Origin of the sequence: Spiroplasma endosymbiont of Panorpa germanica, from assembly GCF_964019765.1 — a bacterium.
Lineage (GTDB): Bacteria > Bacillota_I > Bacilli_A > Mycoplasmatales > Mycoplasmataceae > Spiroplasma_B.
Map to the genome: position 1 here is coordinate 115343 of NZ_OZ026461.1, position 115343 is coordinate 230685.

The 115343-nt window shown below is 31.2% G+C and carries 102 protein-coding genes and 17 tRNA genes (2 of these 119 running past the window's edge); 112 read left to right on the forward strand and 7 right to left on the reverse strand.

Features of this window, described 5'->3' with window-relative positions; genetic code table 4:
- From AACK87_RS00510 to AACK87_RS00525, 4 genes are all read left to right on the forward strand, one after another.
- On the forward strand, window positions 1-1516 hold the 3' portion of the coding sequence (locus AACK87_RS00510; RefSeq protein ID WP_338972514.1) for an ATP-dependent helicase. The gene continues 665 nt to the left of window position 1, outside the view; 1516 of the gene's 2181 nt are visible here — the last part of the coding sequence; its start codon lies beyond the left edge, outside the window; its stop codon occupies window positions 1514-1516.
- A 66-nt stretch (window positions 1517-1582) separates the two neighbouring features.
- On the forward strand, window positions 1583-1846 hold the full coding sequence (locus AACK87_RS00515) for an HPr family phosphocarrier protein (protein ID WP_338972517.1): 264 nt from the start codon (window positions 1583-1585) through the stop codon (window positions 1844-1846).
- Between the two features lie 138 nt (window positions 1847-1984).
- On the forward strand, window positions 1985-3709 hold the full coding sequence (gene ptsP, locus AACK87_RS00520) for a phosphoenolpyruvate--protein phosphotransferase (RefSeq protein WP_338972520.1): 1725 nt from the start codon (window positions 1985-1987) through the stop codon (window positions 3707-3709).
- Between the two features lie 144 nt (window positions 3710-3853).
- Entirely contained in the window at window positions 3854-4330 is a 477-nt protein-coding gene (locus AACK87_RS00525; protein WP_338972523.1) for a PTS glucose transporter subunit IIA, read from the forward strand.
- A 54-nt stretch (window positions 4331-4384) separates the two neighbouring features.
- Here AACK87_RS00525 and AACK87_RS00530 read toward each other — a convergent pair whose 3' ends face one another.
- Window positions 4385-4996: a superoxide dismutase gene (locus AACK87_RS00530; protein WP_338972526.1), complete on the reverse strand. Its 612-nt coding sequence runs from the start codon at window positions 4994-4996 to the stop codon at window positions 4385-4387.
- A gap of 99 nt (window positions 4997-5095) precedes the next feature.
- Between AACK87_RS00530 and AACK87_RS00535 the strand changes: the two genes are divergently transcribed.
- The 5 genes from AACK87_RS00535 (at window position 5096) to AACK87_RS00555 (ending at window position 10761) form a co-directional block, all read left to right on the forward strand.
- Window positions 5096-6127: a CPBP family intramembrane glutamic endopeptidase gene (locus AACK87_RS00535; RefSeq protein WP_338972529.1), complete on the forward strand. Its 1032-nt coding sequence runs from the start codon at window positions 5096-5098 to the stop codon at window positions 6125-6127.
- Complete coding sequence (locus AACK87_RS00540) at window positions 6114-7031, forward strand: RluA family pseudouridine synthase (protein ID WP_338972532.1); 918 nt, start codon at window positions 6114-6116, stop codon at window positions 7029-7031. Before AACK87_RS00535 ends, AACK87_RS00540 begins: the two co-directional genes overlap by 14 nt.
- Window positions 7032-7095: 64 nt before the next feature.
- On the forward strand, window positions 7096-9006 hold the full coding sequence (locus AACK87_RS00545) for a hypothetical protein (RefSeq protein ID WP_338972534.1): 1911 nt from the start codon (window positions 7096-7098) through the stop codon (window positions 9004-9006).
- Window positions 9007-9009: 3 nt separating this feature from the next.
- Window positions 9010-10284: a hypothetical protein gene (locus tag AACK87_RS00550; protein ID WP_338972536.1), complete on the forward strand. Its 1275-nt coding sequence runs from the start codon at window positions 9010-9012 to the stop codon at window positions 10282-10284.
- 102 nt (window positions 10285-10386) lie between these two features.
- Window positions 10387-10761: a hypothetical protein gene (locus AACK87_RS00555; protein WP_338972539.1), complete on the forward strand. Its 375-nt coding sequence runs from the start codon at window positions 10387-10389 to the stop codon at window positions 10759-10761.
- A 61-nt stretch (window positions 10762-10822) separates the two neighbouring features.
- Here AACK87_RS00555 and AACK87_RS00560 read toward each other — a convergent pair whose 3' ends face one another.
- Window positions 10823-11293, reverse strand: coding sequence for a hypothetical protein (locus AACK87_RS00560; protein ID WP_338972542.1), 471 nt, complete (start codon window positions 11291-11293; stop codon window positions 10823-10825).
- A gap of 122 nt (window positions 11294-11415) precedes the next feature.
- On the opposite strand from AACK87_RS00560, the gene AACK87_RS00565 reads away from it, so the two are divergent.
- The 7 genes from AACK87_RS00565 to AACK87_RS00595 all read left to right on the forward strand — a co-directional run bounded on the left by AACK87_RS00565 (window position 11416) and on the right by AACK87_RS00595 (window position 20815).
- On the forward strand, window positions 11416-13041 hold the full coding sequence (locus tag AACK87_RS00565) for a hypothetical protein (RefSeq protein ID WP_338972545.1): 1626 nt from the start codon (window positions 11416-11418) through the stop codon (window positions 13039-13041).
- 8 nt (window positions 13042-13049) lie between these two features.
- Entirely contained in the window at window positions 13050-15056 is a 2007-nt protein-coding gene (ligA, locus tag AACK87_RS00570) for an NAD-dependent DNA ligase LigA (protein ID WP_338972548.1), read from the forward strand.
- Complete coding sequence (gene gatC / locus AACK87_RS00575; RefSeq protein ID WP_338972551.1) at window positions 15056-15355, forward strand: Asp-tRNA(Asn)/Glu-tRNA(Gln) amidotransferase subunit GatC; 300 nt, start codon at window positions 15056-15058, stop codon at window positions 15353-15355. Before ligA ends, gatC begins: the two co-directional genes overlap by 1 nt.
- Window positions 15355-16824 carry an amidase family protein gene (locus AACK87_RS00580; protein ID WP_338972555.1) on the forward strand — a complete coding sequence of 490 codons (1470 nt, stop codon included), beginning with the start codon at window positions 15355-15357 and terminating at the stop codon, window positions 16822-16824. The genes gatC and AACK87_RS00580 overlap by 1 nt, the downstream gene beginning before the upstream one ends.
- Window positions 16817-18259 carry an Asp-tRNA(Asn)/Glu-tRNA(Gln) amidotransferase subunit GatB gene (gatB, locus tag AACK87_RS00585; RefSeq protein ID WP_338972558.1) on the forward strand — a complete coding sequence of 481 codons (1443 nt, stop codon included), beginning with the start codon at window positions 16817-16819 and terminating at the stop codon, window positions 18257-18259. The genes AACK87_RS00580 and gatB overlap by 8 nt, the downstream gene beginning before the upstream one ends.
- A gap of 104 nt (window positions 18260-18363) precedes the next feature.
- Window positions 18364-20049 (forward strand): hypothetical protein, encoded by a 1686-nt coding sequence (locus AACK87_RS00590; RefSeq protein ID WP_338972561.1) that lies wholly within the window; start codon window positions 18364-18366, stop codon window positions 20047-20049.
- Window positions 20050-20065: 16 nt separating this feature from the next.
- Complete coding sequence (locus tag AACK87_RS00595; protein WP_338972564.1) at window positions 20066-20815, forward strand: ABC transporter ATP-binding protein; 750 nt, start codon at window positions 20066-20068, stop codon at window positions 20813-20815.
- Between the two features lie 77 nt (window positions 20816-20892).
- Here AACK87_RS00595 and AACK87_RS00600 read toward each other — a convergent pair whose 3' ends face one another.
- The gene (locus AACK87_RS00600) at window positions 20893-21591 is read right to left on the reverse strand and encodes a TrkA family potassium uptake protein (RefSeq protein ID WP_338972567.1); all 699 of its coding nucleotides are present in this window, start codon (window positions 21589-21591) and stop codon (window positions 20893-20895) included.
- 86 nt (window positions 21592-21677) lie between these two features.
- On the opposite strand from AACK87_RS00600, the gene AACK87_RS00605 reads away from it, so the two are divergent.
- The 34 genes from AACK87_RS00605 to trxB all read left to right on the forward strand — a co-directional run bounded on the left by AACK87_RS00605 (window position 21678) and on the right by trxB (window position 42735).
- Window positions 21678-23405, forward strand: a complete 1728-nt coding sequence (locus AACK87_RS00605) for a potassium transporter TrkG (RefSeq protein WP_338972569.1) — start codon at window positions 21678-21680, stop codon at window positions 23403-23405.
- A 10-nt stretch (window positions 23406-23415) separates the two neighbouring features.
- Window positions 23416-24264: a bifunctional 5,10-methylenetetrahydrofolate dehydrogenase/5,10-methenyltetrahydrofolate cyclohydrolase gene (locus AACK87_RS00610; protein ID WP_338972572.1), complete on the forward strand. Its 849-nt coding sequence runs from the start codon at window positions 23416-23418 to the stop codon at window positions 24262-24264.
- 75 nt (window positions 24265-24339) lie between these two features.
- Window positions 24340-24415 (forward strand) — tRNA-Asn (locus AACK87_RS00615).
- 16 nt (window positions 24416-24431) lie between these two features.
- Window positions 24432-24507, forward strand: a tRNA-Glu gene (locus AACK87_RS00620).
- Between the two features lie 13 nt (window positions 24508-24520).
- Window positions 24521-24596, forward strand: a tRNA-Val gene (locus tag AACK87_RS00625).
- An 18-nt stretch (window positions 24597-24614) separates the two neighbouring features.
- Window positions 24615-24690, forward strand: a tRNA-Thr gene (locus tag AACK87_RS00630).
- An 81-nt stretch (window positions 24691-24771) separates the two neighbouring features.
- Window positions 24772-25836: an alanine racemase gene (locus AACK87_RS00635; RefSeq protein WP_338972574.1), complete on the forward strand. Its 1065-nt coding sequence runs from the start codon at window positions 24772-24774 to the stop codon at window positions 25834-25836.
- Window positions 25837-25903: 67 nt separating this feature from the next.
- A tRNA-Lys gene (locus AACK87_RS00640) sits at window positions 25904-25979 on the forward strand.
- A 4-nt stretch (window positions 25980-25983) separates the two neighbouring features.
- A tRNA-Leu gene (locus AACK87_RS00645) sits at window positions 25984-26068 on the forward strand.
- Window positions 26069-26070: 2 nt separating this feature from the next.
- Entirely contained in the window at window positions 26071-26562 is a 492-nt protein-coding gene (locus AACK87_RS00650) for a hypothetical protein (RefSeq protein ID WP_338972577.1), read from the forward strand.
- 124 nt (window positions 26563-26686) lie between these two features.
- Window positions 26687-27298, forward strand: a complete 612-nt coding sequence (locus tag AACK87_RS00655) for a hypothetical protein (protein ID WP_338972580.1) — start codon at window positions 26687-26689, stop codon at window positions 27296-27298.
- A gap of 106 nt (window positions 27299-27404) precedes the next feature.
- Entirely contained in the window at window positions 27405-28271 is an 867-nt protein-coding gene (locus AACK87_RS00660) for an ROK family protein (RefSeq protein ID WP_338972582.1), read from the forward strand.
- Window position 28272: 1 nt separating this feature from the next.
- A complete protein-coding gene (locus AACK87_RS00665; protein ID WP_338972584.1) occupies window positions 28273-29685 on the forward strand; it encodes a glycoside hydrolase family 1 protein in 1413 nt (470 codons plus the stop codon).
- A gap of 74 nt (window positions 29686-29759) precedes the next feature.
- The gene (locus AACK87_RS00670) at window positions 29760-30152 is read left to right on the forward strand and encodes a hypothetical protein (RefSeq protein ID WP_338972587.1); all 393 of its coding nucleotides are present in this window, start codon (window positions 29760-29762) and stop codon (window positions 30150-30152) included.
- A gap of 151 nt (window positions 30153-30303) precedes the next feature.
- The gene (locus AACK87_RS00675; protein ID WP_338972590.1) at window positions 30304-30441 is read left to right on the forward strand and encodes a hypothetical protein; all 138 of its coding nucleotides are present in this window, start codon (window positions 30304-30306) and stop codon (window positions 30439-30441) included.
- Window positions 30442-30501: 60 nt separating this feature from the next.
- Window positions 30502-31557 carry a spermidine/putrescine ABC transporter ATP-binding protein gene (potA, locus tag AACK87_RS00680; RefSeq protein ID WP_338972592.1) on the forward strand — a complete coding sequence of 352 codons (1056 nt, stop codon included), beginning with the start codon at window positions 30502-30504 and terminating at the stop codon, window positions 31555-31557.
- Entirely contained in the window at window positions 31557-32564 is a 1008-nt protein-coding gene (gene potB / locus AACK87_RS00685) for a spermidine/putrescine ABC transporter permease (RefSeq protein ID WP_338972594.1), read from the forward strand. The genes potA and potB overlap by 1 nt, the downstream gene beginning before the upstream one ends.
- Window positions 32528-35602, forward strand: a complete 3075-nt coding sequence (potCD, locus tag AACK87_RS00690) for a spermidine/putrescine ABC transporter permease/substrate-binding protein (protein WP_338972596.1) — start codon at window positions 32528-32530, stop codon at window positions 35600-35602. Before potB ends, potCD begins: the two co-directional genes overlap by 37 nt.
- 121 nt (window positions 35603-35723) lie before the next feature.
- Window positions 35724-36308: a lipoprotein gene (locus tag AACK87_RS00695; RefSeq protein ID WP_338972598.1), complete on the forward strand. Its 585-nt coding sequence runs from the start codon at window positions 35724-35726 to the stop codon at window positions 36306-36308.
- Window positions 36309-36478: 170 nt separating this feature from the next.
- Window positions 36479-36553: transfer RNA gene (locus AACK87_RS00700), tRNA-Cys, on the forward strand.
- Window positions 36554-36732: 179 nt separating this feature from the next.
- Window positions 36733-36809: transfer RNA gene (locus AACK87_RS00705), tRNA-Arg, on the forward strand.
- A 51-nt stretch (window positions 36810-36860) separates the two neighbouring features.
- Window positions 36861-36937 (forward strand) — tRNA-Pro (locus AACK87_RS00710).
- A gap of 19 nt (window positions 36938-36956) precedes the next feature.
- Window positions 36957-37032, forward strand: a tRNA-Ala gene (locus AACK87_RS00715).
- A 15-nt stretch (window positions 37033-37047) separates the two neighbouring features.
- A tRNA-Met gene (locus tag AACK87_RS00720) sits at window positions 37048-37124 on the forward strand.
- Between the two features lie 11 nt (window positions 37125-37135).
- A tRNA-Ile gene (locus tag AACK87_RS00725) sits at window positions 37136-37212 on the forward strand.
- Between the two features lie 51 nt (window positions 37213-37263).
- Window positions 37264-37356 (forward strand) — tRNA-Ser (locus tag AACK87_RS00730).
- Between the two features lie 16 nt (window positions 37357-37372).
- Window positions 37373-37448 (forward strand) — tRNA-Met (locus AACK87_RS00735).
- Between the two features lie 2 nt (window positions 37449-37450).
- Window positions 37451-37527 (forward strand) — tRNA-Asp (locus tag AACK87_RS00740).
- 6 nt (window positions 37528-37533) lie between these two features.
- A tRNA-Phe gene (locus AACK87_RS00745) sits at window positions 37534-37609 on the forward strand.
- 84 nt (window positions 37610-37693) lie between these two features.
- The gene (locus AACK87_RS00750) at window positions 37694-38431 is read left to right on the forward strand and encodes a hypothetical protein (protein WP_338972600.1); all 738 of its coding nucleotides are present in this window, start codon (window positions 37694-37696) and stop codon (window positions 38429-38431) included.
- An 80-nt stretch (window positions 38432-38511) separates the two neighbouring features.
- Entirely contained in the window at window positions 38512-39258 is a 747-nt protein-coding gene (gene tpiA, locus AACK87_RS00755; protein WP_338972602.1) for a triose-phosphate isomerase, read from the forward strand.
- Window positions 39258-40085, forward strand: a complete 828-nt coding sequence (locus AACK87_RS00760) for an HAD-IIB family hydrolase (RefSeq protein WP_338972604.1) — start codon at window positions 39258-39260, stop codon at window positions 40083-40085. The genes tpiA and AACK87_RS00760 overlap by 1 nt, the downstream gene beginning before the upstream one ends.
- A gap of 9 nt (window positions 40086-40094) precedes the next feature.
- Window positions 40095-41684, forward strand: a complete 1590-nt coding sequence (gpmI, locus tag AACK87_RS00765) for a 2,3-bisphosphoglycerate-independent phosphoglycerate mutase (protein ID WP_338972606.1) — start codon at window positions 40095-40097, stop codon at window positions 41682-41684.
- A gap of 130 nt (window positions 41685-41814) precedes the next feature.
- Window positions 41815-42735, forward strand: coding sequence for a thioredoxin-disulfide reductase (trxB, locus tag AACK87_RS00770; RefSeq protein ID WP_338972608.1), 921 nt, complete (start codon window positions 41815-41817; stop codon window positions 42733-42735).
- Window positions 42736-42883: 148 nt separating this feature from the next.
- On the opposite strand, the gene AACK87_RS00775 is transcribed toward trxB, so the two are convergent.
- Together AACK87_RS00775 and AACK87_RS00780 are read right to left on the reverse strand one after the other, a co-directional pair.
- Window positions 42884-43168 carry a rhodanese-like domain-containing protein gene (locus tag AACK87_RS00775; protein ID WP_338972610.1) on the reverse strand — a complete coding sequence of 95 codons (285 nt, stop codon included), beginning with the start codon at window positions 43166-43168 and terminating at the stop codon, window positions 42884-42886.
- 1 nt (window position 43169) lies between these two features.
- Entirely contained in the window at window positions 43170-44126 is a 957-nt protein-coding gene (locus AACK87_RS00780) for an NAD(P)/FAD-dependent oxidoreductase (protein WP_338972612.1), read from the reverse strand.
- Between the two features lie 57 nt (window positions 44127-44183).
- Between AACK87_RS00780 and tsaE the strand changes: the two genes are divergently transcribed.
- The 8 genes from tsaE (at window position 44184) to lepA (ending at window position 50914) form a co-directional block, all read left to right on the forward strand.
- Window positions 44184-44612 carry a tRNA (adenosine(37)-N6)-threonylcarbamoyltransferase complex ATPase subunit type 1 TsaE gene (gene tsaE / locus AACK87_RS00785; RefSeq protein ID WP_338972614.1) on the forward strand — a complete coding sequence of 143 codons (429 nt, stop codon included), beginning with the start codon at window positions 44184-44186 and terminating at the stop codon, window positions 44610-44612.
- A gap of 1 nt (window position 44613) precedes the next feature.
- Window positions 44614-45180 carry a tRNA (adenosine(37)-N6)-threonylcarbamoyltransferase complex dimerization subunit type 1 TsaB gene (gene tsaB / locus AACK87_RS00790; protein ID WP_338972615.1) on the forward strand — a complete coding sequence of 189 codons (567 nt, stop codon included), beginning with the start codon at window positions 44614-44616 and terminating at the stop codon, window positions 45178-45180.
- 34 nt (window positions 45181-45214) lie between these two features.
- Window positions 45215-45305 (forward strand) — tRNA-Ser (locus tag AACK87_RS00795).
- A 123-nt stretch (window positions 45306-45428) separates the two neighbouring features.
- Window positions 45429-46013, forward strand: coding sequence for a hypothetical protein (locus AACK87_RS00800; protein ID WP_338972617.1), 585 nt, complete (start codon window positions 45429-45431; stop codon window positions 46011-46013).
- 2 nt (window positions 46014-46015) lie between these two features.
- On the forward strand, window positions 46016-47440 hold the full coding sequence (gene proS, locus AACK87_RS00805) for a proline--tRNA ligase (RefSeq protein ID WP_338972618.1): 1425 nt from the start codon (window positions 46016-46018) through the stop codon (window positions 47438-47440).
- A gap of 9 nt (window positions 47441-47449) precedes the next feature.
- Complete coding sequence (locus AACK87_RS00810; RefSeq protein ID WP_338972619.1) at window positions 47450-48382, forward strand: alpha/beta fold hydrolase; 933 nt, start codon at window positions 47450-47452, stop codon at window positions 48380-48382.
- Between the two features lie 163 nt (window positions 48383-48545).
- On the forward strand, window positions 48546-49103 hold the full coding sequence (locus AACK87_RS00815) for a DUF402 domain-containing protein (protein ID WP_338972620.1): 558 nt from the start codon (window positions 48546-48548) through the stop codon (window positions 49101-49103).
- Between the two features lie 8 nt (window positions 49104-49111).
- A complete protein-coding gene (gene lepA / locus AACK87_RS00820) occupies window positions 49112-50914 on the forward strand; it encodes a translation elongation factor 4 (protein WP_338972621.1) in 1803 nt (600 codons plus the stop codon).
- A 157-nt stretch (window positions 50915-51071) separates the two neighbouring features.
- Here the strand turns inward: lepA and AACK87_RS00825 are convergent, their stop codons facing one another.
- Complete coding sequence (locus AACK87_RS00825; RefSeq protein ID WP_338972623.1) at window positions 51072-51371, reverse strand: hypothetical protein; 300 nt, start codon at window positions 51369-51371, stop codon at window positions 51072-51074.
- Window positions 51372-51378: 7 nt separating this feature from the next.
- Here AACK87_RS00825 and AACK87_RS00830 point away from each other — a divergent pair, with 7 nt between their 5' ends.
- From AACK87_RS00830 to AACK87_RS00945, 24 genes are all read left to right on the forward strand, one after another.
- Window positions 51379-51858 carry a hypothetical protein gene (locus AACK87_RS00830; protein ID WP_338972624.1) on the forward strand — a complete coding sequence of 160 codons (480 nt, stop codon included), beginning with the start codon at window positions 51379-51381 and terminating at the stop codon, window positions 51856-51858.
- A complete protein-coding gene (locus tag AACK87_RS00835; protein ID WP_338972625.1) occupies window positions 51851-52597 on the forward strand; it encodes a hypothetical protein in 747 nt (248 codons plus the stop codon). Before AACK87_RS00830 ends, AACK87_RS00835 begins: the two co-directional genes overlap by 8 nt.
- Complete coding sequence (locus AACK87_RS00840) at window positions 52597-53283, forward strand: SprT family zinc-dependent metalloprotease (protein ID WP_338972627.1); 687 nt, start codon at window positions 52597-52599, stop codon at window positions 53281-53283. Before AACK87_RS00835 ends, AACK87_RS00840 begins: the two co-directional genes overlap by 1 nt.
- 58 nt (window positions 53284-53341) lie before the next feature.
- A complete protein-coding gene (locus AACK87_RS00845) occupies window positions 53342-54325 on the forward strand; it encodes a DnaJ domain-containing protein (RefSeq protein ID WP_338972628.1) in 984 nt (327 codons plus the stop codon).
- Between the two features lie 16 nt (window positions 54326-54341).
- On the forward strand, window positions 54342-55178 hold the full coding sequence (locus AACK87_RS00850; RefSeq protein WP_338972629.1) for a hypothetical protein: 837 nt from the start codon (window positions 54342-54344) through the stop codon (window positions 55176-55178).
- Between the two features lie 81 nt (window positions 55179-55259).
- Complete coding sequence (gene typA, locus AACK87_RS00855) at window positions 55260-57086, forward strand: translational GTPase TypA (RefSeq protein WP_338972630.1); 1827 nt, start codon at window positions 55260-55262, stop codon at window positions 57084-57086.
- Window positions 57087-57218: 132 nt separating this feature from the next.
- Window positions 57219-58571: a phosphopyruvate hydratase gene (eno, locus tag AACK87_RS00860; RefSeq protein WP_338972631.1), complete on the forward strand. Its 1353-nt coding sequence runs from the start codon at window positions 57219-57221 to the stop codon at window positions 58569-58571.
- Window positions 58572-58708: 137 nt separating this feature from the next.
- Entirely contained in the window at window positions 58709-59557 is an 849-nt protein-coding gene (locus tag AACK87_RS00865) for a phosphatase PAP2 family protein (protein ID WP_338972632.1), read from the forward strand.
- Entirely contained in the window at window positions 59547-59990 is a 444-nt protein-coding gene (gene ruvX / locus AACK87_RS00870) for a Holliday junction resolvase RuvX (protein WP_422397195.1), read from the forward strand. Before AACK87_RS00865 ends, ruvX begins: the two co-directional genes overlap by 11 nt.
- Before the next feature lie 60 nt (window positions 59991-60050).
- Window positions 60051-60614 carry a hypoxanthine phosphoribosyltransferase gene (gene hpt, locus AACK87_RS00875; protein WP_338972634.1) on the forward strand — a complete coding sequence of 188 codons (564 nt, stop codon included), beginning with the start codon at window positions 60051-60053 and terminating at the stop codon, window positions 60612-60614.
- A 17-nt stretch (window positions 60615-60631) separates the two neighbouring features.
- Window positions 60632-61609: a 6-phosphofructokinase gene (gene pfkA, locus AACK87_RS00880; protein ID WP_338972636.1), complete on the forward strand. Its 978-nt coding sequence runs from the start codon at window positions 60632-60634 to the stop codon at window positions 61607-61609.
- A gap of 27 nt (window positions 61610-61636) precedes the next feature.
- Window positions 61637-63079, forward strand: a complete 1443-nt coding sequence (gene pyk, locus AACK87_RS00885; protein ID WP_338972637.1) for a pyruvate kinase — start codon at window positions 61637-61639, stop codon at window positions 63077-63079.
- Between the two features lie 125 nt (window positions 63080-63204).
- Entirely contained in the window at window positions 63205-64548 is a 1344-nt protein-coding gene (locus tag AACK87_RS00890) for an FAD-dependent oxidoreductase (RefSeq protein WP_338972639.1), read from the forward strand.
- Between the two features lie 16 nt (window positions 64549-64564).
- A complete protein-coding gene (locus AACK87_RS00895; protein ID WP_338972642.1) occupies window positions 64565-66361 on the forward strand; it encodes a cation:dicarboxylate symporter family transporter in 1797 nt (598 codons plus the stop codon).
- 267 nt (window positions 66362-66628) lie between these two features.
- Window positions 66629-68071 carry a pyruvate kinase gene (gene pyk, locus AACK87_RS00900; protein ID WP_338972644.1) on the forward strand — a complete coding sequence of 481 codons (1443 nt, stop codon included), beginning with the start codon at window positions 66629-66631 and terminating at the stop codon, window positions 68069-68071.
- 247 nt (window positions 68072-68318) lie between these two features.
- Window positions 68319-70253 (forward strand): threonine--tRNA ligase, encoded by a 1935-nt coding sequence (gene thrS / locus AACK87_RS00905; RefSeq protein WP_338972645.1) that lies wholly within the window; start codon window positions 68319-68321, stop codon window positions 70251-70253.
- Between the two features lie 103 nt (window positions 70254-70356).
- Window positions 70357-71499, forward strand: coding sequence for a formate/nitrite transporter family protein (locus AACK87_RS00910; protein ID WP_338972647.1), 1143 nt, complete (start codon window positions 70357-70359; stop codon window positions 71497-71499).
- A gap of 10 nt (window positions 71500-71509) precedes the next feature.
- Window positions 71510-72766, forward strand: coding sequence for a formate/nitrite transporter family protein (locus AACK87_RS00915; RefSeq protein ID WP_338972648.1), 1257 nt, complete (start codon window positions 71510-71512; stop codon window positions 72764-72766).
- A gap of 168 nt (window positions 72767-72934) precedes the next feature.
- On the forward strand, window positions 72935-74764 hold the full coding sequence (locus AACK87_RS00920; RefSeq protein WP_338972650.1) for an ABC transporter ATP-binding protein: 1830 nt from the start codon (window positions 72935-72937) through the stop codon (window positions 74762-74764).
- 282 nt (window positions 74765-75046) lie between these two features.
- Window positions 75047-76543 (forward strand): glycoside hydrolase family 1 protein, encoded by a 1497-nt coding sequence (locus AACK87_RS00925; protein ID WP_338972652.1) that lies wholly within the window; start codon window positions 75047-75049, stop codon window positions 76541-76543.
- Between the two features lies 1 nt (window position 76544).
- Window positions 76545-77168 (forward strand): hypothetical protein, encoded by a 624-nt coding sequence (locus AACK87_RS00930; RefSeq protein ID WP_338972654.1) that lies wholly within the window; start codon window positions 76545-76547, stop codon window positions 77166-77168.
- A 75-nt stretch (window positions 77169-77243) separates the two neighbouring features.
- Window positions 77244-78254 (forward strand): DUF3137 domain-containing protein, encoded by a 1011-nt coding sequence (locus AACK87_RS00935; RefSeq protein ID WP_338972655.1) that lies wholly within the window; start codon window positions 77244-77246, stop codon window positions 78252-78254.
- Between the two features lie 100 nt (window positions 78255-78354).
- Entirely contained in the window at window positions 78355-78969 is a 615-nt protein-coding gene (locus AACK87_RS00940; RefSeq protein WP_338972657.1) for a LemA family protein, read from the forward strand.
- 187 nt (window positions 78970-79156) lie between these two features.
- Window positions 79157-80344, forward strand: coding sequence for a DUF2130 domain-containing protein (locus AACK87_RS00945; protein WP_338972658.1), 1188 nt, complete (start codon window positions 79157-79159; stop codon window positions 80342-80344).
- Window positions 80345-80378: 34 nt separating this feature from the next.
- Here AACK87_RS00945 and AACK87_RS00950 read toward each other — a convergent pair whose 3' ends face one another.
- Window positions 80379-81911 carry an ABC-F family ATP-binding cassette domain-containing protein gene (locus AACK87_RS00950; protein WP_338972659.1) on the reverse strand — a complete coding sequence of 511 codons (1533 nt, stop codon included), beginning with the start codon at window positions 81909-81911 and terminating at the stop codon, window positions 80379-80381.
- Between the two features lie 269 nt (window positions 81912-82180).
- On the opposite strand from AACK87_RS00950, the gene AACK87_RS00955 reads away from it, so the two are divergent.
- From AACK87_RS00955 to AACK87_RS01100, 30 genes are all read left to right on the forward strand, one after another.
- Window positions 82181-83221, forward strand: a complete 1041-nt coding sequence (locus tag AACK87_RS00955; protein WP_338972660.1) for a ribose-phosphate diphosphokinase — start codon at window positions 82181-82183, stop codon at window positions 83219-83221.
- Complete coding sequence (pth, locus tag AACK87_RS00960) at window positions 83222-83782, forward strand: aminoacyl-tRNA hydrolase (RefSeq protein WP_338972662.1); 561 nt, start codon at window positions 83222-83224, stop codon at window positions 83780-83782.
- A gap of 9 nt (window positions 83783-83791) precedes the next feature.
- Window positions 83792-85081, forward strand: coding sequence for an adenylosuccinate synthase (locus AACK87_RS00965; RefSeq protein WP_338972664.1), 1290 nt, complete (start codon window positions 83792-83794; stop codon window positions 85079-85081).
- Window positions 85081-86388 carry an adenylosuccinate lyase gene (purB, locus tag AACK87_RS00970; RefSeq protein ID WP_338972666.1) on the forward strand — a complete coding sequence of 436 codons (1308 nt, stop codon included), beginning with the start codon at window positions 85081-85083 and terminating at the stop codon, window positions 86386-86388. The genes AACK87_RS00965 and purB overlap by 1 nt, the downstream gene beginning before the upstream one ends.
- Window positions 86372-86917, forward strand: coding sequence for a phosphoribosyltransferase (locus AACK87_RS00975; RefSeq protein WP_338972668.1), 546 nt, complete (start codon window positions 86372-86374; stop codon window positions 86915-86917). The genes purB and AACK87_RS00975 overlap by 17 nt, the downstream gene beginning before the upstream one ends.
- Entirely contained in the window at window positions 86918-88438 is a 1521-nt protein-coding gene (gene metG, locus AACK87_RS00980) for a methionine--tRNA ligase (RefSeq protein ID WP_338972670.1), read from the forward strand. It abuts the gene before it with no gap.
- Between the two features lie 113 nt (window positions 88439-88551).
- Entirely contained in the window at window positions 88552-90426 is a 1875-nt protein-coding gene (gene mnmG, locus AACK87_RS00985; RefSeq protein ID WP_338972672.1) for a tRNA uridine-5-carboxymethylaminomethyl(34) synthesis enzyme MnmG, read from the forward strand.
- Window positions 90427-90443: 17 nt separating this feature from the next.
- Window positions 90444-91922, forward strand: a complete 1479-nt coding sequence (locus tag AACK87_RS00990) for an APC family permease (RefSeq protein WP_338972674.1) — start codon at window positions 90444-90446, stop codon at window positions 91920-91922.
- 78 nt (window positions 91923-92000) lie between these two features.
- Complete coding sequence (gene rsmG, locus AACK87_RS00995) at window positions 92001-92711, forward strand: 16S rRNA (guanine(527)-N(7))-methyltransferase RsmG (RefSeq protein WP_338972675.1); 711 nt, start codon at window positions 92001-92003, stop codon at window positions 92709-92711.
- Window positions 92712-92747: 36 nt separating this feature from the next.
- Entirely contained in the window at window positions 92748-93518 is a 771-nt protein-coding gene (locus AACK87_RS01000; protein WP_338972676.1) for an AAA family ATPase, read from the forward strand.
- Window positions 93508-94386, forward strand: coding sequence for a ParB/RepB/Spo0J family partition protein (locus AACK87_RS01005; protein WP_338972677.1), 879 nt, complete (start codon window positions 93508-93510; stop codon window positions 94384-94386). Before AACK87_RS01000 ends, AACK87_RS01005 begins: the two co-directional genes overlap by 11 nt.
- Entirely contained in the window at window positions 94376-94561 is a 186-nt protein-coding gene (locus tag AACK87_RS01010; RefSeq protein ID WP_338972678.1) for a DUF951 domain-containing protein, read from the forward strand. The genes AACK87_RS01005 and AACK87_RS01010 overlap by 11 nt, the downstream gene beginning before the upstream one ends.
- A gap of 2 nt (window positions 94562-94563) precedes the next feature.
- Window positions 94564-95661: a redox-regulated ATPase YchF gene (gene ychF, locus AACK87_RS01015; RefSeq protein WP_338972680.1), complete on the forward strand. Its 1098-nt coding sequence runs from the start codon at window positions 94564-94566 to the stop codon at window positions 95659-95661.
- Window positions 95662-95739: 78 nt separating this feature from the next.
- Window positions 95740-96204 carry a 2-C-methyl-D-erythritol 2,4-cyclodiphosphate synthase gene (ispF, locus tag AACK87_RS01020; protein WP_338972682.1) on the forward strand — a complete coding sequence of 155 codons (465 nt, stop codon included), beginning with the start codon at window positions 95740-95742 and terminating at the stop codon, window positions 96202-96204.
- A gap of 1 nt (window position 96205) precedes the next feature.
- Complete coding sequence (gene gltX, locus AACK87_RS01025; protein WP_338972684.1) at window positions 96206-97657, forward strand: glutamate--tRNA ligase; 1452 nt, start codon at window positions 96206-96208, stop codon at window positions 97655-97657.
- 13 nt (window positions 97658-97670) lie between these two features.
- Window positions 97671-98876, forward strand: a complete 1206-nt coding sequence (locus AACK87_RS01030; protein ID WP_338972686.1) for an HD domain-containing protein — start codon at window positions 97671-97673, stop codon at window positions 98874-98876.
- Between the two features lie 26 nt (window positions 98877-98902).
- Entirely contained in the window at window positions 98903-99382 is a 480-nt protein-coding gene (gene rpoE, locus AACK87_RS01035) for a DNA-directed RNA polymerase subunit delta (protein ID WP_338972688.1), read from the forward strand.
- A gap of 60 nt (window positions 99383-99442) precedes the next feature.
- Window positions 99443-101032, forward strand: a complete 1590-nt coding sequence (locus AACK87_RS01040; protein WP_338972690.1) for a CTP synthase — start codon at window positions 99443-99445, stop codon at window positions 101030-101032.
- Window positions 101033-101090: 58 nt separating this feature from the next.
- Entirely contained in the window at window positions 101091-101981 is an 891-nt protein-coding gene (gene fba, locus AACK87_RS01045) for a class II fructose-1,6-bisphosphate aldolase (RefSeq protein WP_338972692.1), read from the forward strand.
- 127 nt (window positions 101982-102108) lie between these two features.
- On the forward strand, window positions 102109-102405 hold the full coding sequence (gene rpmE / locus AACK87_RS01050; protein WP_422397188.1) for a 50S ribosomal protein L31: 297 nt from the start codon (window positions 102109-102111) through the stop codon (window positions 102403-102405).
- Window positions 102406-102480: 75 nt separating this feature from the next.
- Complete coding sequence (locus AACK87_RS01055; RefSeq protein ID WP_338972694.1) at window positions 102481-104340, forward strand: hypothetical protein; 1860 nt, start codon at window positions 102481-102483, stop codon at window positions 104338-104340.
- A 5-nt stretch (window positions 104341-104345) separates the two neighbouring features.
- Window positions 104346-105290, forward strand: a complete 945-nt coding sequence (locus AACK87_RS01060) for a bifunctional oligoribonuclease/PAP phosphatase NrnA (RefSeq protein WP_338972696.1) — start codon at window positions 104346-104348, stop codon at window positions 105288-105290.
- Complete coding sequence (locus AACK87_RS01065; protein ID WP_338972698.1) at window positions 105280-105879, forward strand: thymidine kinase; 600 nt, start codon at window positions 105280-105282, stop codon at window positions 105877-105879. Before AACK87_RS01060 ends, AACK87_RS01065 begins: the two co-directional genes overlap by 11 nt.
- A gap of 9 nt (window positions 105880-105888) precedes the next feature.
- Window positions 105889-106971, forward strand: a complete 1083-nt coding sequence (prfA, locus tag AACK87_RS01070) for a peptide chain release factor 1 (protein ID WP_338972699.1) — start codon at window positions 105889-105891, stop codon at window positions 106969-106971.
- Window positions 106972-107820, forward strand: coding sequence for a peptide chain release factor N(5)-glutamine methyltransferase (prmC, locus tag AACK87_RS01075; protein WP_338972701.1), 849 nt, complete (start codon window positions 106972-106974; stop codon window positions 107818-107820).
- Between the two features lie 10 nt (window positions 107821-107830).
- Entirely contained in the window at window positions 107831-109306 is a 1476-nt protein-coding gene (locus tag AACK87_RS01080) for a hypothetical protein (protein ID WP_338972703.1), read from the forward strand.
- 40 nt (window positions 109307-109346) lie between these two features.
- A complete protein-coding gene (locus AACK87_RS01085; protein WP_338972706.1) occupies window positions 109347-109853 on the forward strand; it encodes an L-threonylcarbamoyladenylate synthase in 507 nt (168 codons plus the stop codon).
- A gap of 98 nt (window positions 109854-109951) precedes the next feature.
- A complete protein-coding gene (locus AACK87_RS01090; protein WP_338972708.1) occupies window positions 109952-111337 on the forward strand; it encodes a hypothetical protein in 1386 nt (461 codons plus the stop codon).
- Window positions 111338-111391: 54 nt separating this feature from the next.
- Window positions 111392-112000 (forward strand): hypothetical protein, encoded by a 609-nt coding sequence (locus tag AACK87_RS01095; RefSeq protein WP_338972710.1) that lies wholly within the window; start codon window positions 111392-111394, stop codon window positions 111998-112000.
- 32 nt (window positions 112001-112032) lie between these two features.
- Window positions 112033-115343, forward strand: the start of a protein-coding gene (locus tag AACK87_RS01100; RefSeq protein ID WP_338972712.1) for a hypothetical protein. The gene runs 6025 nt beyond the window's last position; the window shows 3311 of its 9336 coding nt (coding positions 1-3311); its start codon is at window positions 112033-112035; its stop codon lies beyond the right edge, outside the window.

Consider the following 115343-nt stretch of genomic DNA (forward strand, 5'->3'; position numbering starts at 1 on the left):
CGAATTTCAAGATACCAATGAAGTTCAATTTGACTTAATCAATTGACTAACACTTAACAAAAAGAACCTAACTGTGGTTGGTGACCCAGATCAAACAATTTATTCTTGACGAGGAGCGAAGGTTAATATTATTTTAAACTTCAATAGAAACTACCCAGATTCACGAACAGTGATACTTAAGGAAAATTATCGTTCAACACAGAATATTTTGAATTTAGCCAGCGACTTTATTACTCATAATAAAAATCGCGAAGCTAAATCGGTATTCTCAAACAATCCCAAGGGAGAGAAAATTGCTTTAAAAGAAACCGCTTCAAAAGCCTTTGAGGCCAAATTTGTCACTAACAAAATTAGAGAACTAGTAGAAAAAGACGGTTACAAATATTCAGATTTTTACATCCTTTATCGAATCAACGCTTGATCTGCGGAATTTGAAAAAAACCTGGGAATTGAAAAGATTCCTTTCCAATTAGTTGGGGGTTTAAAATTTAGAGACCGTAAAGTTATTAAAGATATTTTGGCCTTATTAAAATTTGCAGCTTTTGGAGATGATTTATCAGCCAATCGAGTTTTAAATTTTATACCAAAAATTGGAGCTGTAACAATTGAAAAAATTGAACAAAAAGCTAAAGAACTTCAAGTTAGCATTTTTTATTTACTAACCAAAAATATCCAAGAAGCACTTACGGTCTCAAAACACCTAGAGAACTTGTGCACCGCTTTGAATCAAGCAGCCGCTTTGCTTGAAGAAGAACCACGAATCGATGAATTTTGTAAATTCTTACTTGACAAAACAGGATACGAAGAACGTTTGAGATTTTTAAACAAAGATGACGATGATTTACAAAATTTACAAGCATTTTTAGATCAGGTTAAAAGTTATGATGATGGATTTGAGCCACAAGAAAACGACGAAAATAATCATGTTTTGGCTTTCTTGCAAAACGAAGCTTTAGAAACCTCGGAGTTGGATAATTTCACTGCAAATAAGGTAACATTGTTAACGGTTCATGCTGCCAAGGGTTTGGAAAACAAAGTTGTATTCATAACTGGTTTAAATAATGCTGTGTTTCCCCTAAAATCAGCTTTTACTTCAGTTGAAGCCTTAGAAGAAGAAAGAAGAGCTCTTTATGTTGCTATTACAAGAGCAGAAGAGCGTTTATTTATGTCCTATGTTGCTGGAGAAAGATCATATATATCAGATGGAGAGCTTTCAGCTAGTATGTTTATAAGAGAATTAAATCAAAACCTTTATGATTTTGAAAAAAACATATTTTTCCATTCCGATGGCAATATGACCTCAAATCAGTATAATTCTATGAGCGAAAGTCTTGATAAAGTTATCAAAATCTCAACCGAATATAAAAAAGGTGTTTTGGTTGAACACGTAGCTTTTGGGAGGGGTATTATTACCAAGGTATTAGACCGTCAAGTGATGGTGGCTTTTGATAATCCTCAATATGGAGCAATGGCCATAGCAATAAATTCTTCCGCTTTAAAGGCGATAAAACACTAATTTAAAAGTATTTACAATTCCTATAAAATGTTTATAATTATAAAGTAGCGATAGGAGGATTATAAAATGGCACAATTTACTGCTAAAGTAATTGACAAAGTAGGTTTACACGCAAGACCTGCATCAGTTTTAGCTAAAGAAGCTTCAAAATTTCAATCAGATATTAAAATTAAATCTGATGGAAAAGAAGGTAATTTAAAATCAATCATGAACGTAATGGCATTAGCCATCAAATCAGGAGCTGAAATTACAATTGAAGCTAAAGGAGCAGATGAAGCTGACGCAATTGCTGCAATCGAAAAAGCAATGAAAGATAACGAAATTATCTAATAAAAAAAATCACTGAGGTGATTTTTTTTATTACTTTGGAAAATGTCTTTAAAATCTAATAATTTTTTCTATTAAAAAAAATTAGGTTTAGAAAAAATAATATGTATAATTAGTATTGAATACAAAAGGGAGATAAATATGAGTAAAAAATTAAACGGAATCGGAGCTAGTGATGGAATTGCTATTGCTAAAGCCTATCTTTTAGTGGAAGACCACATAAAAGTTAATGATTCAAAAGCTAAGGACGTGCAAAAAGAGTTAAACCTAATTGCAACATCATTGGAAAAAGCTAAAAAGGATTTAAGTAATTTACAAAAAATAGCATTAGAAAAACTAGGGCCAGAAAAGGCGGCTATTTTTGAGGCTCACGAACAAATTCTAGAAGATCCAGCAATGAGTGACGAATGAAACCAAATGGTTAAAAACGAAGGTTTAAATGCTGCTTTTGCGGTTAAATCTGTGGCTGATAAATATTCAGCAATGTTTTTAGCAATGGATGATGATTACTTTAAAGAACGTGCAGCTGATGTAAAAGATGTAACTGAAAGACTAATTCGCTATATCTTGGGAATGCCAGTATTAGACTTGGCAACCATTAATGAAGAAGTTATAATTGTTGCAGATGATTTGACTCCAAGTCAAACTGCCCAATTAAATCCAAAATTTGTAAAAGGATTTGCAACTAACATTGGGGGAAGAACTAGTCACGCAGCTATTATGGCGCGTAGTTTAGAAATACCAGCAGTTTTAGGTCTTAAAAACATAACATCAACTGTTAAAAGTGGTGAAATGATCGCTATTGATGGAGAATCAGGGGAACTTGAAATAGCTCCAGCAAAAGTTGCTGAATGAAAAACTAAATCTGAGAATTTCTTGAAATTCAAAAAAGAATTAGAATCATACAAAAATAAAAAAACAGTTACCAAAGATGGTTATGATAAATTTATTCTTGAAGGTAACATCGGATCACCCAAAGACGTTGAAGGGGTTATAAATAATGGTGGAGAAGGAATTGGATTATTCCGTTCAGAATTCTTATATATGGACAATGACCACTTCCCAACAGAAGAGGAACAATTTGTTGCTTATAAAAAAGTGGTTGAAGACATGAAAGGTCATGTAACAATTATTAGAACTCTAGATATTGGGGGAGACAAAAAACTTTCTTACTTCAAATTCCCAGAGGAAATGAATCCATTCTTGGGATATCGAGCAATTCGTTTTACACTAGATCGAAAAGATATTTTCAAAGATCAAATCAGAGCACTTTTAAGAGCTAGTGCTTTTGGACCATTAGGAATTATGTTCCCAATGATTGCCACAATTGACGAATTTAAAGCAGCAAAAGAATTTACTCTTGATTGTAAAAAAGAACTAGAAAAAGAAGGGGTAAAAGTTGGTAAAGATTTACAAATTGGTATGATGGTTGAAATACCAGCAGCAGCAGTAAACGCTGAAAAATTTGCCAAACACGCAGACTTCTTCTCTGTTGGAACAAATGACTTAGTTCAATATTCAATGGCTGCAGACCGAATGAGCGAAAATGTAACTTACCTATACCAACCATATAATCCATCAATTCTAAAATTGTTAAAAATGACAATCGATGGGGCTCACAAACAGGGAAAATGAGCTGGTATGTGTGGAGAAATGGCTGGAGAACCAAAAGCATTACCATTACTAATGGGATTAGGATTGGACGCATTTAGTATGTCTGCAACAAGTATTCTAAGAGCTAGAAGTATTATGTCAAAATTAAACTTGAAAGATACTCAAGTTCTTGCTGAAAAAGCCTTGGATTGTGAAACAACTGATGATGTTTTAAAATTGGTTGATGACCTATTGAAAAAATCAAATATTTAATAAATAACTAAAAAAGACCCCAAAAGGTCTTTTTGTTATTTTCAAGCTCTGAAGGTTTGGTTCAATTTTATAAAGTAAGAGTAAAAATAATTTATAAAAACTCTTTCATAAATGGTATTATAATAGAGTAATCGGAGGATGAATATGAGTTTATTTAGTAAAAACAAGGAAGTTCAAATATTTGCGCCATGTGATGGTGAAATCATTGGACTTGAAAAAGTTGAAGACGAAGTCTTTTCAGAAAAAATGCTAGGTGATGGTTTTGCCATCGAACCAGCAAACGGAGATTTTGTTGCACCAATGGAAGGTAAATTGGTTACTGTTTTCCCATCAGGACATGCCTATGGAATTAAACACAAATCAGGTTTAGAAGCATTATTACATATTGGTTTAGATACTGTAAGTTTAGATGGTGAAGGATTTGACATTAAAGTTAAACAAGGAGAATCAGTAAAAGTTGGAACTCCTTTAGTAATGGTTGATTTAGAAGGAATTAGAAGTAAAGTTCCCTCACTAAAAACCCCATTGGTTTTCACTCAAGACTCTTTGGAAGGTAAAAACATTGAAGTTTTAGCTAAGGGTAAAGTTAAAAAAGGCGACTTAATCGCAGTTATAAAATAAAAAAACGGAAATAACTTTCCGTTTTTCGCTTATTATATAATTTCTTTTGATCTTTTATCTTAAAGCGTTTGCGTAAATTTCTTGAACATAATCTCAATCAATGATCGTAAGCAGGTTCTTAACATAATTTTCTCGGTCATTTTTATAATCAAGAATATATGCGTGTTCTCAAAGGCATATTCCAATTAAAGGGGTCATACCCAAAAATCACGGATTATCCTGGTTGAAAGTGTTGTAAACTCGCATATTTTTATTTTTGTCTAAAACTAATCACGTTCATCCACTTCCAAAGATTGACATTGCATTTCTAACCATTTCTTTGCAAAATTCATCTAAAGTCATAAAGTTTTTGAAGATGGCATCTTTTAAAATCCCATCTTTTAGGGTAACATCTTTTTTGAAGTTCTTAAAGTAGAAGTTTAGGTTAATTAAACCTCCACCATATTGGCGAACTAGAATATGAAATTCTTTGGGTAGACTTAAGTAACTTTTTACTAAGTCATCTAGATTTTCTATATATCTAGGCAGGTTGAAAAATCCCAAGCCTTTATTTAGTTTATCTTCATATTCAAGGTGAAACCTGTTGTAGTGTAAATTGATTTGTTCTTTTGAAAGTACTGGTTCAAGGAATTCAATTCCTTGCTCTAGTTCTATTCTTTTAAACATTTATTTCCTTCTTTCTATTTAACACATAAGATAATATTATATTAATAATTAAAAATTGCATTATTAAAGTAAAATTAATTTATAGGGAGGTAATAATTTATGCAAAAAGAAGAAGTAAAAATTGATTCTGAAGAAATTAAAGTTACAAAAATCAAAACTGATAAGAAGGTCTGAGAAAAGGTTCAAATACCGAGTCGATGAGTCGATGGCAATTTCCCCTTTAACTTTTATACATATATGGATAAGCAAATCGGTATTATATTTCTTATTACCGGGCTAGTTATCCCATTTTCAACAGCTTTATTAATAAAGCTACTATTCTCAATCAACTCGGATTTTTCAAATGATCTTAGTTTATTGAATCTAGCGGTTGGTATAGTATCAAATGGAGTCGGGTTTTTCATAATTTGAGATAAGCGTCGATCATTAATGTTTAAAACAACTTTGTTTTTCTATTATGTTTATGCAGTTATGCCAATTGCAATTTCCTTACTACTATCACCAATTTCATTATTAAAAATTCCAGAATATTGAATAAGTTCAATTTTACTAATTTTTCAATCAATAATTTTTCTAACTTTGGCTTACTGAGTATTTAATCGCGTTAGTGATTTACGTTCTAGATTTGCTAAGACTATTAAACAAAATTGAAAAATGGTCTTAATTGTGACTTTAATCGGGGCTGTAACTATATTTGCCCTTTCATTTCTTTATGGACTACTTAGTCAGGCTTTAAATTTAGGGCCTGGTAATTCAAATAATCAAAACCAGTTAGCAGATCCATTGACAACTGGAGTTTTGGGTTCAAAAATTTTATATGCAATTTCATTATTTGTATTTACAGTAATTGCAGCTCCATTGATCGAGGAAATTGTCTTTAGGGATGCCATTTTTGTGGGTACTTCAAATCGTTGAATGGGTTGAATCATGTCAACAATTTTATTTGGTTACATCCATATTTCATCAACTGGTGACTTCGTTCACTTATTTCAATATCTAATTGCTGGATTTGTCTTAGCTACTGCATTTAATGTTTGTCGTGGAAATGTTACTTACACTTGAGCAATTCATGTTGGAAGTAATCTATTATCATTTATTATCCTTTTGGTGAGTTCTTATGCAGTTAATTAAAATACAAACAAATGATGTAGGTCAAAGCTTATTTAAGTTTATTAAAAAGCGTTATTCAACAACTCCGCTTTCAGTAATTTATAAGTGATTTAGGACTGGTAAAATTAAAGTAAATGGTAAAAAAATTAAGGACCAGAAATTCATTCTCTCTTTAAATGATGAAGTCTTGGTATTTGATACTAATAAAATTACAATTAGAGATACTTTCAAAGAAGCGGATTTTTCTGATTTAAAAATAGTTTATGAAGATGATAATATTTTGATTGCTGATAAACCTCATAATTTAGAAATTCACTCCCCAATTAACATTAGTCTTGATGACATTGTCAAATCTTATTTAGTTTCCAAAAAAGAATATGCCCCAGATGATGAAAATAGTTTTGTGGTTAGTCATATTCATCGAATTGATAAGCTAACACGAGGTTTGGTAATTTATGCTAAAAACCGCCAGGCAATGGAGAGTTTAAGTGAAGCTATCAATAACAAAAATAAAATCAAAAAATTATATTGAGCAAACTTGGACCGCAAAGTTAAAAACGACCTTGATGCTCAAGGTTACATCACCTACGATACTGAAATTCAAAAAGCTGTTTTTCAAGAAGAATCAGAAGAAGGATTCAAAGTGGCGCACACAACCTTTAAACCAATCGATAACTTATCGGGAAATTGAGTTGAGATTCTATTATTAACTGGTCGCAAGCACCAAATTAGAGCCACTCTAGAATATTTTGATAATCCTGTTGTTAATGATTTTCGTTATGGTTCAAGCATGCGTACCAAGGATAAATCTATCATGCTTTACGCCATTGAAATCAGTTTTGCAGATCTGAATGAACCTTTAAGTTACTTGAATAATAAAACTTTTGACATCAAAGACGAAATTAAAAATTTAAACAAAATTTAAACTATTAATATAATCAAATAACTGATATGTTAAAATAATTTAATAAGGTCTAAGGTGATAATTTATGGTTTCAACAAAATATGGAATTACAAGCACAATTGTTGGAACAATAATTTCACTTTTTGGAGCACTAATTCAGTTTTTAACCCTTTACTTTGTGTTGCAAAATTTTGGAGCAACATTTAACGGGTTTGTGAAAATCGCCACTGCCATTGGAGCTATTATTGGGACAGCAGATGGAGCTTTAGGAATTGCCACAACAATTTTGTTGGTCAAGCCGATTGCTCAAAGAGATTGAATTACAGCTAATGAAATTTTTTCAACATCTAAAAAGAATTATCGTCGTGGAGCAAAATTATCAGTTACCTTACTTATTTTATCAGCAGTATTTTATCCACTTTGAGTAATAATCAGTAGTTCAACAACTGACTTCTCTAACTTTTTCGATCACTTTGGGATTGTCTTAAACGGAAAGTCAGAAGTGGTGTTCGCCCCATACTGACAAATGCTATTAATTATATTATTATTTGGTTTCAAAAATATGGGAGCTGGAATAATATTTGGAGTTTATGAAAATGTTATTGCTGCTGATAGTGAAAATACTGTTAGAAAAATAGTTATTCTTTTCACAGATGTGGTAGTTTACTCGCTATTCTTTTATCTTCTCACACTAAGGACTGTTGATCCATTAATTCCGTTTCTATCAATGCTTTTATATTCACCAATTCGGGGTTTCATGATTATGCTTTATGTAAGGCGGAATTATTTATGAATTAAATTTAATCCCGATTTAAATAGTTATCAATTAAAGACCTCAGCTAAGAAAATTTCGCGTAGTAGCTTGGGTACAACAGTGTTAATGAATACAGATATACTAATTGCTGCGGTTTTATTGGGTCTGAATGCTTCATCAGTACTTTCGCTTTATTTTGTAATTGCTGTTAACATCAGGCTTATTATGACTAATTTCATTACTTCATTTCGCGAGTTCTTTGTGGTTTTAGTAATGAAGAATGGTAGAATTTATTGAAATAGCTACGCTAAGTACGAAATTTATACATATATTATTGCCGGCTTTACTTTTATTAATATGTCGATATTATCACCATACTTGGTAAGTGCTTTATACGGTAATCTAATGGAGAACCAGATTGCTAATCCCACTGTAGATAATATTTGAACAGCATCACAATTAATTTTATACCGCTATGTCTTTTATAATCCAACTTTTTCTGTAATTTTTGCTGGGATCACTAGTTTATCAATTCTTTGTGAAGCGCAAATGAATATTATTCAGGCAAAAAGTCGTTATGCTGAAGTGACAAAAGTTCAAAACTATTTAGGATTTAGTTACATTGTAATTGCATTTGTTATAACAGGGATGATTACTTTTAGTAGGTTGGGAGCGGACTTATACTTAGTTTTCGCTTTAATGGCATTTATGATTTTGAAATTAATTTTCTTATTTATTCGATATTCGTATTTGTGGTTTTATGTTTATCGCTATGCCACTTACAATTCCAATATTAAGAACGTATTTCAAAATGCCTTAATTTTGATGATTCCCACAGCAATCTCACCAATAATCCAATTCACAGTTATTGATAATTTGATTCCATTAAATATTGAAACCTTATCATTTGTACCACTTGTAGGATTATTTTTTACAACTATTTTTGCTTCCATTGGGGTAATATTTATCGTAGCTTTAATTCTTTCCCCAAATATGGTTATGGGAATCATTAGGAGATTTCCCATTCTTGGGGAAAGGTATCGACGCAGAAAAGAAGCCGAACGCAAAGAACGTCTTCAAAAAAATAATATTTCTCTAACAGATTTAAACTCTAAAGGAAATATTATTGTGCAAGAATACATAAGTATCAATGAAGAAGAAATTTCTAAGACTCTTAGCGAGCAGGGTTCCCTAGAACCAGAAATTCTTGAGTATAAAAAAGTTTATAAATTGAAAGGTTAGAACATGAAAAAACAAGAAGCAATCTCTGAAAATAAATTAAGCTTCGACACTGAAAATTTTATTCAAAAAAATCAGCGTACGGTCTTTGTGGGGATTTTAGTCGGTCTTTGTAGCGCAGTGATTTATTCATTAATGCCGCTATTAAGTAACATTGAAACCGCTATTGAGAATCCAGTTTCAGGATTAGGTCGTTATGGGACCTATACAATATCAACCCTTTATGTAACATGACAGGAAATAGCTGCAGCTGTGACTATGATTTTCATTTTTGGTCCAATGCGAGCTTTTAGATCATTTAAATTATTAAAAAACCGTAAAGCTTGATCAATAGTATTGCTTGGTTTCCTTGGGGGACCAATTGCAATGGTATTTATCACATTAGCAGCTCTATTTGTAATGACAGGGGCTGGTTTAAGTGATGGAACAATTGGGTCAATGCTTTTAAACCTGCAGCCAGTATTTTGTGCTATTGCTGCAATGGTTTTCTTAAAACAGAAACAATCAAATTATACAATCGGAGCCTTAATGGTTACAGCCATTTTAATGGTCGGATTTGTAACAACTTTTAGTATTAAAGAAGAAATCCAAGTGCAATCAATTTTAGGAATTGTATTTGCGCTAATCGCTGCAGGGTTATATACTCTAGAAGCGATTGGGATGGAAAAATTAATGAAATATTCAGAATTCAATTTCCCATTCCAAGAAACCACATTTATTAAAACAAGTTTTTCAGCGTTATTTATGATAATTTTAATGCCATTAGCAAGTTCAATCGATTTTTGAAGTTCTAGTGATATTACTTCTGAAAGCTATGGTCACGCCTTCTTGAATGGTTGAGCATCTTTTGAAATTATGCAATCATGAGTTGTGGCTTTAAAATTTATTGGTTGTGGTATTTTATTAGCTTTTGGAAGAACTATGTATTATTATGCAATAAAAAATGCTAGTGGAACTTATGCAGCTTCAACCCAACTTTTAATGTTGATTTGAACCCCAATTATTCAATACATTATGAATGGAATTGCTCGTGGAAGTAATTTAACAGCAATTCAAGACGGCTGGCTTGTTAGTGGTAATCCCAACTCAATCAATGATATTCGAATATTAACCTCAGAACCACAATCCTATTACTGATTCTTTGTGGTTCCCATAATTCTTTGTCTATTTGTCATCACCTTTAATGAATTCTTTGTAGATTTACAAACTAAAGGTTGAAACGCTACTAAAGAAATTTGACTGGGTCGTAAAAATAAAGACGATGTAGTTGAAAAAAATTAAGAAAATATTAAAACAAGTTCAAAAGAAAAAAAATAGCTTTTTTTCGTAATTACTCTTCTTTTTGTGTATAATTTAAAAGTAAAAAGGAAAGGTATTTATTTTATGAAAAAAGCAAGTAAGATTGTAACACTTGTAGGTACAGGTATTACAGTTGGATTAACACTTTTATCAATGATTTTATCAATAATTGCTGCATCAGTTGTTAGTGATGGAGTAGGAACTGCATCAGCTGTAATTGGTGTTGTTATCGTATTGGGAGTTATCGGAATGATATTGCCATTATTAGCATTTATATTCGTTTTAATGAAAAATGAAAAATTAAACTTTGTTGGTTATATTTTAGCCATTATTGCAGGGGGATTCGCTGTATTTGCAATGTTATTCTCAGGTATTGGAGCTGTTTCATTATTAAACTCAGCTTCAGGTATAGCAACTCTTGTTGGGGGTATCTTAGGAGTAATTTCTGCTAAGAAATAACAAATTTAAAAACTCAGTAATTTTTAGTTATCATAGTAGATAGCTATTAATTACTGAGTTTTTATTTTCTTAAATCTAAACGATCAGATTTTTTCTTGTAAACCATTACATCAAGATTATCATCTTCAAATTCTTGAAATTTAAAGATTCCTAGAAAATGGTATCCAATACCTTTCTCCTTTTCAAAGAATTTACCAAATACAATCAAGTCAAGGGGCTTTACTTTCTCGGCGGCCTTAATTTTACTCTCTCTGCTTTTGTGAACTTCAACCTTGTAGATAAATTCTTTATTCGGGCTTGGATAAATGGCATAACCCTCACTAATCTGTGCTGATTTTTTCGCATCTGTTACAAAGTTAGGAAATCAGACCTGCTCGTTATCACTAATTTTATTGATTCCTGTAAGATAAGACACTTTGTTTTCATCTGAAAATATTGCTGATACAACGTCTTGAATTGTTCTAAAAACAATTTCATCTTTAGTTGTAATGTATTTTCTTTCTCTGATATTGTGAATTAATTCATTATTCATAGGGCACCCCTTTTATTAACACTTATAGTATACCTTTTAAAATTACTATTTCATTACTTAAATCAAAAAATAGAAAATTGTCGCAAAAACTCTATGATATAATAAAAAAAAGGAGTATTGTCATGCAGTTATCTTTATATGCTCTTGGTTTTGCAACTTTTATACTTTTTATTAGTTATACATCAGGATCAATAATATCAGAAATAATGAAAATAAGAACTAAAAATTCATTTGCCAATATCGCTTTGGGTTTTTTTGCTTATTTCGCCACATTAACTATATTAACTTTTCCACTGCAAATGTTTAATAGTCTACCTTACATTTTTTTTATTTATTACACCATCGTTTTATCCCAGCTTTATTTAATAGTTTGTATCTTGCTATTTAGATACTGAATTACCTCAGCATTTTTATCAATTTCATCATTAATATTTGTTATTATAGTTGTTATCGTTATGTCCGTAAACTTTTTTAGCGGAAAAATATTTGGGGCAGGGGATTTTTCTGATAACCGCAATACATTACTAATTTTGGACACCTTTAAAAATAAACCGATCTCGTTTTTTAATGGTAAGAATCCAGTTAATAATCTAGGATATAAAGTTCTACAATCATGGTATGCGCTGCAAATGTCAATGATTGTTATAACTAAGGCCAGTCCGGAAAACTACTGACAATTAATCAGCGTTAGTGGCTTTATTATTGATGCTTTTATCGTGGCTTCTATTACAATGACTATCATAACCCGATTTAATGATGTTGAACATCGAGGTTATCGCCAGTTTGGAATTGTTTTGACAATCATTTATATTATTGGATTAAAGTTTTTCATTAGCTTTTTGGGTCTGAAAATTTTTAATGAAATGTCTTATTTTGTTTATCTAATTTTTTACACCTTAACATTAATTATCAGTTACTCAAATCATAAATTCCGCGAACACAATCTCCCATTAGTGATTGGATTTATTTTAGGAAGTTATATTGCGTTTTCTTGAGAGAACTCTTATCCCATAATCTTTTTATTGTATGCCATTGTCTTTACTTTGCAAAGAACTTTGTTAAGCAATTACACAAAGGACATAATAAAAATTTCGTTGTTCCCATTAATTAATCTTGTGTTCTTTAACTTTTTTGAAAAACTTTATTTTCAGTCAGCATTTTTCGCCGCGATAGTTTTATTATTTTTTATCGTAATTTATTTTATGGCTAATAAATATTCAAGAATTGTTAAGTTTGAAACTGCATTTGATAAAAATAATAACTTCTTTGTTCTATTTTTACCACTTGTATTTGCTGGTTTATCCATAATATTTATTTTAGCAGCTCACGAAGACTTGTTGTTAATGTTTTTAAACTACTTAAGTTTCATTTATAATTGAACAATCTTTATTGAAATCCCAAAAGCTAGACAATGAATCGCCTTGGCATTGACTATCATTTTATTGGCTGGTTCTTTAGCTTGGGTGTTTGTTCGTCAAAATATGTTAGGAACAAAATTGTCGACCATTTTAGATTTAACTGCAATTAGTTTTATAACTTTCTACAACCCACTGGTAATAAAATTTGTTTCAATTATTTATAAAGACTTTGTTAAGTTGAACGGAACTATCATGGCAATTTTGTTTATCCACTTAGTATGTGTAGGAATTTATACCATGACAAATATTTTTGGTAACTACATTGAAAAGAAAACTATTAATGAGAAACCAAAACCAAGATATAAAAGAGATATTTATGAAATTAATTAAGGAGTTCTATGAAACAAGAAGAAGCTAAATTGAAAATACAAGAATTTGTTAAGCAGTTGAATCAATGAAACTTAGAATATTATGAAAATGATAACCCCAGTGTTGATGATGCAGAATATGATTTGCTACTAAGGGATCTAAGAGAACTAGAATCACAATTTCCAGAATTAGTTACCAAAGATTCCCCAACTCAAAAGGTTTCAGGATTTGTTGCTAGTAAATTTGAAAAATATGAACATCGCGAACCAATGTTAAGTTTAGGTAACGCCTTTAACAAAGAGGACTTACAAGATTTTGATCAGCAAATATTTAAAGCCAATGGGAATAGAAATTATAAATTTTTCGCAGAGTTAAAGATTGATGGTCTTTCGATTTCATTAATTTATAAAAACCAGAAACTTTTTAAAGCCGTAACCCGAGGAGATGGTTTAGTTGGAGAAGATGTAACAGCCAATGTTAAAATGATTAAAGAAATTCCTCATGAAATAAAATCCGAAGAGGAATACGTAGAAGTTCGCGGAGAAATTTACTTATCAAAAGCAGAGTTCAATAAAATCAATCAAAAAAAAGCTCAGGCTAACGAACCATTGTTTGCTAACCCTAGAAATGCTGCGGCAGGAACCTTGCGTCAACTAGATTCTAGAGTTGTCAAAGAAAGAAACTTACAAGCTTTTTTATATTTTTATATGAATCGAGATTCAAAAGATATTTTGACTCATCAAGATTCATTAAAGTTAATAAAAGATTTACAACTGCCTGTTAATGGTGAAGGAAAAATTTGTGATAGTATTGATGAAGTTTGAGATTACATTGAAAAATATAGCGCCGTTCGCGATCAATTGCCATATGAAATTGACGGAATCGTTATTAAGGTTAATGAATTTGAAACTTATGAAAAAATTGGATACACAAGTAAAACCCCAAAGTGAGCAATTGCTTTTAAATTTCCAGCAGAAATTAAAACTACTAAACTGCTTTCGATTTTTCCAACAATTGGGAGAACTGGAAGAGTTACTTACAATGCTCAATTAGAACCAGTTCAAATTGCAGGAACCACAGTGAGAGCTGCAACACTTCATAATGCCGACTTTATTATGAATCGCGATATTAGAATTCAAGCCAATGTTAAAATAAAAAAAGCTGGAGATATTATTCCAGAAGTTATCTCGGCTATCAAGGATACAGAATTTGAAAAACTTTTGGTTTGAGAACCAAGCACTAACTGTCCAGATTGTAACAGCTTGCTAGAAAAAATTTCAGGGGAAGTTGATCAATATTGCATTAACACAAATTGCCCCAAAAAAATTATTAGAAGTCTGCAACATTTTGCCAGTCGTGATGCCATGAACATTGAAGGTTTAAGCATAAAAATATTAGAGAAACTTTACAGCGAACAAATAATAAAAGATGTCGCTGACATTTTTAAAATCGCTGATAAAAAAGAAGTTATTTTGAACTTAGAGAATTTTGGGGAAAAAAGTTTTTTGAATTTGATAACTGCAATTGAAAAAAGTAAGTCAAACTCAAGTGAAAGATTATTATTTGGTTTAGGTATTCGTCATGTTGGTAAAAAAACTGCTAAGGTGCTGATTAAAAATTATAAAACTATAGCAAACTTAATGACAATTGGATTTGAAGAGTTATCTCAAATATATGATATCGGAAATGTGGTTGCTAAATCTTTGATTGATTGATTTAATATTATGGAAAATAAGAATCTGATTAATAAATTAGTGACCTTAGGAATTAATATGGATTATAAAAATGATTCTTCAAACTCAAGTGATATTTTCCGTGACAAAATAATTGTAATAACAGGAACGCTTTCAAAGTCTAGAAATTATTTTAGAGAGCTTTTAGAAAATAATGGCGCTCGAGTTACAGACAGTGTAAGTGGTAAAACTGATTTTCTACTTGCAGGAGAAGATGCTGGAAGTAAATTGGTGAAGGCAAAAAACTTAGCAGTTAAAATAATTTCAGAAGATGATTTGAAAAGTATGATGGAGGAAAAATAATGAATAAGAAAAAAATCTCACCTGAATTAATTCAGGAATTAGGTCGAGACATCATGATCGAGGTCAGCGAAAAAGAAGCGCAAGAAATTTTTGAAACAGAGCAAATTTTAAGAAAAAAATTTGAAAAGGTAACGAGAATAAATACTGATAATATCGAACCAATGTATTATCCATTTGAAGTAAACGAAATCGGAATGCGCAGTGATGAATTTGTTGAAATAAATGATCAAACTCAAGTTTTAAATAATGCTCCTTCAACTGATGGGGACTTTATTACTATTGCTAAGGTGGTGAAATAATGAAATACGAAAATTTGTCAATCGTTGAACTAAATCAACTAATCACAAGTAAAAAAATTACTATAACTGAATTAACCAAAGCAGTATTAAAAAATATTGATGTTAATTTAAAAGAAAATTTTATGGCAACAACTTGTGCCAAGGAAGCTTTGCAACAAGCACAACTACTAGATAAGAATTTAGTAAAAGACAACTTGCTTTATGGAATACCATATGTTATGAAAGATAACTTTGCTACCAAAGGAATTAAAACAACTTCGTCTTCAAAAATTCTAAGCGAATTTGTCCCAACATATAATTCTAGTCTATATCAAAACTTATTAGACTCTCAAACATTGCTTATTGGAAAATCAGCTTTAGATGAATTGGGAATGGGTGGTACTGGTCTTTATGCTTGCACTGGAGCGATCACAAATCCCAGAAATTCAAAACATCAAGTTGGTGGAAGTTCTAGTGGAAGTGCTTGAGCTGTGGCAAAAGGGGTGGTTCCATTTGCAACAGGAACAGATACAGGAGATTCGATTAGAAAACCTGCTAGTTATAATGGGATTGTTGGATACAAACCTACATACGGAGCAGTTTCTCGATTTGGTCTGTTCCCTTATGCTCCAAGTTTAGATCACGCAGGTTTTTTTACCCGTAACGTAAAAGATTTAGCAATATTAGCCGATGCTTCATTTAAAAAAGATAGCAAAGATTTGACTTCGATTGAAATAATTGAGAAAAACTTTTTTAAAAATATTGATAAGTTTGATAAAAAATTGAAGTTTGGTTATTTAAAAGAAGTTCATGACTTCCTACCAGCTGAATTAAAAAAAGAATATGAAATTTTTTATGATAAACTTAAAAAACAAAATATTCAAGTCAAAGAGATCTCTTTTAATAAAGAACTTTTAGAAGCAATCCCTCCAGTTTATATGATGATTTCTTTTTCTGAGGCTGTTAGTCAAAATTCAAATTTAAATGGAATTAACTTTACTAATCGAATTCCGGGTTCTGATTTTCTAGAAATTATGACCAACACCCGTACACAACTTTTTGGAAAAATTGTTAAACGAAGATTTATTATCGGAAGCTATCAATTAAAAAGGGAAAATCAAGAAATCCTTTTAGAAAAAGCCAAAAAAGTTCGACGTCTAATAGCAAACCGTCTGACAGAAATTTACAATGATATTGATATTCTAGTCCTACCTCCAGCTATAGAACCAGCGCCATTAATTAATACAAAAAAAATTGTCGACCTGGAAGAAAACGAAGAGCAACTTGAGTTCATTAATGATATATTGATTATGGCCAATTTCAATGGAATGCCTTCCGTTACTTTGCCATTTACAAATAAAAATAAAATGCCCATTGGTATTAATTTAAACGCAGCTCCCAAAAAAGATTTACAATTGTTGCAAACTGCACAATTTGTTGAAGATATTATTGGAATAAAAAATCGAATTGCAGGTGATAGAGATGAATAATTTTGAAGTAATAATTGGAATTGAAAATCACGTTGAGCTAAAAACTAAATCAAAAATGTTTTGTGCTGGACCTGTTGAGTATGGAGCAACACCTAATACAAAAGTAAGTGAAACAGACTTAGGATACCCAGGAGCTTTACCAACTGTTAATAAAAAAGGGGTTGAGTTAGCAATCCTAGCCGTGAAAGCTTTGGGTATGGAGTTAGATTCGAATCTGAGGTTTGATCGTAAAAGTTATTTCTATCCAGATTTAGCTAAAGGATTTCAAATCACTCAACAATTTTTCCCAATTGGTAAAAATGGTAAAGTTACAATTGATTTACCAGACAAAGGTAAAAAAGATATTTCGATTGAAAGAATTCACATTGAAGAAGATACTGCCAAACAAACTCATAAGGGAGAGCTGACATATTTAGATTACAACCGAAGCGGAGTTGGATTAATCGAGATAGTAAGTGATCCGGTTATTAGAAGTGCAGATGAGGCAGTTGGCTACGTTGAAAAACTTAGAGAAATTTTACTGTTTTCCGATATTAGTGATGTAAAAATGAACGAGGGTTCATTGAGATGTGATATTAACATTTCTCTTCGCCCGTATGGTTACAAAGGATTTGGAACCAAAGTAGAAATAAAAAACTTAAACTCACTCAATAACATTAGAAAAGCTGTTGAATTTGAAATCAAACGTCAATCAGAAATGTTATTAAAAAATCAACCAATTTTAATGGAAACAAGAAGGTTTGATGAATCAAAACAAGAAACAGTTTTAATGAGAACGAAAACTGACGCAGTTGACTATCGCTACTTTAGAGAACCAAACATCCCCCCAATCAATTTGGATCCAGATTGAGTAAAAGAAATTTTTAAAAACGCTCCTGAGCTAGCTGAATCAAAAAGGTTGAGATATACCAAAGATTATAATTTAAAAATTGAAGAGGTAAACCAAATTTTAAGTTCTCTAGAACTAAATCGTTTTTTTGAAGCTACTTTAAATTACACAAAAAATTATTCAAAAGTTGCCAACTTATTATTGGGAGACATTCAGTCGCTTTTAAATAAAGATGAAATTGAAATTCAAAGTACAAAAATAACTCCAAAACATATTGGGGAAATAATTTCAATGATTGATGGAGGAATTATTTCTTCAAAACATGTTAAAACAATTTTGCCGATTTTAATTCAAACTGGACAAGATGTTAATAAAATTATTGAAGAGAATAATTTGAAACAAATATCAGATTCAAAAACAATTCAAGAATTTTTAAAACCTATTTTTGATGACAATCAAGAAGTGTTATCCCAATACGAACAAAGACCTGAAAGAGTTACCAAAACTATCATGGGTCAACTTATGAAGGTTACTGGAGGAAATGTTAACCCCGATGTAGCACAAGAAATAATACTAAAAAATATTAACGAATATCTAAAAAATTAAAAATATAATTTTAATAAAAAGTAAATCCTTGATGGATTTTTTTTATTGTATAATAATATAAAATAGATATTACATATAATTTTTTTCGAGAAGGGTTTAGAAACATGAAAATAACTAACTGATTTGATCAAAAATTACCAATTTTTAGAAATACTTTTTTGAAAACAGTTTTTTCACCAACGTTTATAGTAGTATCAATAATTTACATTTCAACAATAGTTACAACGCAACTAGCTATACTAAGCCTCAAGTCAGAGGTTTCCAACTATTCGGCTTCATTAAGTGTTTGATTAACAGTATCTTTTGCATCGCTATATTTTTTAATAATAACAATTGTATTCGCAACAAGGTTATATTCAGATCAAATTAAAAACGGAATAGTAAAAATGGAACTGCGAGCTGGCAAAAAAATTTCACAAATATTTTTCGAAAGATTTGCAGCTCTATACATAATTTTGTTTACAATTTTAATTTTAAGTCTTATTATCGAAATCATAACTTTTCAGATCTCAAGATTCTCATTTACTACTTGATTTTATCAAGTTTATCTTTTTAAGTACTTGTATCTGACAATATATATTTTTATGCTTTTAAGTTTTATGATATTATGGCTATCTTTTGCTAACCAAATTGTTCCGATTTTGCTTTCTACTTTTATCTTAATGATTATTATTTTAAATCCTTTTATCGGAACTCTTCTTCAAGGAGAAAATAAAATTGAGGGAAGAACTGAAAAAACGCAAGAAATCAATATGACAACAAATAAAGCTTATTTCTACCAAAAGTATGACAAACTTGTCAAAGATGGTAATAAGTATGCAAAAGATATTTCCGAAACTTTTTGAGAACTTGAAAATTCATTAGTCCTTGCACACAATGGAGAAGGTTTTTATAATGTCGGATTTGACAATCTAATTCTAGACGGATTTTTACTTGAGAGTGAAACCTTAATTGAAGACACTCTTAATAATACAAAATATCAATACTTCAAATTTTCTGAAGATTTTGACAAAAAAAATAATGGTCTTTATTGTTTCTTGGAAAAAATAAGCGAAATTTCAAAAAGTGATAGTTTTGATTCTCAAAATTTAAAAAATTGAGAAAACAGCCGATTTAATTTGTGATTTTCACGAAAAAGCGAAAAACACGATTACAAATCTCTGAGTCAGAAAATAAAAAAACAAAAATCAGATAAAGACCTTTTGGCAATTAATGAGCTTATTTTTGAATTCATTGAGACTAATATGTATTTTTACTCAACAAGCTCGCTTTCGGATTTTTATTCAAAGCTTTACCCTGAAATAATTACAACAACTACAAACAGTGATTTTTTTACTAAAAGCAACAAAACTCCAGGTTACTTTGACTATTCAAAAGCAATAAGTGTTTTGACTTACAACTACTTAGTGTACGAACAAGAACCTTTGGAAAAAAGTGATTTTGAAATTTATAAAAGTGGAATGGTAAAAAATATTTCATTTAGTCCCGGTGGTCAAGCTCACTATTTATTTGGTACCCCGCCAAATAAATATGGATACTTTTCACAAGCCATAAATGCTGACTTCTTTGAGGAAGGATTAAGTCGAATACTAGTGCCAACAAAAAAACCGGGTGTTTTATTAGAACAAGAGGAAGTTATTTTTCCCAAAAAAAGTCAATGAGAAAATTATGAAATAAAAGAGATAGAAATAGTAAATTACTGGGGATTATTAATTTGATGAATAACATTACCATCAATAATGTTAGTTTTGGGTTACTATATTTTTAAAAATAGAAATTGAATCAATTAGAAGGGTTGGGTTTAAAATGTCAAATGATAATATAGCTTTTGAAATTAAAAATTTTGAAAAAATTTTCAAAAATAATAAAGGTATAAAAGATATTAGCTTAAAAATCCATAAAGGTAAAATTACCTCGATTCTGGGCCATAATGGTGCAGGTAAAACTACCTTGATTAAATTGATCACCCAAGAACTTAAGCCTGATAAAGGAGAGGTTCTTGTTCAAGGTCAAAAACCTGACAAAGATTTTTATCAAAAAATTGGTTTTTTACCAGATCAAAACTCATTTCCGATGGATTACAAGTTAAAAGAATTTTTGGTTTATAATGCTATTTTAAGAGGAGTTCAAAGAGATGAAGCCAATATTAAAGCAGATGATTTCTTAATGAAACTTGGCTTGGAAAAATATCAAAATAAAACATTTCGTCAACTTTCTGCGGGAATGAAAAAAGTTGCATTACTTGCCGCAACCATGATAAATGATCCAGAAATAATTATCATGGATGAACCTACAGCTAATTTAGACATTGAAAATCGTTCAGATTTACTTGGTCTAATTGACGAGCTAGCTAAAGCGGGGAAAACAATAGTGATAACATCACATATTCTCGAGGAACTTGAAGGTGTTACGCAAAATCTGATAGTAATAAAAGATGGTGTTAAAGAATATGATAAACCTTTTGACAAAGGTAAAGAAAAATTGACAGAAATCTACAATCAAATTAATAATCCAGACTCTAAAAGAGAAAATAAGTTTAAGAATGTTTTTAATTAACTTATTTTAATATTAAATTACGCAAATTAAATAAAAAAACACGTTAAAAAAAATAACGTGGTTTTTTATATTTTTAACTAACCCTCTGATAAAAATTCATCGCCTTGAATTTTTAATATTAAGTCATTAATTGCGGTAATTTTTGCAAATAATACTATTTGATCATCTTTTTTCAAAATAGTTTTTTCATCGGGTAGAATCACTTTACCATTTCGCTTAATTTGAATAATATTTCAATCCTTATTGGCTGTTAAGTGTGATTCTTGAATACTTTTATCAACAACTCCTGGATCACTTACTATCATAGTAGTTGAAATAAAATCATCATCGATTGATTGTACGTCAATATCAATATCAAACATACTTCTAGTGGCAACCATTTTACCTGAGATAATATCAGGAATAATTACCTGATTTTCATCCAATCCTAATGCTAAGAGAATTCGTTTGTGACGTAAATCCTTGGCTTTAGCCATAATGTTTTCGATTCCTAAATCCAGTAAATTTAAGACAGTAATGATGGAAACCTCCATATTTGACCCAAAAGCCACTATTATCCCATCAAATTGCTTAATTCCGGCTTTTTCCATCGAAGTTTTGTTGGTAGCATCTAAAACAATCCCAACAACTCCGGGCATCGCTGCTAAACTACTATTTAAACGATGTTCATCAAAGTCAAAAACCACCACAGACTGTTTTTTGTCCTCTAATGTTTTGGCCACTGCAATTCCGAAGTTATTTGATCCAATTACTGCAAAACTTTTTTTTCTTGCCATAATATACCGCCTTTCGCTATAAGTTATTATACAACTAATCCATAATATTGTATAATAATAGTTGACTTAATTAAAGAGGTGATTTTGTGTTACATTTAATAGAAATCGATGATGAAAAAATGGATAAAACTAGTGACTCAGAATCACAAGTTAATAATCCAGCAGTAAAGAAAAAAAAACGATTTAAAGAATCTCGTCATGAAAGAATTCAAAAAAGACGTAAAAGCTTTTCTGGAGATGATGAAGATAAAAAAACCTTCTTTGCCAAACTAAAAAATTGATGACCTCTAAGTAAGGTTTCGGGTAAAATTTTATTAATATACCTATTAACTGTTTTGGCGGGAGGAATATTATTAATTATTCCAGGAGTTGTGATTAATCAGAGTTTTCACTGAGATTTTTTAACCGGAATATTCACAGCTTCTTCAGCTTTCTCTGATACAGGAATTACAATTTCAAATGCCGCTCAAGATTACTCATTTTGGGGCCAATTGCTGATCTTAATTATGATTCAAATTGGGGGAATTGGAATTTTAACATTTAAAATCGTTCTTTTAATATCATTGGGTAAGAAAATATCAATTGATGATCAATCTGTTGCTCAAAGTGAGCGCGGGAGTTCTCAACTTTCAAATACTGTGGAAATGATAAAAGATGGATTCATCTTTCTAACTTTTGTGGAAATATTTGGAGTAGTTTTCCTATTCTTTGGATTTTACTTCACCCCATTAGAATTCAATGAGTATTCTCAAATATACAAAGATGGTAACATTCCTGATTTCCAAAATCCTTACCATAGTTTTGAAAAATCAATTTGATTTGCAGTCTTTCACTCGGTTAGTGCTGTTAATAATGCTGGTTTTGATATTATATCTGGTAGCTCGTTACAGCCCTATAATTTAGCGGACAACCACGGTTATTTAATTCAATCAGTTATTTTAATTCAATGAGTAATTGGGGGATTGGGATATCCAACTTTCCACGATATTAAACAAAAAATTAAAGGTCGCAGAGAAGGTCGTATTGTAAAATGATCTTTATTCACTAAATTGAACTTTACAGTTTATTTATCACTATTTATTTTAGGTCCTTTGCTAGTTCTATTCTCGGAGTTATCACAAGGTAAAAGCAGTTATGTTTTAAACTATTACAGTGTCAAAATTGATAAAGAATTTTATGATGTCATTAGTGCTTATGAATATATTGGCCCTAAACCTTTTGGTCAGGCACTTATGGATATTTTCTTCAATGTAACTAGTTCGCGAAATGCCGGTTTTTCAAGTATCGACATTAATCAATTCAATGCTGGTTCTAAATTAATAATGTCAGTTTGAATGTTTATCGGATCGGCACCTTCCTCAACTGCGGGGGGAATTCGAACTACAACATTTGCCATTGTCACATTAGCTATTATTGGAATTATAAGAAACCGTAAATCAGTTTTTGCTTATCGCAAGAAAATTCCTGAGGAAACTGTTCGACGAAGTTTTGCTGTTTTCATTGTTGGGGTTATGGTAATTGTAGTTTCCACAGCTGTTATCTATATAGACAGTAACAAGGTTTTATCAAATCAACATGACGGGGATAAAACCATCATTGAGTTGATAACTTTAATTTGTTCAGCATTTGGAACGGTGGGATTAAATCCCTTTACCAGTGGACAGATGCTTAATTTGGGAGCGATTTCTAAAATAACTCTGGTCCTAATTATGTTTACCGGTCAATTAGGAATTTCAAACACACTTTTAGCATTTATCAAACATAACAACACCAAAAGTTATGACTATCTTGAAGAAGAGGTTGTAATTGGTTAGGAGGCATATTGTGAAAATATTAGATGGTAAAAAATTAGCGCAAAAAAGGTCGGATTTAATTTTAGACAAATTAGCGAAAAATAATCCTAAATTAAGAAAACCCAAGTTAGTGGTCGTTTTAGTGGGAAACGATAGTGCAAGCGAGGTTTATGTTAAGCACAAGAAAAAAGCTTGTGAAAAGGTGGGCATTGAATTTGAATTAATTAATTTTTTGGATTCTGTCAAACCCCAATTGGTTTTGGATAAAATTGATAAATTAAATAAGGATTCAAAAGTGGATGGAATTTTAATTCAACTTCCCTTACCAAAAGAGTGAAACGAAGAGGATTTCTTACAAGCCGTTGATTATAGCAAGGATGTCGATGGATTTCACTACATTAACCAGGGAAAACTTTACCAAGGTAATGAAACTTTCGTACCTTGTACTCCATTGGGAATAATTAAGCTACTAGAAGAATATGATATTAATTTAAAAGGCCAAAAGGTTACGGTTGTGGGAACTTCTAACATTGTTGGAAAACCCCTTATCGGAATGATGATCAATCGAGGAGCAACTGTTACTGCTTGTAATAAAAATACTTTAAACATTAAAACTCACACCAAAAAAGCAGATATTCTGATTTCAGCTACAGGATCGCAGTTTTTAATCACTAAAGATATGATTAAAAAGGGAGCAATTGTTATTGATGTAGGAATTACCAGAGATCTTAAAACCAATCGTTTAGTTGGTGATGTTGATTTTGACTCTGTTTGCAAAAAATCTGGTTATATTACTCCGGTTCCTGGAGGGGTTGGACCAATGACTGTTCAGATTTTGATTGAAAACACAATTAAAGCATATGATAATCATAAAAAGTAGTTATTTTGTGAAAAAAAATTGATAAAAAACTTGTTTTTGTATATTTCATTTGATATTATAAATAAGGTTCTTTATGGCTTTTTAGCTCAGTTGGTAGAGCAACCGGCTGTTAACCGGTTTGTCACAGGTTCGAGTCCTGTAAAAGCCGCCATTATCAATTTATTTTTGGCCCGTTGGTGAAGTGGTAAACACACACGGTTTTCATCCGTGGATACACGAGTTCGAACCTCGTACGGGCTACCATTTATTTTTTCGTGGAGTGCTAGCTCAGTTGGGAGAGCTCCTGCCTTACAAGCAGGCGGTCGGCGGTTCGAGCCCGTCGCACTCCACCATTTTTTTTACTTATTTTCGCTGATGTGGCTCAATTGGCAGAGCAACTGACTTGTAATCAGTAGGTTGTAGGTTCAAGTCCTATCATCAGCACCATTAAGAAGCTATTAGATGCATTTACTTTTTGTAAATGCATTTTTTTTTGGTAAAATACAATCATAGAAGTGAAGTGATTACGTGGCATATCCATTATTAGAAATTAATCTTGATAAAATAAAATTTAATTTGAAAGAAATTCAAAAAAAATGTGCCGCTAAAAACCTTGAGTTAGTGGTCGTTCAAAAACTACTTTCAGGTAGTGTTGAAATGGCTACTTTCCTAAGTGACAATGGTGTTAGTGTTATAGCTGATTCTAGGGTTTCGAATTTAAAGAATTTCAAAAATGTGAAATCAAAAAAAATGCTTTTAAGAATTCCGATGCACAGCGAAATAGAGGAAGTGTCAAAGTTTTGTGATTTTGTTCTAATTAGTGAGATTTCAACAATTAAGAAATTAGAACAAAGCTTACAAAAAATTGATAAAAAAATTGGTCTAATCTTAATGATCGAAACAGGAGATATTCGCGAGGGACTTTGAGATGAACAAAAGATTATGCAAACAGCTAGTGAAGTTAAGCAAATGAAAAATGTCTACTTACATGCAATTGGGACAAATTTTGCTTGTTATGGAGCAACTTGCCCAACAATCGAAAAACTAGAAAAATTAGCGCAATTGAAAAAAAATATTGAAAAAGTATGTGAAATGAAAATACCGACTATTAGCGGGGGTAGTTCAACCCACCTAACAATTTGAGATGATAAAGTTCCTGCTGAGATTAATCAAATTAGAGTGGGATCGGCTGTTTTGATGGGAATTGGTTTGAATGATGAACGTGTTTCATGATTAAAAGGAGAAACCTTCAAATTAAAAGCTGAAATTATTGAAGTTCAGGATAAGCCAAGCGCTTCGTGAGGACCAAGAGCTCTAGATGCATTTGCCAGAGAAGTTAATTTTGAAGATATTGGGGTCAGAAAAAAAGCCATCATTGCTTTAGGACGTCAAGATTGTCCAAGTGATGAAATAGTGCCCGTTGACCCCGGGATAAAGGTTCTAGGTTCTAGCAGTGATCATACGATTTTGGATATTACTGACTCAAACATTAAATATCAAGTTGGTGATATTATTGAATTTATTCCTACATATTTGGGTAATTTAAGTCTAACAACCAGTAATTATGTAGAGAAAAAATTCATTAAAAATTAAAATAAAATCTATTGAATATTAACTATTAAAATGATAATATTTTATTGTTTGCTTTAAGCAACAATATGTCTCGTTAGCTCAGCCGGTAGAGCAACTGGCTTTTAACCAGTGGGTCGCAAGTTCGAATCTTGCACGGGACACCATCATCCGGAATTGGCGGAATTGGCAGACGCACCAGACTTAGGATCTGGCGTGGTAACACGTGGGGGTTCAAGTCCCTTATTCCGGACCATTTTGAAGAAAAGAAACCACTCCGGTGGTTTTTTTGTTATAATTTTTTTGAAAGGATTTATTATGAAGGAAAAAAAATATGCAACTGCTCACGCACTGAGCATAGCTCAACTTTGTTTTGCTGTTGGAGGTATAATAATTACTGCATCGGCTTTTGGGTTCATGGCATTATTCGTGGATCCCGCTTCCGCTTCTATTTTGCTTATTCTAGGTTTTTTTGTAACAGCACTTGCTTCACTTGGTTTAATTTTGCCAATAATCTCAATGAGTATTATTAAATCAGAAAGTAAAAAAGGATTCACAGGCACCCATACGGTACTAGCTATTTTTCAAATTATATTAGGAGGATTGTTTGGTTTGATTGCTGGGATCTTTATTTTACTTGCTGATGCTGAACAAGTTGAACCTTCTTTAACAAGAGAAGGTTCAGAACCAGGAAAAACAGAGGTCTATGATGAATTGCCTGCGTCTCCAGAAAAGTCGCCATTTCTATAGAATGTATTTAAAATAAAATTTAAATATATATGAAAAACTCTTGTATTACGAGAGTTTTTCATATATATTATATGTTTATAATTTTTTGTGGTATAATATAAAGGAATTAAAGGGGAATATATTAATGAACAGATGGTATTTATGAATAGCAATTACAATAATGGCCTTAGCAGGTTTTTCGTTTTATTTAGTGTGAGATTTAAATCAATGATTTACACAACCAGAAAACTACATCGTTTTCATCCAAAATAACTTTATTCTAAACTTAGAGGATACATCAATTTTGCCAGTTTTTAGTGGTAAAGGAATGTCGACGTTTTACCTATTGTTTGCATTTGATGGGGCTATTCTTGCATTAAGTATTTACTTAATTGGTTATGCAATCTACTTAGGATTAGATGGATTTGGTAGAGTTTCGTCATTTATTTGAGCGTTAGTTCCCGGTTTAGTGGCTCTTGGACTAGCGGTAACCCAAATTTTCTTACTGGCAACTTTATTCCATAACTTTGCAACCTCTCCACTAGAGTATGGTAAATTTTTAGATTTTAAAAAAGAACAGTGATATTTGACAGAAAAATTTGACGATTTATTTATCTTTAATGGGGTAACAAAACAATACGTAGCTAATCCTCAAAATGAAATTATTAAACTTGTAACAAAAACTTGTTATGTTGGATATGCAGCAGCGGGAGTAGGGGTGATTTCACCACTACTTTACGTAGCAATTCGTAGATAAAAATAAAGCCCTAATGGCTTTATTTTTTTTGGAATTTTATTCTTAAAAAATTGATATCAATTTTTTAAGATACTTCATTTAGTACTATTAGTAAGAGGTGAATAAAATGGATTATATATTTGATATCGGGGGTATGTCTAGTAAATTTGAAATTTATGATGGTGATAAAAAAGTTAAGTCAGGAAACTTTATCTATGAAAAGTTTGTAAATAATTTTGAAATCATTGAAATCATTGATAACATAATTACTAAAAACCAAGATAAATTTCCCATAACAGTTATTGGAATCTCTTCTCCTGGAATTGTTGATCCGGTTTCTGGACAAATTTCAGGTTTAGCCGCGATTGAGAACTATCATTTAGTTAACTGGAAAACTGAACTTCAGAAATGAACAAATCAGGTATTTATTGAAAATGATGCCAACTGTGCAGCTTTAGCGGAGTTAAGTAGTGGTAATGCTAAAAATTTTAGTAATGTTTTATTTCTAGTAATCGGAACGGGAATTGGGGGAAGTTTAATAATTGATAAAAAACTTTACTCAGGTAGTTTCTTGCAAGCGGGAGAAATTGGTTGTGGTTTAGAATTTATTGAAGACAATAACTACTACAACAGTTCTACGCAATGTTCAACAAATGCTTTAATAAACTTTTATCAAAAATTGACTTATGAGAAAAAAACCGGTGAAGAAATTATGAAAAATTATCAAACTGATAAAGCGGCTAGAACAGCTGTGGATAAAATGGTCTTTAATATTGCTAAATTAATTATGAACTCAGCTTTTCTAATTGATCCCCAACTTGTTTTGATTGGTGGGGGCATTAGTCAGAGTAGTTTGTTAATTGAGTTAGTAACTATTAAAATAGATGAAATACTAAAACTAACAAATCTTAAAAGAAACTATGAAATTAAATCGTGCTATTATTATAATGAAGCAAACTTAATAGGAGCTCGCGCTTTAACAAAGGAGAAATAAAATGAAATTAAAATTTCCAAAGGATTTTTTATGAGGTACAGCTACCTCGGGTCCACAATCAGAGGGAACAAAAGATAAACCACACTTAAATGTAATGGATAAGTGGTTTGAACTTAAGCCAGAAGATTTTCACAATCAAGTTGGTCCAACAATAGCTTGTGATACTTATCAAAGATATGAAGAAGATATTCAGATTATGAAATCATTGAATTTAAATAGCTTTAGAACATCAATTCAGTGATCGCGATTTATTGATGATTTAGAAACTGGAACAATTAATGAGAAAGCTCTAAAATATTATCGTGACTATTTTTCAAAACTTAAAAAAGCCGGTATTAAATTAATGGTAAATTTATATCACTTTGATATGCCATGAGAACTTCAAGAAATTGGGGGATTTGGTAACAAAAAAGTAACTGACCTATTTGCACTTTATGCGAAAAGATGTTTTGAATCTTTTGGGGATTTAGTAGATATGTGATCAACAATGAATGAACCAATTGTTCCTGTTGAAGCGCAATATTTATACCATTGATGATACCCATACATTAGTGACTATAAGTTAGCAGCACAAGTAGGGTACAACACAATTTTAGCCCATGCTAAAGCGGTTTTAGAATTTAAGAAACTTTTTGCAAATGATGCTAAAAAAGAAATTACTGTGGTCTTGAACTTGACTCCAAGTTACTCAAAAGATTTGGAAGCTAAAAATATTAAAGCCGCAAAAATCAGTGATGCCTTTTTTAACAAATCAATGTTAGATGCTGCTGTTAAAGGAGAGTTTAATAAAGACTTTGTTGAAATTTTAAAAACCGATCAAGTGCTCCCTGAATATACTAAAGAAGAATTAAAAATAATTGCAGAAAATAAAATTGATTTTTTAGCAGTTAACTACTATCAACCACGAAGAATTCAAGCCCTTTCAAAACCTTACCAAGGGGAAAATATGCCCGATAAGTATTTTGAAGTTTATGATTGAAAAGAGAAAAGAATTAATCCTCACCGAGGATGAGAAATTCACCCAGAAACAATTTATAACATTGCAATGGATATTAAGAATAACTATGGAAACATTAAATGATTTATTTCTGAAAATGGAATGGGTGTTGAAGGTGAAGAAAAATTCCTAGACGCTAATGGTGTGATTCAAGATGATTATCGAATTGATTTCATTAAAGAACATTTGTATTGACTAAATAAAGCTATTAACGAGGGATCAAATTGTTTTGGTTACCAAATGTGAACTTTTATTGACTGTTGAAGTTGAGCCAACTCATTTAAAAATCGATATGGTTTTGTAGCCTTAGACTTAACAACACAAAAACGAACAATTAAAAAATCAGGACAGTGAATTAAAGAATGTATTAGTAAAAATGAGTTTGAAATTGATGAAAGCTTAGTTGTTAAAAACTAAGCTTTTGCTTTATCAAACTGCAAGTAATAAAGAGGTTTAAATTTGATATAATTAAATAATAGTTAGGATTACATATGAACGAAATTATACATACAATCATTGATAGAGCTTACATGATCAAATCAACATCAGGAGCTCAAAAATTAGTCGAGGAAGCTAAAATTTACTGCTCAAGCCTTGGTCTTAACAACCTGAAGGAATTAAACGAAGATGAGCAAAAAATAGTTTTAGAGTTAATTTGAACTTGAAATTTAGTTTACTCATTTGCTAGCTGATACATCAAATTTGTAACTGCTCAAGAAATGGAAGCAATCGATGAAAATTTGAAAGAAAAGTTTTCAAAGTCATTTAGTGTTTTCACTGAGGGACAAAACATTTTTGCTTCAAATAACATCGATTTTAAACCTCATCCAGAAATCGTTGAAGCTGCCAACAAATTTGAATTAAAGTTAATTACAATGAATTAAAAATAACCAAAACAAGCACCACAAATAAAATCAGCTATTAAAAAAGCTGCTTGGAAGTGGCGCTTTTTTATTTTAAATTAAAACCTTAAAATCATTGTATTATTTTGATTATTTAATTAAAATAATGATAATGTGAAAGGTGGATGTAAATATGTTCAAAAAATCACTTTATAATTTACAAGAACAATATTTAATCACTCAGTGATTATTTGTTTTTGCATCCCGCTCAGAAGCTTTTGAGAAAGTTTTAGAGAATGAATCACTCTCCGTATTAGCTAATTTAGCTTAATTAAAATGCAAACTAAGTTTGTATAATTTTTTATTGTTTAATTAGTAAAGGAGAAATACGATGGAAAAAAATAGTATTCTTCAAATCCGAAACATAACCAAGGACTATGATGGAAAAGTTGTTTTAAAAGGTATTAGTTTAAATATCCATGAAGGAGAATTTATTACACTTTTAGGTCCTAGTGGATGTGGTAAAACAACAACCTTGAATATTATCGGAGGATTTGAAAAACCCAATTCAGGAGAAATTCTGTTTGAAAATAAAAATCTTTTAGCACTACCAATTAATAAGAGACAAATGAACACAATCTTTCAAGGATATGCGCTTTTTCCGCACTTGGATGTTTTTGATAATGTGGCATATGGTCTTAGAAATAAAAAAACAAAACCTGACATCATTGAAAAAGAAGTGATGCAGCATTTAAAACAAGTTGGTTTACTAGGAAGTGAAAATAAAAGAGTCGATGAATTATCTGGGGGGCAAAAACAACGTGTGGCAATTGCTAGAGCACTAGTTATGAAACCCAAAATCCTCTTATTAGATGAACCAATGTCGGCACTAGATGTTCACTTAAAGAAAATCATGCAAGCGGAATTAAAAAGACTACAATTAGAAGTTGGAATTACTTTTATTTTAGTTACCCACGATCAAGAAGAGGCCTTAACGCTAAGCGATCGAGTGGTGGTTATGAATCAAGGAACAGTTCAACAAGTTGGAACTCCAGAAGATATTTATAATGAACCTGAGAACAAATGAGTGGCGAAATTTATTGGAACCAGCAATGTAATTGAAGACGGAATTTTTATTAAGGATCGTAAAGTTAAAATTGATAATCAAGAATTTAGTTGTCAAGATAAAGGTTTTGGTGAGAATGACGAAAACATTGATATAGTAATTAGACCCGAAGATATTGATATTGAACCAGTGGAAAAAGGTTTTTTCAAAGGTAAAGTTGAAAGTGTTATTTTTAAAGGGGTTTATTATGAAGTTGTTGTAGCAACTAAATTTAGAAATTGATTAATCCACACAACGGACTTAATCGAAGAGGGATCTGAAGTCGGGATTCGTTGAAATGTTGAAGATATTCATGTAATGTGAAAAGAAATTGATAACTAATGAGTGAACTTAAAAATAAAGATACAATCGAATCGAATTCAGAAAAAGAAAATATCTTTGAAGAAATTGAAGCGGTTCACGAAGAATTAAATTCAACCGACGATCCCAAATCAACCAAACCACCAGGAGTTTTTTATAAGCTAAAGAACTCTAACTTTATTGCAAAAACCAGTCAAAAAACTTGACCAATCTTACTACCGTTTATTATTGTAATGGTATTTTTAATAATCCTTCCCTTAATTGGAATTGTGGTATATGCTATAATTCAACCAACTAATAATAGCTTAGTATTTAAATTAAGCTTAGAAAATTTTGTAAAATTATTTAGCGATTCTAATATAATGATTGCGATGTTACTTTCAATTGCTTATGCTTTTGTTGCGGCTTTTTTCTGTGTTCTAATTGGCTATCCGATTGCTTACATAATGGCACAACTAAAAAGTAAAATGCTAGCCAAAAATGTTTGAGTTTTAGTGACAATGCCGATATGAATTAGTATGTTAATGAAAGTAATAGGGTTACAAACGGTGTTTTATATTTTAGCACCAACAGCATTGGGAACTCCAATTGCGATTATCATTGGGATGGTTTACATGTTTTTACCATTCTGTATTACCCCGATTTATAACTCTCTAGAAAGTATGGATAAAAGTCAACTGCTTGCAGCTAAAGATTTGGGCGCAAGTGACTCTAAAGCTTTCTTCCAATTTACTTTAAGACAATCAATTCCAGGAGTTCTAGCTGGATTCACCTTAGTAATTATTCAAGCGGCAACTTCGCTAATAGTTGTTCGTTATTTAGGAGATGGGAAAATCAACTTAATTTCCTCTATCATTGAATCTTACTTCTTTAAAGGAAGCAATTTTGGATATGGGGCAGCAATTTCAGTTGTTTTAGCAATCCTGATTGGAATTCTAATGCTTGTAATTAAACTAATCACAAATAAGTTTGAAGGAGGTTCAAGTAAAAAATGAAAAAATTCTTTAAATCAAGCTATTTCGCAATAATAATGGCTTTTATCTACATCCCTATTATTGTTATGATGATTTATTCATTTAACTCTGGGAAAACTATTTCACAATTTGAAGGATGAAGTTTGAAATGATACTCAGAATTCTTTAAGAACAGTCCTTTTATCAAATCAATCATTACCTCTTTATTTGTGGCGATTGTTTCAACAACGATTTCAGTTATCATCGGAACGCTAGCTGCAATTGGACTTAGTCGTGTTAATCGTACAACCCGCAATACATGATTTTCGATTGCCAACATTCCATTAGTAAATGCAGATGTCATCACGGCGGTTAGTTTAATGGTTGTCTTTATTATCGCGGGGTTAAAATTTGGAATTATGACCCTGATTGCAGCCCATATTTCATTTAACGTACCTTACGTATTAATAACAGTGATGCCAAGATTGAGAAAAATCGATCCTAATGTCATTGATGCAAGTTATGACCTGGGAAGTACCTCAAGACAAACAATGTTTAAAATAGTATTACCAATTTTAAGACCAGCCATTATTGCAGCAACAGCAATTGCTTTTGCAATGAGTTTTGATGATTTCATTATTTCTTACTTTACTGGCGGGGATCAAACCAACGTATCAACATTTATTTATACAGCCAAGAAGATTCAACCATACATTAATGCATTTGGAACAATTCTTGTTGGGGTAATCGTTTTATCAATTCTAATTTGAAATACAATTACCTTTACTAAGTCGCGCAAAGACGAAATAAAAAAACAGATCAAAGAAGGTTACTACAAATCAAAACAAATCGATGATTTAAATCGTCAATTAACAATCTTGTACCAAGAATTGATTTCTAATAAAACTATTAAGAAAAGTTGAAAGCCAAGTTTGCGAATGAAAGCATTCTTTTTGAGGATCCAAATTAGGATTTTGGAAAACAAAAACTACAATGCCAAAATCTCAAAACTGGAATGAAAAAAAGAATTAGTTAAAAACGAAATTAAATATGAAAAAAAATTATTCGTAGCTTATGCTAAATCGCAGTCTAAAATGAAGCTCTTGGAGCAACAATTATTAAAAAACTACAAGAGTCATCGTAAATCTCGTTTTCAAAGTGCTATTATCAAGTTATCAAAACGAATCAAAAATTATGAAGCAGAAATTGAAGCTATTAATGAAAGAAACCAAAGTGACTTGGAATGAATCAAAGAGATTGACCAAGAAATTTTAGAAATTCAATCTGAGTGAAATGCAAATAGCATTCTCTCTAAAAAAGAGAATCTGCAGTATCGTAAAAAAATTAAAAAACTGCAAATAAAACGCGATGAACTAAAAGAGGGTAGAAACCAGTTGAAACTTCGACTGATTCTTGAAAAATTAAAAAACTTACAACTTCGCTCACAAGAACAAATTCAAGATTTAGTTGAAAAACAAAAAGACCTAAGTAAATTATTGTTCTTGAAAGTTTCATTAACAAGTAGTGTTGATAAAAAAATTGCCAAAATTATGGGAAAACCAGATTTAGACATGGATGATAAAAAGATATTAGAAAATCTTGAGACTGAAAGATCAGAAGTGCTAGAAAACCGTCGTAATTTAATTAGAGAAAAAATTGTAACAATAGAAAATAAAATTGAATCAATTCAAGTTAAAACAGATCAAAAAAGAGAAAAATTATTTCCTGCTTTAAGTGATGGAGAAATTATTGCAAGTCACAATAAAGGTTTCTTCAAACGTTCTTGAAAAGGATTAATGGCGTTTTCTCTATTCACAGCTTCTTTCACTTTGCTAACTGTGGCCTATGTGAGAAATAATATCTATGACTTAGTAATAGGTAACTGAGGATCTTATATTAATCCTGAACTTATTTCAGAATTTGAAAAAAGATATAATGTTACTGTTAACTATCAACAATTTGATTCAAACGAATCTTTATATAATAAGCTATATACTTTTAACTATGATGTGATGGTTCCAAGTGACTATATGGTTCAAAAACTTGCAAGTGAAGGCAAATTATTAGAACTAGATTATAGTAAAATTAATTTATATGGTACTTTTAAAGATGACTTGGGCAAAGACCATTATTTTAAGGACTTAGAGGGAAATAAAATTAATAATTCTGCTGATAAGTACGAAGTAAATTCACATTTAATGAAATTAATGTTTGAATCAAGTACTGAATCAGTGGAACCAAATCCGAACTTAAATCAAAATATTACTGATTATGCAATTCCTTATTTTTGAGGAGACTTAGTGGTTGTTGCCAACCCAAATCCAAAGGTTTTAAAATTTTTAGAATCTCAAGGAATTCAAACTCAAAACCAACAAATCGATTCAAAAGATTTGAGCTGAGATATTTTTTGACAAGCTGCTAATGCAGGATTAAATGTAAGATTAAACGAGGATGCTAAAAATATTTTTGCCATAGCCTCAGAAAAAATGTTTGGAACTATTCAACCAAAATTACACCAACTAGATGAAACTGTTGCGGAACTAAGAAAACTTATCTTGAAACCAAATGTTTCATTACTGGGGGATAATTTAATTGAAAAAGTTGCTTTAGGTGACTTTGATCTGGCGTTAATGTACAATGGTGATGCAATTTACGCTAACCAAATTTTTAACGGGGAAGCTGAGCTAGAAGATGAAGACGATGAATTCTTATTCAATCAAAAATCTGATGCAGATAATCAGTTCTTCATTTACGGACGCCCAGGAAAAGTTCATTCAGATGGTCATACCGAAGGAACTAATGTATTTTCAGATAATATGGTAATTAATAAAGTTAATCGTAATATTGATTTATCTTACAAGTGAATTAATTTCATGTTAGAAAAAGCTCAAGATTTAACTGAATATGTGGGAATTACATCCCCGATTCAATCAGCAATGGACAATGTTGTGGGGGAAGGCGGGCTGTTTGCTAGCTACAAACAACTTTACCAACCACAAATCACTTTTGATGAAAATGCTAAGGGTACTGCCTTTAAATTTACCAAACAAGACGAAGCGCTAAATAATAAAATAATTGACGCTTTTAATTCTTTGGTAGCTGGTAAAAATTAAACCATAATCAAAAAAGCTTTATTTAAATAAAGCTTTTTTTAAATAAAATATTTTTTTATTGACTTTATACATTAATTAAATTAAAATAAAAAATGGATTAATTATCCAGAAAGAGGAAAATATGAAGAAATTATTATCAATTTTAGCCGCATTTGGATTATCAGCTTCAGCAGCAACTTCAGTTGTTGCATGTGATTCAGGTGATAGTGCGTCTGAAAAACTTGTAAAAGATTTTTACAAAAATTTAAAAGCTCCAGCAAATGAAGATGAAGCTGGACATGCCTATGATGACTTAATGGACGCAAGAAGTAAAGCTGTTAAAGAAATCAAGGAGGATGTATTTGATACTGAAGAACCCGAAGGAAATGTAACTCAAGAAGAATTAGATGCTATTGAAAATCATGAAAAAGCTCAATTAGTATTCGCTTACAATGTCACAATGGAATATTATGATATTTATGATTATATTTGAGATGGCGATAAGCAAGACGCTTTAGATCTACTACCAGAATTCAAAAAGCTTAAGGATTATAAAATGGACGTTCAAGACACAGGACTCAAATCTAATTTTGCACCTTCAAAAGCAAATAAAGAAGGTATTGACAAATTAAGTAAAGATCTTGAAGAAAAAATCAACGCTATCAAAGTTGATACTGAAGAACCTGAAGAACCAGGAACTGAAACAGAAGAAACTGTAACTAAATAATTTAAATATTTATAAAAGAAAAGTGAGTTAAATCACTTTTTTTATTTATCTTGGCTTGTATAATAATTTCACTATTTCAACTGTATTTAGTATTTTTTAAGCCTTTTCAAACAAAAAGCAATGATTTACTTCAAAAACTAAAATATTTTAGTATAATTATATTTGGTAATGGTGGTATAGCCAAGAGGCTAAGGCGTGGGACTGCAACTCCCTGATCACCGGTTCGACTCCGGTTACCACCTCCAAATAAAAACGACTGCGCTTTTGCGCATTTTTATTTACTGATTTTTTAAAAAAAATCAAATTATTTCAAAAAAATATTAATATTTTGTTATAATAAAAAAGTCGCCAGAATTGTAAAAAAATGAAAATTTTTATGTAATTTTGAGCAGACTTGTATTATAATATCATAGGTATGTTTAATGCGCCCGTAGATCAATTGGATAGATCGTTTGACTACGGATCAAAAGGTTAGGGGTTCGAGTCCCTTCGGGCGCGCCATTTTAAACCCAAGACATGTGATTTCTAATGGACGAATCATATGTTTAATACCGGGAAGTGGCTCAGTTTGGTAGAGCATTCGGTTTGGGACCGAAGGGTCGCAGGTTCAAATCCTGTCTTCCCGACCATTTATTAATTTATTTTTATGGGCCCTTAGCTCAGCTGGGAGAGCACCTGCCTTGCACGCAGGGGGTCGACGGTTCGATCCCGTTAGGGTCCACCATTTTATTTTTTTTACGGCGGAGTAGCTCAGTTGGTTAGAGCGTTCGGCTCATACCCGAAAGGTCAGGAGTTCAAGTCTCCTCCCCGCTACCATATTTAATTTTGGACCTTTAGCTCAGTTGGTTAGAGCATCCGGCTCATAACCGGACGGTCATTGGTTCAAGTCCAATAAGGTCCACCATGATTAGCTAAACAAGGCGGATTGTGAAGGACCCAAAATTCAACTTTTTGTGGAAGATTACCCAAGCCTGGCTGAAGGGGTCGGTCTTGAAAACCGAGAGTCGGGGAAACCCGAGCGGGGGTTCGAATCCCTCATCTTCCGCCATTTTTTATATTATTATCGCGGGGTGGAGCAGTTGGTAGCTCGTCGGGCTCATAACCCGAAGGTCGCAGGTTCAAGTCCTGCCCCCGCAACCATTGGCCCCATAGCGAAGTTGGTTATCGCGCCTCCCTGTCACGGAGGAGATCACGAGTTCGAGTCTCGTTGGGGTCGCCATCACATGGTTTTGTAGCTCAGTCGGTAGAGCAATTGATTGAAGCTCAATGTGTCGGCGGTTCAATTCCGTCCAAAACCACCATTTAAGTAACTTAGAGATGCGCTGCATCTTTTTTTTGTCCAAAAGTAGTTTATAATCATAGTAAGATAATAAAGTGAGGCAATTATGTTTTTAAAAAAGTCATTAAATTCAAATTTTATATTTAATCGAGGCGAGTGACTGGTCTATTTTGATGAAAATAATATTTTAAAAAAATCCAAATTGTCAATTCGAAGAGCAGGTAGAAAAATTAAAAATTATGAAAATTTTACCCAGTTTAAGAGATGGATACTTTGAAGATGAATAAACAAAAATTTTGTTTTTGATGAGAAATTCATCAATGGTTTTTTTAAACTCGTAAAGAAGATGGATATAACTCTGACATCAGAGGAAAATAGGTTCATTTTTAATGTTCAAGAAATTTATTTCAACAGTTGGCGTCCTCTAAAAGAACTGCCAGTTCGTTTTCAAGTGGAACCAAAAGAAATAATCAACTTTAAGGAAAGTTCAGTAAATGTTCACGAACTAATCCAAGACGAATCAAAATCGGGTGAAAAAATTAAGGCCAAATTTGATAATAATTACGACCTTTACTTTTCTTTTAAAAATATTTATTTCTGTGATAATAATCAGAAGTTTATCAAGAAAATTAATCTTAAAAAAGTAGAGAAAATTGAGTTAAAACATTTTGGAGTTATTATCCGTTTTAACGATCATAACTATTTATTCAGGGGCCCCAATAAATTGCTAATTTATTCAATTTTGCAAAGAATAATGCCGACTTATTTGGCCCCACTAAATACTTATCCAGATTTATATGGTTACTTTGATTTTTGATCAAAAATACAACAAAAAGTTCTTTAATAATTTTGTTCGTACTCTCTTTAAGAAGGTGTTTGGAAGTGTTATAATTTTTTGGTAGTAGAAAAAAGGAGAAACTCAATATGAGAAAACAAATTATTATCGGTAACTGAAAAATGTATAAAACAAATTCAGAAGCTTTAGACTTTATCAAGGCGGTTGACTCAAAAATCGTCAATAATCCTAACTTAATTGCAGGAGTGGGAGTTCCATTCACAGCTTTAAGTGAAGCTAGAAAAGCAGCTAAAAACTTAGTAATTGCTGCTGAAAATGTTCACTTTGAAAAAGAAGGAGCATTTACAGGGGAAATATCAATTCCAATGTTAAAAGATATCAACGTTAAATACGTTATTATTGGTCACTCAGAAAGACGTGAAATGTTTAATGAAACTGATGAAAGCGTTAACAAAAAAGCTAAGGCATTACTTGAAAATGATATGATACCAGTGCTTTGCTGTGGAGAATCTTTAGAAGTATTTGAAGCAAAGAAAACTAAGGCATGAGTGGAAAACCAAATTACAAAAGGATTTGCAAACATTAGTGCAGCGGATGCTAAAAAAGTTGTTATTGCTTATGAACCAATTTGAGCAATCGGAACTGGTAAAGTAGCAACTCCCGAAATTGCACAAGAAGTATGTAAAGTTGTTAGAGATAAAATCGCTAGTCTATATAGCAAAGAAGTTGCAGACGAAATTCTAATTCAATACGGGGGAAGTGTTAAACCTGAAAATATCAAAGAAATCTTGGGGCAAGCTGACATCGATGGAGCTCTTGTTGGAGGAGCTTCATTAATTCCTGACTCATATTTAGGGCTAGTAAATTTTAAATAATGAGCGAAATTAAATTATTAGCTTTGGATATGGACGGAACTAGTTATGAACCGATGGGAGAAATTGTGTCAAAAAATAAAGACGCAATTATTCAAGTAATTGAAAAAAATATCCCTGTTGTTTTTATTACCGGTCGACCAATTCATAGTCCTAAAAATAAATTACTAGAAAATGGATTTCTATCTAGTAACACAATCATGGCTGGATTTAATGGGGCTTGCATCTTTGATTTAAAAAATCAAAAGGTCATTGATGCAAATCCAATTCCTAAGGAATTGGTTAATCAAGTATTTCAACTAACTATAAAAGAAGAATTCCAAGATGTTATCGTTTGGGGATATAGTACGGATTTTAAGGAATCAGTTATTAATAATTTAAATACTAATAGTAGCGAAATCATTAAAGAACAAAAATTCTTTACTGGGGATTTTGTTAGTTTCGAAGATCTTAAAGGACCATATGATAAAGATTGCTATAAATTGTTAATTTTTAACTTTGAAGAAAGTTTTATTAAGGAACTTAAAAAAATGGGTCTAGAAACTGCGGTTAATATTAACAAGACTGCTTGTGAAGTTAATGCTAAAAACATTAATAAAAAGCACGCGATTAAATTTTTAGAAGAAACATTTAAAATCGATGCCAAAAACATGATGGCAATGGGAGATGGTAGCAACGACATTCCAATGATGGAATATGTTGGCTTTCCTGTTTCTTTCACAAATTGCGTGGATCATATAAAAAAAATAGCTAAAGCTCACATTGATCTAGATTGATCGCAAGCAGCTGTTAGCGAAGCTATCAATAAATATATATTAAAAAACAATTAGGAGAATAAAATGAAAACAAAACAACCAATTTTACTTGCAATTTTGGATGGATGGGGAATTGCTCCTGAAAATCAAGGAAATGCAGTAACAAGCGCTAAAATGGATTTCGTGGAGTCTTTGAAAAAAGATTATCCATGAGTTGAAGCTCACGCAAGTGGAGAATGAGTAGGTTTACCTGATGGTCAAATGGGTAACTCAGAAGTTGGACATATCCATTTAGGATCTGGAAGAATTAAATATGAATCTCTAACTTTAATTAATCAAGCCATCAAAAATGCAACTTTCAGCAAAAATGAGGAAATCATTAAAGCTGTTGAATTTGCTAAAAAAAATAACAAAGCTTTCCATATTATGGGACTGTATTCAGATGGTGGGGTTCATGCTCACATGAACCATATGTTAGCAGCTTTTGAAACTGCCGCTAATTTAGGATTAAAAGAAATTTACGTTCACCTTTTCGCTGATGGAAGAGATACTAAACCGACTGTCCTAGAAACTTATCTAGCTCCTTTAGAAAAATTGTTTAATCAATATCAAGTTGGTCAAATTGGATCAATTAGTGGTAGATTTTATGCAATGGATCGTGATAAACGTTTTGAAAGAACAGCACAAGCTTATGAAACTTTATTCACTCGCAAAGGGAAAACTTCATTTGAAGATCCAAGAGCCTATATTAAAGCACAATATGATTTAGGAAAAGATGATGAAGGAATTATTCCAGCATTTAATAGTAAAGCCAAAGACGGATTTATTAAAAAAGGTGATGCAGTTCTATTCGCTAACTTTAGACCAGATCGAGCTATTCAATTAGCCGCAACTATTACAAGCAAAGATTACTTAGCTTGAAAAGATGATTCTTTTAAAAACCTGGAATTTATTGGAAATGATATTCACTTCGTTTCAATGATGGAATACTCACAAGTAGTAGGTTCTCCATTAGTGGCCTTTAAATCAATTGAAGTTGTTAATGGTTTAGGGGAATGATTAAGTAAAAAAGAATACAAACAATTAAGAATTGCTGAAACTGAAAAAATTGCTCACGTAACTTTCTTTTTTGATGGAGGAAAAGACTATTTCAAAAATGGTCTAGCATCTCAAGATGAAATCGCCTTAAAAGGTGCTAGTGCTGATTTAATCGCTTCTCCTAAAGTTGCAACTTACGATTTAAAACCAGAAATGAGCGCAAAAGAAATTACTGATAAACTTATTGAAGAAATTAACCGCAATGAATTTGATGTTATTGTTTTAAACTATGCAAACTGTGATATGGTAGGACATACTGGAATTTTAGATTCAACAATAGTTGCTGTGAAAACTTTAGATGCACAATTAAAACGTGTTCATGAGGCAATGCAAAAAGTTAATGGGGTAATGATTATTACAGCCGACCACGGAAATGCTGAAATCATGATCGACCAAGAAGGTGGACCTAATAAGAAACACACTAGCCAATTGGTTCCAATTATTATTACTAAAAAAGATTTAAAACTACGTAATAAAGATGCTGCAATCGCTGACATCGCCCCAACTATTTTAGATTTACTAGGTGAAGAAGTTCCAAGTGAAATGACTCAACCAAGTTTAATTGTTAAAAAGTAACTAATAAATAAATGACGATTTATCGTCATTTTTTTAATCTTAATTATTTCTACAAATAATTTTTATCCCTAAGTCCAAAAATTAAAACTTTAAGGTATAATAAAAAAATAAAGATTTAAGGAGAATAGAAATGAAAACAGATTTTGATTTAATTATAATTGGTGGTGGACCTGGTGGAATTACAGCAGGAATTTATGCAGCCCGAGCGGGATTAAAATCAGCCATTATTGAAAAAGAAGTTCCTGGAGGAAAAGTAAATAAAACAGCAGAAATTGAAAACTATCCAGGATTTACATCAATCATGGGGCCAGACTTGGCGGTCAGTTTATTTTCTCAAGCACAAGCTGTGGGTGCTGAATTTATTTTTGATGAAGTTTTAAAAATTGAAAAAAATGACAATAAAACTTTTAATGTGAACTTAGCAGGCAAAAAACTAACCAGTAAGGCTGTAATTATTGCCACTGGAACTAAGGAACGTAAACTTGGGGTTCCTGGAGAAGATAAATTTTATGGCAAGGGAGTGTCTTATTGTGCGGTTTGTGATGGAGCTTTCTTCAAAGAAAAACCCTTAATTGTTGTTGGTGGTGGACTAGCTGCTGTTGAAGAGTCGCTTTACTTAACTAAGTTTGCCAGCAAGGTAACTTTGGTGCATCGAAGAGAAGGTTTTCGTGCAGCTGATTCAGTAGTTGAAAAAACTCGAAACCATGAAAAGGTAGACTTTATGTTGAACTGTGTGGTTGAAGAAATTATCGGAGACAAAGTTGTTGAAGCGGTGGTTGTTAGAAACCTTAAGGAAAATAGTGTTCAGACAATCAAGGTTGATGGAATCTTCCCGTTAATCGGAAGCGATCCTATAACTGACTTTGTGAAAGACTTGAATATTTTAAATCAAACAAATAATATCGTGACAGATGTTGAAATGAAAACCAGCATTCCGGGACTTTTTGCAGTTGGTGATGTTCGAAACACTCCATTAAAACAAATTGCCACAGCAGTTGGTGATGGAGCTATTGCAGCACAAAAAGCCATTGATTATTGTGATAATTTTTAATACAAATCTAGATTAGTTTATCAGAATAATTTTTTGAAAACGATTTAATTTTTGTGATAAAAAGTTAACCAACCTTATAAAAAAATCCAGAGCTTGTAATTAGATTACAAGCTCTGGATTTTTAATTTAAGTTAACATTGACTCGTTTTTATTCTATTATTCCCATCATTCCATCATCAATATTTTTAATATTTTTAAAACCTTTGTCTGCAAGAATGTCACAAACTATTTTGGAACGTCTGCCTGCGCGACAAACAACGGCTAGTTTAACATCTTTATCTTCAAAGTCTTGATCATATTTATCAAAAATCTGTTTGTCAGAAATTAATGTCGCTTGGTCTAGCTTTTCTAAAGTTTCTAATTCATTTGGTTCTCTAATATCTAGAATTTCATATCCTTGAGCTATTAAATCAGCGATTTCTTTCTTTGTCATCTTATCACCCCTTATTTGCAATTTTTTTATTATTTATTTTCATTTCAATCTTACTCAGTGCTATAATAACTTCTTGGAACCCAAAGATTAAGTTCCGCTTTTTGGTTGGATACACAACCGCATCTCCTGCAGCAAAAACACCAAGACAACTTGATTCCATTTCGGAATTAACAATTATTTTTTTGAATTCGTTACGTTGCAAATTTAAACCATTAATTGTATGCGGTCTGATCGTTGCTCCAAATTGTACCAAACATTCATCAAAATGAATACGCTTTTCTTGTTCCTCGCTCTTAATTATTAAACTCTTAGCACGATTATTTTCAGACTTATCAATTTCTTTGAATTCAAATGGTGTCAGAATCTCAACCTTACCTTCAATTTTTTGAACTGCTGCTCTAAATTCATCTCTTCGATGAACTAAAGTAACTTTTGATTTTTCACTAAATTGATGGGCTCAATCAATAGCAGAATCTCCGCCTCCAAAAATAACCACTCTCTTATTTTCGAAATATTTTTTATCTTTAACGACGTAGTGGATATTTTCTCAGTTTTCCTCTAAAAGTTTAATTGATTGGTACTCACCTAAACCTTCACAAACCAAAATCGCTCTATATGTTTTTTGAACGTTATTGCTAAATTTAACCAAGAAGTGATTTTCAAAATCATTATCGACTTTTATTTTGATAATCTCAAGAACTGAAGTATTGGTCTTTAAACGAATTTTACTCTCCAAACAATTGGCATCTTCTAATAAATCATTGACAAAATCCTTAGCCTTGATTTCCTTGATTCCTGGTAAGTTGTGAATCATTTTTTCTGGATAAGCCAGATTTGCCTGACCTCCAATTTCATAATTAGCCTCAACTATTGTACCGCTTAGGTGCAAACTATTTGCGTATTTTCAGGCATAAAGTCCTGTTGGTCCCGCCCCAATAATCAGTAAATCTTTAACCATGTTTTCATCCCTTTTCAAAAATTATAGCATATTGTATAATAAGAAGAGGTGAAAACGATGGAAATAAAGAAAATTGCAGATTGAGATGTTATTATTAAAGAGTTGCTAGATTTTAAGAATCAAGAATTCTATTTACTTTTAACAGGTGATTTGGGAGCTGGGAAAACTACATTTACAAAGCGATTATTGAAAAATTTTGGAGTCAATGAAGTTGTTAACTCTCCAACATTTGTAATTCTAAATCAGTATCAAAATAGTGAAGGCGCTTTATTGAATCATATGGATGCATATCGTTTGGGAGTCAATGATGAAATTGAACTTTACGAAGAACAATTCAGGCAAGCTTTTAACATAATTGAATGACCAAATAATTTAGGAATTAATTTCAACAACCTTCAAGGTTGACATTTGGATATTGAATTAAATGAACAAGGTAATCGAAACGTCACTATTATTAAAAATTTAAGTAGTTTTAGGGGGAATTAAATTGGAATTATTTGTAGATACATGTAATGGTAATTTGGTTATTTTACTAATTGAAGATAATAAAGTAATCGACCAAATTTTACTTAAAAATCAAAACCGAATTTCTGATATTTACCAAGACAATTTGGATGATATATTAAAAAGAAATAACACCACTCTAAAAGAAATTAAGGCCATTTATTTAACAAAAGGACCTGGTAGTTATACTGGTGTTCGAATTGGACTTACAATGGCTAAGACATTATTTTGTATTGATGATAGTATAAAAATTTGAACTATTTCAAGCTTGCAATTTCAAGCCGGTTTGGGAAAAGTTGTCTCTAAGCTGGACGCTCGTTCGCAAAAGTGATATTTTGGAGTATACCAAGATGGAAAACCCATAATTGAAGACCAGATTCTTCCAATAGATACAGCCAATCAAATAGAATCAGGCTTTGAAGACTTTAAAATTGTTGTGGATCAAGTTGGAGTGGATTATCAAAAAAACTTCTTAGATCTGAAGATTTTTTTTCAGCTAGTTAAAAAATCAGATAAACTAAATCCTAACTATATTAAAAACTTTATTTAAATTTAAAAAAAACAATGTATAATAGTATTTGTATGGATTGATACTCAAGTTGGTGAAGAGGGCACCCTGCTAAGGTGTTAGGCCGGGCAACTGGCGCGAGAGTTCGAGTCTCTCTCAATCCGCCATTAAGAAAAACAAAAATCACTTAAAGTGATTTTTTTATCTTTTATGTCGGGTAATGCTCTGGGAGTTTAAAAATTTGTTATAATAAAACATATTAAAGCTTAAATAAGGAACGGGTGAAAGAAATGGCCAAAACACCAAATAAAGAAATTAACTTAGCGCAAGAAGCTCCGAAAAAAGGATTATTTTCAAAATTTTTTAAGAAGCATTCAGAGAAAAAAACAATCCTTTCTAAAATTAAGGATAATAATATCAAACATTTTCTATTTTACACTCAGGTCGATAATATTTACTTAATTTTGGAAAATGGTATTAGATTAATTTCGCAAAAAAATCTGAAAAAAGACCAAGAATATACAGTATGAACCTATTTAGAAAACGAAAACTCGATTGGGCTGGAATTTGATTCATCAACTAGAGCATCTTTTTGAAAGTGAGCTTTGGAAGCTGGTTTAAGCGTTGAGGAAGTTGGGGTAATTGGAATTAATCCCGAAAAACTCTCAGAGTTAACAACAAAAGATTGATCTCAAGACGAAGATAGCAATATCGTTTATGTTTATGAAAACATCCCCACAAAGGCTATTGAATGAATAATGGTTAAAGATCGAAAAAATTTAGATAAAATTAAAACCGTGGTTGAAAGCAATGAACTAGATATTGCGGTTTATTTTGGAGAAAAAGGAAATATTAAAGAGGTAGGAAAAAAATAATTATGGCACAACAATTAAAAAACATTACAAAAAGATCAGATGATTTTGCACAATGATATACTGATGTTGTTAAAAATTCAGGATTAATGGAATACGGCCCAGCAAAAGGGACAATGATAATTAAACCTTACGGATATGCAATTTGGGAAATGATTCAAAAATATTTTGATGCTGAATTCAAGAATTACGACGTTGAAAATGTTTATTTCCCACTGCTAATTCCTTCATCGCTTTTTAACAAAGAAAAAGATCACATCGAAGGATTTGCTCCAGAAACTTTTACAGTAACTAAAATCGGGGACAAAAAACTTGATGAAGAACTTTATATTAGACCTACAAGCGAAGTTTTGTTGGCAACATATTTTTCAAAAACTGTTAAATCTTATCGTGACCTTCCATTAATTTATAATCAATGAGTTAATGTTTTACGAGGCGAAAAAACAACAAGACCGTTTTTAAGAACTAGTGAATTTCTTTGACAAGAAGGGCATACAGTTCATGAAACCAAAGAAGAAGCTGTTAAAATGACTGAGGACATTTTAGGAGTTTATCAAAAAGTGGTGGATGAAAAATTGTTGCTACCAGTAATTACTGGAGAGAAAACTGCTCACGAAAGATTTGCTGGAGCTGAGTTAACTCTGACAATTGAAAGTTTGATGCATGATGGTCAAGCGCTGCAATGTGGTACAAGCCACTACTTGGGAAATAATTTTGCTAAGGCTTTTGAAATTAAATTCCAAGGTCGAGACTCTAATTGACATGAGGCATTTTCAACAAGTTGAGGAGTTTCGACCAGATTAATGGGAGCTATCATTATGACTCACTCAGATGATTCTGGTTTGGTTCTTCCAAGCCCAATTGCCCCAATTCAAGTTCAGATTATCACAGTTAAAGATACTCCTGAAGTAATCGCGGCTGCTGAGGAAATTAAAAAAACCTTAATTAAAACACATCGTACTAAAATAGACTTTACAGATAAATCATTTGGGTATAAAATGGCTGAGGCAGAAATCAAAGGGATTCCAATTAGAATTGAAATTGGTCCAAGAGATTTAGAATCAGATATTGTAGTGATTTCAAGAAGAGATACTAAAGAAAAGAAACAAATTAGTATTAGTGAAATTGAAAAAACTGTTAAAGAAATGATTTCAAGCTATGACAAAAATATCTACAACATGGCTTTAGAAAATAGAAAATCACGAACTTTTGAAGCTAACACTTTAAGTGAATATACCAATATCTTAAATGAGAAAACCGGGTTTGTGTTAGTTCCATTCTGTGGGGAAATTAGTTGTGAAGCTGATGTAAAAGCTAAAACTCAAACAACATCTCGATGCATTCCAGAAGGAGTTAAGCAAGAAAAGGGAAAATGTTTTAATTGTGGAAAAGAGTCAAAATTGAAGGTTTATTTTGCCAGATCTTATTAGGAGGAAACTATGAAAGAATTTAAATTAGCAATGCGCGACCAAAAAGAGTTGCATATGACAGTTTGAGACGATGTTAAAAAACCAACAGCCATTATACAATTAGTTCATGGTTCTTGTGAGGAAGCATCAAGATATGATGATTTTGCCAAGTTTTTAAACCAAAATGGATATCTAGTTGTTGCCAATGATCATCGTGGTCACGGACACACAGCCAATCTAGAAGAAGGTGAGTTGGGTTGATTTGCGGATGAAAACGGTTGACAGTTATTAATTGATGACCTAAAGGAAGTCAATGACTACATCAAAGCCAATTATAAAGACTTACCAATTTATATTTTTGGACATTCAATGGGAAGTTTTATGGTTCGCCATTATCTGTCTTTATATGGTAACACCGTATCAAAAGCAATTATTTGTGGAACAGCTGAACATAGCGCCATTTCTTTAAAATTAGGAATTATGTTAGCGAAAGCTTATCAGAAAAAACGTGGAGCCAAAGCGGTGCCAGAAAAAATTTGAGAAATGAGCTACAAAAGTTTTAACCGTCGTTTTAAAAAATTACCAAATAGTACCGGTCTTGAATGAATGAATAATTCACCTGAAGAAATTGAGGCTTTCATTAATAATCCTCGTGTTGGTCAAAAATTCAGCTCAAGCGCTTTCAAAGATATGTTTACTGGGTTGAGTTTTATTCGTAAGAAAAGTAGCTATAAAAGTACTCCGATAAACATCCCGCTATTATTTATTGCAGGATTATCTGATCCAGTTGGTAATTATGGTCGCAGTGTTTACAAGGTTAGAAAAAAATACAAAAAATATGGTTATAATACAAAATTGAAGTTATATCCACAATTACGTCACGAAATCCTTTTAGAACCAAAAGAATATCGTGATATTGTTAAACTTGATATTTTAAACTTTTTAAATACTCCAACAACTTAAATATTAAAAAATAAAACCAACTATTAAGTTGGTTTTATTTTCATTAATGCTACTTATAAGATAATAAATAAGTTATAATTAAATAGTATTCGATTAAACGATAATTGGTAAAAATAAAAATATTTTGCATTAAAATACAAAAAATAGTCACGGAGGTCTTTTTATGGAAAGTCTTAAAAAAGGTGATTTAGTCCTTGTACATGCATACAAACACAACGGAACTTTATATCGTTCCTGAGAACATTCAATTGTTTTGGAAAATAATGAAGATAACTTGATTTTGGTCAATGAAGATGTTATTGTCACAGAGTTGAATGGAAGAAAATGAAAGACTAGCGAACCAGCAATTTGATTTTTTTCAAAAAAAGACTGATATAACGTAATTTGTATGTTCAAAGAGTGAGGGATAAATTACTATTGTAATATGGCATCACCACATATTGTCGAAGAAAATACTATCAAATATATTGATTATGATTTAGATGTTAAGGTTTTTAATGATAACAGCTTTAGGATTTTAGATTTAAAAGACTTCAATCGAAACCGCATCGCTTGAAGTTATTCAACTGAGATAATTGAAAAAATTTGATCACAAATTGAAGTTTTAAAAGAGAGAATCAAAAATCAAGAGGACATTTTTACTCATGAAAATGTCTATAATTATTGAAAAATTTATGAAAATGAAATAAAAGCCAAAATAGAAAAATCAAATAGAGAATAGGTGATTGTGTGGACAAGTCAAAAATCAGAAATTTTAGTATCATTGCACATATCGATCACGGGAAATCAACCCTAGCGGATCGAATTTTAGAATTAACCCACACAGTTGAGAAGCGTGATATGCAAGCTCAATTACTAGATTCAATGGATATCGAGCGTGAGCGAGGTATTACAATTAAGTTAAACTCGGTTCAATTAAAATATCAGGCAAAAGATCAACAAGAGTACATTTTTCATTTAATAGATACTCCGGGACACGTTGACTTCACCTATGAAGTCTCTCGTAGCTTAGCTGCTTGTGAAGGAGCCGTTTTAGTGGTCGATGCATCACAAGGAGTTGAGGCACAAACTTTGGCAAACGTTTATTTAGCTTTGGATAACAACTTAGAAATCATTCCAGTGATAAATAAAGTAGACTTACCTGCAGCTGATGTAGAAAGAGTTAAAAACGAAATTGAAAACATTATTGGGATTGATACTAGTGACTGCCCGCTAATTTCAGCTAAGACAGGTTTAAATGTTGAAGACGTTTTAGAGGCGATTGTTCAAAAAATTCCTCCACCAAGAAATGCAGACGATAACGCTCCGCTAAGAGCGCTAGTTTTTGATTCTTATTATGACAAATACCGCGGAGTTATGGTTTCGGTTAGAATTAAAGAAGGAACTGTTAAGGTCGGACAAAAAATTAAAATGATGGCTTCAAAAGCAATTTATGAAGTTACTGAATTGGGAATTAAAAATCCTTATGAAGTGAAAAGAGAATCTTTAGAAGCTGGAGAAGTTGGTTGAATCGCTGCTAGCATTAAGAATATCAAAGATATCCATGTTGGAGATACAATTACAACAGAAAAAAATGGTGCGACTGAATCGCTGCCCGGTTACAAGCAAATGAACCCAACAGTTTATTGTGGAATTTATACTGTGGATAATGCTAGATATAAAGATTTAAAAGACGCTTTAGAAAAGGTAAACTTAAGTGATGCTGCCTTGGTTTATGAACCCGAATCTTCTCAATCTTTGGGATTTGGATTTAGATGTGGATTTCTAGGACTCTTGCACATGGATGTTATTCAAGAACGTCTTGAACGTGAATATGATTTAACTCTAATCGCCACAGCTCCATCGGTAATTTATCATGTTTATTTAACTAATGGTACTAAAATAGAAATTGATAATCCAGCTAATCTACCTGACGTGCAAAAAATTTCTCATATTGACGAACCATTTGTAAACGTTAAAATTATGACCCCCGATCGTTTCTTAGGTGACTTAATGGAATTGTGTCAAAATAAACGTGGAGTTTACAAGAATTTAGAATATATCGATGAGACTCGTAGAACTCTAACTTATGATATGCCTTTAAACGAAATTATTTTTGACTTTTTTAACAAGCTAAAATCTATTTCTAAAGGTTATGCCTCATTTGATTATGAATTAATAGGCTATCAAACAAGCAAATTGGTAAAAATGGATATTCTTTTAAATGGAGAAATCGTGGATGCCTTGAGCTTAATTGTTCACAAGGATTTTGCCTACCCAAGAGGAAAGGTTCTAACAGAAAAATTAAAAGAGATAATCCCAAGACAAAACTTTGAAGTGCCAATTCAAGCGGCAATCGGAAGCAAAATTATTTCTCGTGAAACCATTAAAGCGATGCGAAAAAACGTTTTGGCAAAATGTTATGGTGGGGATATTTCACGTAAGAAAAAACTTTTAGAAAAACAAAAAGAAGGTAAAAAACGAATGAAATCAATTGGATCAGTTGAGGTTCCTCAAGAAGCTTTCATTGCAGTTTTGAAACTCGATGACTAAAAACTTGATTTATCAAGTTTTTTTAAATTTTGTCAAAAAAATCAAATATCGTTTTTTTGTGTTATGATTTAAATCGCTCTTGCGTTGAGCCTATTTACCAATAAATTAGCAATATCGTCCAGTTTTTATTATAATAGAATTAAACTACAAGGAGGTTCTACATGAAAGCTTTAAAAATATTAAGTCCAATAATTTTAGTAATGGCTGTTTTCACAATAGTTTTTATTTCCCCCTTTGTTAATTTTGGGGCTACAAAACTAGAGCAATTATTTATCTGAGCGTTAGGTAAATACTTCATTCCACAAATAGTTCTGGGTTTTATCTTTGGATTGATTGGTTTGATTCTCATATTCACCAAAAATAGAATATTTAAAAGCGTTTTATTCTTTCTAGCACTTTTGACTTCCTTGATTTTATCAGGCTTCATTGGCAGTAAATTTTTCTCAAACTGAAACATAAATGTTATGAGAGGTATTTTGCCACTAATTTTTATTGCGACATTTTTAATTTTACAAGCATTAGTAATTATTAAGGGCATACCACCAAAAAGTTTTGAAAAAAATAATAACATCAATAGTCAAGTTAATAATTTTTCAGAAAACAGCAATCAAGAAGACTTGAAAACTAAGATTAATAATTTAAAAAACAACTTATCAAAACCATCATTTGAAATCTTAGAAGAAATTGAATCAACAGGTAGTTTTTCAGGAATAGATATTGAAAAAATAATTAATGAAAAAACCAAAGAACCAAAAACCAAAGAACCTCAGACTTCAGAAAGTGAAGTTGTTAATTCTAGAAATCGTCCTGAATATGATTACAACGACTTAACTGAGTTATCTTTTGAAAAAAACAAGTCCAAAAAGGATTTTGAAATAATTCAACCAAGAAGAAGTGAAACTTCAAAAAGCAAAGTTTCATTAGTAGAGGTTGATGATGAGTAATAAGAAAAAATCTTCAAAAAATTCAGAAAACAGAATTAAGCCCGCTGCGGTTGTTTTTGGATATGTAACAAGAATTTTTGCTCTTGGGGTTTTTGTGGCTTGTATTGTTATAACACTTCTTTTAGTAATCGGAGATACTTTAACTAGAAACCTGCTAGGCTATGCATTTTTCGCTATCAAAACTTCAAAAAACGAATATGTAGATACAGTGAATATCTTCCCTGATTATGAGATTTTCACTATCCTTTTTAAAGTTATTTTCCCAATGGCTCTGATTTTTTTTATAGCATTACTTTATGTTCTACCGGTCTTTATTTCTAAGTCTCGTGGATACCGCATATTTACGGGAGTAGTAGTTTTATTAATTTCAATAATCACAATCACATTAAGTGTTTTATTAGTGGAACTTAAAAAATTCTTCCCTCATAGTGAAAACGGGGGTCAAACAACAGATATTTTTTACCACGAAATTTATGACAAATTAAACTACCAATCATTTCTTATTATAAGCACTCTTACTTTGTCGTCTTTATTCTTCACTTCAGCTATATTGATTTTTATCGAGGCTGCATTTATGAAAAAAGGTTGAATTAACAAAAAAGCACTAGTTTTTAATACTTCTGATTCAAAACCGCTTATAATTAAATTTCTGTATGGTGAAGTCACATTAAATCAAAACCTTGAAAAGAAAACTAAGAATAAGACAAAACTAATAGAATCTGAGGCAGATAAGGACTAATGACTTGAATTAAAAAACATTTGCAACATAAAGGGGATTTAATAGAATATAATTTAAAGCTTGGTGACCAGAAAAATATTATTTTAAAAGTTAAGGCTGGAGTTATCTATATTTCAGCACCGTTGCATGCTCCCGATTGGGAAATAAATAATCTGATTTATAAAAATATTACCAAAATCATAAGCGTGAAAAATACCTTTGAAGTAATTAGGAAGTTTTCCTTTACTGATTCAGATCCTTTTGTGAAAATATTTGACAAAAAGGTTAATTTGATAATTGTTGCAGAAAATATACATGCCGTCGCTAAAAAAGATGGCATCTATATGAAAAACTATGGAGATCAAGAAATACAGGCCCAAAAAATGTACAATTTCTTAGCTAAATACTATTACAACTGATTTTTAAAACGCTTGAATTCTTGAGCTTTAAGAATGGAATTAAAATTTAAAAATTTATCAATTCAAAGTATGAAAACCAGATGAGGGGTCTGTTATCCTGAACGGGAAAAGATTATTCTAAATACCAAACTTATTCATTTTGAACCCGAGGTAATTGATTATGTAATTGTTCACGAATTAAGTCATTTAGAACATAAAAACCACTCAAAAGATTTTTGAAAAAATGTAGAAAAGTATCTACCAGATTATAAAGAAAGATCGCTGGTTTTAAAAAAATCAGGTATTTAAGATTTGAATTGTCATATTCTTAATATTGTTTATAATAATAGTAATGAGGTGATTTATCGTGGGTTGAAAAAGCAATTATAAAAAGATAATTAAAAATAACCAAAAAAGTAAATCTAACATTGATTTCAATATCAAAGATAGTATCCCTTACTTTATTACTTGGGATCGCGACCCCAAACAAGTCGATTCTTGAGATGAAAAAACATTGATGGAATTAATTAAAAAATACCAATCCCAAATTTCTAAATTCAAAAATAATGAAAATAGCCCAGAAGAATTTAAAACTAATAAAGAGACTTTTTTCTTAGAGGAAATCAAGGAGTTAATCTCGGGTTCTCCTGCAATTTCTAACTTTCAAAACGTATACAACTATTGCTTGAAGGTTTATGGAAAGTATAAAGCGTTATTAATCTTGTTATCAATTACAAAATTTACCTACTTTACGACATCAAAATTTTGAAGTATCTACTTAGACAATTTTAAAACTTATAATCCAGAAGATTTGAATTTTAAAAGAATATTTCAAGTTATGCAAAGAACTAGCTGTGAATCAGTTAACAACTTATTAAAAAAAGCTATAATCCTTGTGGGAAATAATGAAATAAATCAATATCGTCACCATATGCTCATTGAAGAGATAATCGAAAGTGGTGAGGACCTAACTTTCCACTGGTCAAGAATGCTTGAACAAATTATTGAATCTTGTTTTGAAAGCATCAAGTTTGAGAACAAATTTGGAAAAGAATTTGAAGGTTATGCTCAAGAAGAAACTTTGGACAACCCGTTTGAGGAAGCCAACTTTGATAATTTCTTTGAAAAAACTTACACGATGGTTGTCAATGATGAAGTTAATGAAGCGTTTAGTTTTTTTGGAATTTCAAAACTTACTCCACCAGTAGAATTTAAAAAAGTGTATCGAATCTTTGCCAAAAAATATCACCCAGACGTGAATTCTGATGAGGATTCATCTATCAAAATGAAGAAAATTAATATTTATAAACAAATTATTGAAGATTATTTTCAAAGATATGAAATTGAGTAAAGAAAGGACCTAGTAAATGGAAAAGAGAACATGAGAAGACTATAAAATTATTGTAGATAAAATAGTGGGTGAAGAAATGTCTTTGTTAAAACTTTCTCCAGAATTCTATGAATCTCCAGTCACTAAAAGTATAATAAAACACTGGGAAAAAAATAAAGATATCTTCAAGATGCAAAAATTTTTAGATAAAAAAATGACCGAAATGAACGAGAATTTGATTGAATCAAATGAAGAAATTGATGATTTTAGTGAAATTATATTTATTAGAATAATGGCGCTAACAACAACTTTAATAGTTGTTATAAAAAACTTTAATCAAAAAACGGATTTATTTTGAAAGAAACGATTTCAAGAAATTAATTCGGCTAACCATAATTTTTTAATTCACCTTGTACCAAGAATAGTTGGCAGTCATTATTTACAAAATTTTGCTTTAGAAATTCGTAGCTTAATAATTCCTGAAAGTTTAAGTGTCTTTGGTAATAAAACACTTAATAAAATTGGTCATATAGATCAAGTTGAAAATTTAGAATTATTTTTTGATCAATTATATGATCTGCAAGAATCATTTGAAGATATGCTTGAAGGGGTTAGCGAAAATGAGTTTGACCTCTCTGAGCAAGAAATAAATGATTCGGGAGTGTTTTTTAATTGAAGTATGTATGTTGAGGCAAGCTTATACTACTTGTTACTTATTCATGAAAACCTATTAGTTATTGAAGAAGAGAAGACAAGATTATTGATTCAAGAAGAAAAATACCATATGGTTAACCGTAAGGAAAAACTAGCTGAGCTGCGTTTCATTAATTATGGACCCGAAGTTGGAGAAGATTATAGTAAACTTAAAAATTAAGAGCAACTTTTGCTCGTTTTTTTTGCTATTTGACCAACAAATTGGTATTATTAATCTTGTGTATTTATTAGGAGAAGAAAAATGTCAAATCAAAAAATTATTAATATAGCAGTTATTGCTCACGTTGATGCCGGGAAATCTACATTAGTAGATGCCTTCCTTTCACAATCGGGAGTTTTTAGAGATAATGAAGAAGTTAAAGAACAAGTTATGGATAGTAACGACCAAGAGCGTGAGCGCGGGATTACTATTTATTCAAAAAACTGTGCAATCGAGTATAATGGTATCAAAATAAATATCGTTGATACTCCAGGCCATGCTGACTTTTCATCAGAGGTGGAAAGAATTATGAAGACAGTTGACACAGTTATTTTACTTGTTGACTCTTCAGAAGGGCCAATGCCCCAAACCAGATTCGTACTGTCTAAAGCATTAGAGTTAGGTTTAAAGCCGATTTTATTAATTAACAAAATTGATAAAAAAGATCAAAGAGCTTTAGAAGTTGTTGATGAGGTTTTAGAATTATTTATGGAATTAGATGCCAACGATGAGCAACTAGAATTCCAAACACTGTTTGGTATTGCTAAACGCGGAATCGCTCAACATAAACTTGAAGATGAAGGAAAAGATCTTTCGCCATTGTTTGATACAATTATCAAACAAGTGGGAACTTATCCAGAAGATTTAATTAATAATACAACTAGAATGCAAGTATCATCTCTTGCATACGATTCATTTATTGGTCGTTTAGGAATTGGAAGAGTTTTTGAAGGTACTCTAAAAGAGGGTCAAACTATTGCCAACTCAAGAAATGATGGAACAGTTTCAAAAGGTAAAATTTCAGGACTTTTTGTTTATCAAGGATTAAGCCGTGTAGCTGTTAAAGAAGCTGTAGCTGGAGACATTGTTGTTATTGCTGGATTAAGTGATGTTTCAATTGGAGATACCATTTGTGATCAAAACGATGTAAGACCAATGCCAACAATTACAATTGAAGAACCAACTATGAGTATGAATATTTTAGTAAACACTTCTCCATTTGCGGGAAGAGTTGGAAAGTATGTAACAACTAGAAATATTAAAGAGCGTTTGGACAAAGAATTGGAAGTTAACGTAGGACTTAAAGTAGAAACTTTATCAGATTCTTCAGCAGATGGATTTAAAGTTCTTGGACGTGGAGAATTACACTTGTCAGTATTGATTGAATCAATGCGTCGTGAAGGATTTGAACTTGGTGTATCAAAACCTGAAGTTGTTATGCATAAAAATGAAGCTGGTGAATTAGTAGAACCAATGGAAAAAGTTATAATAAATGTACCAACAGAATACTCAGGAACAGTTATTAACAAATTGAATCTAAGAAAAGGTATGATGATGGATATGGACTCTGATGGTATCAGAGATAAAGTTATCTATAATGTTCCAATGCGTGGACTAATCGGATTTAGAAGTGAATTCACCAATGATACTCATGGTGAGGGAATAATGGTTAGAAGTGCTAATGGTTTTGAACCTTACAAAGGTAAAATTGATGGTAGAGCAAATGGGGTTCTTGTTTCAATGGCTAATGGTGTAACATTGCCATACTCACTTGCAAACCTTGAAGACCGTGGAAAACTATTTGTGGGACCACAAGTAGAAGTTTACGAGGGAATGATCGTTGGTCTGCATTCTAGAAGTAATGATCTTGATGTTAACCCAACAACGGGAAAAAAATTAACAAACACTCGTTCTTCAGGAACTGATGAATCAACTAGATTAACACCATTTGTAAATTTCACTTTAGAAGAATCTTTAGAATTTATTGAATGAGACGAACTAGTTGAGGTTACTCCAGACGACATTCGTTTACGTAAAAAATGATTAACAATTAACGATCGTAAACAACACCGAAACGACAAATTTTAGCTTAAAAAGCCAATTGGCTTTTTTTTATTTTTGGAATTTTTTTTACAAAAAGACTACCATAAACGATTATTTTCTTGTTAAATTAGTTTGTAAATGTACTATAATAATTTTGTAGAGAAAGAGGAATAAATAATGTCAAAAATTATTAAAGTTTTAGGACGCGAAGTATTAGACTCGCGTGGAACTCCAACTGTTCAAGTTGAAGTTTGAACTGAATTTGGTGCATACGGATCAGCAATGGTTCCTTCAGGAGCTTCAACTGGTTCAAGAGAAGCTTTAGAACTAAGAGATGGAGATAAAGCACGTTTCGGAGGTAAAGGAGTTTTAAAAGCTGTTACCAACGTTAACACAAAAATCGCTTCATTAGTAGTTGGAATGGAAGTTACAGACCAAGTTGGTATCGATCATGCCATGATTAAATTGGATGGAACTGATTTCAAAAAAAACTTAGGAGCTAACGCAATGTTAGGGGTTTCTTTAGCAGTTGCTCGTGCAGCAGCAGTTGAACTAGAAGTGCCACTATATCGTTATATCGGAGGAACTAATGGACGTCGTCTACCAGTTCCAATGTTAAACATCATAAATGGTGGAGAACACGCTGACTCAGCAATCGATTTCCAAGAATTTATGATTATGCCAGTTGGTGCAAAAACAATTAGAGAAGCACTTAGATGATCTTCGGAGATCTTCCAAGCTCTTAAAAAAATTCTTCACGATAAAGGTGATATCACAGCAGTTGGGGATGAAGGTGGATTTGCCCCTCACTTTAACTGAGCTTACAAAGATCAAAAAATGGAATCATTCCAAAAAAACACTCCTGCAGAAGTAGCATTAGACTTAATCGTTGAAGCAATCAAAGCAGCAGGATACAAAACAGGTGAAGCTGGAGTTATGATTGCAATGGATTGTGCAAACAGTGAACTTTACAAAGATGATAAAAAATACCACTTCAAAAAAATTGAAAAAGTTACAGGAAAAGAATGAGCTTTAACAACAAAAGAAATGAACGAGTACTTAGCTAAATTAGTTAAAAAATACCCAATTATTTCAATTGAAGATGGATTAGCAGAATCTGATTGAGATGGATTCGTGGAACAAGTTAAATTACTTGGATCAGATGTTCAAATCGTTGGAGATGATTTATTTGTAACAAACCCAAAAATTACTGCAGAAGGAATTGCTAAAAAAGCTGCCAACTCAGTTTTAATTAAATTAAACCAAATCGGAACTTTAACAGAAACTATTGAAACTATTCAAATGGCTCAAAAAGCTGGATGAACAACAGTTACTTCACACCGTTCAGGAGAAACTGAAGATTCATTTATCGCAGACTTAGCTGTTGCTTTAAACACTGGACAAATTAAAACAGGTTCAATGTCAAGAAGTGATAGAATTGCTAAATACAACCGTTTATTAACAATTGAAGATGAACTTGGTGATTCAGCAATTTACGATGGTATCAAATCTTTCTACAATGTTAGATAATTAAATCTATAAAAATCAATTTATTTAATAAATTGATTTTTTTATTTTCCTACCTGTGAGATAATTATTTAATGAGGTAAATTATGTGCGGATCAAAAATTAATTTGAAACTTTTGTCTATAATAACTTTATTTTTAATGCTCTTTTCGATTGGTTCTTTTTTGGATTTACAAATTAGTATCACTTTGTCTGTTTTAATGAATAACAATTCCTTTATTAAATTAATAGCATACTCAATGACCTATCTAGGAGATATTGCACCATTTTTAATAATTTTATTTTTAATAGCTATTTTGGTTAATTGTTTAGTATTTAAATTTAATCCTGGGTACAAGAATTTCTTAATAGCTTTTGTCCAGTTTTTATTCTATCTAATTTTTGTCTTAACTTGCACCAGTAGTTTATGACTTTTTCACGACTTGCAATCTGGGGAAAAAGTTTACTATTTTACGGCATTGGGGATTAATTTAATTTTAGGTTTCGCTGTGCAATTGGTGATAATATTAAAATTAAACAATTATCAAAAATGTCAAAAATTCATGACCCCAGTTTTTAAAGCCATAACATTTCTAATTATATTGGGTTTAGCAATTTTAATTCTCAAGTATAGCTTTGGGCGTCCAAGATTTAGAGACCTGCAATCAGATTATTCTGATTTTAAAAACTGGTATGAAAATATTTTTTCCTCTCAAAATCGTGGTACAAGTTTTCCTTCAGGACATATGGGGATGGTTTGCTTTTATTTAAGTTTAAAATGATTTTTAAAACCTTTAAAATGACAAGATAATTATCAAGAAAAAATTTTAACAGCACTTTTTTGACTAATGATTTTCTTAATGGGATTTGCTCGTATTGTAATTAAAGCCCATTTTTTAACTGATGTTGTTATGACCCCAATTATTGCTTTGTTGGTTTTTTGGGTTTCAGATATTATCGTTGAAAAAATAAAGGAAGTAAATTTCAAAGCGGAGGTTATTAATGAATAAATATTTAGGAATTGATTTGGGATCTAAAACTATCGGCTTAGCAATTTCAAGTGGAGTTGTTGCAAGTCCTTTGGCAACAATTAGATTTGAGGAATTTGATTTTGAAAGTGCAATTTATGAACTTGATAAATATATCAAAGAAAATGATGTTAACATTTTGGTCATAGGTTATCCGCTAAACATGAATAATAGTGCTGGTCATCGTGTTGAAATGGTTGATTACTTCATTGAGGTTTTAACAACTATCTATCCGCGATGAAACGAAACCAACATCATTAAAGTGGATGAAAGACTCACCACGAGAATGGCTAAAGCCATTATGATTGAGGCTGATATTTCCAGAAAAAAACAAAAACAAAGCAAGGACAGCTTAGCCGCCCAACTTATTTTAGAAACATATTTAGCGCAAATAAATAATAAAAGTTTGAATTAGTTGCAATAATTTTGTATACTCATTTTATATTTAAAAATAGTTAAAAAATAGGAGAAAAAAATGCACCCGTTGATAAAAGAAGTAATATTAAGCAAGGAAAAAATCGACGAAAGAACAAAAATTGTAGCAAAACAAGTCACGGAACACTATCGTAGCCAAAAAATTGGTGATGAACCAATTGTTCTAGTGGGATTTTTAAAGGGTTGTGTACCTTTTATGGGTAATTTTTTAGAAAACTTTGAGTTGAATTGTCAAACTGAATACATGTTGATTTCATCTTATGGTTCAAATATTAAAAGCTCAGGAAAGCCAGAAATTCTTTTGGACCTAAGAATTCCAATCGAAAATCGCCATATTTTAATAGTTGAGGACATAATTGATACAGGTATTACCCTAGATTTTATGGTTAATTACTTTAGAATGCAAAACCCAAAATCTGTAAAGATAATCACTATGCTAGATAAGGTTACAGCTCACAAGGTTGATATTAAAGCTGATTGAAAATGCTTTGATGTAGAAGACCAGTTCTTAGTAGGTATGGGATTAGATGTAAATGAAAGATTTAGAAATCTTCCATATGTAGCAGTTGTTGATGTTGAAAAACTAGCAACTTGAAAATGATAGATAAGAGAGAATAAATTATGATAAAAAAAATAGGAGTACTAACATCAGGTGGAGATGCACCTGGAATGAATGCAGCAATTGGAGCAGTTATCAAGACTGCTATGGCTAACAAGATAACGCCATATATTGTAAAAGATGGATACAAAGGTTTGATTAATAATTGAATCGAAGAGGTTAACGAATCTTTTGCCAACGACATTATTTCTCGTGGGGGAACTGTTATTGGTAGTGCGCGATTACCAGAATTCAAAGAAGTTGAGGTTCGTCAGAAAGCTGTTAAAAATCTAAAAGCTTTAGGGATTGAAGCGCTTGTTGTTGTTGGGGGAGATGGAAGTTATCAGGGAGCTCAAAAACTAACTGAAATGGGAATTAACTGTATTGGTTTACCAGGAACTATTGATAATGATATTGTTTCATCGGATTTCACAATTGGTTTTGACACAGCATTAAACACAGTTGTACAATCAATTGATAAAATTAGAGAAACCGCACAGTCACACAACCGTTGTATTGTTGTTGAAATTATGGGAAATGCCTGTGGAGATTTAACATTATATGGAGCAGTTGCTACAGGTGCTGAAGTTATTTCAACTCCAGAATCAAAATTAACTGAAGAAGAAATTTGTGATCAAGTAACTAAATTGGCAAAAGCAAATCGTCGCAGTGTAATCGTGGCTATATCAGAAAAAATGTATCCAAGTGCCGATGAATTAGCTAAAAAAATTCAAAAAGCAAGTGGTTATGATTCTCGCGCAACTGTTTTGGGTCACATCCAAAGAGGTGGTAGTCCCACTGCAATGGATAGATACTTATCTGTTACTGCTGGTATTTTTGCAGTTGAGCAAATTATTGCCGGTAAAGGTGGACTTTACATAGGTCTTGATAAAAACGAATTAGTAGCTAGAGACATTGATAAAACTTTAAATATGAAACGTAAAGATGTAAGTAAATTCACCGACAAAATACGCTCAATTAATGCTAATATTAAAAAGTAGTAAAAAAAGAAACAAAGAGGCAAAAATATGAAGATTTATAATTTAGAAAATAAAATTAAACGTACCAAAATTATTACAACAATCGGTCCAAGTACCCACAAAAAAGAAGATATTAAAACATTGTTTGAAAATGGAATGAACACAATTCGTTTAAACTTCTCTCACGGAAACTTTGAAGAACACGGTGAAAGATTAAAAGGTGTTCGTGAAATTAGAAATGAAATTAAAAAACCAATTTCAATTTTACTAGATACTAAAGGTCCAGAAATTCGTATTGGTCAAATGAAAGACGGAAAACAAGAAATTAAAGCTGGTAGCGAAGTGACTATTTACACAGACCCAAAAGATTTCTTGACTCGACAATGTTCTGCAACTGAATTGCAAATGTCATATGACATGAGTAAAGACGTTAAGGTTGGGGATAATGTTTTAGTTGATGATGGAAAACTATCAATGTTTGTTACAGCTGTTGATAGCAAAAAAATGATCGTTAAAGCCAAAGCTTTTAATCACCATTTAGTAAAAACAAACAAAAGAGTTAACTTGCCAGGAGTTGATTTTACATTACCATTCCTAGCAGAAAAAGATTACAGCGATATCAAATTTGGAATCCAAAATGGTATTGATTATGTTGCAGCAAGTTTTGTTAATACCGCTGAAAACGTAAATGAAATCCGTAAAATTTTAGTTGAAAATGGAGCGGGACACGTTCAAATTATTTCAAAAATTGAATCTCAATTAGGAATTGATAATATCGATGCTATTATTGATGCAGGTGATGGAATTATGGTTGCTCGTGGAGATTTAGGATTAGAAATACCTTACTATGAAGTGCCTTACTGAGAAAAACAAATTATTAGAAAATGTCGTGAAAAAGGTAAAATTGTTATCGTTGCAACTCAAATGTTAGAATCAATGACAGATAACCCAGCGCCAACTCGTGCTGAGGTAACCGATGTTTACTGAGCAACAGAACTTGGAGCAGATGCAACAATGTTATCAGGGGAGTCAGCTGCAGGAACTTATCCATTTATTACAACTCAAACTATGGCAACAATTAATAAACGTGCTGAAATTGAGTTCTATGAAAAATTGTATTATGAAAAACAATTAGCTGATGCTCGTAAAAATACAGCAGGTCCAAGAGCTAAAATTGCAGATCAACTAGCTGAGAGAGCTAAAACTGGGGATTATGAATTCGCCATTGTTTTATCACGTACTGGTGAATTGCTAAAAACAATTTCAAAATTCAGACCTAATGTAACTATTTTGGGTGTGAGTGCTGATGAAAAATTATATAATGCATTTGGTTCATGACATTCAATTTTTATGAATCAATGTAAAGATTTTGATGCAGTTTCAAAAGATGAAGTAGAACTTTCAAATATTGCTAAATCTTGAGGAGCTAAAACAAAAGAAAAAGTCTTGGTTGTTCGTAACGAAGAAATCAAAGAGATTATTATTAAATAATTTAATTATTAAAAAACCAGAGTTGAGAATTTAGTTTCTTAAACTTTGGTTTTTTAAAATAACAAGCAAATAATAAAAACTAATAATATTTGGTTATGATAAAATAATTTATATTAGGTTATGAGGTGATTTTTATAAAGGTAGTTGTAATTGGAGGCGCCGCTATGGGAATGGGGGTTGTTGCCAAGCTCAAAAGATTAGACCCAAAGGTTGAAATTGTTGTTATTCAAAAAAATGATTATGTTTCTTTAGGAGCTTGTGGAATTCCATACTATATTGGTAATAAATTTGAGGACTCAAATATGCTGTTGGCTCGAAAAGTTAGCGACTTTGAGAAAATAGGGGTTCAAGTATTAACAAATAGCGAGGTTAAAAAAATTGACTTTGATAATAAAAAAGTCTTGGTGCAAAGTTTGCACCAAGCATCAGAACAAAGTTATGATAAACTAGTAATTGCGTCGGGAGGTACTCCTATAATTCCAGAAGTAATTTCACAAGATTACCTAAATTGTTTCACAGTTAACTCAAAAGAAGATGGGGAGAAGATTCAAAAATTACGTTCACAAGTCAAAGATATCGTCATTATTGGTGCGGGTTTAATTGGTTTGGAAGTAGCTGAAAACTTGGTTGGTAATAATAAAGTAACCATTATTGAAAAAGGTCCTCGACCACTAAGTAATTTATTTGATCAAGAATTTTCAGATTTAGTGGAAGATGAATTAAGCAAGAACAAGGTAAAACTTATCAAAAATAATGAGATTAAAGAAATTATCTGTAAGGATAAAACTATAACAGAAGTTATCCTACTTGATGGCACCAAAATTAAATGTGACCTATTAATTTGTTCAATTGGAGTGAGACCAAACACGGACTTCCTGTTAGATACCAAGTTGAAACTTACTCCAAGAGGGGCTATTGTAATTAATAAAAATTGTGCGACTAATTTAAAAGATGTTTATGCTGGTGGAGATTGCGTTCAAACATTTGGTAGAGTCTATAAAAATGAAATTTATTCACCCTTGGCAACAGTTGCTTGAAAACATGCTATCGTTGTTGCTCAAAACCTTGCAGGAATCAAATCAAGTTTTGCAGGTGGGTTAAATACGGCGATTGTAAAAGTTTTCGAACTAGAGTTAGCAAGAACTGGAGAAAATTTAAATTTCTTATTAGAAAACAAAATTAATTTCAAAGAAGTTTTTATTAAAGATAAAGACCACACAAGCTATGTACCAGGACAAAGTGATATTTGAGTCAAACTCGTAAAAGATGAAAATAAAAAAACTTTAATAAGTTCGCAAATGGCTGGACACAATAAATCAATTTTAAGAATTCACAGTGTGATTTCTTTAATATGAAACCAAACAGTTTTAAATGAAGAAATCGATCAAATTGATTTACCATACGCACCCCCATTTAGTAGAACAAAAGATATTATAAATATTGCTTTGAGCAAAATAACTCAGACATAGAATAGAGGTAGTAGAGTTGATTAATCTATTAGCAAGCGCGCAAAAAGAAAGTAATTTATTACGCGATTTTTTAGCAATTAGTACATGACAATCATTTTTAGCAATTTTCATATTATTTTCAACAATAGCTGGTTTTTGAATATTCTTAAAATATGTTAAAATAAAATTCGTTTATCGAGTTTTAATCGGATTAGCAATCGGTTTAGTCTTTGGTGTTATAATACAAGCAATCATTGGCTTTCCTGCTGGGGGTTGATTCACTAGTGGTCAAGGTGGATGATGAGCCAAGACCGAGGCTGGAAACTGAGTTAACTTAAATAATTATTACTATGATTTTGGTGCTGGTTTTGTAAAAATAGGAACTCACAGCCAAGATCCTCAAGGATTTCCGTTCATCATGAATCAAATCTTCTCAGATGCTGCAGGTAAAAACGCTGTTTTTGGGGATTCTGTTGGAACACTAAATGGAGTTTGAAAAAATGAAATTCTTTGATTAAGTGAATTCTCAATTTGAGCAACGTTATTTAAACAAATATTTATCAACGGAATATTAATGCTAACAATTCCAGTGGTATTCTTAGCTATCTTTAGAGTAACCTCAAAACCAAAAGTAACTGGTTTGAGTAGAATTACAATCAAAGGAGTTGGAATCCTATTACTTAATGTAACTGTAGCTTTTGCTATTACATTCTGAATTGGTTATGGTTTAAAAGTTGGAAAAGGCTTAGAGCTAGACCAACAAGCTCAAGGAGCTGGTTCAGCTGTTACAAAACCAATTCCACAAATTATTTGAGAGTATGTCCCAAGTAACTTTGTTGCAGCATTTACCACTGGATTAATTATTCCTGTAATGGTAATCTCGGCATTAATGGGAAGCAGTGTAAAACTTTTATCAAAACGTCAACCTGAAAAAATGGAAAAATTAAGAAATTCAATGGACACTGGTTGAGATATTATTATGTCAATGTTAATGAATTTTATGAAAATTATGCCAATAGCTGTAATTTCAATGATCTTGACTTCAATTACAACAAGACCAATTGGAGCTCTTCAATCTATTGGGTTAGTATTAGGAATCGGATACTTATCAATTTTAATTATGATGGTTCTAATGACCTTGTCAGTATGATTATCTGGGGTTAAAGTTGGAGCTTGATGAAAAGCGGCTTGAAAACCTTTAGTTCAAGGTTTTGCCACCCAATCAAGCAATGCAACATTACCGGTTTCAATCTCAACATTAAAAGATGAAATGAGAGTAAAAGATAACGTCGTTGGTGTTATAGCTCCACTTTCAACCAGTATGGGATTAGTAGCCTGTGCGGGAGTCCAAGCCGGATTAGTAACAAGTTTATTATACACAGGTAGTGACAATGTAGCAGCAAGCTTTAGCTTGGTGGCTTTCTTCTTGATGGCTTGATTTACAACAGTAATCGCCTCACTTGGAATTGCTGGGGTACCTGGAACTTCATCTGTGGTAACTGCTGGTGTACTTGGTGGTCTAGGATTTGGGGCTTACTATGCTTCGGTTTACGCTATAATTGGAGCACTTGATGGTTTATTTGATATGGGTAGAACTGGAGCCAATGTTATCGGGGGAATACAAGCAAATACCCTGGTGGCGGTGAGTGAAGGTCAATTTGAAGAAGACTCCCCATTGTTTAGTAAGAAAAAAATGGAGACACTTCAAAAGCGTCAATTAAATATACAAAAAAAAGATGAAGCTAGAGAGCAAAAACTTAAAGAATTAGCTTTAAAACAAAAACAAGCGGCAGCTTTAAAATTAGAAAAGAAAAATACTAAGCCAAGCGCTTAGCAAAAATAAAACAACATTAATAGAGCGTTGAAGATAAAATAACCAGTAGAAAAAGTGCTGTAGGGATTTTATTAGAACTGCTCTTTTTTTGTTCAAAAATCCGAAATTCAAATCAGTTTTTAAACCTTTTGAATCAAAAAGCTAACATTTTGAAGTGTAATCAATAATATTAAAACTAATCAAAATTTTATATATTAATATTCATTTTTAGTGATTTTTTAAATTTATTTAGTTATAATCAAAAAGATAAGAAAATAGGAGATAAAAATGAAAATTCACGATTTAAGCAACAAAATCAAACGTACCAAAATTATTACAACAATTGGTCCAAGTACTCACTCAAAAGAGAACTTATTTAAACTATATGAAGTTGGAATGAACACAATTCGTCTAAACTTCTCTCACGCCGACTTTACTGAGCATGGAGAAAGAATTGAATGAATCAAAACTTTACGTAAAGAAATTAAAAAACCAATTTCAATTTTACTAGATACTAAAGGACCAGAAATCCGTATTGGAAAAATGAAAGATGGAAAACAAGAAATCAAAGCTGGAAGTGAAGTAACAATTTTCACTAACCCTGCTGATTTTGGTAAAAAAGAATGTACTGCAAGCGAACTACAAATGTCATATGATATGAGTAAAGATGTTAAAGTTGGAGACACAGTTTTAGTTGACGATGGAAAACTAACAATGTATGTAACTGCTGTTGATACTAAAAAAATGGAAGTAAAAGCAAAAGCCTTTAACCACCACTTAGTAAAAACTAACAAACGTGTTAACTTACCAGGAATCGACTTTACACTACCTTTCTTGGCTGAAAAAGATTACAACGATATCAAATTCGGAATTCAACAAGGTGTGGATTATATAGCAGCAAGTTTTGTTAATACTGCAGAAAATGTGCACGAAATTCGCAAAATTTTAAAAGAAAATAAGGCTGATCATATTCAAATTATTTCAAAAATTGAATCTCAAATAGGGATTGATAACATTGACGAAATTATTGAAGCTGGTGATGGAATTATGGTTGCTCGTGGAGATTTAGGATTAGAAATTCCTTACTATGAAGTACCTTACTGAGAAAAACAAATTATTAGAAAATGTCGTGAAAAAGGTAAAATTGTTATCGTGGCAACTCAAATGTTAGAATCAATGACAGACAACCCAGCGCCAACTCGTGCTGAGGTAACTGACGTTTATTGAGCAACTGAGTTAGGATCAGATGCAACAATGTTATCTGGAGAATCTGCAAACGGAGATTACCCATTTATTACAGTAGATACAATGGCTACAATTAACAAACGTGCTGAAGTAGAATTCTACGGTAAGTTATATTACGAAAAACAATTAGAAAATGCTCGTAAAAATACATCAGGTCCTAGAGCTAAAATTGCTGACAAATTAGCAGAAAAAGCCAAATCAGGAACTTATGAATTTGCAATAGTATTATCTAAAACTGGTGAACTTTTAAAAACAGTTTCAAAATTCAGACCAAACGTAACAATCTTGGGAGTTAGTGAAGACCCTAAACTATATACTGCATTTGGTATTTGACATTCAATTTTCATGAACCACAGTAACGATATAAACAAAATTCACGCTGATGAAAAAGCTTTAATCGATATTGCTAAATCATGAGGAGCTAAAATTGGTGAAAAAGTTTTAGTTGTGAGAAATGAAGATATCAAAGAAATAACTGTAAAATAGTATCAAAATAAAACTTAATATTTTTTAATTCTTAAAGGACAAAATTTAATTTTCAAATTTTCAGAGAGCTGGTGTTTGGTGCGAACCAGTAAGCGAAATTTAAATTACTACCTTTTTTAAGGGATTACGCTAACGCGATAAAATTAAATTAAGATACAAGTTTTTAACTTGTAATTTAGGATGGTACCGCAGAAAATGCTCCTTGTTAAGGAGCATTTTTTTGTATAAATTTAAGGGAGAAAAAGATATGAAAATAATACTATTAGATGGCTCGGTTAGAGAATTTAACAAACCACAGACTATCAAAGAAATCGCAACCTCAATCGCAACCAGTTTGGGCAAAAAAGTTGTTGGGGGAATTATTGATGAAAAACAAATTGTTGCCAGTGAGTTTATAATTGATTTTGATTGTCATTTAGAATTAATTACAGACCGTCATGACCAATTTTTAAATGTAGTAAATAATACAGCAGCATTAGTAACAGCTTTAGCAATCAAAGAACTTTATCCAAGCGTCAATGTGGCAGAAATTGAAGTTGAAGATGATGATGAGTTTGCTTTAACTTTTGATTGTGAACCACGTTTAAAATTAGAAGCTCTTGAAGAAATTTCAAATAAGGCAAAACAACTTATTAAGGAAAATATTGAAATCAAAGTTGAGGTAATCGATTCTAAGGAATTTAAAAAAGTATCTAACAACAATCCATATTTATCTGCTCTACTAGAAAAGCACCAATGCAAAAACAAAAAAGCGATTTTATTTAAACTAAAGGACTTATATGTAATCGGAAACTTTGCATCGTTGAGCAAAACCTCAGATCTAAAAGTTATTGAGGTTCAACAACTTTCAGGAAGTTACTTTTTGGGTAATGAAAAAAATAAAATGCTACAAAGAATTAATGGTATGGGTGGATTCAAAGTTGAAGAATTTAACAACCGTATAAAAGTTAAAGAAGAACGTAAAGCAAATGACCATCGAAAAATAGGAAAAGACTTAGAAATATTTCATCTAGATCAATTGGTTGGTCAAGGATTGCCGATTTGATTACCAAATGGAACAGTTTTAAAACAAGAAATTAAAAAATATTTAATGGAAAAAGAATGAGAGTACGACTTTATCCAAATTGAAACTCCAATTATGGGTTCAAGTGAGCTATATAAAACTTCGGGTCACTGAGATCACTATCGCGAAGATATGTTCGCCCCTATGGTAATGGGAAATGAAGAATTAGTTTTAAAACCTATGAGTTGTCCGCACCACGTTTCAGTCTATCGACAACAACCAAGAAGTTATCGTGACTTACCAATTAGATATGCAGAACACGCACTACAACACCGTTATGAATCTTCGGGAAGTTTGACTGGTTTAGAACGAGTTAGAGCCATGGAGTTAACTGACTCTCACATTTTTGTAAGACCTGATCAATTAAAAAATGAATTTAAAAGATGTTTTAAACTGATTACAGAAGTACTAAGAACTTTTGATATTCAAATTGACTACCTATCACTCTCACTCAGAGATCCAGAAGATAAGGAAAAATATTTCCCAGATGATAATATGTGAAACAAAGCAGAAGCAGAATTAGAAGAAACTCTAAAGGAATTAAACTTGGTTTATAAAACTATGATTGGGGAAGCTGCTTTCTACGGTCCAAAATTAGATATCCAAATCCGAACAGCATTGAATCATGAAATTACTGTTTCAACACTGCAATTGGACTTCTTGTTACCAGAGAAATTTGATTTAAATTACATCAACCCAATTAATGAACTAGAAAGACCAATAATGATTCACCGTGGTTTAATTGGAACTTATGAAAGATTTATTTCAGTATTACTAGAGCAAACCAAAGGGGTGCTTCCATTGTGATGTTCACCTAAACAAGTAAAAATCATTCCAATTAACTTGGAAAATGATATAAAATATTGTGAAGAAATTCATCAAATTTTGAAAAAAGAGTTTATTCGCAGTGAAATTGATACTCGCGATGAGCGCTTAAATTACAAAATCAGGGATGCCCAAATTAATAAAATCCCATTTCAACTTGTAATAGGTAAAAACGAGCAAAAAGACAAGACAATTACTTATCGTCGTTATGGAAGTGAAGAACAAATTTGCTTACCAGTTGATAAATTTATGGAATTAATTAAAAACGAAATCAATTCCAAAGGAAAATTTTAAAAATAACTCTTGATAGTTTTCAAGAGTTATTTTGATAAAATATTAGCAAAATATTTTAATTATGATATTATTATAAAAGTTATTTTTTTAGAGGTGTAATTTAATGAATAAAATTGAAAATGAAAATTATATTGCCAAACTAAATGAGACAATAGCAGAATTAGAAAAAATTGATTATTCTGCCTTAAATGTATCACACGGATTTCAAGCCGATGGGTTTTTGGGTGGATTTACAGCAGTAATCAAGAAAATAAAATATGCTTTCTACTTGCAAATATTGCTAGGAATTCTTGGAGGAATTGTTGCAGCTTCAGCTTATGTGGCGGTTGTGTACAGTACCAAAGGAATGCCAGCAAGCTTGGGTTGATTGAAAACACTTTTATCAGGTCTAATTTTTCCTGGAGGTATCATTATGATTACTTTCCTTGGAGGATCGCTATTTACTTCTCATAGTATGGCAACTTTACCCGTAATGCTAAACGCTCTAGATCGCAGACCGTTCTTAAAGGCGCTTTTCGCTACTTTATTGGGTAACATTATTGGTGCTTTAATTGTACCCTTGGTTTTCATGGGGACAGGCGCATTTACCGATACAGCATTTTATAATGCAATGATAAATACCATAACTCATAAAATGTTTCAATTTGGAGAAGAGTTGGAACACGCCAGTTACGCAGTGCCAGAATTAAAATTTTGAATTATTGCAATGGTTTCATCATTATTCTCAGGAATTTTGTGTAACTTCTTGGTTTCAACAACATTGCCGATTACTTTTTCTTCGAAACACCCAATCGCTTCAATTATTGTTATGTTCTTTAGTTTAAGTTTCTTTGTTATTTCAGGATATAACCATGGTCCAGCCAACTTCTTCTTCTTTTGAAGTTGAATTATAATGTATATCCAGCATCCAGAAACCTACCATGCCTTTGCGTGATGAGCACCACTAGCCTTCTTATTGGTTAATGTTATTCCAGCACTATTTGGAAACTGATTGGGTGGGGGATTGATTATGCCTTTAATTCTTTATTCAAACAATAAAGATTTAACACAATTATTGGTTAAGAAAATTATATACGAACGTGCTCAAGTTGCATTAAAAGAAGCTAAAGGTCAGGTTGTTATTACATCAACTGGGGCTGCAATTGATGCTGAACTAATTGAGGATATTAAAAAACGTCATTTAGAACAAAACGAACTTTTAAAAGAAGAAAAAAAATCCAAAAAAGAAGATAAGAAATTAGAATAGAGGTGAAACTATGGAAATTAGTAAAAAAAATGCCAAGTTAAAGGCAAAATACGAAAAACAAATTTCAGATTATGAAAGTATTGATTATTCAACACTAGATGTATCCCATGGTTTTGCAACTGATGGAGTACTTGGTGGATTTAGAGAAGTTGTAAACAAAATTCGATATACTTTTGCCTTACAATTCTTATTAGGAATTCTTGGAGGTCTATTATTTTCTGTGGCAGTTGTTGCAGCAGTTTATGGGACTAAGGCAATCGGAACAGATACTAGTCAAGCTGAACGCTTGTGAATCAGAAATATGATATCGGGAATAATTATCCCAGGAGGGGTTATTCTAATGACCTTCCTTGGAGGAGCTTTATTTACTAGACACTGTTTTGCCACTCTACCAACTATGTTGGGAGTAACAAAAAAAAGATTACTTTTTAAAGGTATGGTGGCTGTGCTTGTTGGGAACTTTGTTGGTTCTTTAATTTTGGCCACAATATTTTTAGGTACAGGAGCTTATAAAGATAATGATTTTTCAGCAAGAGTTCTAGAAATTTCTAATCAAAATCTATTTGGAGCTGGAAATAAAATCTTCCCATTACTAACAAGTACAGGAGATTTTGATTACTCAGGAGTTAAAACAGGAATTTGATTTCAAGCAATCTTCGCTTCATTAATATCTGGTTTTCTTTGTGGGATTTTAGCATCAGGAACTGGTGTGGTAACCCATGCTGATAAAAACCCAGTTGTTGGAATTGTGGTAACTTTCTTCTGTGTGCTGTTTTATGTTTTATCAAATTATAGTCATGGACCAAGTAATATGTTTTACTTCTGAAGTTTACTTTTCATGAAGTGATCTCATCCAGAAAACTTAACAATATTCAATGAGGTTTCAAATGCTTCAGGAGTTATAAATTCTTGGGGCGGAGTTGATATGAGTTTCTCAATGATTTTCTTAGGAGTAGCTTTAATTCCATCAATTATTGGTAACTGAATTGGTGGGGGAGTTGTAATGCCTTTCGTTTACTACCTAAACAATAAAGAGTACGTACAGGTTTTAGCTAGAAAAATGAAACTTGAATATGCTCAAGAAAATTTACGAGAATTGATCGCTTACTACGAGGGACCAATAAATCAAGGACTACCAACTTTAGAATCAACTAATACTGTTTCAGAACCAAAACTAAATGAAAACTTTGCAAGCAACTTTGAAGTTGAAGAAGTATTTATGAAACCTAAAAAAAGTAAAGTCAAAAGTAAAAAGAAAACTGATTAGATAATTAATTAAAGTCTTACTAATTTTTAAGGAAACCGTTCTTTAAAAAGAGGAAGGACTTTTTTATTTAAAATTTATATATTTATAGGTTAAATTCAATTGTATTTTAGGTAATAATAATTTAAAATATATAAAATAAATCATAAGAATTTAATAGAGGGAGATAAAATGGCAAAGTTTGTAAACGATAAAGCCTTTACTTATTCAAAGTTCAAAGGCTTTTTAAGACCGATTTTTGTTGCGGTCAAAAAAAGTCCTTGACTTTTTACTTTTATAGTACTTTCAGTGGCATTGGATGCGATTGCTTTTTCTTTTATCCCTAAATTTTTACAAATGATGATTCAAAAAGTATTGTTAACAGCCCAGCATAAAGTAGATTCAAGTGTTGATTTAACCCAAGATCTATTTGGTTGAAGTGTCAACATTCCTTGAATTAGTTGACTTTGAGTAATTCTAGCGATTTTTCTTTTTATGATCGCTTGTGAGTATTTTGGGAACTATACATCTTCTTTATTTGCAAAACAAATTGAAATTAATTTAAGAATTGAATGTCTTGAAAGACTTGTTAAACAAGATGTTAGCTACTACTATGATCACCAATTGGGATTAATTATGTCTCGAGTAATTGGAGATACTGAGGGAGTTGGTTTGGGTTTAAACGACTTCTTCTTAAATGCAGTTTATTTAATTTCAATGTATATAACAACTAGTTGTTTAATGTTGACAATGGATGTTCCGATTGCCTTGATCGCAATTTCGTATACTTTAATAATTTTTATAGCTACTTGAGTTATATTCATTTACTATCGTCGAGCAATTTTGGTTTCAGTAGATATCAGACAAAAAATTGATACAGAACTAACCGATCGACTAATGAATGTAAGATTAGTTAAGGCTAATGGAACAGAAAATTATGAATCTCAAAGAGTTATTGAAAATCATGAACCCTTTAACAGAGCTGCTAACAAAGTTGTTCGTTTGCAAACCACTTTACAAATGTTTAACGGATTTGCGGTCTCGATTTTATCAAGTATAATGGTAATCTCAGCTTTCCTGCTTTATAACTCAGAACCTGATAAAGTAATTAATCTAATTGTTGGTTTTACAACTTCGATATTTGCCCTAGCAGCACCAATTTCTTATGCTACAATGACATTTAGAGGGGCTACCAAGGCGGCGAACTGTGCAATGCGTTTATCTGAAATTACCGACCCAGTTCCATTGATAATTCCAGATCCAGAAGGAATTAAAATTGATAAAATTAGTGAAGTAAAATTTGAAAACCTGGGGTTTGCATATCCGACAAAACCAGATCGTCAAATTTTACCAAATATTGATTTTGTTTTTGAAAAAAATAAAAGTTACGCCTTTGTTGGGGAAACTGGAGTTGGTAAATCTACATTTGCACAACTTCTATTAAGATTCTACGACCCAACACAGGGAAGAGTATTAATTAATGGAATAGATTTAAGAGAATTGCACTTACCAACCTACTTGAGTAATGTTGGTTATGTTGAGCAAGAACCCCAAATATTGTATGGAGACATTTATTATAATGTTGCATATGGACTTGAAAATGTTACAAAAGAAGATATTGAAGAAGCTTGTAAAAAAGCCCAACTAGACAAATATGTCCAAACACTTCCAGAAAAGTATGAGACTATTTTAGGAGAACATGGGCTAATGTTTTCTGGAGGTCAAAAGCAAAGACTTGTAATAGCTCGATTGTTTTTAAAGAACCCACAACTATTGATTTTAGATGAAGCTACTAGTGCGTTGGATAATATTGTTGAACACGAAATCCAAATGGAATTAGAAAAACTGATGAAAAACCGTACAAGTGTAGTTATCGCTCATAAATTAAGCACAATTAAAAATGTTGATCAAATTATTGTTCTTGATAAAGAAAAAGGAATATCTCAAGTAGGAACTTTTGAAGAATTAAAAAACGTTCCGGGAAGATTTAGAAAACTTTATTTAGCAGGACTTATGGATTAAAAAAACTAGAACTTAATGTTCTAGTTTTTTTAACTCAAGACAATTCCCAAGGAAACAAATAATATAGAGAGGGCTCAACAGACAACGAAAGAATAAAATATGAGCTTTCTGTGTCAAAATTTGAATTGCTGCTTCATTTTGTCGTAAAATCTTACAATCATTCATATTAAAAATGGCAAAAGAAAGAAAATAGCAACAAAAATTGAATAAATTAACATAAATACCTCTTTTCTGTATTATTATATAAGAAATGGTTAATAAATCCAATTGGAAAGAGGAAATATGAAAAAAAACGACTTTATATTTAGTGCGTCAACAAACGCCTTTCAAATTGAAGGAGGTCGAAATCTAGGGGGTCGTACAGACTCGATTTGAGATGAATTCACAAAGAGAAACTTTGTTATTCCTCCAACCGGAATTCCGGGTAGAGAAATCAATTCAATTGAAATAGCGGCTGATTTTTACCACAAATACAAAACAGATGCTAAAATAATGAATAAAATGGGACTTCAAGGTCTGGTTTACAATATTGATTGAACAAGAATTTTTCCAAAAGATGGAGAATATATTAATCCAGAAGGAATTAAATGACACGATGATGTTTTTAAAACTCTTGTTGAAAATGGAGTTAAGCCAATTCCAATTCTCTATCACTGAGATACCCCACTATGGGCCCAACTTCAAGGGGGATTTGAAAATCGCTCAATCCTAGAGTGATTTAGAAATTATGTAAAAGCTTGTTTTAAATATTTAGGTAAATATACTGATATATGATTTGTAAATGATGAAAACTCAACTTTTACTTTGAGTGGTTATTTATCAGACTATATGCCACCAGCTAGAAAAGATAAAACAGCCTTTGTTAAAGCGTTGCATCATTTAAATATGACAGCAGCAATCACCAAAGAAGAATTTCAAATAGCTAAAGAAAAAGGTTATTTGTCAAAAGATGCTATTTTAGGAATTGACCATGACTGAAACCCTCCAATTCCTTTGCGAGAAAATAATAAAGATGATATCAAGGCTTGCGAAGTTTATAATCAATGATTTAAGAATTTATATTTAGATCCCAATTTAAAAGGGAGCTATCCTAAAGTTTTTTTAGACTGAATAAAAAGCGAAAATATCGATTTTCAAATTTCAAAAAATGATTTAGATTTCATGAAAAAAAATCCAATGGATTTCATCGGTTGAAATTACTATCGACCATGCTATATTAGTTCTTATGACTTTGATGACAAGACAATTAAAATCCAAAAGCCAAGTGAAGAGTTCTTTGTCAAAGAGTTTAAACAAATTTATCCTCAAGAGAACGTTAAGTATACAGATTGAAATTGAATAATTGACCCATCTCGACTAGTTTCGGGTGCCTTAGAACTTAAAGCAGAATATGGTGATTTGCCATTTATGATAATTGAAAACGGAATGGGAGACTTTGACGATAAATCAAAAGAACTCATAATAGATACTAAGAGAATTGAGTTCTTGAAAATTCATATTGCCGAAGTTTTGAAAGCCCGAGATGCCGGTGTGAATTTTATAGGATATTCATTATGAACTTATTGTGATATTTTTTCTCCAAGTGGAGGTTATCGAAAAGATTATGGTCTTGTTAGTGTTGATTTTAACTCACCAATAAGGGAGAGAAAACCAAAATTAAGTTATGCTTGATACCACCAAGTAATTAAATCTGGGGGTAAGGATTTATCTATTGACGAAGATAAATTGAAAAAAGATTTGAAGTCAATTTTAGAAGGTTGAGATTTATTTTACAAATAATATGAAAAAAGAATTAAAAAATGTAAGGATAACTGATCCTAAAATCATTGAAGAAAATCTGGCTTTTTTTGAAAAAAGTCGAGAAGAAATAAACAAACAAGTCTATACATCTGTCATCGAAGAGAGAGCTCGCATTAAAAAATTTATTTGTAAGGCGAAGATAAAAGCAACTATTGAAGATGTTTTTGAGAATTATTTAGATTTAACAGCTAAAGATTTGCATCCAAATTTAAATGTTAACGATTTAGAAGAAGGTGGCTTTTATGTAACGAGTAAAAGCAAAAATCGCATAACTTTCTTTCTTAAAAAATTAGAAAAAGATAAAGAAATTATGGTTGAATGATTTTCAAAAGATCAGTGATTCACTAGAACTGTTGTTTTTTCAACCAATTCCCAAAACACAATAACAAAAATAAAATATATGGATATATCAAAAGGTAAAAGAAGTATTGCAGGTTTTTTAGAAAGACATGTGGCTAGTGTTTATACTAAAAAACAACAGCTAGGTTTTTTAGTGAGTATGTTCAAATTAAAAATTAGTTTGGGCATTTATCCGCCTAAAAAAATACCAGCAATTGAGAAAAGAATTGAAAGAGTAATGAATTATTCTCGAGATTTGTTTTAGTTTTTTAGATTATCTCAAAATACGACGATATTTTTGATAGAATAAAATTAGCGTTTATAAAAAATAAGGAGAAAAATGGAACAAGAAGTAACACTTGAAGATTACGTCAGAGAAGACGTAAAGAAAAAATACAAAACACACTTAGAAACTTATAAGAAACCCTCAAAAAAAGGTGTGTTAATTTCGCTTTTTGGAATAATAGTTTGCATACTAGTATTTGTAATTAATTATTTTTATCTTGGACATAGTTCTCAAATTTGAGCATTAATTGAGACGTTTGTATTATTTGGGTTAATGCCTGCCTCAGTAGTTTTATTTTTTGTTTTTGGAATAAAATATTTACGAAAAATTAACAGCTTTAAAACAAACTTTGTTAGGTCTTTGGATGCTGCGAAATACTATTCGATGGAATTAAAAAAACAATCTAACGGAAGAATAACAAACTCTGGACTTTCTTATGCCTTTGATAAGTCGATATTCAATTTAAAAAATCGTATTAAAGGTCCATACCGTGTATCGGTAAATGATGTTTTGATAGTTGTAATTGATGATCATATTATTACATATGGAGTAGTAACCTCATATACAAGAATTCAATATAGTTCAAAAAAGTCACCGACATACGTCCCTCATGTTCAAAACTTTGTTGTTGGGAATTTTCCAAATAAAATAGAGACTCCAACAAATTTAACTTTTGCTAAATTTAAAGGTTCCCTAGGTTACAATTATGAAAAAGTGAAATTAGAATCTGAAGAGTTTAACCAAAGAGTTAAGGTTCAATCCAAAGATCAAATTTTAGTAAGAAAGTTTTTTACACCTAAAAAAATGAATAAACTTCTTGAGGTTACCGACGACAAGAATAAAGCTAAATTTCAATACCTTTTAATGTGTGACAACGATTTATTAGGCGAAGTTGATCCACGCTTTGCCCGTCATAATGTTGATCATAGTTTCAGAAAATTTAACTTAAGCAAAACTTTATCTAGTTTTGTGAATACAATCTGTGATAAAGTAAGATTAGAGAGCAAAGATTTTATTAATATTTTATCTGTACTAGATATCCTCGAGTTGTTTCCAACAGATTAAAATAAAAAATACCAACTTTCTTTAGTAAAAATCAAATTTATTAACATAAAAATATTTATAAAAAAATTACTTAATACAAGTAGTATAGAAGAGGTTTAAAATGGCTTATGATCCAAAACCAGATAATAATATTATCGCAGTTAGAACAAGTGGATTTAGTAAATTTATTGTTTACATTTCCTTTTTATTAACATTAACAATAACATTGTGATTGTACATTGGTACAAAAAACAAGTTTAAACGTCTCGAACAAGATATTAACGAGACAGCTTCAGGAATTGATGTTCAGTTACAAAGAAGATTTGATGCTTTGCAAAAATTAGTAGAAACAACTAGATCTGCTATGAATTATGAAAAATCAACATTAGAATCAATTGTAGCTTTGAGAACAACAGGAAAAATTAATCCAAAAGATTTTTCAGAATATGAAGCTTTAACTTCAAGCGCTATTAGAGGGGTAAACCTTTCTCTTGAAAGATATCCAGAACTAAGAGCTAATGAAAATGTTAAAGAACTTCAAAAAGCTATTGTAGATTGTGAAGACAATATAGCAGCAGCTCGTCGTTTTTATAATACAAACATTAGAAGATTTAATTCTTCAATTCAAACTTGACCAGCCGTTGTGGCAGCAAGCAATTTAAGATTAGAAACTAAAATGTTTTTTGAAGCATCTGAGAGAAGTCGTCAAGATGTTAAAATGGACTTAGGTTTTTAAAATTTAACATACTCTCTTGATATTCTTTGAGTTTTAACTCTTGAAATTATCAAGAGTTTTTATTTTTTATTCAATTATTTGTATGAATTTTGGTGATATTATTTAAGTGTAGATTAATTAAGATTTTTAAAGTAGACAAGATACTTCTATTTTAGACGCTATAATTTTTCTCAAAGAAGGAGTAAATATGACTGGATTTATTTTTACTTGCCCAAATTGCGAGTACAAGATTACAGAAAAAGACTTTCAAGAAAATGAAAGCATTCTATCAAACCTGAAGGAAATATTCAAGAAGCACGAACAAGACTACATTGAGACTATCAAAAGTTCTTTGACATTAGAGTTAAACAGCAAAAACGAAATGCTTTTGAACCAAAAGTTAGCTCAAGCTGAAAATGAATTTGAAAAAGCTAAGCAAGCTGAAATTAGTAAATTAAAAGATATAATTTCAAAACAACAAAATGATATATCAAATTCAGAGTTACGTTTTAGTAATGAATTAATTAAGCACAAACATGATTTTGAGACAAAGTCTCTTCAAGAGATTATGAATTTAAAATCTCAAATAACATCTTATGAAGCCCAACTAAAAACCAATCAAATATTAATCGATCAAGCTAAACTAGAAGTTGAGCAAGAAGGGTTGAAAAAACTAGTTGAAGTAGAAAAAAGACTTAACAGTGAAATCAACAATTTAAATAAGCAAATCAAAGACTTAGAACATGCAAATACTTTAAATAAAGTTATTCAAAATAAAACCAAAGGGGAAAATTTTGAGCATGAAGTTGAAGGAGAACTAAGAAAAGTTTTTGAACCTCAAGATATTATTGAAAAAATAACAGCCATGGACAAAAAGGCTGACTATCTGCAGACCATTAGAATTAATGAAAAAGAAATCGGTAAAATAGTATATGAAGTTAAAAATGCTGAGTGAAGTAATAACTGAGAAAAGAAATTAACCGAAGATATGGCTCGTCAAAAATCTAAATATGGTATCCTGGTTTCAACTTCATTTAATAAAAAGTTTTCTGGAATACCATTTAAGAGATCGGATGAAAATCCAAATATTTATTTATGTGACCCTGAAAGTTTTATATTTGTTGGTCAAATAATTAAAACCATTATTTTTGCTGAAAATAAATTTAATGAAAATAAGAATCTTGAAGGTCATCAAGAAAAAATTGAAGTATTTAATCAATGAAAAGATACCCAACTGCCGGTTTTGAATAAATTATTTGCTGATAGCTTTGATAGAATTAAAAGTGCAGAATATGGAATCGCTAAACAAGTTGATGAAATAAGAATATCAAGAGAAAAAATGCAAAACCACTGAATCAAAAATATTAAAGACTACCTGGATGCTTTAATATTCTAGAACATTAAAAAACTCAATCATAAGATTGAGTTTTTTAAATAAGTTTTTCAAAATCTAATATTTTATCAGCTCATTTTGTTGAAAAATTGATATCATGAGTTGTAAGCAAAACAGTTCCTTCAAATTGCTGAATACTTTCTAGAAGGGCTTCCTTAGCTAAAACATCGATATGGTTTGTTGGTTCATCAAGGATAAGTAAACTACAAGGCACCAAGCTAGCTTCCGCTAGTCTAACCTTGGTCTGTTCACCCCCAGATAATAAACTCATTGGATTATTCATTAAAGCACTTTTCAAACCAAATTTAGCAATTGTGGCTCTAATAACTGATTCAGTCATATCTTCGTGCAGATTTTTTAGGTATTGAACTGGTGTTAAATCTGTATTTTTTTCGACCTGTTTGAAATAGGCTACCTGAACTCCATTGCCCAATTCACAAGTTCCACTAACTGCAGGAATTTCTTTGGCCAGTGTTTTTAAGAAAGTGGTTTTACCGATTCCATTATAACCAGTCACAATACACTTTTCACCCTCGCGAAGTTCAAAGTTTAATGGGTGAATTAGGGGAAAATCATAACCGATTTCTAGTTTTTCAGCTTTAACAATTACTGAACTAGCCGGTCTTTTATATTTAAAACTAAAATGTGGTTTTGCTTGAGAATTTAGTTCTTTTAAAACGTCCATTTTATCTAGTTGCTTTTGACGTGACTGTGCTGATTTGGCTGTTGAAGCTCGAGCGGCATTTTTGGCTACATAAGTCTCCAATTTTTTAATTGTTTTTTGTTGACCTTGATATTCTTTAGTATATTGTTCTTTTCTTAATTCTGATTGTTCAATATACTTATCAAAATTTCCCACATATCGATTTATTTTAAGATTCTCAATTTCGTAAATTATATTACAAGTTTTGTTAATAAAGTCGCTATCATGGGATACCATAATAAAAGCTGGTTCAAAACTTTGTAAGAATTTGGCTAGTCAATCAACTTGTTCAATATCCAAAAAGTTGGTAGGTTCATCTAGTAAGAGATAATCGTTCTCACTTAGTAAAAGTTTTGCAAGTAAAACTTTACCTCTTTGACCTCCAGATAAACTTCCCATTTTCTGCTCCAAGCGTTCGTGCTCAATTCCTAGTCCATCAACTAAACTTCTAATTTTTTTACCAATTATTTCAAAATCGTTTAAGTCAAGATGTTCTTGTAATTTTAAGGCTTTAACCAACTCATCTTCTTTATACTCAATTGCCATATTTTCATAAATTTTAGCTATTTGAGCTTCAATATCAAATAATTCCTTGTAAGCGCCTTCTAAATAATTATTTACAGTTTGTTCACCATCGACTTTTTGATGCTGATCTAGATAACCAACAGTAACTCTGGGGTGAACTTCGATTGTTCCGTGATCTGGGGTAATCGATCCGTTTATTATATTCAAAAGGGTTGTTTTTCCAACACCATTAGCTCCAACTAAAGCGATATGTTCACCTTTATTGATTCTTAGGGTTGCACTTTCATATAACTTTTTACCACCATTTGCATGGGTTAATCCATCAATATAAACTAAACTCATTATTATTTTCTCCATTCGTATAAAAGATTCTTAAATCTAACCGTATTATTATATACTATTAGGCGATATAAAATAAAGGTCTTAAAGCAATTTTTTAAATAAGCAATCAGGATACTTAATAATAAAAATCATAATTTTACAAAATAAAATTTCTTCAAATTTTGCAAATTATCCCCAAACCGTTAATAAAGTTATTTTTTTAACTGAAAGTGTGTAAAAAAAGACCATTTTTAGGTTATATTTATATTAGAGAGAGAGAATTCTTTAAAATGTCAAAAGAAAAAAATGAAATAAATATTTTTGGTTTATCAGCAAGCCAAGAATTAACAAAAGAAATCTGCAAAATTTTGGAAATTGAGCAAAAAAGGGCTAAAAAAATTGTGTTCGCCGATGGTGAAATTTTAATGCAATCAGAGGATTCTGTTAGGGGTAAAGAAGTCTACATTATTCAGTCAACGAGCCAACCGGTTAATGAAAATTTAATGGAATTATTAATTGCAGTGGATATGTTCAAAAGAGCTAGTGCTCAAAAAATTAACGTGGTTATTCCGTATTTTGGTTATGCTCGCCAAGATCGTAAAGCTAAAGGTCGCCAACCAATTACTGCTAAATTGGTAGCTAATTTAATCGAAAAAGCAGGAGCAGACAGAGTGATAATTGTTGACTTACATTCAGCACAAACAATGGGATTCTTTGATATCCCAGTTGACAATTTTCATTCAGCACAAACAATGGCAAATGAAATTATCAATACAATTATTGATAACAATTTAGATCAAAACAAATGTATCTTAGTTTCTCCCGATCATGGGGGACTGACCAGAGTTCATGAGGTAGCTAAATATACTGCAGGACTAACTAACGGAATCGCTGTAATTGCTAAGAGAAGACCAGAACCCAACAAAGCAAATGTGGAATTTGTTCTAGGAGATATCCAAGATAAAGTCTGTTTTATTGTTGATGATATGATTGACACTGGTGGAACTATTGTTTCAGCCGCTAAAGCTTTAAAAGAAAATGGTGCAAAAGAGGTTTATATCTTTGGGGGTCACGGACTTTTCAACGGTGATGCTGTTAATAAAATTACTGAAGCACTGAAAGAAAAAGTTGTTGAAAAAGTTGTTGTTACTAACACAATCGAAATTCCAGCTGAAAAACGTTTTGAAGGATTGAAGATAATTTCTGTTGCAAACCTATTAGCTACCATGATAAAAGCTTCGGTTTCAAGAGACTCGTTATCTGAGGTCTATGGGGATTTTCAAGAAGAGACTTTATTAAGAATCAAGAAATTTTTAAAGGTTAAAAAATAAGTGAAAATAATTTTTGGATTAGGAAATCCTGGAACCCAATATCAAAGAACTCGCCATAACGCTGGTTTTTTGCTTTTAGATGAAATTATCAGCCGTTACCAAGCCGACTTAGTTGGTGAAAAATTTAAATCACAAATTTATAGCGCATCTATTGGAGGAGAAAAAGTCTTAATGATCAAACCGCTAACTTTTATGAACCTTTCAGGGGAAGCTGTTTCCCAATTTGTAAATTTTTATAAATTGGATTTGAATGACTTTATTGTCATCCATGATGAAAAAGATTTTTCAATTGAAAAACAACAATTTAAAAATTCTGGTAGTGCTGCAGGTCATAATGGTCTTAAAAATATTATTACTCATTTTCACACAACAGATTTTCAAAGACTGAGAATCGGAGTTGGCAATCCAGAACCTGGATGAAAAATTGTGGATTGAGTCTTATCAAAAATGAGTGATACAGAAATCAGTTCAATGGTTTCAATTTTTAATTCAAAAATAAACTGAGTTAAGGACTGAGCTAGTGGTGTTGATTTCAAAAATATAATGAACAAATATAATTAGGAGGTAAATATGAAACAATATAAAAGTTTAATCGTCGTTGGTTCTCAATGAGGAGATGAAGGAAAGGGTAAAATAACAGATTATTATGCTCAAAAAGCCGATATGGTGGTACGATTCTCAGGTGGAGACAATGCCGGTCATATAATAGTTAGCAAGGGTGTAAAACACAAAGTCACAATTGTTCCTTCAGGAATTTTGAATCCCAAAGTTATTAATGTGATAGCAAACGGAGCCGTTGTTAATTTAACAAGATTAGTTTCTGAGCTTGAAATCCTGAGAAATTCAGGAATTGATACCAAGAATTTATTTTTATCAAATCGTGCTCACGTTGTTTTGCCATATCACATGGTGATAGATGAGCTACAAGAAGAATCTCGTGGAGTTAACAAAATTGGTACAACAAAAAGAGGAATTGGACCTGCTTACCAAGATAAAGTTGATCGCTTAGGAATTAGAGTTTGTGATTTGTTTGACCCAACATTTAAAGATAAGCTTAAAAAAATTGTGGAATTTAAAAACCAAGTCATTACCAAAATTTATAATGGTAATCAACTAAATTTTGAAGAAATTTATAAAGAATTAATGGATAATTTTGAAATACTAAAAAATCAAGTTGTGGAAACTTCATCAATGATTGAGTCAGCAATAAAATCTGGTAAATATGTTTTATTCGAAGGAGCTCAAGGAGCTTTACTAGATATTGATCATGGAACTTATCCTTATGTTACAAGTTCAAATACCAGCGCCAACAATGCCTCACTAGGATCAGGAATAAATCATAACTTAATTACAACAAGCTTAGGAATTGTTAAGGCATATTGTACAAGAGTTGGAACCGGAGGGTTTCCAACTGAACTAAACAATAAGATTGGAGAGGGAATCAGAGAAAGGGGTCATGAATATGGTTCTAATACCGGAAGACCTCGCCGTGTTGGTTGATTGGACATAGTAGCTTTAAAATATGCAATTAGAACTACTGGTTTGGATAAAATTTTTATAACCCTTCTAGATGTTCTATCAGGAGAACCTGTTGTTAAAATTTGTACAAGCTACTTGCTTAATGGTGAAAAAATTTCAACAATTCCACCTCTAAATGATGATTACCAAAAATGTCAACCAGAGTTTATTGAAATGCCAGGTTGAAATGAGGATATTACAAAAGTTAAATCATTTAAGGACCTGCCTTTAAATGCTCAGAATTATTTGAATAAAATTAAAGAGCTTTGCGAAATTGATATTACAGGTTTCTCGGTTGGACCAGACCGCCTACAAACTATTTTGATGGAGTCAGAATTTTAATGATAAATAGATACTCAGTAAAAGAAATCGAACAGATATGAAGCGAACAAAATAAGCTAGACACCTGATTGTTGGTTGAAAATTTAGTTGTTCAAGCCTGAACAAAACTTAAAGTAATTCCTCAAATTGACTGTGATAAAATTTTAAAAAATTCCAAAGTTAATATACCACGAATGTTAGAAATTGAAAAGGAAACAAAACATGATGTTGTCGCCTTTACCAGAATGCTTTCTGAAAATCTTGGTGATGAAAAGAAATGAATTCATTTGGGATTAACTTCAACAGATGTTGTGGACACCGCTCAAAATTACTTGATTTCAAAAAGTAACGATGTTCTTAGAGAAAGTTTGAAAAAATTGCAGATTGAACTTTTAACTAAAGCAAAAGAAAACCAAAGTGTCTTAATAATGGGTAGAACTCATGGAATATATGGAGAACCAACTTCGCTAGGACTAAAATTTTTACTTTGATACGATGAGATAAAAAGACAACTCCAAAGATTTGAACTAGCGTGTAGTCAAATTGAGGTAAGTAAAATTTCAGGAAGTATGGGTAATTATGCCAACTTGGAATTAGAAGTAGAAACTTATGTAGCCCGAAAATTAAATTTAGAAGTTGATAGCTTATCAACTCAAGTTACCCAAAGAGATCGTCACGCATTTTTAATTTCAGTATTTGCTAATATTGCCTCAACTTTAGAGAAAATTGCGATTGAAATTCGTAGCTTTCAAAGAAGTGAAGTTCAAGAAATGATGGAAGGTTTTGCTAAGGGTCAAAAAGGATCTAGCTCAATGCCTCATAAAAAGAACCCAATTAGTTTGGAAAACATTTCGGGGCTAGCTAGATATATTCGTACTTTTGTTAGCATGGGATTTGAAAATAATCTCTTGTGACACGAAAGAGATATCTCTCACAGTTCTAATGAAAGAATTGTTTTGCCAGACATTTTTCATAGTATAATTTATGTAGTACAAAGATTAACAGAGACTATCAAAAACTTATTTATAAATAAGGAAAGAATGCAAGAAAATATTGATTCTCAAAACAATATTTTCTACTCACAACCAATACTCACACAAATAATTAAGAATTCAAATTATTCAAGAGAAGAAGTTTATGACTTTATCCAAAATTGTACGTTAGAAACCCAAGAAACTAAAAGAGATTTTAAAGAAGTTCTTTTAAAAAACAATATTGAGAAATATATTAATCTAAAAGATTTTGAAAAACTTTTTGATAAGAAATATTTTTTGAGAAATGTCCCAAAAATTTATGAAAGGATTTTAAATGATGAGCGAAGTAACTAAATTGTTAACAGTAATAACAGAAGACGAAATAAAGAGTGCGATAGCCAATGAGGCAAGGAATTTATCTAAAAAATTTGAGGGTCAACCACTTGTAATTGTTGCTAAACTATCGGGAGTTTTTATTTTCATTTCAGACTTAATTCGTCAATTAAAAATTGACGCAGGAGTTCAATTTGTTGTTAATTTAAATGAAGATGTCGAAAATGAAATTCGTAAAGAAAAAGTTAAATTTGGAATTGGTTTGGAAAATAGCTTAAAAGATAAAAATATATTAATTGTCGAAGATATTTTAGACGCAGGAAATTCAATTCAAGCTCTATATGATTTTGTATCTAGTGAAAAACCAAAAGAAATTATGGTACTAACTTTACTTGATAAATTTAAAACAAAAAGAAGTATCAACTTTGAATACAATACTTTATTCAAAGTTGAAAGTGATTATTTTGTAGGTTATGGTTTAGACCATAACGAAAGTTATCGAGGACTAAGAGATATTTATAAATTTACAAATGAAAATGAGGCGGAGTAAATGAAGAAAAATTTTTATGTCACTACTCCAATTTATTACGCAAGTGGGGACTTACACATTGGTCACACTTACACAACTACTCTAGCAGATATTTTAAATCGTTTTAAAAAATCTATGGGAATGGAAACTTTTTTTCTAACCGGTTCAGATGAACATGGTCAAAAAATTGAAACCAAAGCTAAAGAGGCTGGGATTGAACCCAAAAAATATGTTGACGAAATTGTCAAAAAATTTAAAAATTTATGAGAATTATTAGACATTAAGTATGATAAATTTATTCGTACAACTGATGATAATCATAAAAAATCTGTTCGTGAAATATTTTCAACATTATTAAATAAAGACTTAATTTATAAAGGCAACTATGAAGGTCTGTACTGTGTTAGTTGTGAGGAGTTTTTAATTGCTGATCAAATTGATGATGAAGGCAATTGTAAGGTTTCTCAAACTAAACCCAAAATGCTTGCAGAGGAAACCTATTTTTTAAGAGTCTCAAAATTTGCAGATTTTCTGACTACCTTATTTGGAAATGATTTTTTAAAACCAGATTCTAGAAAAAACGAAATGTTTAAAAACTTTATTGAACCTGGTTTAGAAGATTTATCTGTCACAAGAATTTCTCTTAAGTGAGGAATACCCACAAAAGAAAATCCCGAACATGTAATCTACGTTTGGCTTGATGCGCTTTCTAACTATATTACAGCTTTAGGATATCCAGATACCAATAATGAATTATTTAAAAAGTTCTGATCTGAGGATACTCAAATTGTTCAGTATGTTGGAAAGGAAATAACTCGTTTTCACTCAATCTACTGACCAGTAATTTTGAACGGATTGGGATTGAGAATGCCTGATAAATTAATTTCTCACGGTTGAATTTTGGCTAAGGACACAAAAATGTCAAAATCTTTGGGTAATGTAATTGATCCAATTGCCATAATCAATGGTTTCTCAAGTGATGCTTTAAGATTTTATATCGCCAAAGAATTACCAACTGAGAGAGACGGGAATTTTACAGAAGAATTATTCGTTGAATGTTTTAATACTAATTTAGCTAACAATATTGGAAACCTAATTTCAAGAACTAATAATATGATTACTAAATATTTTGATGGAATGATAACTTCAAAGGCTGACTTATCAAAACATAGCTTAACAGTTTCAGGATTAAAATTAATTGATGATTACGTTCAAGAAATGAATGATTTTCAAATTAATAAAGCTGTTGATAAAATTATGAAATTTAGCCAAGAATTAAATAAATTTATTGAAGAAGAAAAACCATGAGTTCTAGAAAAAGAAGGTAAGCTTGAAAAGTTGGCAGAAGTTTTATTGATTCTTCAAAACAGTATTACAATCGTAACTCACCTATTAGCTCCGATACTGACCAAAAGTTATCAAGATATGTTAGACCAAATCGGTTTTGAAGGAAAACTTTTAAGTATTGAGGAATTGAAAAAAAATCAATTAACGTTTTCAAAAATAACAAGCAGAAAAATTATTTTCGAAAGAATAAATTAAGATCAAAATCTTTATCAAAAAGGTTTTGATTTTTTTTGACCAGCACCATATTTTCTATTATAATAAATTTAGTTAATTAGATGTCAAAGATTTTTTTAACATAAGGAGGAAATATGAAAGGAAATATTTTTGACATCATCGTAATTGGGGCTGGCCATGCCGGTGTTGAAGCTGCTCTATCAAGTGCTAGACTTGGTAAAAAAGTGGGCTTATTTAATATATATGAAGATAAAATTGCAGCTATGCCTTGTAATCCGTCTATTGGGGGACCAGCAAAAGGAATTGTTGTTCGTGAAATTGATGCTCTAGGTGGAGAAATGGGAAAAGCTGCTGACAAAACAGCTTTACAAATAAAATTACTAAACTCTTCAAGAGGTCCGGGGGTTTGGGCTCTAAGAGCACAATCAGATAAAATTGAATATTCAAAGTATATGCAAAAGATTGTAAAATTACAAGCAAATTTAGAATTGATTACCAAAATTGTGGCGGACTTTATTATCAAAGATAAACAAATTATTGGTGTCAAAACAGAAGATGGAGAAGATTTTTTTGCCCAAGCAGTTATTCTAACTACGGGCACTTATTTAAAAAGCCAAATTTTAAGAGGTAAGGAAAATTATCAAGCCGGTCCAAATGATGAACAAACTACTTCAGGAATCAGTAGAGCTTTGAAAAAAAATGGTGTTGAGTTAATGAGATTCAAAACCGGAACTCCTCCAAGAGTTAAAAAAAGTTCAATTGATTTATCTAAACTAATGATTGAACCAGGAACAGATTTACCCTTAAGTTTTAGTTCGAGTACCAAAAACTATTTGAAAATCAATGATCAAGAAGTTTGCTACTTAGTTCATTCAACAAAAGAAACTAAAAAAATAATTGAAGAAAACTTACAACATTCAGCAATGTATTCAGGAGAAGTTAGGGGCGCTGGTCCAAGATATTGTCCAAGTTTTGAAGACAAAATTGTCAGATTTGCAGATAAAGATAAACACCAAATTTTTTTAGAACCAGAATCTAAAGAGTTGGATACTTTTTATGTACAAGGTTTTTCAACCTCAATGCCAATTGAGATTCAAGATAAAATGCTAAAAAGTTTACCAGGATTTGAAAATGTTGTCGTTGATAAATGGGCCTATGCCATTGAATATGATTGCTTAGATCCGATGCAATTAAATTTAAGTTTGGAATTAAAGCAAATAAAAAATTTATTTACTGCAGGTCAAATTAATGGAACAAGTGGATATGAAGAAGCAGCCGGACAAGGTTTAATTGCTGGTATTAACGCTGTGAGAAAAATAAACAACGAAGAGCCGTTAATTTTACGCAGGGATGAAGCTTACATTGGTGTCATGATTGATGACCTAATTAATAAGGGAACAATTGAACCCTACCGACTTTTAACTAGTCGAGCTGAAAGAAGAATGCTTTTAAGAAATGATAACGCCGAGCAGAGATTGAAAGAATATGGCTACAAAGTTGGGCTAGTTTCTCAAAAAGATTGAGACTCATTTTTAGGTAATGAAAAAGAAAAAGCAATAGCAGTCGAGGAGCTCAAAACTAACCGCTTTGGTCCGAAAACCGATTTAGCCATCGAGTTGTCCCGAACTAATCAAGCACACCTGGTGAATGGTTTGAGTGGTTATGAAATTTTAAAGCAACCTGGAGTAAATATCCAAACTTTGGTAAAATATATAAGTGAATTAAGTAAACTTTCTTTAAATTCGTTGCAAAGTATTGTTATTGAATGTAGATTTGAAGGCTATGTTACTAAAGAAAAACAAACTGTTGAAAGACTGAAAAAGTTAGAAAGCAAACAAATACCATTAGACATTAACTACGACTTGGTTGAAAATCTCGCAATCGAAGCGAAGCAAAAATTAAAAAAAATTAGACCACTATCTATTGGTCAAGCTAGTCGAATCTCGGGAGTAAATCCCGCTGACATTCAGATGCTGTTATTCTATCTAAAAAAACATTATAATAAATAAAGGGAAATGAGGTAATCATGTCAAATCTTAGCAAAAAACAAAAAGCAAACAAGAGGACAAATAAAGCGTTCGAATTTCTTACGCTTTTTAGTTTGGTTTTTGGCCTAATGGTTGGTTCGGGTATATACTTGAAAAATCGAAATACATCTGGGGGTGTGCTTGGTGAAGCTGGGCAGAATCCTTATTTAGCCATTATAATGTGACTTGTGATTGGTTTGGTTTCAACCTTGATGATTCTGGTTTTCGTTGAGGCGGCCTCGGCAACAAAAGTTAGTGGTCACTCAACAATTCAAACTTGGGGATCAAGATTTTTGGGCAGAAAAGTTGGATCTTTTTATGCAATATTTTTTATTATGTTCTATGTTCCAGTTTTGACAGGAATTGGAGCATTATTTGCTGTCAAAACTGTCATTGATGCTGCAGATAAGTTATCAGGACCGGAATGATTAAGTCATGAAGGTAAATTAGCGATTCAAGGAACGTTTGCCATTTTAATGATGGTTGGCTTCATGACTTTGAATATGCTAACAACCAAACCCGGTCATTTAATTCAAACTATTTTTACATTTTTTAAATTCATTCCTTTGGCAATTGTAATAATTGGAGGATTTGTTTTAAATTTCCAAGGTCACGACAATGCATTTGATAACTCCAGCGGGGAATGAAAAACTGAGTATTTTTTCCTAACACTTGCTCCAATTTTGTTTTCTTTTGATGGATTCATTTTTGCAGCAGCGTTACAAAAAGATGTTGAGCATAAAGAGGTTGTAGCTCCAGGATTATTTTTTGGAGTTCTAGGGGTTTCTCTATTTTATGTTTTAATTTCTGTTGCAATATTTTTTGGGAGTATTGATGGAAATGTGTTTACTCTTTTTGATAACCTATTTGCCAGCGCTCCAGGGTGGGCCTTCTTCTTCAAAACTGTTGTAGCTTGTACAATAATGACAATTGTGAACGGTTATAGTATTGTCGGACCAAAGGGAGTTCAAGCCAGTATTGACGACCATTTAATATTTTCAAAAAGCGGTGAAGTTATACCGCATAAGAAAGCTTGCATAGTTCAGGGAATAATCAGCATTTCGCTGGTGACAATTTTGATGATTTTCTCAGCAGTTCTTAAAAACAATTTAATCGATATAATCGATTTCACTTCCAATACAATTACAGTTATGGCATTCACAACTTATCTTTCGGTTTTAATCGGGGTTCTATTTAATCGAAAAACTAAAAAAGTTGAAGTTGAAAAAGTTAAGGGAGTTTTTTGGTATTCAATTTTACCAATAGTATTTTTAACAATTTCAATGAGTTATGTTTATTATGATTTATTTAAAAAATTAGGAAGTGTTGATACTATGTTCGACCCCTTATTCTTTATTTTTTCACTAATAGTAATGTTTTCTTTGTGAGCTATAAATGAAAAGATGTTGAAGAAATACAACCCCGTCTTGGATAAAAATTTAGAGACACACAAAAAGATTGAAAAAAATAATATTTAAACTCCGTTTGGAGTTTTTTGCTTTATTGATTAATAATTTATATTGGTAATCGTGTCATTTTTTTGATAAAATTATCTTATGAGTAAATTTGAGAATTGAGAACTATTTGATAAAATATCAAACGTTCAACTAAATGATAAAATAAAAGACCAATTGGATAAATATTTCAGCTTTTTGATATCCGAAAACCAAAAATATAATCTCACCTCAATTGTTGAACAAGAAGCTGTTTTTCTTAAGCATTTTTTGGACTCATTATTTTTTACAAATATTTTCAAGCTAGAAAACCAAAAAATTTGTGATATTGGAACGGGAGCTGGATTTCCCGGAGTGGTTTTAAAAATCTTCTTTCCCCAACTTGAGGTTCACTTAGTTGAAAGCAATAACAAAAAAATAAATTTTTTGAATGAGCTGATTAAGATTTTGGATTTAGATAATATCAAGACCCATTATAGCAGAGCAGAAGATTTTTGCATAGATAACACAGAGAAATTTGATGTTGTTGTGACTAGGGCAGTAAGTGAATTAAATATCATTTTAGAACTAGGCGCACAATTGATTAGTTTGAATGGTCATTTTGTTTGTTTGAAGGGGCCCAAGGCTGAAGAAGAAATTGAAAATCTTAAAGGTTGCGAGACAAAATTGGGATTAAAATTTGAGAAAAAAGATGTACTTTTCGATGAATTTTTAGGTACAAGAATTAATTTGGTTTATAAAAAAATCGCTCACACTCCAAATCAGTATCCAAGACAGTACTCTCAAATTAAAAAGAAACCATTGGGAAAATAAGATATAATAAGTATGTTATGTAAGAGAGGATAAAATATGGGAAAGATCATATCGGTTGCAAACCAAAAGGGTGGTGTTGGTAAAACAACAACCTCAATCAGTCTTGCTTGTGGATTAGCAATGCACGGAAAAAAAGTATTATTAATTGACTTAGACCCACAATTTAATGCTTCAACTGGAATCGGAGTGGATATTGATAATTCCACAAAAAGCATGTACAATGTTTTAATTGGACAAGAGAGTTTAGAAAACATTATTATTAAAAACTTAAAGCCTGGAGTCGATTTGGCGCCAAGTTCAATTGACTTAGCAGCAGCTGACCTTTATCTTTTAGAACAAAAGGATAATAATCAGAACATTCTAAAAAAACAATTAGAAACTATTAAGGAAAAATATGATTTCATCATTATTGATTGTCCTCCAAGTTTAGGATTAATTAATAGAAACGGTTTATCAAGTAGTGATTCAGTGCTAATACCAATCCAAGCAGAGCATTACGCAATGCACGGGGTAGCACAACTATTAAGAACTATTAAGAAAGTTAAAGAAACTATTAACCCCAGATTAACAATCGAAGGTGTTTTAGTTACAATGTTTGATTCTCGAACCAGATTAGCTCACGATATTCTAGAAGAAGTTAGAAAAACATTTGATACAAAAGTGTACAGTTCTTATATACCAAGGAACATCAGAATTTCTGAATCATCACTTGAGGGTAAATCTATTTTCGAGCATGATCCAAAAGGTCCAGGAGCTTTAGCTTACGGAGATTTTGTCAGAGAGGTAATTGAGCAAAATGGCAAATAAAAAATATAAGTTTAAAGGTTTAGATGAAATTTTTGGGGAAAGTGTTAGTGACATGGTTAATAACATTGAAGGCAATCCCAATATAAACAATCCTAAAACCAAAATTTTACTAGATAATTTAAAAGTAAACCCTTACCAACCAAGAAGGATTTTTAATGATGGGGAAATTAATGAGTTAGCAGAGTCGATTAAAATCCACGGAATTATTCAGCCGATAATTGTGCGTAAAAAACAAAATGATTATGAAATAATTGCCGGGGAAAGAAGAAGTCGTGCAGCTAGAATTGCTGGTCTTGTTGAAGTTCCTGTGGTTATTTTAGACATTGATGACAAACAAATGCAAGAATTTGCTATCATTGAAAATATTCAAAGGGTAGATTTGTTAGATATTGAAGAAGCAATCGCATATAAAAAATTAGTAGATATCTTAGGATTAAAGCAAGAAGAAATTGCGCAAAGAGTTGGTAAATCAAGAAGTCATGTTGCCAATATTATGCGTCTTTTGAACTTGCCAAAATATGTTCAAGAGGCCTTAATGGCAAATGGAATTACTATGGGACAAGCAAAACCTTTGTTAACAATTTTGAGTCAAGAGGATAAATTAAAAATGGTTTTTGACGAAATTATGTCAAAAAATTTAACAGCTCGTGATGTTGAAAATCTGGTTAAAAAATCAGTGGCCAACAATAATAATGAAGCACCAGTTGAGAAGGCTAAAGATGTTCACTTGGAAGCTGTTGAAAAGATTGCTATGAGAAAACTGGGAACGAAAGTTGTCATTGACAATGGAAGGATAACTATTCGTTATGAAGGAGATCATGATTTGAACAGAGTCTTAGAAATATTGGGGTTAAATAATGAAATATAATATTGGTGATATTGTGACTTTGAGAAAACCTCATCCCAGCAAAACTGAAAAATGAGAAATCATTAGGGTTGGGGCTGTAGTAAAACTAAAAAGTCTTTCTGTTGAAAATTTGATAATCGAATTAAAACCAAAAATATTTGAAAATAATGCAAAAGTTGTAGAAAGTAGTGAGTAAATATGAGTTTTAAAGTTGGAATTGTTGGGTTACCCAACGTTGGTAAGTCGACTCTTTTTAATGCCATAACAAATTCAAAAGTTGAAGCTGCTAATTATCCCTTTGCAACTATTCAACCAAACTTTGGAACAGTGGCTGTTCCCGATGAGCGCTTAGAAAAAATGGCTGCAATAATGAGTAGTAAAAAATTAGTGCCAACCACTATTGAGTTTGTTGATATTGCTGGTTTGATTGCCGGGGCTAGTAAAGGTGAAGGTTTGGGAAATGCTTTCTTAGCCAATATTAGAGAAACTGATTTGATTTGTGAAGTAATCCGTTGTTTTGATGACAAAAGCATTACTCATGTTGAGGGTAATGTCGACCCAATCAGAGACATTGAAATAATAAATTTAGAACTTATTTTGGCAGACGAAGCAACTGTAAAAAAACGCCTTGAAAGAATCGAAGGAAAAGCTAAAAGTAGCAAAGACAAAGAAATGCTAGCAGAAGTTGATTTACTAACAAGACTGCGTGAATGTTTGGCCGATGGAAAGTTACTAAATACTTTAGATTACAATGAAGATGAAGCTAAAATTTTAAAATCATTTCAACTATTAACTTGTAAGAAATTTATTTATGTGGCCAATGTTTCAGAAAGTGAAGTAGCTGAAGAAAATGACTATGTTAAAAAAGTTCGTCAATTTGCTTTAGAAAATAGTGCAGCTGTTGTGAAAATCTCAGCGCGTATCGAAGAAGAGCTTTCAGAGTTAGACCATCAAGAAAAAACTATTTTCTTAAATGATTTGGGAATACCTAATTCAGGTTTAGATGATTTAATAGCAACAGCTTATAAAACTTTGGATTTACAAACTTTCTTTACTGTGGGACCTCAAGAAGCTCACGCCTGACAATTTCCAAAAGGAGCAACAGCTCCTCAAGCAGCTGGAATTATTCATACTGACTTTGAAAAAGGATTTATTAAGGCAGATGTTTATAATTGTGAAGATTTAATTGCTTTGGGTTCTGAACAAAATGTAAAAAATGCTGGAAAAGTTCGTCTTGAAGGAAAAGCTTATGTTTTAAATGATGGAGATGTTTGTTTCTTCAAGTTTAATAATTAGTCCACAATGTGGATTTTTTTAATTTATTTGGGTTTTTATAATTAAATGTTTATAATAATTTAAAAGAGGGGTAATTTGATGTACAGAATAGGCCAATCAACAGATATTCATAATCTCTCAAAAGGAAAGCAATTGATTTTGGGCCAGATCAACATACCATCGATTTGAAAGGTTGAAGCCATTAGTGATGGAGATGTTATAACCCATGCGATTTGTGAAGCTATAATAGGAGCTTTAGGACTTGGAGATTTAGGCGAGCATTTCCCAGAAAATAAACAAAAAAAAGGTTTTGCTTCATCACAAATAATTGAGCACTGTAACAAAATTTTATTAGAAAATAAATATCAGATAGTAAATATTGATAGCTTAATTATTTTGGATAAACCCAATCTTCTTGAGCATAAAATGAATATAAAAAATAACTTAGCAAAATTATTTGATATCGAAATAGAAAGAATCAACGTTAAAGCTACAACTAGTGAACATAATTTTTTAAGTATGATTCAAGCTAGTGCTGTAGTTCTGTTGAAGAAGGTAGAATAAAATGAGCAAATTAAGATTAAGATACGCACCGAGTCCGACAGGATTTTTACATATCGGAAATACAAGAACTGCATTAATGAATTATTTATTTGCAAAACACTATAAAGGTGATTTCATTGTTAGAATAGAAGATACCGACTTGGAAAGAAATGTGGATGGAGCAATTGAATCCCAATTTGAAAATATGAATTGATTGGGAATTTTTGCAGACGAAAGTTTCTTAAAACCTGCAACTGGTTTTGGCAAATATAAACAATCAGCAAAGTTTGATGTTTATGAAAAAATCGCAAATCAACTTCTAAATGATGAAAAAGCTTACAAGTGTTTTTGTACTCCAGAAGAATTGGAAGCAGACCGTGAAAAACAAGCTAATTTAGGAAATCCTGCACCCCAATACAATAAAAAATGTGCTAAGCTAAGTGAGGCACAAATTAATGAATTAGAAAGCAAAAAGGTGCCGGCAAACATTCGTTTTGCGGTTCCAGAAAATAAGGACTACAAAACTGATGATATTGTTAGGGGTGAAGTTGTTTTCAACTCTAAGGAAATTGGTGACTTTGTTATTTTAAAATCTAACAAAATTGCTACATATAATTTTGCTGTTGTTATTGATGATATCGATATGAAAATTACTCACGTAGTTAGAGGTGAGGAACATATTTCAAACACGCCAAGACAGTTGATGATTTATGAGGCTTTAAAAGCTAAACCACCAATTTTTTGTCACTTAACTTTAATTGTTGATGAAAATCATAAAAAACTTTCAAAAAGAAGTGGAAATGAAATGTTTTTCATTTCTCAATACAAATCTCAAGGTTATTTACCAGAAGCTTTATTTAATTATATTGGACTTTTAGGTTGATCACCAGCAGGTGAGGCGGAGATATTTACAAAGGAAGAATTTATCAAAATTTTTGATGAAAAACGTTTTTCAAAATCTCCAAGTACCTTTGATGTTAATAAACTAAAGTGAATTAATTCTCAATATATGAAAAAAATAAGCGAATCTGATTACTTAGATTTCATCAAGGAATTCATCAACAAGGAGAAATTTGATTTAAGTAAGTATTCAATTGCTGATATTGATAAAATTTTAATTCTTTTCAAAAGGGAAATTGAATTTGGAGTTCAAATCAACGATCACCTTGACTTATTTTTCAATGATAATTTGAAAATGGATGAAGCTACCAAGTCGATTTTAAAAGAGTTGGGGGATATCAAAAATATGGCCATTAAAGTGAGCGAGCAGTTTAATAATCTAAAAGACTGAAATGAAGATAATATTAAAGGTATTGTCAAAGCAATTGGGTTAGAATTAAACCGTAAAGGTAAAGAACTTTTTATGCCAATTAGAATATTAACAACAGGTTTTGAACACGGACCAGAGTTGGCAAAAACTATTGAAATTTTGGGTAAAGACCAAGTGTTAAAAAATATTAATAAGATTAAATAAGGAGGTAGTGATTATGTTCAATAAATTCATCAGAGATAGTGTCCACGGAGATATTCATTTAAAAGAAAAAGTGATTTATGAATTAATCAATACTTACGAATATCAAAGATTAAGACGAATTACCCAATTGGGTGGAGGACAATTTGTTTTTCCTTCAGCTAATCATACTAGATTTAGTCACGGTCTGGGAGTTTATCACTTGATTTGTAAATTTTTAGAAAATCTTGATTTTCAAAAATTAACTGATGAAGAGAAAATTGAAGTAAAAGTAGCTGGATTACTACACGATATCGGACATGGTCCTTTTTCGCACTCCTTTGAAGGGGTTATTACCACTAAACACGAACAGATTTCCCAAGATATTATAATGGGTGCAACCCAAATTAACGCGATTCTAGAAAATTATAATGTTAGTCAGAAAAATGTTGCAGACATAATTGTTGGAAAGCATAAAAATGGAGTTTTGAATGCCTTAGTAAGCAGTCAACTTGATGCAGACCGTTTGGATTATTTGATGCGAGATAGTTACAATTGTGGGGTAAATTATTCAAAACTAGATATTGACTGGATTATTCGACACGCAATGATTAATGGTGATAAAATCGTTTATCCTAAAAAAACTATTTATGCGATAGAATCATATCTTCTAGGTAGATATCATATGTACCAACAAGTTTATCGTCATCCAGTTTCGATTTCCTTTGACGTCATAATAAAAAAGTGATTTCAAAGACTTAAAGATTTATATGAAGAAAAATATTGTTTTAAAAATAAAGAGGATTTAAAGTTATTCATACCAATTTTCAACGAAAAGAAATTGGATCTAGAAAACTATCTTAAATTAGATGACTATACTTTTATAGATTTTATTAAAAAATGCATAAATGAAGATGATAAAATATTATCAGATTTAAGTAATCGAATCATTACTAGAAATTTCTTTGGTTTTTTCAAAGAATCAGAGTATAACAAATTGAGACAAAGTTTTGAGAAGTTAAATCTTGATAAGAAATATTATTTTCATAATTTAGAACTAAAACCAGTATTAATGTATAATGCGGATTTAGATTCAAAAAAAGATGAAACAATATATATTATTGATAATAGTGGCTTGGTTCAAAGTTTTGATCAGATTTCAGAAATTATTGATTATAGTAGTAAAAATAAAGATAAAAAATTAAATTCACAAAATATATATATTTTTCCCAAAATAATGTAAAATAGTGATTGTTAGAGGTGTAAAAAATGGCTATAAAATTATCAAATATAGAGATGGCTTATGATTATTTGAAAAATAATAAAGAAAGTGCCAATTTCGAGGAAATTTGAAATAGCATTGCAAATGAAATTCATGAAGACAATGTTAAAAAAAATGAAATAATCGCAGAACTGTATACTGATCTAGTTTTAGATAATCGTTTCGCACTTACTTCTTCGGGAGAATGAGGTTTACGAGACTATTTAAAATTTGATGACGTTAAGAAGCAATATGATTATGTTGATAAATTTGAAACTACAGAAGAGTTTGAAGATTTAGATGCATACTTAGCGACAGACATTTATGATACAGATGATATTGAAAACGCGGGTCCAAAAATTATCAGGGAAATCAATCAAAACGAAATTGATGAAGAGGATATAGATGACGACGACGATTATTTAGATGACGATGATGACGACGACGAACCAATCGATGAAGACATCTATGATGACGTTGACAATTAATTATAATTTTAAAATGTCGTAAATTTTTTACGACAATTTTACTTTTAAGGGGGTAAGTTTATGACAAAATATATATTTGTAACTGGAGGAGTAGTTTCTGGTTTAGGAAAAGGAATTACAGGTAGTTCTCTAGGAGTTCTGCTAAAAAGTAGTGGTTTAAAAGTTTTTATGCAAAAATTTGACCCGTATTTAAACGTAGATCCAGGTACTATGAGTCCATACCAACATGGAGAAGTTTATGTTACAGAAGATGGAGCAGAAACTGATTTAGATTTAGGACATTATGAAAGATTTATTGATGAAAGTTTGAGTAAGAATTCTAGTGTTACATCAGGGAGAATTTATCTTTCGGTTTTAGAAGCTGAAAGAAGAGGAGACTGAGATGGAAAAACAGTCCAAGTTATTCCACACATTACTGATGAAATTAAAAAGAAAATTTATTTAGCAGGTAAAAATGGAGCTGATGTAGTAATTACTGAAATTGGAGGAACAGTTGGTGATATCGAATCCCAACCATTCATTGAAGCAATTCGACAAGTAAGAATGGAACTGGGAAAGGAAAATGTTGCATTTATTCATGTACCGTTACTACCTTATTTAAGAGTAAGTGGTGAACACAAGACTAAGCCAGTTCAACACTCAGTTAAAGAAATGCTAAAATTAGGAATTCAACCAGATATAATTGTTGCTAGAACCGAAACCACAATTGGTGATGAGGTAAGAAATAAAATATCACTATTTTGTAACATTCCTGATGAAAATGTGATTGTAGCCCCAGATGAAAATTCGATTTATGAAGTACCAATGACTTTATTCAAACAGGACTTGCACAAAATTGTTGCAAAGCAATTAAATATGAAACTAAAAACAACTAAAATCGATCACTGAACTAATTTTTTAACTAAGTTAAATAATGCTAAAGAAGTAGTTGAGGTATATGTTGTTGGTAAATATGTTGAATTAAAAGATGCCTATCTTTCGGTTATTGAATCATTGCATATTGCTGGATTAGAAAACGGATTTAAGGTAAAAATCAATTGAATTCAATCTGCCAATTTGAACGATCAAAATTATCAAGATGTTTTAAAAGATGCCAAAGGAATCCTGGTACCAGGAGGATTTGGTAAAAGAGGGATTGAAGGAAAAGTTTTAGCAGCAAAATTTGCTCGTGAAAACAATATTCCATATTTGGGTATTTGTTTGGGGATGCAAGTTGCCACTGTTGAATTTGCTAAAAACGTTTTAAAATTGGAAAATCCCAATTCAACCGAGTTTGACCAAAACACCCCAAATCCTATTATTGATATCATTAAGGGGAAAGATACTCAAACAATTGGGGGAACCCTGAGGCTGGGTCTGTATAAAACTAAATTGAAGCCAAAAACTATGGCTCATAAACTTTATAAGGGCGACTTTGCTTATGAAAGACATCGTCATCGTTATGAATTTAATAACGATTATCGCCAACAATTTGAAGCTGCAGGAATGGTGTTTTCGGGAGAATATGTTGAAAAAAAATTAGTAGAAATAATCGAAATTCCAACTAATAAATTCTTCGTAGCAGCACAATACCACCCAGAATTCACTTCAAGACCTAATAAGCCAAACCCGTTGTTCAATGGTTTTATTCAGGCTATAATAAAAAATTAAATGTGTAAATTTATAATAAAAAAGTTTATAATTAAATAGATGAGAAAAGAGGAAGAAAATGTCAAAAATTTATCACAAGCGTCTAGTTAACGCTGATGCAATGGTTAAGGCTGCTCACAAAAATAAATATGCAATTGGGCACTTTAACATTAACAACTTAGAATGAACAAAAGCAATTTTAAGTGCAGCTCAAGAAACTAAAACTCCAACTATTATAGCAACTTCAGAAGGTGCTATGAAATATATGGGAGGACCTGCAACTGTTGTTGGTTTAGTAAATGGATTATTAGATGAATTAAACATCACAGTTCCAGTTGCTTTACACTTAGACCACGGTCAATCAGTTGAAATGGCTAAAAAATGTATTTTAGCTGGTTACTCTTCAGTTATGTTTGATGGAAGTCATTTCCCATACGCTGAAAACTTGGCAAAAACAAAAGAAGTAATTGATTTTGCTAAAAAATATGAAGTATCAGTTGAAGCTGAAATTGGTTCAATTGGTGGTGAAGAAGATGGTGTTGTTGGAAACGGTGAACTTGGAGATCCAACTGAAGCTGGAGAAATGGCTAAAACAGGAATTTCAATGTTAGCCGCAGGTATTGGAAACATTCACGGTAAATACCCAGAATGATGAAAAACTCTATCTTTTGAAACTTTGGAAAAACTTCAAAGTGCAGCTAAAATGCCAATGGTATTACATGGTGGAAGTGGAATCCCTCAAGATCAAGTTAAAAAAGCTATTTCTTTAGGAATTTCAAAAATCAATGTTAACACTGAATTACAATTAGCATTTAGAGATGCAACAAGAAAATATATCGAAGAGAAAAAAGACTTAGATGACGCAGGAAAAGGATTTGACCCTCGTAAGTTACTAGCTCCTGGTTACAAAGCATTAGTTGATACTTTTAAAGAATTAACTGGATGATTTGGAAGCCAAGGAAAAGCTTAAATTAAAAAAACAGCTATAAAGTTGTTTTTTTAATTTATTTTAAATTTATTAAATTTTTTATAGAATTATAACAAAAAAGTGGTATTATTAATTTTGGTACAAAAAACATAGTTAAGGAGTGTAAACTATGCCAAGAAAAGATATTCATCCAAAGTATTTTGATGCAAAATTCATCTGTACAACTTGTAGTAAAGAATTTGTTGGAGGTTCAACAAAGGGAGAAGAGATCAGATTAGACACTTGTTCTAATTGTCATCCTTTCTACACTGGTAACCAACAATATAGCAATGCTGCTGGACGTATTGAGAGATTTAACACAAAATTTGTGAAGAAAGAAGAAACTGCTAAAAAAATTGCAATGGATTCAGAAGCACAAAAAGCACAAAACGCTAAGACAAAAAAAGCTACAAAACCTGAAGCTTAGTTTTAAGGGGCCTAAAAAGGTCCTTTTTTTAATTAAATTATTAAATTCAAGTATAATAAGATAAAGGTGATTGAAATGAGTATTAAATTTGAAAATGTTAAAGTAACAACAAAAAAACAAAAACAATGAAATATTGATTTCAATGCCCAATCGGGAAAGGTTACTAGCTTTCTTTGTGAGGAAAGAATTGTTAGAACAGAGTTTAAAAAGATAATGAAGGGCTTAGGCCATGTAAGTTCAGGACGCACTTTGATAAATAATAATGACATGATTAACTACAAGTTAAATCAAAATCAAATCGCTGATTTAACAAAAGATAGTTATATTGAAAGGATTGTCCCACCGAGATTAAGTCTATTTATTTCGCTTCTATTTAATCGAGATTTTATCAGAGATGGTAAAACCAAAATCATTAAGGCTCGCTATGAATACTTATCATACAAGACTTCAAAAAATAATCAAAGTGATTTACAAATGCGACAAGAGATTCAAAGAATTATTCATATTTTTGTTGAAAATTCAATCAGGGTCGAAAAAGAACTTTTAGATATTTTTTTCAAGCAGATTACAGAATTTAACAATTCAAGAGCTGATAGCAAGATTAACGGTGTCAGTGGTAATCTAGCGATTTTACTAAAACGATTCAATCTATTAAAAGAAATTAATGCAAATAAGGAATTACTTTTGACGTTCATGCAATCTCTTTGAGATAAGGTTTATGCTTTTATAGAACTGAGATATTCTTGTGATTGCGAATATAATAGTGGTAGAATAAAAGCGAAAATCTCAAGGAAATTAAGATTTTACGAGCACGAATGAATTGTTAAGGAACAGTTGAAATTAATTGATTTGGATGTTAGTCAGTTAAAGTCTTCAATCCAACACAATAAAATTGAAATAAAGAATCTAGCTAGAAAAATTAACAAGATATTAAATGGTTACAAAAAATTAGATAGTCAAGTTGGCTTAAATTTAATTTCTGAACTTAAAATTTGAAATAATCTTTCAGCAGATCAAAGATTTGAATTTAGACGCAAACAAGAAAACCTATTCTTCAAGATCCTTTTAGATGAATCAAACATTATCAAAGGTAAAATAGTTGAAATAGTTCACAGGTATCACGAACTAGTTTTGGAAGGCAAAACCGAACAAGGAGAAAAGAAAAATTTCAGATCTATTTGCAAAATTAAAAGATCACAAATTCCAACCCTTTACTCTTTGTCGCATTCTTGAACACAAGATATTTTAAATAAACTTGAAATTAAGTTTGATTGATTTATAAGTTCTTTCAAAGTAAGTTCGTTAGCCCAAATTTATTTACAAATAATCAGAGCGATTCATTTAAAAAAGAAAAACATTATTATCGACAACAAATTTCATATGCTAACAAAAAACGATGCAAATTCGTTGATAAACACAATCAGAAGAATAAATGCTTTCTTCCCCAAGGTCTCTATTATTATTATGGAAAGCAATTTGAAAAACCTTCCAAATCTTAACGAACCTTTTTATTCAATTAACAATAGTGATTTAGAATACGTTTCGTTGAATAATGAGTTTTCAAAAAACAACAGCCCTTATCTGAAGGAATTTAATTACAAAAACTTCACCACTAATATTCAGTTAGAAAAAAACTTGTTAAAAATATTAGATCAAAGTTTGAAATTGCCTGATAAAAAATCAACAATTGATTCAAAAGTGGCGATTATTAATCCCTTCGCCATAGAAGTTTTAAATGAAAAAAATGCAAAAAATTCTATGCAATTTGCTGCCAAAATAATTAGTGATTCCAATTTTGTGGACCCCAGCCTTTATTTGGCGGAGATAAATCCAAATGTATCATTGTACTTCTATGAAAATCAAAATATTAACGAGAACAAAGCTGTAAAAATTGCTATCAGTCAAGAGGCTATTTTTATACCCGAAGGGAATTAAAATAAATGAGAGAAAAATACCTAAAATTAGAAAACAAAATTAAAGAATTTGATACAATAATTATTGCAAAACATGTTAATCCAGACTTTGATGCAATTGGTAGTGCTTTTGGACTAAAATTTATTATTGAAGATAATTTTAAAGACAAAAAAGTATTTGTTGTTGGTTCTAAAATTGATGAAGGAAAATACGAAAATCCTCAATTAACTGAAGCGGTAATTAAAAAGTCAATTTTAATTACTTGTGATACTGCAAACAAGGAAAGAGTTGATTTTGAATTTATTAATGAAGCAAAGGAGATTTTCAAAATTGATCACCATGTTGATGGGGATGATTTTGGACATTGCGAACTTGTTGATTCTTCAGCAATTGCCTGTTGTCAAATGATTGCTATTTGATCAAAAGAAATGAATCTGAAAATATCAAAAGAGGCTGCAAGTCATCTATACAAAGGGTTAATTACAGATTCAAACCGATTCTTGTATAAAAATACAAATGCTCAAACATTTGAAGCAGCTCAATTTTTAATCAGCACAGGCATTGATTTTGTTGGAATTTATGATAGCTTATATATCAGAAGCTTGGAAGTGCAAAAATGGATTAATAAATGTTTTTCAAAAGCTGAATTTATCAATGGTGTTGCTCACATAAAAATATTTAAAAAAGAATATGAAGATTTGAGTTTAACATTAGAGGAAGTCAAATCAAGTTTGGGAAGCATTTGTGGAATTAAAGAAATCAAGATTTCAATTTTAGCTATTGAAGTTGAGGACCAAATTAAGATCTCTCTTAGAAGCTCAAATTATTCAGTAAATCAAATTGCTAATAAATTTGGGGGTGGAGGTCACAGACTAGCGGCAGCTTGTAAAATAGCTTCTTGAGATGATTTCTCACAAGTTTTAGAAGCAGCTCAAATTTTAATTAAAAGCGAGGAAAAAAATGTTAACTAAAAATTTACAAAATAAATTAGGATGAATTGAATTAATTACTGGATGTATGTTTGCTGGTAAAACAGAGGAATTCATTAAAAGATTGCGTCGTCACAGCTATGCTAAGCGTAATGTTGTAGCCTTTAAACCAATAATTGATGATAGATACTCAATTGATAAAATATCTTCTCATTCGGGTTCTCAATTTGAATCATACCCAGTTAAAGATAGCTTGCAAATGGTTGAAAAAATAAAAGAGTTGACTAAAATTAAGAAAATTGATGTCTTGGGAATAGACGAAATTCAGTTTTTTGATGAAGGAATTGTTAATTTAGTACAAGAATACGCTGACAAGGGTATAATAGTAATTGTTAATGGTTTGGACAAAGATTTCAAGTGCGAACCATTTAAAAACGTTGATAAACTGCTTGTTCAAGCTGAATATGTAGATAAACTTTCAGCGATTTGCCATAATTGTGGTTCAAATGCAAGTAGAACACAAAGAATAGTAAATGGCAAACCAGCTGCTGCTAACGAACCTGTTATATTAGTTTCAGGAGAAGAACAGTACGAAGCTCGTTGTCGCCATTGTTACATAAAACCAAAGTAAGGAGAAAACATGAATAGTAAAACCCTTGAAGCATTACAAGTAATGCAAAAAAGAATGCAGCAAATCGATGCAGATTTGCAAAATGAAGAAATCCTAAAAGATATCAAAAAGGTTATGGAATTAAATAAAGAACGTTCAAACTTAGAAGAACCGGTTGAACTACTTAAAAAATTTGAAGCCAATATCAACAACATCAAAGAAGCGCGAGAAGTTTTAGAAAATGAAAAAGATGCTGAACTAAGAGAAATGGCGAAAGCGATTTTAGAAGAAGAGGAAGTTAAAACCCCTTCAATAGAATCAGAAATCGATTTAATATTAATGCCTAAAGATCCAAACGATGATAAAAACGTTATTGTTGAAATTCGTGGAGCTGCCGGAGGAGACGAAGCAAATATCTTTGCTGGGGATTTGTACAAAATGTACACAAAATATTGTGAAAAGAATAATTGAAAAATTGATTTACTAGACACTTCTCCATCAGAGGCCGGAGGATTCTCACAAATATCTTTTATGGTCAAAGGTGATAAAGTTTATTCAAAATTAAAATTTGAATCAGGAAGTCATAGAGTTCAAAGGGTTCCGAAAACAGAATCAAAAGGACGAATTCAAACTTCCACAGCAACAGTAGTTGTTTTACCTGAAGTAAGTGACATTGAAGTTGAAATCAGACCTTCAGATTTAAGAATCGATACTTATCGCTCGGGAGGAGCTGGAGGTCAGCATGTTAATACAACTGATTCTGCTGTTAGAATAACTCATATCCCCACAGGGGTTGTGGCATCATCTCAAGATGGAAGAAGTCAACATGATAACAAAGATATTGCGATGACAATGTTAAGAGCCAGAATTTATGAAGCAGAACTTGAGAAACAAAACTCTGAAACTGCTGGAATTCGTAAAAGTGCAGTTGGCACTGGAGCTAGAAGTGAAAAAATTAGAACATATAACTATGCTCAAAATAGAGTAACTGATCACAGAATCAATTTAACCTTGCAAAAATTAGATCAGGTTATGGAAGGTGCTATTGAAGAATTTATTTCAGAACTTATTAATAATGAACAAAAAGAGAAAGTAGCACAACACCTTCAATAAATGCTAATAAGTGAATTTGCAAAATCTCAGAAACTGGACTTTAGTAATAAAGATGAAATAAAAGCCTTTAATCAAATTTTTTCAAACATTTTAGGATTTGAGTTTAAGGATTTGATTACAAAATGGGACTACGAACTGTCTAAAAAACAAATGAAGCTTTTTTCAAAAAAGTGAAAAGTTTTTAAAAACGGTAAACCGCTAGCCTATATAACCAAAAGTAGTTATTTTTACAACACAGAAATTTCGGTCAACAAAAATGTTTTAATACCGCGTCTAGAAACAGAATACTTAGTTAGTCAAAGTTTAGAATTTGCTCAAAAAAACTTTTTGGATTCCGAACTAATATTGGCTGATATTTGCACTGGTAGTGGAGCTATTGGCGTTTCGTTTTTGAGCGATTGGGAAAAGGTTTTAGTTTTCAGTAGCGATATTTCGCAAAAGGCTATCAAGGTTGCCCGAAAAAACTTTTCTCGTTTTGATAAAGATAACTTTATCATCGAAAGAGGTAATTTTCTCAATCCACTAATTAAAAGCGGCTTAAAAGCAAATATTTTAACCATCAATCCTCCTTATATTGATCAAGAAGATCAAAACGTTGATCCAAAAACTTTTAAGAATGAACCTCATTTGGCGCTTTTTGCCAAAAATAAGGGAATGCATTTTTATGAAGAATTTTTCAAATATTGGGAACAGGTGATTAATTTTGAAAAGCCGTTCTTTGTTATTATGGAGTTTGGATTTGATCAAAAAGAAAAGATCGAGTCCTTAGCTAAAGAAAACCTTGGAAATTATAATTGAAAAATCCAGGCAGATTATTTTAACAATTGAAGGTACTTAATTATTAGTTAGGGGCAAGGTTATGGAAAAAGTTGATATAGACCAGGTTAGTTTAAAAAGAAAATATACGAGTATAATTTCTTTAATTATATTTTTTTCAATTATTATTTCGATTCCTTCAATAGTATTTATTTTTATTACCTATGCAAATATTAATTTAACTTTGTATAGCAGTAGTTATGAAGTGATTAAACCAATCATCTCACCAAAGCTATTAAATCCTAATTTAATTTTCATTTTTGAATGAATTGGTTTTTCGTGTTTTGCAATTTTCTTGGTAATGATGCTGTTCGTTGGATTATTATTTAATAACCAAAAAATATCGATAAATAGGAAAATAGTTTATATTTCATTTATGTTATTAATGTTGATTGCATGAATTTTATTAATTAGTGTAGCTCAAAACGAGTATGCCAACTTTCAACTATTTTTTAAATATCAAAACTTAACCAATCATTATACGAGTAGTGAATCACATAGCGAAAATAAAGAAGCTTGAGCTGCAATGGAAAATATCAAAACCCAGTTTACAAGTAATTTCGAAAACAACTATATTTTTGGATGATTATCAAATAATAACGTTTGATGAATGTTGTTTGTACAACTTTCTGTGGCAATTATTTCTTTTATTACCTTGCAAGATTATTTGTTCAAGAAAACTGATATAGAGGAAAACATCGATAGAATAATTAGTATTAATATTAAAAGAAGTGAATTTGGGGAGTCTTTCTTAAAAAAAATTTATAACCGTTTATTTGTTGTCACTGAGAAAAATATTTCTGTCTTAATGATAATTTCTTCGACTCTTTTAATATTACCTCAGTTGATTTACACGATTTCAATATCATCGGGGGAAAGTAAGGTGGCAAGTTTTGCCAACTGAAATTATTTTATACCCAAAATAGTTACCGATGATAGTAATTTCAGTGACTACATTAATTCAGCAAACAAGATTCCGTTCTCTTATTTCACTCTAATCCAACTACCTGTTATTGCTATTGGTTTGACAATGTCAACCATGATAATTTTTATTTCGATCTACTTCAAAAATGATAAATATACTGATGGACTTTATTTATCACAGTTTATTATATTTATTGGTGAGTTATTTTTCACCATTATTGTTACGGTCGTTTCTAAATACCAGCTGCAAAAATTAGAGTTAATTTGAAATAGCGATTCAGAAGTGAAGAAAAATTTCTTGTCATTATACCGAAGTTTTTTAGACTCAGAAAATCTAGAAGGTGATCAAAAGATTTTTCATCAGAACTTTTACAATTTAATTATTGGAGAGCAGGCAATATTCCCAATTTCATTTATTGACTTAAATAACCCAGACCCAAAAATAGGCAGTCTTTGATTAAGTAAGGGACAATACATAGCAGAGTCAATAATTTCCTTTTCTTTTGCAATTGTTGCCACTACAGTAATTGGAAATAAGGTTCACCTTATTAGAAATGAGAAAGTAAAATTAATGCAAAAACGTAAGGTCGAATAGGCCTTTTTTTTGTATAATATTAAAAAGATTGAGGATTTTTATGACTAAAACAGAAGTTAAGCTTGCAATTGAGCTATTAAAAAATAATAAAATAATAATATTGCCAACTGACACAATTTACGGACTTTCAGGATCGGTAAGCAAGGAAAATCAGATAAAAATCAACAACATTAAAGGCAGTCCTAAGGAAAAACCGCTGATTGTACTTATTTCTTCGTTAAAACAGCTTCCAGTTGAGGTTTTTAGAGATAAGAAGTTATTAAACATTTTGAAACTAAAAAAACCAACAACCGTTATAATACCAATGATCGACTCTTCTGAATCAATTGCCATTAGGTTGGTAAAAAGTAATCCAATAAAAAAAATTATTTCAAAAGTGGGGCCGATATTTTCTACCAGCGCCAATAAATCAAAAATTAAATACAAGGAAGGTGAAGTTATCTTCAATAACATAAGTCCAGCAGTTGAAAGGGTATTTTATGCTGGTAACTTAGAAAATGAACCGTCCACAATCATTAATTTCTCAGATATGTCTAAAAAAAGATAAAGAATATAATACCAAACATTGCGATGCATTGCAACATTAATCGTTAAAAAACAGCAAATATATGTTATAATTATAAATGAAGTATGGAGGGTCTATCTATGAGTAGTAAATTTAAAAAGGCCGCTTTAGAAAAGAATTACAAGTACAATCGCCCCGAAGGTGAAAATATAAATTCAAAAGGCAGCAATACAAAAAAGGGTATTAACGATTATAAATCAGCTCGTAATGGAGGAGTAAATTTGAAAACGATTTCTGTTGATGAGGTTATCAACGCCTTAAGAAACTCTAGTGTTAAGAAACAATTCTTTGCTTTACTGGGAAACCAAGATGAAGTAGCAAATGAAATTTTTACAATAAAAGCTGGTGCCGGAACTATTAATATGATTAATATCGAAGCTAAAAAGGTATACCTTTATAATGGACCCTTTTCCTTCTTTATAAAACAAATTATCAATCATCTCCCAGTAGTTAAAATCGAGGATAAAAAAGTTCTTTGAGAAAGAATTTCGATTTTACTTTCAGCACTGAACTACGGGAAAGGCGATACTGATTTTTGTTATGACTTTGAAGAAAGCTTGGACTTTGATGATCCTTTAGAAGCTATTAGATTAGAGTTCAATGAAGTTTTTGAAGCCTATGGTTTTCGCGAACCACTAGTTATTTTAATTAGAGACTTTAGAGGTTTGGCGTTTGAAGATGTTAATTCTATGGTTTCATTTGTGACAACTATTTTTGATAGGGTTTCAAATATTAAAGTTTTAATAGAAATCAACCCTAATTTAATAACTGCTCATTACCAAAATTATATTGGTGATTACATTCAAAATTGATACACACTTTTTGATGGATTAATTGATTGTCGTAACCTACTAGAACCATATGAATTAGATAATAATGAAACCATTTTCTTTGAACAGTTTGATGAATTTAATGATAAAACTCAACCGTTAAATGAATTAAAAGAAGTTCAATTTGACACGGTTAATCAAAAGAACCCACCAAAAAATAATTTTAAAGAAGATGAATTAGCTAGAGAAATAGCAGACCAGTTAGTTCAAGAAACAATTGAGCTCCCTGATAAAAAACAAAAAATTAACAAATTATTAAATGTAAAAATCCCAGACTTTAGTTTAGATAGTACCATGGAGGTTCCTAAAGAAATTAGCAAATTCGCAGACTTGAAAGATCTAAGCTCACTTAAAAACAATAGAAAAAATGAATTTAAAAACAATAAAAATTTGGATGAAGAGGCCAAAACAATAACAAATCTTAACTTAGGTGCACTATTTGGTGATTACACAGTCGAAGAAGATGACGAAGATTTTGAACCAATTAAAAAAGAGCCTAAGGTTGCTAGATCTTCATTTTTAAGACGCAGCGATGGTGTTGAAGAAACAATATTTGATCCAGAAATTTTAATGGATTCAGTAAATTCATCTAATGCAAGAAGTGGTTTTCAAAACCCTTTTAAAAATAAAAAGTAGGAACTTAAAGGATTTATAGAAAGGTAGAAAAGTATGTTTGTATTAGTAGCGGTAATGTCTTGGGTTATAGTATTTATTGCCGCAATTATTTTTATAATTGGGGGAGCTGTGATTTTAGTTTCTTTTACTCTAGAAGAAGGTAATTTCCTGGAGGGAATTAAAAAAATAATAACAAATCAGTTGGTCGGTGCCGATATTTTGAAATATAGCAACGGAGAAAAATGGGGTTATGAATTTTATTATTATGTTTTACCAATTCTTTTAATGGTAATCGGTGCTGTTCTTATTAGTATTTGTATTATCGAATTTGTTAGAATTAGAAAACGTCAAAAAATTTCGCTACCTTTTATTAAAACCTTAATTTTGCTTCTTATAGTTTTCTGTTTCATATTTGGATTTTTAATTTTAATAGTACCTGCCATCTTGCTAATAGTTGCCTTAATTGCTCAGGAAATAATTTTATTTGATGTTGAGGCTATTAACAATTACTCAGAGGAAAGAAATTTATTAATCATTTATAAAGAAGAAAGAAAATTTGAAAAAGAAGTCAATAAAGAAGGAAAGCGTAGCTGAAAGAAAAGATTTGGATCTTGAGAATCAAAAAAAGAACTTGGAAAAAACAAGTATAAGAAAAGTTATTTTGAAGACGAAAAAGAATGATAGTTTCACTTTTTAAAGAAAGGGCGTATTAGAAAATGAAAAACTCACCTATAAAAACTTACACCAAAAATTTAATAAAAGAAGCTAATCAAGTAAATTTAGAAAAAGTAAGTTTAAAAGATATAAAGTGGCCTGTTAATGAGCCTTGAAATATAAATAACTCAAGATATCAAAAACTATATATAAGTTGAATGGATAAAGTTGAATTCCTTCATATCTTAAACAACAAAAATATTTCAAAAATAAAAATTCAAAATTTAAAAGTTAACCAACTAACAAGAATGCAAAATGTTCATAATGATATGGCTTATGCTGTGAACAAAATTGCTAAATCTTTAAAGTTGGCTGACTCTTTTTTAATTGCCTATGTTGATTATGTAAATAGCGTTTTCTCTGTAGGTAATGAAATGATCGCGACAACAGAAACTTACGTAAATCGACGTATTTCTTTTGAAGATATTCAAGGTCCAGTTCATGAACCTGCTAAAATACTATGTAATAAATATCAAAAAGTTTATATAGATTGATTAGAACTAATTAATCAGATCAAAAAAATAAATAATTTTAATATTACTATGATTCGTCAAGGTAAATGAGACATCATGAAAATTAGACGTGAATCAGCACTTTATAATCAAAAAGTTGATAAAGTAAATCAAATTGCTAAATATTTACAGTTGGCTGAAAATTTTGTAGTTGCCAAAGTGGACTATCTAAATCCAGACTACATTAAGAAGGCTCAAATTGATAAAACAATTATTTCATCAAAAGATGAAATAAGATTTAGAGAAATTGTTGGCCCAATTTATGATCCTTCAAGAGTAAATAATAGTAAATACCAAAGACTTTACTCATACTGATTAGAAGAAATTAATAACTTGAAAATTATTCACAACCGTAATATTGATTTAATTAGTGATGGGATGATTTCTGAAAGAAAAATTGAGAAATTGCAAAATGAATACAATTATTTGGTGAGAGATGTAAATGATTTGTTCGAAGATTTAAAGTTAGCTGAACGTTATCGTGTCGCTAGAGTGAACTACTTTATTAACGTCTACGAGAAAAAATATTATCAAGAAGATGCTGGCGAAATTACTTACAACGAAATGAGAATTGAAGAATCAGGCGTACCATTCCTAACAATTGATAAGCCTTTGGAATTAGATTTATCAGAAAAAACTCATGTTGAGAGAATGGAAGCTGAAGAAATAAAATATAAAAAAGTTGTAAAAGATATCCAAGATACTCAAAAGGTTTTGGATGATTTTGTAAACTTTGAGGAAGTTAATGAGGAATTAATAATCCCTGAACAAACAAAAGAAGAATTTATTTTAACTGAAAAAGTTGTTGAGGAAGATGATACTGATTACACAATCACAGATGAAAATTTTGATATAACTTTACAAAGCATCACTGAAGCTGTTGATGAAGAAGAATTAAAAGACCGAGAAGATGTTACGGCAACCTTCATCAAAGAACATGCACTTTTTGATTGAAATGGAAGACCGGTTTACAATGAGCAAAAACAACAATTAATTGCAAACCCTGAAATTTTGAAATTGGATATCACAAATGTTTATGATGAAAATTTCAGACCACTATTTAGCAATGATAAAGAATTGCCTTACGGATATTCTTTATTTGATTGATTGGGAGATCAAGTTTATGATGAACTTGGTAATTTTATAGTTGAAGAAGTGAAAATCAATTTTGATGCCAAAAAACCAAAATACAAAAAAGATGATACTCAATTTATAAAATTTATTCCTCAACCTAAAGATCCAAAAGGAACTAAACTTTATGATTGACACGGGAATCCGGTTTTTGACAAACAAGGAAAACAACTTGAAACAGATGGCGAAAATGCTCAGATCTTAGATACAGAAATTTTTGATGTTAATGGAAATAAATTTACTTTAGAAAAAAACAAATTGCCATACACAAAGGCGTTGTTCAATAAAAATGGATTTAAGTCTCTTGATGTTTTACAAGACAGTGATGCAAAAGAGTCTAAAGGTGTTCCCGCCAAAGAATACTACGCTAAGATAAATAAACCACTTCCTTTAAATTCAACTGAGTTAGAAAAAATTGAAGAAAACAAAGAAGTTAATTTACCAGATAATGATGAACAACTAATTGTTGTTAAAAAACCTTCATCTAATAATGTAGCGCTATTATTTGACAGAAATAAAAAACTTGTTTTTAGTCCCAACAAAGAACCATTAGAACTTAATTCAGATCTTGGTGCAGTGGACTACTCGATTATTTTAAATAGCGCTGGGAAACCTCTTGCTAGCTCAACAAAGTCTCCGATTGTCTTATTTGATAGCCAAGGAAACGTTGTCTTTGATAAAGATGGTTTTTTAGTTGAACAAGAATTAACAGTTCCGAGAGAATTGAAAAACAAAATTAGTTTCAAAACTAAACCAGTAAAAGAAAAAAGTACATTGTTATTTGATATAAATAGCAAACCAGTTTTTGACAAAAACAAGAAGCAACTTACAGTTGAATCTGTAAAAGATAAAGTTGATTTTAAAAATGTTTTTGATAACAAGGGGAAAAGCGTACTAAAAAACAAAGAAAACCAAATTTATGGATTGGCACTTTTTGCTGCGGACAAAGAACAAGTCTACACAAAAGATGGTCAACTGATTTACAAAGAATTTGTAGAAGTTAATAATTTTGAAAAACCGTTAGAAAATTTAGTTGAAAATGATATCTCTAAAAAAGATGATGATTTTATTTTAATCTTTGATAAAAATAACGAACCACTTTTTGACGCCTCAGGAAATCAATTAAATACAGGAATGGATTTTTCAGAGTTTTATCCAAGCAAGATTTTTACAAAACATAAAGAACCTGCCTTTCATGATAAAAAAAATATCGATTTATATGACGCCTCAGGAAATCCTTTAAATGAAGTTAAAGAAAAAATTGGAGAGCAACCTTTGACTTGCAGCTTACCTCCTGATTATCAAGAAAAATTAAATTCAGATAGACAAGAGCAATATCCTAGTGTAGGAACTCTGATGTTTGATAAAAAAGGTAACCCTTTATTTTTTGAAAACAAAGAACATGCATTCATTGATGAAGAAAATTTTGATATTAAAGAAAAAGTTATTTTAAACGAAAAGGGACAACCATTATTTAATACTAAAAAATTAGACAAAGTTGATTTTGCTGTATTTGATTCAGCTAAAAATGAAATCATAAATAAAGATGGAAAATTAAATAAAATTAAAAACAAATCACTTGAGGAATCATCTCAAATATTTGACATAGATGGAAATCAATTATTTAATAAAGATAAGCAACCTTTGCATGTAGACAACTCTAATTTAAA